General features: G+C 67.4%; 104 protein-coding genes, 1 tRNA gene, 2 pseudogenes and 2 riboswitches (2 of these 109 running past the window's edge). Of the genes and pseudogenes, 43 read left to right on the forward strand and 64 right to left on the reverse strand.

All coding sequences use genetic code 11. The features are described 5' to 3' along the window. Together ACZ9GM_RS07580 and ACZ9GM_RS07585 are read left to right on the forward strand one after the other, a co-directional pair. Positions 1-552, forward strand: the 3' portion of a protein-coding gene (locus ACZ9GM_RS07580; protein WP_476037522.1) for an aldo/keto reductase. The gene continues 402 nt to the left of window position 1, outside the view; the window shows 552 of its 954 coding nt (coding positions 403-954); its start codon lies beyond the left edge, outside the window; the stop codon is at positions 550-552. Positions 553-596: 44 nt separating this feature from the next. Next, a complete protein-coding gene (locus ACZ9GM_RS07585; RefSeq protein WP_476037523.1) occupies positions 597-2270 on the forward strand; it encodes a peptide chain release factor 3 in 1674 nt (557 codons plus the stop codon). On the opposite strand, the gene ACZ9GM_RS07590 is transcribed toward ACZ9GM_RS07585, so the two are convergent. Genes ACZ9GM_RS07590 through ACZ9GM_RS07610 form a run of 5 tightly spaced genes read right to left on the reverse strand, consistent with a single transcriptional unit; the run spans position 2267 to position 6717 of the window. Further along, complete coding sequence (locus ACZ9GM_RS07590; protein WP_476037524.1) at positions 2267-3364, reverse strand: alpha/beta hydrolase-fold protein; 1098 nt, start codon at positions 3362-3364, stop codon at positions 2267-2269. The genes ACZ9GM_RS07585 and ACZ9GM_RS07590 overlap by 4 nt on opposite strands. 24 nt (positions 3365-3388) lie before the next feature. Continuing rightward, positions 3389-4027 carry an isochorismatase family protein gene (locus ACZ9GM_RS07595; RefSeq protein ID WP_291473052.1) on the reverse strand — a complete coding sequence of 213 codons (639 nt, stop codon included), beginning with the start codon at positions 4025-4027 and terminating at the stop codon, positions 3389-3391. Further along, entirely contained in the window at positions 4017-5144 is a 1128-nt protein-coding gene (locus ACZ9GM_RS07600) for an isochorismate synthase (RefSeq protein ID WP_476037525.1), read from the reverse strand. The genes ACZ9GM_RS07595 and ACZ9GM_RS07600 overlap by 11 nt, the downstream gene beginning before the upstream one ends. Continuing rightward, entirely contained in the window at positions 5137-5940 is an 804-nt protein-coding gene (locus tag ACZ9GM_RS07605) for an SDR family oxidoreductase (protein WP_476037526.1), read from the reverse strand. The genes ACZ9GM_RS07600 and ACZ9GM_RS07605 overlap by 8 nt, the downstream gene beginning before the upstream one ends. A gap of 54 nt (positions 5941-5994) precedes the next feature. After that, on the reverse strand, positions 5995-6717 hold the full coding sequence (locus ACZ9GM_RS07610; protein ID WP_476037527.1) for a hypothetical protein: 723 nt from the start codon (positions 6715-6717) through the stop codon (positions 5995-5997). Between the two features lie 119 nt (positions 6718-6836). Here ACZ9GM_RS07610 and ACZ9GM_RS07615 point away from each other — a divergent pair, with 119 nt between their 5' ends. From ACZ9GM_RS07615 to ACZ9GM_RS07630, 4 genes are all read left to right on the forward strand, one after another. Then, positions 6837-9242 (forward strand): MMPL family transporter, encoded by a 2406-nt coding sequence (locus ACZ9GM_RS07615; protein WP_476037528.1) that lies wholly within the window; start codon positions 6837-6839, stop codon positions 9240-9242. Between the two features lie 16 nt (positions 9243-9258). Next, positions 9259-9915, forward strand: coding sequence for a TetR/AcrR family transcriptional regulator (locus ACZ9GM_RS07620; protein ID WP_476038327.1), 657 nt, complete (start codon positions 9259-9261; stop codon positions 9913-9915). A 131-nt stretch (positions 9916-10046) separates the two neighbouring features. Continuing rightward, a riboswitch (FMN riboswitch) is annotated at positions 10047-10179 on the forward strand. Between the two features lie 9 nt (positions 10180-10188). Continuing rightward, a complete protein-coding gene (locus ACZ9GM_RS07625; protein WP_476037529.1) occupies positions 10189-10986 on the forward strand; it encodes a nicotinamide mononucleotide transporter family protein in 798 nt (265 codons plus the stop codon). Positions 10987-11135: 149 nt separating this feature from the next. Next, a complete protein-coding gene (locus ACZ9GM_RS07630) occupies positions 11136-12023 on the forward strand; it encodes a phosphatase PAP2 family protein (protein ID WP_291473060.1) in 888 nt (295 codons plus the stop codon). A 12-nt stretch (positions 12024-12035) separates the two neighbouring features. On the opposite strand, the gene ACZ9GM_RS07635 is transcribed toward ACZ9GM_RS07630, so the two are convergent. After that, positions 12036-13106, reverse strand: coding sequence for an enoyl-CoA hydratase/isomerase family protein (locus ACZ9GM_RS07635; protein ID WP_476037530.1), 1071 nt, complete (start codon positions 13104-13106; stop codon positions 12036-12038). 159 nt (positions 13107-13265) lie between these two features. On the opposite strand from ACZ9GM_RS07635, the gene ACZ9GM_RS07640 reads away from it, so the two are divergent. Then, entirely contained in the window at positions 13266-15131 is a 1866-nt protein-coding gene (locus ACZ9GM_RS07640) for an AMP-dependent synthetase/ligase (protein WP_476037531.1), read from the forward strand. A gap of 6 nt (positions 15132-15137) precedes the next feature. Here the strand turns inward: ACZ9GM_RS07640 and ppk2 are convergent, their stop codons facing one another. Then, positions 15138-16043: a polyphosphate kinase 2 gene (ppk2, locus tag ACZ9GM_RS07645; RefSeq protein ID WP_476037532.1), complete on the reverse strand. Its 906-nt coding sequence runs from the start codon at positions 16041-16043 to the stop codon at positions 15138-15140. Between the two features lie 154 nt (positions 16044-16197). Here ppk2 and ACZ9GM_RS07650 point away from each other — a divergent pair, with 154 nt between their 5' ends. Beyond that, entirely contained in the window at positions 16198-16674 is a 477-nt protein-coding gene (locus tag ACZ9GM_RS07650; protein WP_476037533.1) for a hypothetical protein, read from the forward strand. Between the two features lie 148 nt (positions 16675-16822). Next, positions 16823-18076: an N-methyl-L-tryptophan oxidase gene (solA, locus tag ACZ9GM_RS07655; protein ID WP_291473332.1), complete on the forward strand. Its 1254-nt coding sequence runs from the start codon at positions 16823-16825 to the stop codon at positions 18074-18076. Here solA and ACZ9GM_RS07660 read toward each other — a convergent pair. After that, the gene (locus ACZ9GM_RS07660; protein ID WP_476037534.1) at positions 17995-18738 is read right to left on the reverse strand and encodes an IclR family transcriptional regulator; all 744 of its coding nucleotides are present in this window, start codon (positions 18736-18738) and stop codon (positions 17995-17997) included. The two genes, solA and ACZ9GM_RS07660, sit on opposite strands and share 82 nt — an antisense overlap. 75 nt (positions 18739-18813) lie before the next feature. On the opposite strand from ACZ9GM_RS07660, the gene ACZ9GM_RS07665 reads away from it, so the two are divergent. Then, a complete protein-coding gene (locus ACZ9GM_RS07665; RefSeq protein ID WP_476037535.1) occupies positions 18814-21438 on the forward strand; it encodes a GcvT family protein in 2625 nt (874 codons plus the stop codon). Here the strand turns inward: ACZ9GM_RS07665 and ACZ9GM_RS07670 are convergent. After that, positions 21428-22360, reverse strand: a complete 933-nt coding sequence (locus tag ACZ9GM_RS07670) for a LysR family transcriptional regulator (RefSeq protein ID WP_476037536.1) — start codon at positions 22358-22360, stop codon at positions 21428-21430. The two genes, ACZ9GM_RS07665 and ACZ9GM_RS07670, sit on opposite strands and share 11 nt — an antisense overlap. An 83-nt stretch (positions 22361-22443) precedes the next feature. On the opposite strand from ACZ9GM_RS07670, the gene ACZ9GM_RS07675 reads away from it, so the two are divergent. Genes ACZ9GM_RS07675 through ACZ9GM_RS07690 form a run of 4 tightly spaced genes read left to right on the forward strand, consistent with a single transcriptional unit; the run spans position 22444 to position 26932 of the window. Beyond that, on the forward strand, positions 22444-23745 hold the full coding sequence (locus tag ACZ9GM_RS07675; RefSeq protein WP_291473324.1) for an aromatic ring-hydroxylating oxygenase subunit alpha: 1302 nt from the start codon (positions 22444-22446) through the stop codon (positions 23743-23745). Next, complete coding sequence (locus tag ACZ9GM_RS07680; protein ID WP_291473323.1) at positions 23742-25037, forward strand: flavin reductase family protein; 1296 nt, start codon at positions 23742-23744, stop codon at positions 25035-25037. Before ACZ9GM_RS07675 ends, ACZ9GM_RS07680 begins: the two co-directional genes overlap by 4 nt. 29 nt (positions 25038-25066) lie before the next feature. Then, positions 25067-25390: a putative quinol monooxygenase gene (locus tag ACZ9GM_RS07685; protein WP_291473322.1), complete on the forward strand. Its 324-nt coding sequence runs from the start codon at positions 25067-25069 to the stop codon at positions 25388-25390. Positions 25391-25432: 42 nt separating this feature from the next. Then, entirely contained in the window at positions 25433-26932 is a 1500-nt protein-coding gene (locus ACZ9GM_RS07690) for an L-serine ammonia-lyase (RefSeq protein ID WP_476037537.1), read from the forward strand. A gap of 17 nt (positions 26933-26949) precedes the next feature. Here the strand turns inward: ACZ9GM_RS07690 and ACZ9GM_RS07695 are convergent, their stop codons facing one another. From ACZ9GM_RS07695 to ACZ9GM_RS07725, 7 genes are all read right to left on the reverse strand, one after another. Beyond that, the gene (locus ACZ9GM_RS07695; protein ID WP_291473320.1) at positions 26950-28818 is read right to left on the reverse strand and encodes an alpha/beta-hydrolase family protein; all 1869 of its coding nucleotides are present in this window, start codon (positions 28816-28818) and stop codon (positions 26950-26952) included. After that, positions 28811-30682, reverse strand: coding sequence for an ABC-F family ATP-binding cassette domain-containing protein (locus ACZ9GM_RS07700; RefSeq protein WP_476037538.1), 1872 nt, complete (start codon positions 30680-30682; stop codon positions 28811-28813). The genes ACZ9GM_RS07695 and ACZ9GM_RS07700 overlap by 8 nt, the downstream gene beginning before the upstream one ends. 46 nt (positions 30683-30728) lie before the next feature. Then, positions 30729-31778: a 4-diphosphocytidyl-2C-methyl-D-erythritol kinase gene (locus ACZ9GM_RS07705; RefSeq protein ID WP_291473318.1), complete on the reverse strand. Its 1050-nt coding sequence runs from the start codon at positions 31776-31778 to the stop codon at positions 30729-30731. Continuing rightward, positions 31775-32731: a 16S rRNA (adenine(1518)-N(6)/adenine(1519)-N(6))-dimethyltransferase RsmA gene (gene rsmA / locus ACZ9GM_RS07710; protein ID WP_476037539.1), complete on the reverse strand. Its 957-nt coding sequence runs from the start codon at positions 32729-32731 to the stop codon at positions 31775-31777. The genes ACZ9GM_RS07705 and rsmA overlap by 4 nt, the downstream gene beginning before the upstream one ends. 47 nt (positions 32732-32778) lie before the next feature. Continuing rightward, positions 32779-33909, reverse strand: a complete 1131-nt coding sequence (locus tag ACZ9GM_RS07715) for a transglycosylase family protein (RefSeq protein WP_476037540.1) — start codon at positions 33907-33909, stop codon at positions 32779-32781. Positions 33910-33969: 60 nt separating this feature from the next. Beyond that, the gene (locus ACZ9GM_RS07720; RefSeq protein ID WP_476037541.1) at positions 33970-34812 is read right to left on the reverse strand and encodes a TatD family hydrolase; all 843 of its coding nucleotides are present in this window, start codon (positions 34810-34812) and stop codon (positions 33970-33972) included. Between the two features lie 10 nt (positions 34813-34822). Next, entirely contained in the window at positions 34823-35515 is a 693-nt protein-coding gene (locus ACZ9GM_RS07725) for a TenA family protein (protein WP_476037542.1), read from the reverse strand. After that, a riboswitch (TPP riboswitch) is annotated at positions 35503-35603 on the reverse strand. Its footprint overlaps the gene before it by 13 nt. Before the next feature lie 176 nt (positions 35604-35779). Here ACZ9GM_RS07725 and ACZ9GM_RS07730 point away from each other — a divergent pair. From ACZ9GM_RS07730 to ACZ9GM_RS07745, 4 genes are all read left to right on the forward strand, one after another. Continuing rightward, a complete protein-coding gene (locus ACZ9GM_RS07730; RefSeq protein ID WP_476037543.1) occupies positions 35780-36430 on the forward strand; it encodes a tRNA-dependent cyclodipeptide synthase in 651 nt (216 codons plus the stop codon). Positions 36431-36511: 81 nt separating this feature from the next. Beyond that, entirely contained in the window at positions 36512-37522 is a 1011-nt protein-coding gene (locus tag ACZ9GM_RS07735; protein WP_476037544.1) for a cytochrome P450, read from the forward strand. A 1-nt stretch (position 37523) separates the two neighbouring features. Then, positions 37524-38894 carry an MFS transporter gene (locus ACZ9GM_RS07740; protein ID WP_476037545.1) on the forward strand — a complete coding sequence of 457 codons (1371 nt, stop codon included), beginning with the start codon at positions 37524-37526 and terminating at the stop codon, positions 38892-38894. Positions 38895-38910: 16 nt separating this feature from the next. Further along, positions 38911-39783 carry a helix-turn-helix domain-containing protein gene (locus ACZ9GM_RS07745; protein ID WP_476037546.1) on the forward strand — a complete coding sequence of 291 codons (873 nt, stop codon included), beginning with the start codon at positions 38911-38913 and terminating at the stop codon, positions 39781-39783. Between the two features lie 16 nt (positions 39784-39799). Here the strand turns inward: ACZ9GM_RS07745 and metG are convergent, their stop codons facing one another. The 3 genes from metG to rsmI form a co-directional block, all read right to left on the reverse strand. Then, positions 39800-41635 (reverse strand): methionine--tRNA ligase, encoded by a 1836-nt coding sequence (gene metG / locus ACZ9GM_RS07750; protein ID WP_291473310.1) that lies wholly within the window; start codon positions 41633-41635, stop codon positions 39800-39802. A gap of 18 nt (positions 41636-41653) precedes the next feature. Next, entirely contained in the window at positions 41654-43351 is a 1698-nt protein-coding gene (locus ACZ9GM_RS07755; RefSeq protein ID WP_291473330.1) for a BCCT family transporter, read from the reverse strand. 168 nt (positions 43352-43519) lie between these two features. Next, positions 43520-44491, reverse strand: a complete 972-nt coding sequence (rsmI, locus tag ACZ9GM_RS07760) for a 16S rRNA (cytidine(1402)-2'-O)-methyltransferase (protein WP_476037547.1) — start codon at positions 44489-44491, stop codon at positions 43520-43522. A gap of 65 nt (positions 44492-44556) precedes the next feature. Here rsmI and ACZ9GM_RS07765 point away from each other — a divergent pair, with 65 nt between their 5' ends. Continuing rightward, positions 44557-46101, forward strand: coding sequence for a dolichyl-phosphate-mannose--protein mannosyltransferase (locus ACZ9GM_RS07765; protein WP_476037548.1), 1545 nt, complete (start codon positions 44557-44559; stop codon positions 46099-46101). Positions 46102-46120: 19 nt separating this feature from the next. On the opposite strand, the gene ACZ9GM_RS07770 is transcribed toward ACZ9GM_RS07765, so the two are convergent. The 6 genes from ACZ9GM_RS07770 to ACZ9GM_RS07795 all read right to left on the reverse strand — a co-directional run bounded on the left by ACZ9GM_RS07770 (position 46121) and on the right by ACZ9GM_RS07795 (position 51759). Continuing rightward, a complete protein-coding gene (locus tag ACZ9GM_RS07770; RefSeq protein ID WP_291473307.1) occupies positions 46121-46909 on the reverse strand; it encodes a zf-HC2 domain-containing protein in 789 nt (262 codons plus the stop codon). Between the two features lie 10 nt (positions 46910-46919). Further along, positions 46920-47330, reverse strand: coding sequence for a DoxX family protein (locus tag ACZ9GM_RS07775; protein WP_291473306.1), 411 nt, complete (start codon positions 47328-47330; stop codon positions 46920-46922). Between the two features lie 33 nt (positions 47331-47363). Beyond that, a complete protein-coding gene (sepX, locus tag ACZ9GM_RS07780) occupies positions 47364-48653 on the reverse strand; it encodes a divisome protein SepX/GlpR (protein WP_476037549.1) in 1290 nt (429 codons plus the stop codon). Positions 48654-48809: 156 nt separating this feature from the next. Continuing rightward, positions 48810-49448, reverse strand: a complete 639-nt coding sequence (locus tag ACZ9GM_RS07785) for a GNAT family N-acetyltransferase (protein ID WP_476037550.1) — start codon at positions 49446-49448, stop codon at positions 48810-48812. 7 nt (positions 49449-49455) lie between these two features. Continuing rightward, complete coding sequence (gene glp, locus ACZ9GM_RS07790; protein WP_476037551.1) at positions 49456-50736, reverse strand: molybdotransferase-like divisome protein Glp; 1281 nt, start codon at positions 50734-50736, stop codon at positions 49456-49458. A gap of 78 nt (positions 50737-50814) precedes the next feature. After that, complete coding sequence (locus ACZ9GM_RS07795; RefSeq protein WP_476037552.1) at positions 50815-51759, reverse strand: UTP--glucose-1-phosphate uridylyltransferase; 945 nt, start codon at positions 51757-51759, stop codon at positions 50815-50817. 163 nt (positions 51760-51922) lie between these two features. On the opposite strand from ACZ9GM_RS07795, the gene ACZ9GM_RS07800 reads away from it, so the two are divergent. Together ACZ9GM_RS07800 and mscL are read left to right on the forward strand one after the other, a co-directional pair. Beyond that, positions 51923-52600 carry a 5-formyltetrahydrofolate cyclo-ligase gene (locus tag ACZ9GM_RS07800; RefSeq protein ID WP_476037553.1) on the forward strand — a complete coding sequence of 226 codons (678 nt, stop codon included), beginning with the start codon at positions 51923-51925 and terminating at the stop codon, positions 52598-52600. Between the two features lie 32 nt (positions 52601-52632). Beyond that, on the forward strand, positions 52633-53103 hold the full coding sequence (gene mscL, locus ACZ9GM_RS07805) for a large-conductance mechanosensitive channel protein MscL (RefSeq protein WP_291473301.1): 471 nt from the start codon (positions 52633-52635) through the stop codon (positions 53101-53103). 224 nt (positions 53104-53327) lie between these two features. On the opposite strand, the gene ACZ9GM_RS07810 is transcribed toward mscL, so the two are convergent. The 5 genes from ACZ9GM_RS07810 to ACZ9GM_RS07830 form a co-directional block, all read right to left on the reverse strand. Further along, a complete protein-coding gene (locus ACZ9GM_RS07810) occupies positions 53328-53981 on the reverse strand; it encodes a MogA/MoaB family molybdenum cofactor biosynthesis protein (RefSeq protein ID WP_291473300.1) in 654 nt (217 codons plus the stop codon). Between the two features lie 67 nt (positions 53982-54048). Next, the gene (locus tag ACZ9GM_RS07815; protein ID WP_476037554.1) at positions 54049-55452 is read right to left on the reverse strand and encodes a S1C family serine protease; all 1404 of its coding nucleotides are present in this window, start codon (positions 55450-55452) and stop codon (positions 54049-54051) included. A 206-nt stretch (positions 55453-55658) separates the two neighbouring features. Next, positions 55659-56354, reverse strand: coding sequence for a response regulator transcription factor (locus ACZ9GM_RS07820; RefSeq protein ID WP_291473191.1), 696 nt, complete (start codon positions 56352-56354; stop codon positions 55659-55661). Positions 56355-56556: 202 nt separating this feature from the next. Continuing rightward, complete coding sequence (gene rpmF, locus ACZ9GM_RS07825) at positions 56557-56724, reverse strand: 50S ribosomal protein L32 (protein WP_014010581.1); 168 nt, start codon at positions 56722-56724, stop codon at positions 56557-56559. 16 nt (positions 56725-56740) lie between these two features. Next, positions 56741-57010, reverse strand: coding sequence for a type B 50S ribosomal protein L31 (locus tag ACZ9GM_RS07830; RefSeq protein WP_014010582.1), 270 nt, complete (start codon positions 57008-57010; stop codon positions 56741-56743). Positions 57011-57431: 421 nt separating this feature from the next. Here ACZ9GM_RS07830 and rpmB point away from each other — a divergent pair, with 421 nt between their 5' ends. From rpmB to ACZ9GM_RS07875, 9 genes are all read left to right on the forward strand, one after another. Beyond that, entirely contained in the window at positions 57432-57668 is a 237-nt protein-coding gene (gene rpmB / locus ACZ9GM_RS07835) for a 50S ribosomal protein L28 (RefSeq protein ID WP_020441666.1), read from the forward strand. After that, positions 57668-57832 (forward strand): 50S ribosomal protein L33, encoded by a 165-nt coding sequence (gene rpmG / locus ACZ9GM_RS07840; RefSeq protein WP_005279910.1) that lies wholly within the window; start codon positions 57668-57670, stop codon positions 57830-57832. The genes rpmB and rpmG overlap by 1 nt, the downstream gene beginning before the upstream one ends. A 3-nt stretch (positions 57833-57835) precedes the next feature. Then, on the forward strand, positions 57836-58141 hold the full coding sequence (gene rpsN, locus ACZ9GM_RS07845) for a 30S ribosomal protein S14 (RefSeq protein ID WP_291473190.1): 306 nt from the start codon (positions 57836-57838) through the stop codon (positions 58139-58141). 15 nt (positions 58142-58156) lie between these two features. Beyond that, complete coding sequence (rpsR, locus tag ACZ9GM_RS07850; RefSeq protein WP_291473189.1) at positions 58157-58405, forward strand: 30S ribosomal protein S18; 249 nt, start codon at positions 58157-58159, stop codon at positions 58403-58405. A 171-nt stretch (positions 58406-58576) separates the two neighbouring features. Continuing rightward, complete coding sequence (locus ACZ9GM_RS07855) at positions 58577-59257, forward strand: RDD family protein (RefSeq protein WP_476037555.1); 681 nt, start codon at positions 58577-58579, stop codon at positions 59255-59257. A gap of 16 nt (positions 59258-59273) precedes the next feature. Further along, on the forward strand, positions 59274-59891 hold the full coding sequence (locus tag ACZ9GM_RS07860; RefSeq protein ID WP_476037556.1) for an RDD family protein: 618 nt from the start codon (positions 59274-59276) through the stop codon (positions 59889-59891). A gap of 45 nt (positions 59892-59936) precedes the next feature. Then, positions 59937-60914, forward strand: a complete 978-nt coding sequence (locus ACZ9GM_RS07865) for an AEC family transporter (protein ID WP_476037557.1) — start codon at positions 59937-59939, stop codon at positions 60912-60914. Between the two features lie 75 nt (positions 60915-60989). Then, a complete protein-coding gene (locus ACZ9GM_RS07870) occupies positions 60990-61424 on the forward strand; it encodes a TM2 domain-containing protein (protein WP_476037558.1) in 435 nt (144 codons plus the stop codon). A gap of 106 nt (positions 61425-61530) precedes the next feature. Then, positions 61531-62613 (forward strand): baeRF3 domain-containing protein, encoded by a 1083-nt coding sequence (locus ACZ9GM_RS07875; RefSeq protein WP_476037559.1) that lies wholly within the window; start codon positions 61531-61533, stop codon positions 62611-62613. A 43-nt stretch (positions 62614-62656) separates the two neighbouring features. Here ACZ9GM_RS07875 and ACZ9GM_RS07880 read toward each other — a convergent pair whose 3' ends face one another. From ACZ9GM_RS07880 to ACZ9GM_RS07925, 10 genes and pseudogenes are all read right to left on the reverse strand, one after another. Then, positions 62657-63865 (reverse strand): acetyl-CoA C-acetyltransferase, encoded by a 1209-nt coding sequence (locus ACZ9GM_RS07880; RefSeq protein ID WP_476037560.1) that lies wholly within the window; start codon positions 63863-63865, stop codon positions 62657-62659. Between the two features lie 98 nt (positions 63866-63963). Further along, the gene (locus tag ACZ9GM_RS07885) at positions 63964-64599 is read right to left on the reverse strand and encodes a 3-oxoacid CoA-transferase subunit B (RefSeq protein WP_476037561.1); all 636 of its coding nucleotides are present in this window, start codon (positions 64597-64599) and stop codon (positions 63964-63966) included. Continuing rightward, a complete protein-coding gene (locus ACZ9GM_RS07890) occupies positions 64596-65360 on the reverse strand; it encodes a CoA transferase subunit A (RefSeq protein WP_476037562.1) in 765 nt (254 codons plus the stop codon). The genes ACZ9GM_RS07885 and ACZ9GM_RS07890 overlap by 4 nt, the downstream gene beginning before the upstream one ends. Positions 65361-65366: 6 nt before the next feature. Beyond that, entirely contained in the window at positions 65367-67079 is a 1713-nt protein-coding gene (locus ACZ9GM_RS07895; protein ID WP_476037563.1) for an AMP-binding protein, read from the reverse strand. A gap of 6 nt (positions 67080-67085) precedes the next feature. Next, entirely contained in the window at positions 67086-67973 is an 888-nt protein-coding gene (locus tag ACZ9GM_RS07900; protein ID WP_476037564.1) for an HpcH/HpaI aldolase/citrate lyase family protein, read from the reverse strand. Continuing rightward, on the reverse strand, positions 67970-68479 hold the full coding sequence (locus ACZ9GM_RS07905; protein ID WP_476037565.1) for a MaoC family dehydratase: 510 nt from the start codon (positions 68477-68479) through the stop codon (positions 67970-67972). Before ACZ9GM_RS07905 ends, ACZ9GM_RS07900 begins: the two co-directional genes overlap by 4 nt. Before the next feature lie 4 nt (positions 68480-68483). Then, positions 68484-69716 carry an acyl-CoA dehydrogenase family protein gene (locus tag ACZ9GM_RS07910; RefSeq protein WP_476037566.1) on the reverse strand — a complete coding sequence of 411 codons (1233 nt, stop codon included), beginning with the start codon at positions 69714-69716 and terminating at the stop codon, positions 68484-68486. A gap of 27 nt (positions 69717-69743) precedes the next feature. Next, the gene (locus ACZ9GM_RS07915) at positions 69744-71834 is read right to left on the reverse strand and encodes an acetyl/propionyl/methylcrotonyl-CoA carboxylase subunit alpha (protein ID WP_476037567.1); all 2091 of its coding nucleotides are present in this window, start codon (positions 71832-71834) and stop codon (positions 69744-69746) included. A 14-nt stretch (positions 71835-71848) separates the two neighbouring features. Then, positions 71849-73471 (reverse strand): carboxyl transferase domain-containing protein, encoded by a 1623-nt coding sequence (locus ACZ9GM_RS07920; RefSeq protein WP_476038328.1) that lies wholly within the window; start codon positions 73469-73471, stop codon positions 71849-71851. 237 nt (positions 73472-73708) lie between these two features. Then, positions 73709-74310 (reverse strand): annotated as a pseudogene (locus tag ACZ9GM_RS07925) (SDR family NAD(P)-dependent oxidoreductase). Positions 74311-74629: 319 nt separating this feature from the next. Here ACZ9GM_RS07925 and ACZ9GM_RS07930 point away from each other — a divergent pair. Together ACZ9GM_RS07930 and ACZ9GM_RS07935 are read left to right on the forward strand one after the other, a co-directional pair. Beyond that, a complete protein-coding gene (locus ACZ9GM_RS07930) occupies positions 74630-75238 on the forward strand; it encodes a TetR family transcriptional regulator (RefSeq protein WP_476037568.1) in 609 nt (202 codons plus the stop codon). Between the two features lie 19 nt (positions 75239-75257). Further along, positions 75258-76727 (forward strand): phytoene desaturase family protein, encoded by a 1470-nt coding sequence (locus ACZ9GM_RS07935; protein WP_476037569.1) that lies wholly within the window; start codon positions 75258-75260, stop codon positions 76725-76727. Here the strand turns inward: ACZ9GM_RS07935 and ACZ9GM_RS07940 are convergent. After that, positions 76669-77850: an acyl-CoA dehydrogenase family protein gene (locus tag ACZ9GM_RS07940; protein WP_476037570.1), complete on the reverse strand. Its 1182-nt coding sequence runs from the start codon at positions 77848-77850 to the stop codon at positions 76669-76671. The genes ACZ9GM_RS07935 and ACZ9GM_RS07940 overlap by 59 nt on opposite strands. Positions 77851-78096: 246 nt before the next feature. On the opposite strand from ACZ9GM_RS07940, the gene ACZ9GM_RS07945 reads away from it, so the two are divergent. After that, positions 78097-79785 carry an ABC-F family ATP-binding cassette domain-containing protein gene (locus tag ACZ9GM_RS07945; RefSeq protein ID WP_476037571.1) on the forward strand — a complete coding sequence of 563 codons (1689 nt, stop codon included), beginning with the start codon at positions 78097-78099 and terminating at the stop codon, positions 79783-79785. Positions 79786-80034: 249 nt separating this feature from the next. On the opposite strand, the gene ACZ9GM_RS07950 is transcribed toward ACZ9GM_RS07945, so the two are convergent. From ACZ9GM_RS07950 to ACZ9GM_RS07980, 7 genes are all read right to left on the reverse strand, one after another. After that, on the reverse strand, positions 80035-80208 hold the full coding sequence (locus ACZ9GM_RS07950) for a hypothetical protein (RefSeq protein WP_291473074.1): 174 nt from the start codon (positions 80206-80208) through the stop codon (positions 80035-80037). Next, positions 80184-80711: a sigma factor-like helix-turn-helix DNA-binding protein gene (locus tag ACZ9GM_RS07955; RefSeq protein ID WP_476037572.1), complete on the reverse strand. Its 528-nt coding sequence runs from the start codon at positions 80709-80711 to the stop codon at positions 80184-80186. Before ACZ9GM_RS07955 ends, ACZ9GM_RS07950 begins: the two co-directional genes overlap by 25 nt. Continuing rightward, on the reverse strand, positions 80708-80983 hold the full coding sequence (locus tag ACZ9GM_RS07960; RefSeq protein WP_476037573.1) for a sigma factor: 276 nt from the start codon (positions 80981-80983) through the stop codon (positions 80708-80710). The genes ACZ9GM_RS07955 and ACZ9GM_RS07960 overlap by 4 nt, the downstream gene beginning before the upstream one ends. Before the next feature lie 108 nt (positions 80984-81091). Then, the gene (locus ACZ9GM_RS07965) at positions 81092-81631 is read right to left on the reverse strand and encodes a DUF4334 domain-containing protein (RefSeq protein ID WP_476037574.1); all 540 of its coding nucleotides are present in this window, start codon (positions 81629-81631) and stop codon (positions 81092-81094) included. A gap of 20 nt (positions 81632-81651) precedes the next feature. Next, positions 81652-83247: a bifunctional phosphoribosylaminoimidazolecarboxamide formyltransferase/IMP cyclohydrolase gene (purH, locus tag ACZ9GM_RS07970; protein WP_291473077.1), complete on the reverse strand. Its 1596-nt coding sequence runs from the start codon at positions 83245-83247 to the stop codon at positions 81652-81654. Further along, a complete protein-coding gene (gene purN, locus ACZ9GM_RS07975; RefSeq protein WP_291473078.1) occupies positions 83240-83902 on the reverse strand; it encodes a phosphoribosylglycinamide formyltransferase in 663 nt (220 codons plus the stop codon). The genes purH and purN overlap by 8 nt, the downstream gene beginning before the upstream one ends. A gap of 71 nt (positions 83903-83973) precedes the next feature. Then, complete coding sequence (locus ACZ9GM_RS07980; RefSeq protein WP_476037575.1) at positions 83974-85401, reverse strand: cell division protein PerM; 1428 nt, start codon at positions 85399-85401, stop codon at positions 83974-83976. A gap of 696 nt (positions 85402-86097) precedes the next feature. Between ACZ9GM_RS07980 and ACZ9GM_RS07985 the strand changes: the two genes are divergently transcribed. Continuing rightward, positions 86098-86823, forward strand: coding sequence for a M23 family metallopeptidase (locus ACZ9GM_RS07985; protein WP_291473080.1), 726 nt, complete (start codon positions 86098-86100; stop codon positions 86821-86823). 475 nt (positions 86824-87298) lie between these two features. On the opposite strand, the gene ACZ9GM_RS07990 is transcribed toward ACZ9GM_RS07985, so the two are convergent. The 4 genes and pseudogenes from ACZ9GM_RS07990 to ACZ9GM_RS08005 form a co-directional block, all read right to left on the reverse strand. After that, on the reverse strand, positions 87299-88690 hold the full coding sequence (locus ACZ9GM_RS07990; RefSeq protein ID WP_476038329.1) for an ABC transporter family substrate-binding protein: 1392 nt from the start codon (positions 88688-88690) through the stop codon (positions 87299-87301). After that, complete coding sequence (locus ACZ9GM_RS07995) at positions 88687-88881, reverse strand: hypothetical protein (RefSeq protein WP_476037576.1); 195 nt, start codon at positions 88879-88881, stop codon at positions 88687-88689. The genes ACZ9GM_RS07990 and ACZ9GM_RS07995 overlap by 4 nt, the downstream gene beginning before the upstream one ends. 1 nt (position 88882) lies before the next feature. After that, positions 88883-89928, reverse strand: a pseudogene (locus tag ACZ9GM_RS08000) (ABC transporter permease). Between the two features lie 210 nt (positions 89929-90138). Beyond that, positions 90139-92928, reverse strand: a complete 2790-nt coding sequence (locus ACZ9GM_RS08005; RefSeq protein ID WP_476038330.1) for a UvrD-helicase domain-containing protein — start codon at positions 92926-92928, stop codon at positions 90139-90141. A 101-nt stretch (positions 92929-93029) separates the two neighbouring features. Between ACZ9GM_RS08005 and ACZ9GM_RS08010 the strand changes: the two genes are divergently transcribed. Continuing rightward, positions 93030-93365 carry a chorismate mutase gene (locus ACZ9GM_RS08010; RefSeq protein WP_476037577.1) on the forward strand — a complete coding sequence of 112 codons (336 nt, stop codon included), beginning with the start codon at positions 93030-93032 and terminating at the stop codon, positions 93363-93365. A 38-nt stretch (positions 93366-93403) separates the two neighbouring features. Here ACZ9GM_RS08010 and ACZ9GM_RS08015 read toward each other — a convergent pair whose 3' ends face one another. Continuing rightward, complete coding sequence (locus tag ACZ9GM_RS08015; protein ID WP_476037578.1) at positions 93404-94273, reverse strand: chymotrypsin family serine protease; 870 nt, start codon at positions 94271-94273, stop codon at positions 93404-93406. Positions 94274-94507: 234 nt separating this feature from the next. Between ACZ9GM_RS08015 and ACZ9GM_RS08020 the strand changes: the two genes are divergently transcribed. The 4 genes from ACZ9GM_RS08020 to ACZ9GM_RS08035 all read left to right on the forward strand — a co-directional run bounded on the left by ACZ9GM_RS08020 (position 94508) and on the right by ACZ9GM_RS08035 (position 99183). Further along, positions 94508-95308 carry a DeoR/GlpR family DNA-binding transcription regulator gene (locus ACZ9GM_RS08020; RefSeq protein ID WP_476037579.1) on the forward strand — a complete coding sequence of 267 codons (801 nt, stop codon included), beginning with the start codon at positions 94508-94510 and terminating at the stop codon, positions 95306-95308. Further along, positions 95305-96282 (forward strand): 1-phosphofructokinase family hexose kinase, encoded by a 978-nt coding sequence (locus ACZ9GM_RS08025; RefSeq protein ID WP_476037580.1) that lies wholly within the window; start codon positions 95305-95307, stop codon positions 96280-96282. Before ACZ9GM_RS08020 ends, ACZ9GM_RS08025 begins: the two co-directional genes overlap by 4 nt. Continuing rightward, the gene (locus ACZ9GM_RS08030) at positions 96279-98429 is read left to right on the forward strand and encodes a PTS fructose transporter subunit IIABC (protein ID WP_476037581.1); all 2151 of its coding nucleotides are present in this window, start codon (positions 96279-96281) and stop codon (positions 98427-98429) included. Before ACZ9GM_RS08025 ends, ACZ9GM_RS08030 begins: the two co-directional genes overlap by 4 nt. A gap of 82 nt (positions 98430-98511) precedes the next feature. Further along, positions 98512-99183 carry an LppP/LprE family lipoprotein gene (locus ACZ9GM_RS08035; RefSeq protein ID WP_476037582.1) on the forward strand — a complete coding sequence of 224 codons (672 nt, stop codon included), beginning with the start codon at positions 98512-98514 and terminating at the stop codon, positions 99181-99183. A 24-nt stretch (positions 99184-99207) separates the two neighbouring features. Here ACZ9GM_RS08035 and ACZ9GM_RS08040 read toward each other — a convergent pair whose 3' ends face one another. The 7 genes from ACZ9GM_RS08040 to ACZ9GM_RS08070 all read right to left on the reverse strand — a co-directional run bounded on the left by ACZ9GM_RS08040 (position 99208) and on the right by ACZ9GM_RS08070 (position 106895). Continuing rightward, positions 99208-100077, reverse strand: coding sequence for a class I SAM-dependent methyltransferase (locus tag ACZ9GM_RS08040; RefSeq protein WP_476037583.1), 870 nt, complete (start codon positions 100075-100077; stop codon positions 99208-99210). A gap of 54 nt (positions 100078-100131) precedes the next feature. Further along, positions 100132-100965, reverse strand: a complete 834-nt coding sequence (locus tag ACZ9GM_RS08045; protein WP_476037584.1) for an MmyB family transcriptional regulator — start codon at positions 100963-100965, stop codon at positions 100132-100134. Then, a complete protein-coding gene (locus tag ACZ9GM_RS08050) occupies positions 100965-101510 on the reverse strand; it encodes a type 1 glutamine amidotransferase domain-containing protein (protein WP_476037585.1) in 546 nt (181 codons plus the stop codon). The genes ACZ9GM_RS08045 and ACZ9GM_RS08050 overlap by 1 nt, the downstream gene beginning before the upstream one ends. Positions 101511-101519: 9 nt before the next feature. After that, complete coding sequence (locus ACZ9GM_RS08055; RefSeq protein WP_476037586.1) at positions 101520-102401, reverse strand: SDR family oxidoreductase; 882 nt, start codon at positions 102399-102401, stop codon at positions 101520-101522. A 70-nt stretch (positions 102402-102471) separates the two neighbouring features. Continuing rightward, positions 102472-103404 carry a VOC family protein gene (locus tag ACZ9GM_RS08060; protein WP_291473093.1) on the reverse strand — a complete coding sequence of 311 codons (933 nt, stop codon included), beginning with the start codon at positions 103402-103404 and terminating at the stop codon, positions 102472-102474. 191 nt (positions 103405-103595) lie between these two features. Further along, positions 103596-103669, reverse strand: a tRNA-Met gene (locus ACZ9GM_RS08065). 157 nt (positions 103670-103826) lie between these two features. Continuing rightward, the gene (locus ACZ9GM_RS08070) at positions 103827-106895 is read right to left on the reverse strand and encodes a UPF0182 family protein (RefSeq protein WP_476037587.1); all 3069 of its coding nucleotides are present in this window, start codon (positions 106893-106895) and stop codon (positions 103827-103829) included. Between the two features lie 121 nt (positions 106896-107016). On the opposite strand from ACZ9GM_RS08070, the gene ACZ9GM_RS08075 reads away from it, so the two are divergent. Continuing rightward, entirely contained in the window at positions 107017-107586 is a 570-nt protein-coding gene (locus ACZ9GM_RS08075) for a PPA1309 family protein (protein WP_476037588.1), read from the forward strand. A gap of 15 nt (positions 107587-107601) precedes the next feature. Here the strand turns inward: ACZ9GM_RS08075 and ACZ9GM_RS08080 are convergent, their stop codons facing one another. Continuing rightward, positions 107602-108756 carry a YlbL family protein gene (locus ACZ9GM_RS08080; protein WP_476037589.1) on the reverse strand — a complete coding sequence of 385 codons (1155 nt, stop codon included), beginning with the start codon at positions 108754-108756 and terminating at the stop codon, positions 107602-107604. Positions 108757-108851: 95 nt separating this feature from the next. Between ACZ9GM_RS08080 and ACZ9GM_RS08085 the strand changes: the two genes are divergently transcribed. Together ACZ9GM_RS08085 and ACZ9GM_RS08090 are read left to right on the forward strand one after the other, a co-directional pair. Continuing rightward, a complete protein-coding gene (locus tag ACZ9GM_RS08085; protein ID WP_476037590.1) occupies positions 108852-110318 on the forward strand; it encodes a zinc-dependent metalloprotease in 1467 nt (488 codons plus the stop codon). Between the two features lie 50 nt (positions 110319-110368). Beyond that, positions 110369-110971, forward strand: a complete 603-nt coding sequence (locus ACZ9GM_RS08090; protein WP_476037591.1) for a hypothetical protein — start codon at positions 110369-110371, stop codon at positions 110969-110971. 18 nt (positions 110972-110989) lie between these two features. Here the strand turns inward: ACZ9GM_RS08090 and ACZ9GM_RS08095 are convergent, their stop codons facing one another. Together ACZ9GM_RS08095 and ACZ9GM_RS08100 are read right to left on the reverse strand one after the other, a co-directional pair. After that, positions 110990-112063 (reverse strand): glutathionylspermidine synthase family protein, encoded by a 1074-nt coding sequence (locus tag ACZ9GM_RS08095; RefSeq protein WP_476037592.1) that lies wholly within the window; start codon positions 112061-112063, stop codon positions 110990-110992. Between the two features lie 96 nt (positions 112064-112159). Beyond that, positions 112160-112720, reverse strand: a complete 561-nt coding sequence (locus tag ACZ9GM_RS08100) for a M48 metallopeptidase family protein (protein WP_291473100.1) — start codon at positions 112718-112720, stop codon at positions 112160-112162. 62 nt (positions 112721-112782) lie between these two features. Here ACZ9GM_RS08100 and ACZ9GM_RS08105 point away from each other — a divergent pair, with 62 nt between their 5' ends. Next, positions 112783-113676: a hypothetical protein gene (locus ACZ9GM_RS08105; RefSeq protein WP_291473101.1), complete on the forward strand. Its 894-nt coding sequence runs from the start codon at positions 112783-112785 to the stop codon at positions 113674-113676. Here ACZ9GM_RS08105 and ACZ9GM_RS08110 read toward each other — a convergent pair. Next, positions 113669-115343, reverse strand: partial view of an ATP-dependent DNA helicase UvrD2 gene (locus tag ACZ9GM_RS08110; RefSeq protein ID WP_291473124.1) — the 3' portion only. 458 nt of this gene lie beyond the right edge of the window; 1675 of the gene's 2133 nt are visible here — the last part of the coding sequence; its start codon lies off the right edge, out of view — the gene reads right to left on this strand; it ends in the stop codon at positions 113669-113671. The two genes, ACZ9GM_RS08105 and ACZ9GM_RS08110, sit on opposite strands and share 8 nt — an antisense overlap.

A 115343-nucleotide genomic window follows, 5' to 3' on the forward strand; every position in this document is an offset into this window, starting at 1 on the left:
AAGGAAGGGAGGATCCGGCAGGTCGGAGTCTCCAACCACAGCCTCGCCCAGATCGGGCGGGTCGAGGAGATCCTCGCCGAGAGTGGCGTCCCGCTGTCTGCGGTGCAGAACCACTACAGCCTGCTCTTCCGGGACTCCGAGACCACCGGCGTCCTGCCGTACTGCCGCGACAACGGCATCGCCTTCTGGCCGTACATGGTGCTGGAGCAGGGCGCTCTGACCGGCGCCTACGGCATCGGCAATCCGCTGCCCGAGGGCAGTGGACGGGCGGAGAAATACAACCCGGTGCTGCCGCAGCTCACCGAACTCACTGCGGCCATGGCCCGGATCGGCGAGACCCACGGCGGACTGTCCGTCGCCGAGGTCGCCACCGCCTGGGCCCGCAACCAGGGCACGCTGCCGATCATCGGGGTGACGAAGACCCGGCACATCGACTCCCAGGTCCGGGCCGCTGGTCTCACCCTCACCGACGCCGAGATCGACGAGATCGAGCAGCTCGCCGCCGCCACCGGGGTCAAGGTCCGTGGCGGCTGGGAGAAGCCGCTGCAGTAACCGGGCACCGGTGACCGGGCACTGACCGGGTAGGATGATCAGCCGTGTCAGATACCGCCAGTTCCGCCAGCCCGTCCACCGCCGCCGCCGAGGCGCACCGCCGCCGCACCTTCGCCGTCATCGCCCACCCCGACGCCGGTAAGTCGACGCTGACCGAGGCCCTGGCCCTGCACGCGCACGTCATCAACGAGGCCGGCGCAGTCCACGGCAAGGCGGGACGCAAGTCCACGGTCTCCGACTGGATGGAGATGGAGAAGGACCGCGGTATCTCGGTCGCCTCCTCCGCACTGCAGTTCGAGTACTCGCCCGAGGGCCACACCGGCGAGCCGTACATGATCAACCTCGTCGACACCCCCGGCCACGCCGACTTCTCCGAGGACACCTACCGCGTGCTCACCGCCGTGGACGCCGCGGTCATGCTTGTCGACGGTGCCAAGGGCCTCGAGCCGCAGACCCTGAAACTGTTCCGGGTGTGCAAGGCCCGTGGTCTGCCGATCATCACGGTGATCAACAAGTGGGACCGGCCCGGCAAGGAGCCGCTGGAGCTCGTCGACGAGATCGTCACCGAGATCGGTCTGCAGCCGACCCCGCTGTACTGGCCGGTCGGCGAGGCCGGAGACTTCCGCGGCCTGGCGAAGCTCACCGCCGACGGCGAGCCGGAGGAGTACATCCGCTTCCTGCGCACCGCCGGTGGATCCTCCATCGCCCCGGAGGAGCACTACTCCCCCGCCGAGGCCTCGGAGAAGGAGGAGAACACGTGGGACACCGCCGCCGAGGAGGCCGAATTGCTCGCCGCCGACGGTGCGGTGCACGACCAGGAACTCTTCCTCGACTGCACCACCTCTCCGCTGATCTTCGCCTCCGCGATGCTGAATTTCGGCGTCCACCAGATCCTGGACACACTGTGCGCCCTTGCCCCCGAGCCCGGTGCCCGCGAGTCCGACCCGAAAGCCGTCGAGGCCGCGGCGTCCTCCGGCGGTGCCGCGGTGGAGAAGATCCGTGCCGTGGACGAGGCGTTCTCCGGCGTGGTCTTCAAGGTCCAGGCCGGCATGGACACCCACCACCGCGACAAGCTCGCCTTCATGCGCGTCGTCTCCGGACGCTTCGAGCGCGGTATGCAGGTCACTCACGCACAGTCGGGCCGCACCTTCTCCACGAAGTACGCGCTGACTGTCTTCGGCCGCGACCGCACCACCGTCGAGGACGCCTGGCCCGGCGACATCGTCGGCCTGGTCAACGCCGGCGCACTGGCCCCCGGTGACACGATCTACGCGGGACGCCGCGTCCAGTTCCGGCCGATGCCGCAGTTCGCCCCGGAGAGCTTCCGGACGCTGCGGGCGAAGACGCTCGGCAAGTACAAGCAGTTCCGTAAGGCCCTCGACCAGCTCGATTCCGAGGGCGTGGTGCAGATCCTGCGCAATGACGCCCGCGGTGACGCGAACCCGGTGATGGCCGCGGTCGGACCGATGCAGTTCGAGGTCATGCAGGCCCGGATGCTCGGCGAGTACAACGTCGAGACCGTCACCGAGCCGATCCCGTACCAGGTTGCCCGGCGTACCGACGCCGCCAGCGCCCCGGAGCTGGGACGCCAGCGCGGTGTGGAGATCTTCACCCGCACCGACGGCGAGCTCATCGCCCTGTTCGGCGACAAGTGGAAGCTCGCCTTCGTGGAGAAGGAGCACCCGGAACTCACCATGGAGCCCCTGGTCGCTGACTAGGAGTTCCCCAGCAGCTCCACCAGCCCGCGGGTCAGCGCCCCGGTCCACCCCGCCATCTCGTGACCGTGGGTGGAGATCTCGCAGGTCGCGGGCACACCGGCGTCCAGCAGAGCCTGCTGCACCGCACGGGTGTGGTCGGCCATGGTGGTGCCGCCCGCGCCCGGGCGTCCCTCACCCGTCCCGGCACTGAGGTGGACGCGGATACCCTCCGGCAGGGTGCCGGCAGCGGTACGCTCCCGGATCTCCGCGGCGACCTCTCCCCCTGCCTGACCCGAGTCCCAGGCGGGGTACCAGAAGGAGCCAGAGGTGCTCACCGCATTTGCCACGGCATCCGGCCGGGTGAGGACGAGGTCCACCGCCGACAGTCCGCCGAGGCTCTCTCCGGAGATGACCGTGCGCTGCGCCCGGACGGTCGGATCATGGGCTGCACCGACCTGCTCCCACGCCCACGGGATCACCCGGTCGGCGATGAGCTCCCGGTACTCCGTGGAGCGGGTGAGCAGCTCATAGCGTTCCTCGAAGGTATCGACGGCGACTACTCCGGTCCGCGGCAGGCGACCTGCAGCGTGAAGACGGCGCAACGCGGCAGGCAGGGCGGTCGCCGCCCAGTTCCGGCCGTCACTGAGGACCAGGACATACTCCGCGTCAGTCAGGTCGGCGGACCACAGGGGGCGGCCGTCGAGGGAGGCGGCCTGCCACTCCGGACGGTCAGCTGGGTCCCAGCCGCACTGCTCCGGTGCCTCCGGCATGACGAGCCTGCCGGACGCCTTCCCGAAGCCCTCAGACCAGTCGGCGGGATGCCACGCCAGATGGTCGAGCACATGCGTCACGGTCTGGCGGACCACCGTCATCCAGCGGACGCGGGAATCTGGTTCGGCGTCGAGTTGTGCGGCCAGCTCGCAGGTCACCGGCATGATCCGGTAGGACCCCACGAGATCCTCAGGCACCTCCACCGAGGCCTCCCACCGGTCTCCGACACGCACCATCCGGTGGAAGTCCGGATCATGGTGATCGTGGACACCGGTGACGTGGAGGTGGACGCGGTCCACCCCGGGCATGTCGGTGGGAGCGGCCCAGGTGAAGGTGATCAGCACCCGGTCCAGCCTAGTCAGCGCCGCCTAGTCAGCCCAGTGCCGCAGCACGGAGGCCGTGTCAAGCACCACGCCGGCGCGGCGACCGGTCCACTGCAGGGCGAGTCGATGCTCGGTACCGGAGAAGTCGCCGAGGGCGTCGGCGACGAGGAAGGGCTGCACCCCGCCCATGAAGGACTCGACCGCGGTCACCGAGCAGCCGATGGAGGCGTAGACGCCGGTGATGACCAGCTGGTCACGGCCCAGGTCGGCGAGTTGCTCATCGAAGTCACTGTAGGCGTAGGCGGAATAGCGCCACTTGGTGAGGATGCGGTCGCCCTCGACCGGGGCGACCTCGTCGATGATCTGCGCTCCTTCGGGGTTGCCGGTGAGTCCTGGACCCCACCAGTCGTTGAGCAGGGCGCGCTTCTCCACCGGCTGGTCGGAGGGCTGGGCCGTGTAGAAGACCGGGATCCCCGCGGCCCGAGCCCGGGCAATGAGCCGCCCGGTGTTCGGGATGAGACTGGACAGCGGCTCGGACGCCGGGTCGAAGGGGCGCAGGAAGTGCCGCTGCATGTCGTGGACCAGCAGCGCGCAGCGCGAGGGGTCGGGGGTCCAGTCGACGACCGGCTCCGGCCAGGCGTCCGGCAGGTCGTAGGAGATGAGGTCAGGCAGTTCAGTGGCCATGGATGAGCTCCTTCGCCGGGACGATGCCCAGCCCTTCGAGGATGGTGCGCAGTTTCGCGCCGGTCTCGGTGTACTCGGAGTCCGGGTCGGAGCCGTCGACGATGCCGGCACCGGCCCAGGCGGTCACGCGGTCGCCGTCAAACTCGGCGGCACGGATGGAGACGACCCAGTCGCCGTCGCCGTCGGCGTCGCACCAGCCGGCGGTCCCGGCGAAGTAGCGGCGGTCGGCGGACTCGAGATCGTGGATCCGGTCCATGGCGTCACGGGTGGGGACGCCGGCGACCGCAGGAGTGGGGTGCAGCAGACGCGCCAGGGAGAGGGCGTCCGCCCCCTCGGCCGAAGGATCCTTGATTCGACCGGTGATCCGGGTGCCGAGGTGCCACATCTTGTCGGTGGGCAGCAGTTCCGGCTGGTCCGGGACCTGGAGCTCCGCACACCACGGTGCGAGGGTCTCGGCGATCATGTCGACGACGAAGGCGTGCTCGTAGTGGTCCTTCGGCGAGCCGGTGAGCCCCCTGGCACGACGACGGTCTTCCACCAGGTCACTGCTGCGCGGCACGGAACCGGCCAGCGGGTGGCTGATGATCCGGTCACCGCGACGGGAGATCAGCAGTTCGGGGCTGGCACCGAGGAAGGCCTGCGCCCCGCCGAGCGGGACGGAGAAGACCCAGGCGTTGCGGTTACGGGCGGTCAGCCGGCGCAGCAGGGACTCCCACTCGGGGCGTTCATCCAGGGTGGCACGTACGGCGCGGCCCAGGACGACCTTGTCGAGGTCGTTCGCCTGCACCAGGGTGTCGAGGGCGGACCGGACGGCGCCGGTGTAGGCGTCCTCCACTCCCGGGTCGACGGCGACCGGGTGGACGCCGCCACCGGTGAACTCCGGGCCTACCCCGACGGCGAGGGTGCCGGGCGTCAGCGGCACGTCGGTGGCGTAGAGCCGGTCACCGGTGCCGGTGCGGTGGTCGAAGGGCAGGGCGCCGACGACGGTACGTCCGGGTTCCCACTCCGCGATCGGGCTGAGGTGTCCCGAGGGGACGTGGATTCCGGTGGTGCCCCGGCGGAACGAGAAGTCGCCGCGGCGTGAAGGTGCGAGGGGCTTCAACAACGGATCAGGCATGGAGAGTGGCTCCTCCGTCGACGTATATCTCCTGGAGCACGACGTGCCGCGCCTCCGGAGAGGAGAGGAAGACGACGACTTCGGCGACGTCGTCGGCGGTGGCGATACGGCCGAGCGGGATGCCCAGCCGGGCGGTGGCGAGGTCGCCACCGAGGACGCGGGCTTTACCGGCGACCGGGTCGTCGCCCCAGTAGTCGCGCTGCATGGCGGTATCGGTGGACCCCGGGTTCACGACATTGCAGCGGATCCCCTCGGCCGCGACCTCGAGTCCGAGACTGCGGGTCACGGCGGAGGCGGCGGCCTTGGAGGCGGCGTAGACACCCATGCCGTGGCGGGGGATGCCGGCGGCGTTGGAGGCGATGACGGTGATCGCCCGGTCGGTCAGTGCGTTCTCCCGCTGCCGTCCCTGCACCGTCATGACGCGCGCGGCGGCCCGGGTGACGAGGAAGGTACCGCGGGCATTGACGGCGAAGACGTGGTCGAAATCGTCGGTCCCTGTCTCGGCGACGGAGACACCGGGACCGAGGACGCCGGCACCGTGGACGACACGGGTGACCCGACCTGCCTCAGCGGCGGCGGCAAACAGGGCGGTGACCGCGTCTTCGTCGGAGACATCACAGGTCACGGTACGGATATCGGCGAAATCCGGGAGGTTGCCGACGGCGGAGGCGAGGGCCCCCGGGTCACGGTCGGTGAGAATCAGGGTGGACGGTCGGTCAGTACGGTCGAGGAGCAGTCTCGCGACTGCGGTCCCCATACCTCCGGCAGCGCCGGTGACTACAGCAACATCACTCACGACAGGTGAGGCTAACTTATCGGTCTACCCCCGACCAAGCCCCGGTGAAACATGTCACAGAAAATGTGCTGCACCGAGTGCCATGAGCATCACGGCGGCCAGCACACCGGCGGTCCGGGCCACCGCGACACTGTTCTGCCTCATCCGCTCGAACTGGCGTCCCACCCAGGACGCCGGGCGCACCCGGACATAGCCGACCGCCAGCGCCGTAATGAACGGCAGGCTCAGTGCGACACCGGCATAGCCGATCATGCCGATGTACCGGGTCGCGGCACTGAAGTCCCCGGCGCTCATCACCAGGATGCCGGCGAAGAAGGGGCCGGAGGTCGCGGACTGGACCAGGCCGAGGACGACACCGGTACCGAGCGTCGCCAGGGTCGGCGTACGGAGCGGTCCCAGAATCCGCTCGACGAGAGCGGAACTGTCCCCCTTCCCCAGCAGAGCCATCATGCCGATGAACCAGCCGGTGGCGACGAGCAGGATACCGAAGACCGGGGAGTCGACGAAGGTGGACACCGCGTCCCCGATCCCGTCGAAGACCAGCAGGGAGAGCAGGGCGAGCACGAGGACCCCGAGCCAGTCACCGAAGACCAGTAAGGTGGCGATACGCGCGTAGTCGCCGCGACGGCCACCGTGCCTGTCGTGCCTGTCGTGCCTGTCGTGCCTGTCGTGCCTGCCGCCGGAAGCGACCGGCAGCATGACGCCGACGGCGACGATCACACCGATCAACAGGACGTTGAGGGTGTCGACCAGGGCGTAGGACATCACGTGCAGCACGCAGGACAGCCTACAGGCCGACTGCCGTTGCCAGGGTTCTCCGAAGGTCCATACAGCACTACTCTCATATCCATGCACTCGATGTGCAAGATTGCACCCGATGTGCAAGAATCTCCGGCATGGCTAAATTCCTCTACCGGATCGGACGATCCGCATACCTTCACCGATGGCGGTTCATCGCCGTCTGGATCCTGATTCTCGTCGGTGCCGGCTCCGCCGCCGCCGGCCTGATGAAGAACACCTCCGAGTCGATGACCATCCCAGGCCTCGAGTCACTGGAGACCAATGACAAGGTCATGGAGATCTTCGGCGGGGACGACTCCCTCGAGGCGCCCACCGGAACCGTCGTCGTCCGTGCCCCCGAGGGGCAGTCCCTCGAGGACACGGACGTCAAGGCCGACCTGGACGCGCTCATCGCCGACCTGCAGGGCAGCGACAAGCTCAAGGACACCGACGGGATCGTCGACCCGGTGACCGCTGCCGCCGCCATGGAACAGCAGCTCACCGAGGCGAAGACCCCGCAACTCAAGGCCCAGGGCCTGAGTGACGAGGAGATCACCGCCGCGATCGACGCCGACCTCGCCGACCTCTCCCCGGTCAGCGAGGACGGTCGGACAGGTACGTTCACGGTCACGCTCAACGCGGACAACATGCAGGACATCAGCACCGAAGATGTCGACGCTGTCACGGAACTCATCGACTCCGACAAGACCGACAACCTGGACATCGCCTACAACGGCAACGCCTTCCAGACCATGGAGGTCGGCGGCTCGTCCGAGCTCATCGGTATGGCCGTCGCTGCCGTAGTCCTCATCGTGACCTTCGGCTCGTTCGTCGCCGCGGGCCTGCCACTGCTCTCCGCCATCGTCGGCGTAGGCACCGGAATGCTGCTCATCTATGCCGGTACCGGCCTGACCGACACGATCAACTCGACCACCCCGACCCTGGCCACGATGATCGGCCTGGCCGTCGGTATCGACTACGCCCTGTTCATCGTCTCGAGATTCCGCAACGAACTCATCGCCAAGGTCAAGGGCGAGGACCTCGAACCGAAGGACCTCGCCGCCAAGTTCAAGGAACTCTCGACCCACGAGCGGGCACACCTCGCCGGACTCGCGGTCGGCAAGGCCGGCTCCGCCGTGGTCTTCGCCGGCCTGACGGTGCTCATCGCCCTCGCCGCGCTCTCCATCATCAACATCCCGTTCCTCACCGCGATGGCCCTGGCCGCAGCACTCACCGTCGCCATCGCCGTCCTCGTGGCACTCACCTTCCTGCCGGCCGTCCTCGGCGCCGTGGGAACCAAGGTCTTCGCCGCCCGTGCCCCGTGGGTCAAGGCCCCGGACCCCGAGAGCGAGAAGCCGACCATGGGCCTCAAGTGGGTCCGCCAGGTCCGTAAGCGCCCGATCGTCTTCCTCGGCGCGTCCGTCATCGCCCTGCTCCTGCTCACCATCCCCGTGCTGAACATGCGCCTGGCCATGCCCACCGACGGCACCGCCAACGTCGGCAGCCCGCAGCGCACCGCCTACGAGTGGATCGACGAGGACTTCGGAGCGGGACGCAACGCCCCGCTCATCGCCCTCGTGGACGGCAACGGCCAGGACGCCGAGACCGCTCAGGCGTCCTTCTCCGAGGCCGTCACCGAGATCAACAAGCTCGACGGCGTCAAGCACGCCCAGCTCACCCAGATGACCGACGACGCCAGCTACGCGCAGATCCTCATCACCCCGACCACCGGGGCGACCGACGAGGTGACCAGCGAAACCCTGGAGGACCTCCGCACCCTGGAGGAGACCTACTCCGACAACACCGGCGCCTCCTTCGCCGTCACCGGTGTCACCGCCATCTACGACGACATCTCCGACCGCCTGTCGGAGGTGCTCATCCCCTACATCGCCATCGTGGTGGTGCTGGCGTTCATCCTGCTGATGATCGTCTTCCGCTCGCTGTGGGTGCCGCTGATCGCGGCCCTCGGCTTCGCCCTGTCGGTGGCAGCCACCTTCGGTGTCACCGTCGGCATCTGGCAGGAGGGCTGGTTCGGCATCACCGACGACCCGCAGCCGCTGCTGTCCTTCCTGCCGATCATGCTGATCGGTATCGTCTTCGGACTCGCGATGGACTACCAGGTGTTCCTGGTGACCCGTATGCGCGAGGGCTACGTCCACGGTAAGACCGCGGGCAACGCCGTCTCCAACGGCTTCAAGCACGGTGCCCGCGTGGTCACTGCCGCCGCGCTGATCATGATGTCCGTGTTCTCCGCGTTCATCCTCATGGATGAGGCACTGATCAAGGTGATGGGCTCCGCCCTGGCCCTGGCCGTCTTCTTCGACGCCTTCATCGTCCGCATGACCATCGTCCCGGCCACCCTGTTCCTGCTCGGTGACCGCGCCTGGACGCTGCCGAAGTGGCTGGACAAGATCCTGCCGAAGGTGGACGTCGAGGGCGAGGGCCTCACCGGTGAGGACGCTGACGCGATCCTCGGAGGCAAGGACGAGGACAAGAAGGAAAAGGCCGAGACCGGTGTCTGAAAAGACTCATGAACCCGTGCTGTCACTCCGGGAGCAGAAGAAGGAGGAGACCCGACGTGCGCTGTCCCGGGCCGCCGCCGAACTGCTTCTCGCCGAGGGCACCGAGAACATGACTGTCGCCGCGATCGCGGAGAAGGCGGGAGTGTCCACCCGGACCTTCCACAACTACTTCCCGCGTCGCGAAGACGCCCTGCTCCTCTTCATCGAGGACACCTTCAACGAATGGTGTCACCAGGTGGAGCTGGCTCCCGAGGGTGAACACCCGCTGGACACCATGCACCGTCTCATCGGTGACCGTATCGGCGGCGGCAGCCACCCGGAGGACGACCCGGAGAACCCCGGTTCCCTGCTCAACCTCATGACCATCGGTGAGCAGCTCCACATGACCACCGGTTCACGGGACAAGGCACTGGTCCAGCACGTCGCCGACGGACTGCTGGAGACCCTCTACGGTCGTCCCGGACACGGGTTGACCCGGCAGGGTATGGCGATGCTGCTCCTCTCCTCGCTGGCTGCCGGAGCCCTGGCAGTGGAGCCCACCCGACGCGAAACCGTCGCCGGCAGCTGCTCGCAGATGCCGCCCTGGGCATGGCTCGGCGAGGACGATGCACAGGACGCGTCCTCCCGGCTCGACCGTAATTTCCGGCTGCTGCGCACCGGCTTCGGCGGGTAGCAGGCACCACGGACGATCCTGACCGGGGGAGCGGAGAGAGCCGCTCCCCCGGTTTCTTCTGTCCGGGCCTTTCTTTCTGCCCGGTTCTTTCACTGACGCGCCCCACCGGACGGTGTAACGTAACCACCCGTACAGATTCTCAGGGCGGGGTGGAATTCCCCACCGGCGGTGAAAGCCCGCGAGCGCCACCTCCACCAGGTGGGTCCAGCAGATCCGGTGTGATTCCGGAGCCGACGGTCACAGTCCGGACGGGAGAGAAAGGCTGGACACCTCATGTCCGGATCATTGTTCACCTCATTACTCGACGCACAGTGGACCATCGGCGACACCGCCATCCTCTGGCGTGAGATCATCGGCAACGGCTTCGGCATCGCCTCAGCGGTCGGCGGCATGCGCCGCGTCGTCTGGGCCTGGCCGGTCGGCATCATCGGCAATGTCCTGCTGTTCACCGTTTTCCTCGGCGGTGTCTTCCACACCCCCCAGGACCTGGACCTCTACGGACAGGCCGGACGCCAGGTCATGTTCCTCATCGTCAGCACCTACGGCTGGTACCAGTGGCAGAAGGCGAAGACGGCCGGGATGCGGGAACCGGAGCAGACCGACCCCTCCCGCTCCATCGTCACCGAGCCGGCCACCACCTACGAGGCCGTCCAACCGCACTGGGCTTCGGCGAAGGAACGGCTGTTCATGCTCGTCGTCGCCGTGGTCGGCACCTGCGGTTTCGCCTGGATCTTCTCGACCCTCGGTTCCTGGGGCCCCTGGTCGGATGCCTGGATCTTCACCGGCTCCCTGCTCGCCACCCTCGGCATGGCCCGCGGCTGGACCGAGTTCTGGCTCATCTGGATCGCCGTCGACCTGGTCGGCGTCCCTCTGTTGTTCTCGGCGGGCTACTACCCCAGCGCAGTGCTCTACCTCGTGTACGCCGCGTTCGTCATCTGGGGCTTCGCGGTGTGGCTGAAGGTGCAGCGTGAGACTCAGGCGCGCGAAAGGGTCGAGGGGCCGTCGACGGTCCCCGCCACCGCGTCCCGCGCGTCCGGAACCACTGGGGTGAATGCAAGTCACCAAGACTGACGAACCCCGTTGACTAGGGAACATGAATATCCGGCGTACTGGATATGTCGGCCCGACTGCCGTAAAGTGCACGGGGTATATTGATCGGTTCCGCACGCCTCCTCGTCGCGGGCCGTCCACGTGGAGGAGGAAGCCCCGTAGTGACAACCATGAGAAATGTCGGCGAAGACAGCGCCGTCGACGTGACCGACCGGGCAGCGACTGACGGGACTGCGTCGGTCACCTCCTCGGTCCGTCTCAGCGGCCTGCCCGTCCGGATTCTCAACTACCTCGTCAAGCCGCGCTGGTGGTTCGAGATCGCGATGATCTACGGCATCTACGCCGTGTACTCGCTGATCCGCAACGGCGTCCACGATGTCGAGGAGAAGGCCTTCTCCAACGGCCAGTGGATCCTCGACGTCGAGGACAAGCTCGGTCTGGCCTGGGAGCGTGGACTCAACACCTTCCTGGACAACACGCCCTCGGTGGCGGCGGTATGCGCAGTGGTCTATGCGTCGCTCCACTTCGTCGTGACACCGGGAACGCTGGTCTGGCTCTATGTGAAGCACCACCGTCACTACCGCTTCACCAGCACCGTCCTGATCCTCACCACCTGCCTGGCCCTCGTCGGCTTCTACACCCTGCCGACCGCGCCGCCGCGGATGTTCGGCAACGAAGGTTTCGTCGACATCATGGCGAAGACCGGCTCGTGGGGCTGGTGGCCGGAGTCCGGCACCCCGGCCTCGGACAACATCTCGAATCAGTTCGCTGCCATGCCGTCACTGCACTGTGCCTGGGCGACCTTCTGCGGCATCGTCATCGTGATGTACACGAAGAACCACATCGTGCGCGTCCTCGGCGCCCTGTACCCGGTCCTCACCTACTTCGTGGTGATGGGTACCGCGAACCATTACCTGCTCGACATCGTCGGCGGCCTGGTCACCCTCCTCGCCGGCTTCATCCTGACCTGGCTGCTGCGGATGGCCTGGCGGGCCTACCTGGCCCGGCACCTCGATCCCCGGATCGTCACCCAGCTCTCCGAGAAGGGCGCCGCCTAGCACCTCGGAAGCTCAGCGCTCCGGCAGCTCATCGAGCACAGCCCGGATCTCCGCACGGACGCCGTCTCCGATCTCCGCCAGTGTCGCGGGGACGAAGGCGGCGTCCTTCGTCTTGTCGACGAGCACTGCCCGCACACCTTCCGCGAAATCTGGCAGTTGCCGGGCACGGCAGCCCAGGGCGAACTCCGCGTCCAGCGCTTCGCGCAGGGTGTGCCGCGACGAGTACTCCAGCAGCGCGGCCATCGCCTCCAGGGAGCTCGGGCTCGCCGGTGCCAGGAGTTCCCGGGTCAGCGACGCGGTGGCATCGGTGTCGTCCTGAAGGCGGGTGGCGATCTCCTGCCACTGGAGACCGCCCATGATCTCGACGATGCGTCCTGCCATGTCCGACAGTGCAGACTCCGGGTACTCCGACCCGTGGACCGCGCTGGCGAAGGCCGCGTCCGCACCCTCGGCGAAAAGCAGGTCGGCGAAGGTGTCGGCGTCAGCCACCAGGTGGGTGGCCAGCCCGGTCCACAGCAGATCACCTGCGGTCAGTCGGTAGGCGGTCGCGGCGAGCCACAGTCCGAGTTCCAGGGAAGGGCTCCCCTCCTCCGACTGCGTCGGCAGGTGGGTGAAGACGTGGGAGATACCGACGTCGGTGATGAACCCGATGGCCGCCTCCGGCATCGACGCCCAGGTCTTCGGGGTGATGACGCGGTGCGTCGCATGCATGGACACCCCCATGCCGCCGCCCATGGTGATCCCGTCGAGCAGGACGATGACGGGCTTGGGGAAGGTGGCGATCGCATGGTTGACGTCGTACTCCTCGAGGAAGAACGCGTCCCCCTGCTCCCGATCCCCCGCCAGGTCACTCTCCCGCACCGAGCGCACGTCCCCGCCCGAGCAGAAGGCCCTCGGGGACGCCGACCGGATGAGAACCTGCCGGATGCCGTCATCCGTGGCGAAGCGTTCGAGGGCGGCGGCGATGCCACGGATCATGGCGAGGTTCAGGGCATTGAGGGCGCGGGGCCGGTCCAGGGTGATGACGCCGGTGGTGCCGGCGCCGGTGCCGAGGACGGCGACAGTGATGTCAGATTCAGTCATGGCCCCATGGTGACACAGGTCACCGGAGCAGTGGAATGAACGGCAGTTCGGCATCTTGAGGTGAATGTCGGAAACCTGTGCGCTGCATCATGTTTTGTTTGCTACAGTGAGGCACATCACCAGCGCCGGACGCCCGGCCCGAGCCCCATGAAGGGACCCATGATGACCACCGCCAGTTCCAGCACCTCGACCGTCGAACTCGACCCCGCCGTGCAGTCCGTCGGCCATATGCTCCGTCGTCGCGTCGCCGCCACGCCGGACCGTCGCGCCTACAGTTTCCCGACCGGGGACGGCACCTGGGACGTCGTCAGCTGGGAACAGCTCGGCATCCAGGCGGCAGAGGTCGGCGCAGGTCTCATCACGCTCGATGTACAGCCCGAGGACCGCGTCGCCATCGCCAGCACCACCCGCTTCGAGTGGGTCCTGGCCAACTACGGGATCATGGACGCCTCGGCGGCCACCGTCACCGTCTATCCCACCAGCATCGCCGACGACGTGCAGTTCATCCTCGACGATTCCGATGCGAAGGTCGTCTTCGTGGAGGACGCCGAGCAACTCGCCAAGGTCTCCGACCTGCGCGACCAGCTGCCCAAGGTCGAGCACGTCGTCCTGATGACCGGCCGCATCCCCGAGGGCACCGACACCTCCTGGGTGCTCACCATGATCGACCTGCGCCACCGTGGCGTCCTCGCGCTGCGCGATAACCCCGCCCTCGTCGACGAGCGGGTGGACGCCACGACGATGGAGCATCTGGCCACCCTGATCTACACCTCGGGAACCACCGGGCGTCCCAAGGGCGTCCGACTGCCTCACCGGGTGTGGGTCTTCGAGGCGTACACCGCCGAGGCCACCTCGAGGGCCGCCGGCGACGAACTCCTGACCATCGACGACAAACAGTTCCTGTGGCTGCCACTGGCGCACGTCATGGGCAAGCTGTTCATGGTGCTGCCACTGCATTTCGGATTCGAGACCGCCGTCGACGGCCGGATCGAGAGGATCGTCGACAACCTTGCGGAAGTGAAGCCGACATTCATGGCGTCCGCCCCACGCGTCTTCGAGAAGGCCTACAACGGCGTCGAGGCGGCCATGGTCGACAAGGGCGGCGTCACCGAGAAGCTGTACCGGTGGGCGGTGGAGAAGGGCGGCACCGTCTTCGACGCGGACCACGGGGTCGGACACGCGAGCGCCTTCACCCGCTGGCAGGCGAAGCTCGGCGACAGGATCGTCCTGTCCAAGGTCCGGGAGCGCTTCGGCGGTCGCGCCCGCTTCTTCATCTCCGGCTCCGCCGCACTGAACCCCGAGATCGGTCGCTGGTTCGGCGCGGTCGGTATGCCGGTGCTCGAGGGCTACGGTCTCACCGAGTCCAGTGCCGGCACCTGCCTGACCCAGCCCACGCAGTACCGCACCGGCTACGTGGGGCGCCCCCTCAACGGTATCGAGGCGAAGGTGGACAGTGACGGCGAGCTGCTGCTGCGCGGCCCCTCGATCATGGACGGCTACCACAACAATCCGGAGGCCACCGCCGAGGTCTTCACCGAGGACGGCTTCTTCCGCACCGGTGACATCGCCGAGATCGACGACCAGGGTCGGGTGCGCATCACCGACCGCAAGAAGGAACTGTTCAAGACCTCGAACGGTAAGTACGTCGCCCCCGCCCTCATCGAGTCAACGTTCCGCGGCCTGTGCCCGGTGGCCAGCCAGATGGTCGTCATCGGCAACAACCGGAAGTACGTCAGTGCGCTGATCACCCTTGACGAGGCCGCGATCACCGGGTGGGCGGAGAAGGCCGGGATCAGCGGCAGTTACAAGGAGATCGTCGCTTCGCCGCAGGTCCACGGGTTGGTCGGCGGCTACGTCGACGAGCTCAACGCCACGCTGAACCGGTGGGAGCAGATCAAGACCTACAGGATCCTCCCGCGCGACCTCGCGGTGGAGCGCCAGGAGATCACCCCGTCGCTGAAGCTGCGGCGCAAGGTCATCGCCGAGCACTTCGGCTACGAGATCGAGTCCCTGTACCCGGAGTAGGGACGGCTACTTCTTCTTGTTCTTCTTGTTCTTCTTGTTCTTCTTCGCCTCGACCCTGGACTTCTCCAGGTCTCCGGCGACGTCGGGGACGTAGCGGAACTCGGTGCGCGGAGGGCGCTCGTAGGTCGAGTCCCCTTCGGGGCGGGCGGGGATCTTCGGGGGATTGTTCTCGACCTTCTCCCAGGGGACCGACTCGAGGATGTGGTTGATGACGTTGATACGCGAGCGCTTCTTGTCCTCACTCTCCACCGTGTACCAGGGGGCGGTCACGGTGTCCGTGTGGGCGAACATCTCATCCTTCGCGCGTGAGTAGTCCTCCCACCGGGTGATGGACTGCAGGTCCATCGGGGAGAGCTTCCACTGACGCAGCGGATCCTCACGCCGTGAAGTGAACCGGCGGATCTGCTCGTCGTCGGAGACCGAGAACCAGTACTTGCGCAGCATGATGCCATCCTCGACGAGCATCCGCTCGAACACGGGAGCCTGGTGCAGGAACCTCCGGTACTGCGCGGTGGTGCAGAATCCCATCACGCGCTCGACGCCGGCCCGGTTGTACCAGGAGCGGTCGAAGATCACGATCTCGCCGGCGGTGGGGAGTTTCTCCACGTAGCGCTGGAAGTACCACTGCCCCTGTTCGCGGGAGGTGGGCGTCGGCAGCGCCTCAACCCGGCAGTACCGCGGGTTGAGGTACTGGGTGATGCGCTTGATCGCGGAGCCCTTTCCCGCGGCGTCGCGTCCCTCCATGATGATCACTACGCGGGCGCCGGTCTCGCGGACCCACTGCTGCATCTCCACGAGTTGCGCCTGGAGATCCTCCAGCCGCTTCTCGTAGGCCTTCTTGTCGAGCTTCAGCGGCGAGTCGACGGCTTCGTCGGCACCGGTGGTCGGGGCGTTCTTGCTGTTCGCGGACATGCCCGGAGTGTACCGCGCACGGTCCGCGGGGGCTCTGCGACAACTCCCCCATGATCACCCCTTGGCGATCACATGTTCGAAGCATAGAGTTATCCTCACTGAAAGAACATGTCTCTGGTCTCCGTAGTGCATCACATGATCGGGAGGAGCGACCATGGACGACGACAACGGTTGGGACATCCCCGAGCCCCGCCCCCCCCCGGTCGGCAGCGTGGTCGACCTCCAGACCGCACTGGATGCACTCGTTGCTGCGGTGGAAGCGGTTGTCGGGCACGGCGCGGACACGCGGGCCCGGATGAACCAGTACAACCGCACCCATGCAGCGAAGCGGATGGAGGCGTCCCGCGAGAAGCTGCCACCGGCAGATACCTCCTTCGTCACCGCCCATGAGGACGCCATGTCGGACATTCCGGCACGGCGGGCCCGCATCATCAGTCGGATCTTCAACATCACCAGACGGGAGGCGAAGGTGAGGCTGGCTACGGCGACCCGGATCAGCGGGCTCCGCGTCGACTGGATCCCGCCGCAGAGCACGGACCCGGACCGGGCGCCGGTCCACAACGACCATCCGACCGTCTGCGCCATCCAGGGAGGACACGGCGACGCACCGTGGGTGGTCCAGCGGAGGTAACACCTGTGTGAAATGTGGACGCAGTGCCTCCGCAGCTCTTGCACGCTCTCCGGACGACACTTAGCGTGTTGCGTATAACAGACGCAGTTGCATAATACGCAACATGTCACCGTCAGATTCCACGGCACGATCCGGAGGAGACCACGCCATGCAGCACTTCGACGTCATCATTCTCGGCACCGGCTCCATGGGTGGCGCGGCCGCCAACGCCCTGGCCGAACGCGGTGTCAACGTCCTCGGCATCGAGGCTTTCGAACCCGGCCACGACCAGGGCGCGGCTCACGGCGGGACCAGGATCATCCGCCAGTCCTACTTCGAGAGTCCGGACTACGTCCCCCTGCTCCGTCGGTCCTACGAACTCTTCCGGAAACTCGAGGAAGAGTCCGGGCGGGACATCATGCAGCTCTGCGGCGGGATCTACATCGGGGACCCGGACAGTGTGACCTTCGCCGGTTCGAGGCTCGCCTCCGAACTGCACGGCCTCGACCACGAGATCCTCACCGCCGGGGAGATCCGGGAGCGCTTCCCCACCATGGACCCCGCCGACAACGCCCTCGGCCTCTATGAGGCGAACGCCGGCTACGTCCGCCCCGAGGAGACCACCATCGCCAATGCCGAGGTCGCCGCGAAGAAGGGCGCCACCCTCCACTTCCACGAGAAGGTGCTCTCCTGGCGCACCACCGGTGACGGCAGTGTGACTGCCGGGGTGGAGGTCACCACCGACAAAGCCACCTACACCACCGACAAGCTCATCGTCTCCCCCGGCGCCTGGGCCCCGGTGATGCTGCCCGAGCTGGACCTTCCGCTGCAGATCGACCGGATGCTCTTCTACTGGTTCTCCCCCGACTGCACCGCCGAGGTCCCCTTCGAGAGCTGGAGCGAGGAGAACCACCCCGTCTACATCGAGGAGACCAACGGAAACGACCAGATCTACGGCTTCCCCGCCACCGACGGCCCCGACGGCGGGTTCAAACTCGGCTTCTTCCGGAAGGGAACCCCCACCACCGCGGACACCATCGACCGGGAGGTCCACTCCCATGAGATCGACGAGATGCGGGCTCGCGCCGTCGAACTGTTCCCCGGCCTCACCGGCCCGGTAGTCCAGGCGAAGACCTGCCTGTACTCGGTGACCCCGGACGAACATTTCGTCGTCGGTCCTCACCCTGACCACCCGCAGGTCATCGTGGCCTGCGGCTTCAGCGGCCACGGCTTCAAGTTCGTCCCGGTCATCGGCGAGATCCTCGCCGACCTGGCCGTGGACGGCCGGACCGACCACGGGATCTCACTGTTCGACCCCGCCAGATTCCGGCCGTCGCCGGTTCAGCGCCAGCGACCGACCGAGGACGCCAGTCCCGCGAGCTGTCCCGCCACCTCGGCGAAACTCTCCGGGACCAGCCGATGATTCGGGCCGGTGACCGTCAGCACGGCCTCAAGGGAACTGTCGGGCAGTCGCAGCGGCACCGCGACCGCCGTGATGTGGTCCTCCCACTCTTCATCCGAACTCGCCCAGCCCTGCGCCCGTACCCGGTCAAGTTCCGCGGCGAGAGCGTCTGCGGTCACGATGGTCCGGTCGGTGTACGCCTCCAGTTCACGGGTGGCGTCCTTCGCAGCGCCCCCGTCGGACAGCGCGAGGAGCAGTTTTCCGGAACTGGTGGCATGACCTGGCGTCCTGCGCCCCAGGTAGTGGTGCGGGGAGAGCAGTCCGGCACCGACGGCCTGGGTGACGTTGACGGCGAAGATACCGTCGAGGACGGCGACGTTGGCGGTCTCGCCGGTTGCCTCCGCGACCCGGTCGCAGAGCAGCTGCGCGGCACCGGAGAACCCGGCGCGGTCCGCCACCGCACCGGCCAGACGCAGCAGTCCGAATCCCAGCCGCCACTGTCCGCCCGCACCGTCCTGGTCGACGAGGTCATGGTCGGCAAGGGTCGTGAGCAGGCGGGTGGCACTGGACTTGTGCACCCCCAGATGTTCCGCGATCTCCCCCGTCCCCGCCTGCCCGCGGGACGCCAGAAGGTCAAGTGCCGCAACGGCCCGGTCGACTGACTGCACTGACTGACTTGCCATGCCCGCACGGTACGCATCCTGTTGCGTATCACGCAACCCGACACCATCTGCCGCACCACCACGAGGAGCCCTCCGATGTCCGTCCTCCCCAGCACCGTCTCCCCCTCCGACCGCATCGTCATCGTCGGTGCCGGCGTTGTCGGCGCCGCTCTCGCCGATGAACTCGTTCTCCGGGGCGCCACCGGTGTCACCCTCATCGACCAGGGGCCGCTCTACGCCACCGGCGGGTCCTCCTCCCACGCGCCCGGCTTCGTCTTCCAGACCAACGCCTCCCGGGTGATGAGCCTGCTGGCCCAGCGCACCCTGGACAAGCTCGACGGACTGGAACTCGACGGCGCACCATTGCTGAACCGCGTCGGCGGACTGGAGATCGCCACCACGGACACCCAGCTCACCGAGTTGAAGCGACGCCTCGGTTTCGCCCGTTCCTGGGGAGTGCCCGCCGAACTCGTCGGCCCGGAGCGGGTCGCCGAACTGTGGCCGGGGCTGAACACCGACCTCATCCTCGGGGCGCTCCACTCTCCCACCGATGCCGCGGTCCACTCTGCCCTGGCCGTCGAGTTCCAGGCCCGGCGCGCCGAGGCCGGCGGAGCGACCGTCCTCGGCCTCACCCGCGTCACGGAGGTGCTCACGGAGGACAACAGGGTCACCGGCGTCGTCGTGGAGGACGCAGGAGATTCCGGTGACGCCCACGAGGCGCCCCGCACGATCCCCGCCGATGTCGTCGTCACCTGTGGTGGCATCTGGGGTTACCCGCTGGCGAAGGCCGGTGGCCTGCGCGTGCCGATGCACCCGATGGAGCACGGCTTCGCGTGGACCGGTCCGGTCCCTGACCTGCCCGGGACCCGCAAGGACGGCACACCGCTGCGGGCGGAGGAGCCGTCCCTGCCCATCGTCCGACACCAGGGTGCCGGCATCTACTTCCGCGAGTTCGGTGACCGGATCGGCATCGGCGCCTACGAGCACCGTCCGCTGCCGCTGGACCCGGCCGACCTCACCGACACCGCCCACATGCTCGCCACCGGGGAGCACCCGGCGAAGCGTCAGTTCACTCCGGAGGACTTCGCGTTCACCCGCGAGGAGATGGGACGCATCCTCCCGGCGGTGAAGGACCTGGAACTCGAGGACGAGTTCAACGGGGTCTTCTCCTTCACTCCGGACGGCGGCCCGATGCTCGGCCCGTCACCGCACGTCGACGGGTTCTGGTGTGCCCAGGCAGTGTGGGTGACCCAGTCCGCCGGCGTCGCCCAGGTCATGGCGGACTGGATGCTGACCGGGGATCCCGGCATCGACACCCACGAGCTGGACCACACCCGCTTCGACCCGGCGCTGCTCTCCGACGGGTGGATCCGGGGTCGCGCGGCGGAGAACTACGACGAGGTCTACGACGTCCACTTCCCGCACCAGTCCACCGCGGTGACCCGCGGACTGAAGACCAGCCCCTTCCACCTGCGCATGGAACAGGCCGGGGCAGTGTTCGCCGAGCACAACGGGTGGGAGCGTCCGCTGTGGCATGAGTCGAATCTCGCGCTGCTGGAGGACCCGGACTTCCTCACCCGGGACGCCCGCGCCGTCCCCGGGCCGGTGAAAACACCCACCCCGGAATCCGTCAACGACCCGGTTCCCGTCGCCGTCCCCCGGAAGGACGCCTGGGGCCGCGTCAACTGGTCGCCCGTCGTCGCCGCCGAGGCCTGGGCAACCCGTAACCGGGCGGCACTCTACGACATGACCTCGCTGACCCGGATCCTGGTGCGCGGAACCGGGGCGACGGCGTTCCTCGAGGAACAGTGCTCCAACCTCATCGACAAGCCGGTCGGCAGGACGCTCCCGGTGGTCTACTCCCTGCTGCTCGACGACGCCGGTGGCGTCCTCTCGGACGTGACCGTCACCCGCCTGGGCGACGAGGAGTACATGCTGGGTGTCAACGGCGCGATGGACGTCACCCGGCTCAGGAAGCAGGCCGCCGGCCGAGGCGCGGTGACCGTGGACGACATCACCACCTCGACCTGCTGTCTCGGGCTCTGGGGGCCGCGCGCCCGGGACATCCTGACGCCCCTGGCCGAGGGCGACATCAGCAATGACGGCCTGAAGTACTTCCGCGGTCGGAAGATGTTCATCGCCGGCGTCCCGGTACTCATCCAACGGGTCAGTTACGTCGGCGACCTGGGCTGGGAGATCTACACCCCCGCCGCCCACGGACTGCGGCTGTGGGACGCCGTCTCCGCCGCCGGGGCAGCCCACGGCCTGGTCCCCGCCGGACGCCTCGCCTTCAACAGTCTGCGGACCGAGAAAGGCTACGTGTCCTGGGGCGCGGACGTCACCCGGGAGAACACCCCGGCGGACGCCGGTCTGGGGTTCGCAGTGAAGGAGGACCCTGCCGCGAAGCCGACCCGCTTCACCGGGCGGGACGCGCTGGCGGAACGGCCGTCCCGCGGAATGTCCCTGGTCACCTTCGTCTCCCGGCTCGATGCCGGTACCCCTGAGGCGGGCTCGCCGGTTCTGGTGGGGGACGCGACGGGCTGGGTCACCGGCGCCGACGCTGGCTATGTCACCGCCCAGACCGTGGGCACCGCCTGGGTGCCCGCGGAGCATGCGGCGCCGGGGACCACCCTGCGGATCAGCAGGTTCGACCGAGACATCGACGCGGTCATCGTCGACGGCCCGGTCGACGATCCGGCGGGCCTGCGGATCAGGCGGTGACGTTCCCTGTGACGTTCCCTGCGTCCTCCGCGGTGCGCTGCAGCAGATCGACCGCCTCCGCCACCAGGGCGTGGGCGCGGGAGCTGCGGCGCAGCATCACGAGGACGCGGCGGCGCGGCGCCGAGGGACCGTCCAGCGGCACCCGGACGACCGGCAGATCGGAGCTGAGCTGCACCAGCCGGGGAACCAGGCCGATGCCGAGGCCGCGCGAGACGATCTCGACACTGGACACCCAGTCCGCGACCTCGTGGACGACCCGGGGTGTGGCACCGGCGGCGGTGAAGGCCGTGGTGAACAGGGCACGGTAGGTGGTCCCGGGGTGGTCGGCCACCCACGGGTCAGAGGCGAGTTCCTCCAGCCGCACCGTGGCGCGTCCTGCCAGGGGATGGTCGGCGGGGAGGAGCACGTCGAGGGGGTCGTCGAGCAGCGGGATCTGCTCGATCTGCGAGGTCTCGGTGTCCGGGGCGGCCTGCATGGAGACCGTGACCGCGACGTCGAGCCGTTCAGCGGTGAGCAGGTCGATGCAGCGGTCCGGCTCCGCCTCGGTGATGGTGACGTCGAGGGCGGGGTGGTCACGGTGGAGCTGCGCAGCGACGGTGGACAGCAGGGCGCCGGTCGCCGAGGAGAAGCCGCCGAGCCGGAGGGTGGTGGGTTCCTGCCCCGGGGTGGCGCCCAGGACCTCGCCGCGGATGTCCTCCCAGAGGGCGACGAGGGCGTCCGAACGGTCCACGAGGGTGCGTCCGGCGGAGGTCAGCCGCAGTCCCCGGCCCTCCCTGGCGACGAGCGGGACGCCGACGGCGCGCTGGTACTCGCGGAGCTGCGCCGAGACCGCCGACGGGGAGTAGCCGAGGATGTCCGCAGCGGCGGTGACGGTACCGCAGGAGGCGAAGGTCCGCAGCACGGTGAGGCGGTGATCGATCATGTCCAGATAATACGGATATTCCGCACAATATTGTCGATAAATCTGCCATTTATTTCCATGAATGAGGGCTATACCTTTGCTGCATGACTCTCGCGCAGCACACGACAGCCACCACAGCACCGGCCGCGCCCGGCCACCGGGACCGTATGCTCGATCTGCTGCGACGAAGACCGCTCCGTACCTCCCTGGACGCACCGCTCTACACCGACCCCGGCCTGTTCTCCCTCGACGTACAGGGCATCTTCGGCACCCAGTGGCTCTTCGCCACCACCGAGGCGGAGATCCCGGACCCCGGCGACTACGTCACCGTTGAATTCGGCCCCCTCTCGCTGATCATCATCCGCGACGACGACGGTGAGGTGAACGCCCTCCACAACGTCTGCCGGCACCGCGGCGCCCGCGTCATGACCGACCGTCGCGGCGCCACCGCCCACCTCACCTGCGCCTACCACTCCTGGACCTACGCCACCGACGGCACGCTGCTCCACGCGTCCTCCCCCGGCGAGACCTTCGACCGGACCTGCTTCTCGCTGCGCACCGCGCACGTCCGCTCGGTCTGCGGCCTCGTCTTCGTCTGCACCGCCGCCGAGCCTCCCACCGACATCGACGACCTCGCCGCGACCGTCACCCCGTACCTCGCCGGGTTCGACATCGCCTCGGCGAAGGTCGCCACCCAGATCGACCTCATGGAGGAGGGGAACTGGAAGCTCACCATGGAGAACAACCGGGAGTGCTATCACTGCGGCGGGCACCCCGAACTCGCCTGCTCCCTCTTCGCCACCTGGGGCCTGACCGCTGACACCGTCCCGCCGGAGCTCGCCGCCGACTGGGACCGCTCCCTGCTCGCCGACGCCGCCCTCCGCGACCGCTGCACCACCCACGGCCTGCCCTGGAACATCGTCGAGCATCTCACCGACCGCGACGCCGGGTTCCGGATCTCCCGCGAGGCCCTCGACAAGGCCGGAGAATCCTTCTCCGTCACCGGTGCGCGACTGTCCCAGAAGCTCATGGGTGACCTGCCGGACTTCCGGCTCGGCCGCACCTCGCTGCACGTCCAGCCGAACGCCTGGTTCCACGGCCTGTCCGACCACGTCATCACCTTCGCCGCCTACCCGGTCAGCGCTGACCGCACCCTGGTCCGCACCACCTGGCTCGTCGCCGAGGACGCCGTCGCCGGCGAGGACTACGACGTCGACGAGCTCACCTACGTGTGGCGGCACACCAATGCGCAGGACGCCGACTTCGTCCAGCTCGCCCAGCAGGGCGTCTCCTCCCCCGGCTACGTGCCGGGCCCCTACATGCGCAGCGAGGACCAGGTCGAGGCGTTCATCAGCTGGTACACCGACCACATGATCCGATACCTGGATCCCGGGGAGCAGGCATGAACGGCATCATCGTCGAACAGTTCACCCCGGCCGCGGTCCCGCCGGTCAACAGCGTTCCCCTGCGTCCCCGTCAACGGCTCGACGCGACCGGATCCGTCATGCCCTGGGCCGCCGACGCCGCGACCGGTGCACGCGCGGAGATCCTGGCCCGCGACTTCGCCGGCATCGCCCCGCCCTCGGTGCCCGAGGAGTTCGACGTCGAGGTCACGGCGATCAGGGACGAGACGCCGTCGATGTCCACCCTGGTGCTGCGTCGGACCGACGGTCGCCCGTTCACCCACCGGGCAGGGCAGTTCGTCCACCTCGGCGTCCCCGTCGACGGTCCGGACGCCGATCCGGTCGACCGGTGCTACTCGGTCTCCTCCTCCCCTGTCCTGTCCGTCTACGGTGACCGGTCCACCTTCACCGTCTGCGTCAGGAAGGTGCCCGGCGGCAGGGTCTCCGGCTGGATCCACGAGCAGCTCAGCTGCGGGACCACCCTGGAGGCCCGGGGACCGCTCGGTTCCTTCCACCTGCCCGACGTCGACCGGCGCGCCCGCTATCTGTTGTTCGCCGCGGGTGCCGGCATCACGCCGGTGCTGTCGATGGTCCGGACGCTGGCCGCCCTGCCGGGGCCGGTGAACACCGTGGTCGTCTACCATGCGCGCACACCGCTGGAATTCGCCTTCGCCACCGAGCTACGCGACCTCGCCGACCGGACGCCCGGCCTGACCCTCTGCATGTCACTGGGCACCCTCACCCCGGACTCCGCCCCCGGCTGGCCCGGCAGCTTCGGCAGACTCTGCCCGGACACCGTCGAGCAACTCACCGACGACTCCTGCGGACGCCGGGTCTTCGCCTGTGGTCCACCCGGCTACCTCACCACCGCCCGGCGGGTCGCCACCGATCTCGGGGTGCCCTGGAACGCCTTCCACGAGGAGACCTTCAATGAGACCACCACCTCCGTCGACCCGGGACCGGAACAGACGCCCGCCCCGGTTACTGACGTCCCGGTTGTCGCCCACCCCGCCCCCGGCTGCTGCACCGTCACCTTCCACCGCTCCGGCGGCAGCATCGACGTCGCGCCCGGTGAGACACTCCTGGATGCAGGACGCCGCGCCGGAGTGCCACTGCGCTCCAACTGCGGCAACGGTGTCTGCGGGTCGTGTGCGGTGCAGAAGCTCGCCGGGTCGGTCGACATGGACGACCACGGCGGACTGAGGCAACGGGAGATCGACGCCGGGAAGATCCTGCTGTGCTGCTCCCGGCCCGCAGCGGCGACAGCGGGCGAATCCATCGTCCTGGACTGCTGAGCCCGGACCCGCTGAGTACCCTGGACCCCATGATTCTCATCAACGTCCGTTTCCGTCCGCTGCCCGAATACGTCGAGAACTTCCGGGAGCACGTCGCCGACTACACCGCCGCCTGCCGCGCCGAGGAAGGCTGCCTCTTCTTCGAGTGGTACCGCAACACGGACGACTCTGACGAATACCTGCTCGTCGAGGCCTACAAGGACGGCGCCGATGTCGCCCACGTGCAGTCCGACCACTTCAAGGCCTCCTGCGAACTGTTCCCCACCCTTCTCTCCGAGACCCCGCAGATCATCAACGACCACATCGACGGCAAGACCGAGTGGGACCGGATGGCTGAGTTCTCGGTCGACTGAGAGAGCCAGAACGCACGGTATGTGCAGACAATGAGGTGACCCGTGACGGTCAGTGTCTTCGAGCTTTTCCGCATCGGTGTGGGCCCGTCCAGTTCCCACACCGTCGGCCCCATGCGGGCGGGGCTGCGCTTCGCCCGGCTACTGCACGGACGGCGTGAGCAGGCCGGGACGGGCACCGTCCTCACCGACACCGCCACTGCACCGGTCGGCACCGTGGCCGGCGGCGCGGTGTCCCGCCCGGCGGGGATCACCGTGATCCTCTACGGTTCCCTGGCCGCCACCGGCGCCGGCCACGGTACTCCGGGTGCCTGTCTGCTCGGACTCGACGGCTGCGATCCGTCGTCCGTCAATCCGGACCACATGGAGTCCCGGCTGCGCGAGATCCGCGACACCCGCACCATCCACCTCGCCGGCGACCCCGCCATGCCGGTCACCTGCGGCTTCGAGGACATCATCCTGCGTCCCGCCGTGGTACGTACGGTGCACACCAATGCAGTGACTTTCAGCGCCCTTGAGACCTGCGGCGGCGACAAGGTCGACAGCGGTGACAGCGGTGACAGCGGTGACAGCACAGCCATCCCGTTCTCCGAGACCTACTACTCCATCGGCGGTGGCTTCATCCGCACCGCCGACGAGTCCGCGTCCGGCATCGTCCTGGCCGGGGCCCCCACCTTCTCCTCCGCCGAGGAGCTGCTGCAGCGGGCGGAGGACGCCGGGAGCGTCGCCGCCGCCCAACGGAACTGTGAGCGGCTCGCCAGGTCCGACCGGGAGATCGACGGTCAGCTCGACGCGATCGTCCAGGCGATGGACGCCTGCGCCGAGCGAGGCATGGGCGCCGACGGCGTCCTCCCCGGCGGGCTGCTTGTCCGCCGGAGGGCACACCGGTGGTACACGCAACTCACTGACGAGGACCCGTCCTGTACCGCGGAGTTCTCGGAGGACTGGGTGAACCTCGTGGCCCTGGCGGTCAACGAGGAGAACGCGGGCGGTGGTCGGGTGGTCACGGCACCGACCAACGGAGCCGCCGGAATCATCCCCGCCGTGCTCTTCTACGCCCGGACCTGGACCCGGGCCGGTCGGGCCGACCAGCGGGAGACCTGGCGCCGGTTCCTGCTCGCCGCCGGGGCTGTGGGCTCGCTCTACAAGGAGCGCGCGTCGATCTCGGGCGCGGAGGTCGGCTGCCAGGGTGAGGTCGGCTCCGCGGCATCCATGGCCGCTGCAGGGCTCGCCGAGGTCCTCGGTGGGACACCTGCCCAGGTCTGCAATGCGGCGGAGATCGCCATGGAGCACTCGCTCGGCCTGACCTGTGACCCCGTCGCGGGCCTGGTGCAGATCCCCTGCATCGAACGCAACGCCATCTCCGCCGGCAAGGCGATCAATGCCGCGAAGATGGCGCTGCGTGGCGACGGTAGTCACCGGGTGAGCCTCGACGAGGTCATCGAGACCATGCGTCGGACCGGTGCGGACATGTCCGACCGCTACAAGGAGACCGCCGGCGGTGGCCTGGCGACCACCGTGGCGGTCAACGTCCCGGAGTGTTAGGCAGGGTCAGACAGGGATCAACCGTTCCCGCCGATCTCCTTCTCGGGTCCCTGGGTACTCATCGCCTCCTCCAGCTCACCACGGAGCCGGGAGATGTCGTCATCGGTCCAGCCGTCACCGACGACCGCGGTGAGCCCGTCGATGACGGAGGTGCCGTAGTTGTGACCGTGGCCGTCAGGGACCTTTGCCGCACGGGGAAGATCCAGGGTGACCTGCCAGAAGGTGACGAAGGGCATCCAGGTCATCGCCGGGGTCCGGTCGAATCCGGCGTCCTCCTTCAGCCAGTCCGGGCGCTTGAGGATGAGGTCCGGTGACCACCACACCACGGGGTCCGAGGGGTGCTGGACGTAGAGTACGCGCGGCGAACGCCACTCATCGCTGCCGTCCGCCCGGTTGAGTTCATGACGCCAGGCGGTGATGTCCCCGGCGTTCTCCGCGAACCGCACGGTCATACCACCCGAGTACTCCGGCAGCACCTCGCTGGTGCCCGGGTCGCGACGGGAGACGAAGTCCCCGTGCAGCCGGTTGCTGTTCGGCGGCCCCATCAGCAGCATGCCGTCGACGGCGCCGGCGATGTCGCGGATGCCGGAGAAGGCGCTCTCCGCGGCGGTGGTGCCGAGGGACTCGCCGTAGATGTACAGCTTCGGACGGTCGTCCTCGGGCAGGGTGTTCCACCAGTCGACGACGGTGGTGATCAGGTCCCGGCCGTAGTCCTCCACCCGGTCACGGTCGGTGACGAACTGGACGGCACTGGGCACGTCCGAGTACTGGGCGGAGGCGATGGCCGTGTCGCCGTCGAACATCAGCTCAAAGGCCTGGGCGGTGGTCGGGTTCACCCAGCCGGTACCGGTCGCCGGGGCGACCAGCAGGGCATTGCGGTCCTCAGCCCCGGTGCGCTGGAGCTCGCTGACGACATGCAGTGCACGCTCGCGGTCGTCGTCGCCGTCATCCATGCCCGCGTAGGCGCGGATCGGTTCCTTCGACGGGCGGCCGGTGAGATCCTCCAGCTCATCCTTGTACAGGCCCAGCGCGGTGAAGCGGGTGCCGTAGGCCCCGAGATCCTCCCACTCGGTCGGCGATCCCGGGCCACCGGAACGCTCACTGGCATGTGGCTTGACCAGGTCAGATCGGATCGGTTCGGAGCTGACGGAGAAGAACTGCTCCGTCGCCCGCCGGATGGTGCCCGGCAGCACGAAGTCGACGATGAGCACGGTGGCGACCGCCACCGCACCCCAGGACGCCAGCAGACGCAGACCGTAACGGGAATTGTTGCCCGGCACGGCATTCGCCAGCACACCGGCGAAGGCGGAGACGCCACGACCGAGGGCGACGAACAGAGCCCACACCAGCAGGCCGACCGGCAGAACGAGGAGGAACTGGGCCGGGGTGTAGGACCGGGCTCCCATGAGTTCGGCGAGATCCTGCTGCCAGCGCACGGCACGGAGCATCCAGACGAACAGTGCGACGGGGATGAAGACGAGCAGCGCGATCCGGAAACGGCTCCACCACACGGCGGGGATGCGTCGGCCGCCGGTCAACCGGTTCCACAGCGGTTCGATGATGTCCCTGCACCAGAGGTTCCAGTTGAGCAGCAGGAAGAGACCGATGAGGTGACCGGTTGCCGCGGACAGACCCGAGGCGATGCCCTGGTACAGCCAGGTACGCGGCACCAGCGACGGGGTCAGGGACAGTGCGAAGGCGACTCCGCCGATGACCAGTCCCCAGGTGTTGGGCGGTAGCGGACGGCGCAGGCCGAAGAACCGCGCGATCCGCGACCGGGGTTCCCCGGTATCGTCCTGGGACTTGTCCCTGGTTCCGCCGGGGGTCCTGCCCAGGGTCTCGTCCGGGGTCTCGTCCGGGGTCTCCTCAAGGATCTCCTCAGGCATGTCCCTCCTCGCGCATTTCGGCCACCTCGAGCCACCGCATCTCACAGTCGTCGTGTTCTGACCGTACTCCCTGGAGTTCCCGGTCAAGGTCGGCGAGCAGTCCTGTGTCGATCTGGCCGTCCGCCGGTGCCGCGGCGTCAGCGAGCTTCGCGGTGAGGGTGTCCACCTTCGCGCTGAGCTTATGCATCTTCCGTTCCAGGGCGTTGAGCTCCTTCTTCAGCTCGCGGTCCTCCTGGGCGGACAGGCCCGGGGAGGACGCGGCGTCGGCTGCAGCCGCTCCCTCGGCGGACGAGGAGCGGGCAGACACAGCCGCCGGGGCGGCGATCAGCTCGCGCCGTCGGTCGAGGTACTGCTGGATCCCGCCGGGCAGGTTGGTCAGTTTCCCGTCTCCGAACAGTGCCCAGGTGGAGTCGCAGATGCGCTCGATAAGGTACCGGTCGTGCGAGATGACGACGAGCGTGCCGGCCCATCCGTCGAGCAGGCTCTCGAGCTCCTGGAGGGTGTCGATGTCGAGGTCGTTGGTCGGCTCGTCGAGCAGCAGGACATTCGGCTCCGCCATGAGCACACGGGTGAGCTGCAGGCGACGTCGCTCTCCACCGGAGAGGTCCCGGACCGGGGTGCGCTGGCGCTTTGCGGAGAATCCGAGGCGTTCCGCGAGCTGGGAGGCGGTGAGTTCCTTCCCACCGATCTCCACGCGGGTGGCGACGTCTTCGACGGCGTCGAGCAGGCGTCGTTCCCCGTCCAGGTCCTCGAGTTCCTGACGCAGCCAGCCGATCTGGACCGTGCGTCCCTCGATCCGTCGGCCGCCGGCCAGCGGGTACTCCCCTGCCAGCGTGCGCAGCAGGGTGGTCTTGCCGGAGCCGTTGACGCCGACCAGTCCGATGCGCTCACCGGGGGTGAGACGCCAGGTGAGGTCTTCGACGAGGACGCGGGCCTCCGGGGGCGGGGTGGTGACCGTGGCGTCCTCCAGCTCGATGACCTTCTTGCCGAGCCGCTTCGTGGCGAAACTCATGAGTTCGACGGTGTCGCGTGGGGCCGGGACATTCTTGATCAGTGCCTCGGCGGCCTCGATCCGGTAGCGCGGCTTCGAGGTTCGTGCCGGGGCACCACGGCGCAGCCAGGCGAGTTCCCTGCGGGCCAGGTTGGCGCGACGCTGCTCCTCGGCGTCCGCCTGCCGGGCACGCTCGGCACGGGCGAAGGTCCAGTCGTTGTAGCCGCCCTCGAAGACGTCGACGGTGCCGTCGTGGACCTCCCAGGTGGTGGTGGCGACGGTGTCGAGGAACCAGCGGTCGTGGGTGACGACGATGAGGGCGCAGCGACGGAGCAGCAGATGCTGGGCGAGCCATTCCACACCCTCGACGTCGAGGTGGTTGGTCGGCTCATCGAGGATCACGAGGTCGAGGTCGCGGACCAGGGCCGCAGCGATGCCGACGCGGCGTCGTTCGCCACCGGACAGCCCTTCCAGTGGGGTGTCCATCCCGGCGCCGTCACCGAGGTCGTTGACGCCGATGCCCTCCAGGACATCGCGGATCCGCGGGTCCGACGCCCACTCGTGGGTCTCCAGGGTGCCGGATGCGCCGGTCAGTCCGGACAGGACCGCCTCGCCGACAGTGGTGCCGGGCAGGTCGCTGTCCTGGGAGACGACCGCCATGCGGAGGTCGTTGTTGCGGGAGACGCGTCCGGAGTCGACGGTATCGAGTCCCGCGAGGATGCGGATGAGCGTGGACTTGCCGCCACCGTTGAGTCCGACGACACCGATCCGGTCGCCGCTGTTGACCCCGAGGCTCACACCGTCGAGGAGCATCTTGAGCCCGTAGGACTTGTCGACGTTCTCGAGGTTGATGAGGTTGACTGTGCTGGCCATGGAGTTCTCTCAGTGATTCTTTCGTGTGGCGGGTGTTCAGACAGGATCAGGCAGGACGTGCGCCGTGGGAGGAGGACGCGGCGACGAAGGTGGGGCCGGTATGGCCGGCGACGGAGACGGCGGTGGCGACCTCGACGGCGTGCTCACGGTCGGAGCAGAGCATCGTGACGGTCGGCCCGGGACCGGTGACCACGGTACCCAGGGCACCTGCCTCGCGGGCAGCGGTGAGGGTACGCCGCAGTTCCGGACGCAGACTCAGCGCCGCGGACTGCAGGTCGTTCGCCAGGAGTTCGGCGAGCTCGGTCGGGTTGTCGGTGAGCAGGGCGCGCTGCACGGCAGTGACGTCACCGGCCCGGACATCGGGGCGCTCACCGCGGGCCGCGGCGTCCCGCTGGGCGTCCAGGCGGTCGAGGACCTCCCGGTACGGCAGCGGACGGGGATCGAGGGCCAGGGCCCAGTGCCGGGTACCTCGGCTCATCACCGGGACGAGGTCGGCGGCTCCGGGAATGGCGCCGGTGTCCATCACCGTGCCGCCGAGCAGGTGGGCGGGTACGTCCCGGCCGAGGGACGCAGCCAGGTCCTGCAGTTCGGCATCGGTGGGTCGGGGTGCGAGGGAGTAACCGGCGTCGGCGGCACCGGCACCGTGGAGGAGTTCGCGGGTGGCGATGAGGGCGGCCGCGGCGTCGGCGGCCTCTGCGTCGGCGGCTCCGGTGTCCCCGATGTCGGGGATCTCGCGGACGATGTCGACATGGATCTGTGGCAGGACGGCCTGCGGTGCACGTCGGTGGTAGCGGTCCACCACGGCGGTGACCGCGGCTACGGCGGCACGGCCGGTGTCCCCGGCGGTGGCTGGCCGCGACTGCTTCCCGGTGAGGTCCACCCCGGTGATCTCCGGGGACTCCGACTGACCGGTGACCGTGACGGTGACGGTCTCGGTGAGGTCCAGGGCCTGGCGGACGGTGACGAGGTCGCGGCCGCCGTCGGGGCGGTGGTCGCCCACGCTCAGCCAGAGGATCAGCATGCCCTGGGCGGTTGCCGTGGCAGAATGTGGCAGCCCGGTGTGCTCGGCGGGATCGGGCATGTCCGGGGCGGTCATTGTCCGGTGTCCTGCGGCGAATCCTGTGCAGAAGCCAGGGAGGCGACCGCGAGGTCGACGAAGGACGCGGTGTCGAGCTTTTCGCCACGCTCCTTCGGGTCGATGCCGGCGGCGGTGAGCACGGCCTCTGCGTCCGCCCCGGAGCCGAAGTGTCCGGACAGTGCGGCGCGTAGCGTCTTCCGGCGCTGGAGGAAGGCGGCGTCCGTCACCGCGAAGACCTCCTTGCGGAGGATTTCGGGGTCGTGCGTGGTCAGGGCGTCCTGCCAGGGGCGGGAGCCGTCGGTCCACCGGTCGATGCGGACGAGGCCGGAGTCGATCTTCGGGGCAGGCCAGAAGACGTTCTTGCCGATCGTTCCGGCCTTGGAGACCGCACCGTAGAACCCGGCCTTCACGCTGGGCACGCCGTAGATCTTCGATCCGGGGGACGCCGCGAGCCGGTCGGCGACCTCCAGCTGGACCATCACGAGCACGCGGCGGATCGACGGGAGCTCCTGCAGCAGGTGCAGCAGCACCGGGACGGAGACATTGTAGGGCAGGTTCGCGACCAGGGCCGTCGGCGCGGGGACACCGGCCTCGGCGAGGTCCGCCGCGGTGAGGGTGAGTGCGTCATGGTCGATGACCGTGACGTCGTCGGCGCGTGCCGGCGCGAATTCCCCGATGGTGCGGGGCAGGCGTGCGGCGAGTCGCTTGTCGAGCTCCACGGCGGTCACCCCACCGGTTCCACCTACCTGCTCCAGCAGGGCGAGGGTCAGGGAACCCAGCCCTGGACCGACCTCGATGACCCGGTCGTCGTCCGACAGTTCGGCGGCCGAGACGATGCGTCGGACCGTGTTCGGGTCGATGACGAAGTTCTGCCCCATCTTCTTCGTCGGGGTGATGTCGAGTTCCGCCGCCAGGGCGCGGATCTCTCCGGGGCCCAGCAGGCGTACCGTGTTCTCTTCGCTGTCCGTCACATGTCGAGGATAGCCTGTCGGGGACAGACGATCTATCAGCGGATCTGTCAGCGCAGGCCCATGCTGGAGGTGCAGGCAGGCCAGGCGCCCCAGCCCTGTGCGGCCTGGACCTTCTCGGCCACGGCGATCTGCTCCTCGCGGGTGGCCATGTAGGCCTCCGGAGCGTACTCGGTACCGCCGAATGCCGCCCAGGTGGACGGGGTGAACTGCAGGCCGCCGGAGAAGCCGTTGCCGGTGTTGATGGACCAGTCTCCGGTGGCCTCGCACTGGGCGAGCTGGTCCCAGACGGAGCCATCGGAGACGGAGGGGGCAGAGGATCCGGTGCCGCGGCGCACGACGCGCTCGGTGGCGGGCGTGATCTCCTCGCGCTTGAGCTCGTCGCGGTGTGTCTCGACACCGTTGAGGGAGTGGATACGGACGGTGACGCGGGCGGTACCGGCGGTACCTTCCTCGATGACCTCTTCCTCACCCTTGGCCATGTCCGGGTCCTCGATGACCTTCTCCGGCGGGGCGATCTCCTGGTCCTCGGTGACCTCTTCACTGGTCTTCCGGGTGACGTCGATGTGCATGTCGTCGGTGACCGGGGTGTCCGCCGACGGGGTGACGACGTCCTCCTTGCCCAACGGAGCACCGCGCATCTCGAGCACGTCGGCCACGGTCGGGGCAGACATGGTGAGGCGGGCAGGCGTCTCGTCCGGCTGGCCGTCGTTGAGCGTGAAGCTCTTCGGCGAGGTGATGTTGAGCTCCATGCCGTCGAGCGGGATGGCCGAGGCGCTGGCGGTGGTGGATCCGGCGTCGATGTCGAGCTCATCGAGGAGTTCGGAGACGGTCATCTTGGTGGTGTCGACGGTGCGGGACTGACCGTCGACGACGAGGGCGACCTGCCGGGCAGAGCGGACGGTGACGCGGGAGCCGTCGGAGACGGACTCGCTGAGACCCGGGGTGATGAGGTCACCGTCGGAGACGTCGACACCCTCGGACGACAGGATCGACTCAACGTCGCCGCGTACGGTGCTGGCCTTGAGGATCTTGCCGTTGACGTCGAGGGTGACGTCCTTGTGGTTGGTGGCGACGACGGCTCCGCCGACAACGAGGGTGGCGAGCATGCCGCCGGTGGCGACACGGAGCGGGACGGAGCGGGTGTGGTTGATGCGGTGGAGCGTCGACTTGTTCTTCACCCAGATCACGATACGGTAACGATGCGCTGACGGCAAAGATATGTGACAAGAATCCCGTAATTATTCCGTGATCCGGTAGAGATCACGCGCATTGCGTGTCACCTGGGCACCTAGTGCCTCTGGAGTCACATCTCTCACTTCTGCGACACAGCGTGCGGTGTATCCGACGAAAGCCGGCTCATTGCGCGAACCCCGGAATGGCTCTGGCGTCATGAACGGTGCATCGGTCTCGATGAGGATCCGGTCGGCCGGACAGATCCGCGCCGCTTTCCGCAGCTCCTCGTTCCGCCTGAACGTCACATTGCCGCAGAAGCTCAGCCAGTAGCCGCGGTCGACGGCCTCCTGCGCCACGTCCAGCGGCGAAGAGAAGCAGTGCAGCATGATCCGCAGGTCGTCCGGGGCGTCCGCCAGGACGCGCATCAGGTCGGCGTCCGCCTCCCGGTTGTGGATCATCAGCGGCTTGGCCAGCTCGTGGGCCAGGGCCATATGCCAGCGCAGCGCCTCCTCCTGGACGTCCAGAGGTGCCGTGCGCTCCGGATCATGGGCGATCCAGTAGGTGTCCAGCCCGGATTCCCCGACCGCCACGCAGCGCGGATCAGCGGCGAGCTCCCGGAGTCTGTCCTGCACACCGTCCTCGAAGAGCTGGTCCGCGCGGGTCGGGTGGATGGCACAGGCGGCGACGACCCGCTCATCAGCATGGGCGGCCTCGAGAGCCTGGACCGACTCGGCGAGGTCGTCGCCGACGGTGCAGACCTGGTTCACCCCCACATCCGCGGCCCGGTCCATGATCGCGCGCACCTCCTCCGGTGTCGTCGCTTTACAGGACGCCAGGTGGGTGTGCGCGTCGAAGAGTTCCGGCAGCGGCTCGGGTGGGACAGGGGTCGGACGCTTCTTCTTCGACATGGCTGTCAGGTTAGCGGTGCTCGCTGAAGAACTGCAGTTCCAGGTCCACGGTGCGCCGGAAGTACTCCCGCGCCAGGGCGGCGTCCTCCGGGGAGCGCTCCCCTGCGCGGTCCACCTCGGTGCGCAGGAAATCGATGAGCTGGTGAAACCCGGGGTAGTCATGCAGGCGCACCCATTCAGCGTGGACGTGGCGGGGCGGGTAGCCGTTCTCCCCCGTACCGTGGGCGCGGTTCTCCGGGCGGGTCGCCCAGTCGAGGTACAGCCACTCGCAGACCACGAGGACGCCGAGGATCGCGGCGTAGTTGCGGGTATCGGCGGCATCGACGAAGAGCTGCTTGAAACCGGCGGTGGCCCCGGTGTCGGGGACGGATGTGTCCGCATCCAGTTCGGACGCGGCCTCACGGAAGTAGGTGTCCTCGTCGCCGGCGACCTCGCCGAGGAACTGCGCGAAGCGGTGACGCGAGGGGCAATTGTCCGCCGTGGCGACCGCCGCACCGAGCAGGGCCATGAAACCGTCCGCGAAGCGGTAGTCCTGGACCAGGTAGCCGGCCATGTTCTCGTCCGGCAGCGTGCCGGCGAAGAGCTCGGTGACGAAGCGGTGGGTGGCCGCGGCTTCCCAGGTGGTGCGGTTCTCCTCCCGCAACGTGTCGCTGAAGCGAGTGGTGGGTGTGCCGGTCGTGGTCTGCGCAGCATAGTCTTCCATGACGATTCCTCCGCGAGTGTGAACTCGATCAGGTTCGACGGGTCTCATCTCAGCCCGGGCCTTCTCCCGGGCACCCCGTGTCACTGCCCGAGGGTACCTACGGGGGCGCTGAGCGCACTGATTTGCTGAAAAAATCCTGTGCAAAGCGCGCTGAACAGCATCGGGCCGAGGCACTGAGACAACAGTGCTCAACCGTTGCCACCACCGTTCCCACACACCTTTCATGGAACTGTCCATCGACCATCGTTCAGAGAGACCCATCTCATGGATATTCCAGACACCGACCATCTCATCATCGGCATGAGCCCTTTCAATCCTCATTTCTCCCTCGACTGGCTCATCAGCGCTTTCCGGTCGGGAGCTGACCACTTCGCCACAGTCGATGTGCTTCACCCCGGCGCCATCGCCACCTCCCTGCTGACCGCAACCGGGACCCCGGAAGGTCGAGCCCTACGGAGAGCGAGACAGCAATGCAGCAAGAAACTGCGGACTGTGGCTGCAGCAGTGGAACAGTCCGGAGTCGTGCTCGGACGGACCTCCCCACTACTCAACTCCGACCACATTGTGGAGCCGAACTATGCCGGTCGCAGAGAACAGGTTGCTGACGAGTACCTCCGCAACACCGAATTCCGACGCCGCTGCCCGGCCATGAGTTCGGCTGCCACCCAGTCACGTCTTCGGGCAATCGGCTCCTCCACTCCACCGGATCCGGGTATTGCCGTCGACTACGTACTTGATGAGCTCCCTGCGTACACCCATCGCGCAGACCTGTTCCACTACCCTTCCGCAGCACTGAGTTACCCCGCGCCATGGCCGGCCGGTGAGGACATCAGGGCAGGGGAGACATCTCTCGACACCGATCCGAACAGCCACTTTTTCGTCCTCGACCCCGAGCCGGAGGCACATCATGTCTGATCTTGACAACCCGACGCTCCTCTGCGATGAAGCTCTCTACGATCCGTACCCCATCTACCGGGGATGAGGGAGCACGGTTGCGTGTATCACGACCTCATTGCGGATGCCTGGTGCGTCCTTGATCTCGACCTTGTCCGCACTGTGCTGCAGGACTCGACCGGTTTCAGCAGTCACCATCTGGCAGACCGTGCCGAGCCCGTGCTCGGAGCACGTGTGCTCGCGCAGATGACCGGTGCCGAGCACACCGAGAAGAAGGCCGTCACCATGCACGGTCTCGCAACGGTTGCCATGGACGGCTACCACCTTCCCGCAGTTGAGACGGCTGTCACCAACCTGTGGGAGCGGGTAAAGGATGCCGAGTGCCTAGACCTCGTGGAAGAACCGGCAGGACCGTCCGCCACTAATGTGACGTGCGAGCTCCTCGGTATCGATGCACAGTGGAAGCACAAGGTTCTCCCGTGGAACCGCAGTGTCGTCCAGTTCATCACGCTCCTGCAGCAGACCCCTGACGAACGGTCACAACGGTTGGCGGACGCCGGATATTTCCGCGCGTCCATGCTCCGTCTCATAGAGACCCGGCGTCGATCCCCCCGACACGATCTCGTGAGCTATCTCGTGTACGAGACACTCCGGTCCCCAACGTTGGAGGAGTCTGTCACCACCGGTACCGGAAAAATCACCGATCTCCCTACTGAGACGCTACGGCTGCACCCGCCAGTCCAGATCATTCCACGGATCGCCGTCGGGAAACAGGTCCTCGGCGGGCACTCTATCCCCGATGGGAGCACAGTGTACTGCCTTACCGGTGCTGCTCACCGCGATCCCTCCTTCTTTCCGGATCCGGACAAGTTCATCCTGTCCAGGAAGGAAAACTCTGTACGAAGCGCCTTTCCCCCATCCGCTGAGCATCTTGCCTTCGGCTCCGGACGTCACTTCTGCATCGGTGCCATGCTCGCCCGTCGGCAACTTGAGACAGCGTTCCGTGCATCGTTGTCCCATTTTCCTGAGTGGAGGCTCGCCGCCGACCCGTTGACGGAGCATGGGCTGTACACCCGCGGGCCATCCCATCTCCTCCCCGAAAAGAGCATCTGACGTGAGTACCTCTGGGACCACTCCTGCCACGCCGTCTCTCACGCCCCGGACCACCTTCGTCCTGCTGCTCGCCTCGATACTCCCGTTGATCGACTCCAGCCTGGTCAACGTCCTGCTTCCGGTGATCAGTCGAGATCTCAACGTCTCCCGGAGCGATGTGCAGCTCGGAGTCTCCGCCTACATGCTCGCTGCCACCGCCGGCATCGTGCTCTCCACCACTTCCCTGCGGCGCTTCGGACCCCGACACGTCTGGACCGGATCAGTCCTGGTCTTTGCCCTCGCTTCCGCCCTGGTCGGTCTCAGCGGGACGCTACTACTGTTCGTGATCGCCCGCGTCCTGCAGGGTGCGGCATGTGGCTTCATCATGCCGGCGGTCCAGCAGATCGCCGCCGACATCGTCGGACGCGAGGGGATGCGCGCCGCTCTGGCGACCATCGGACTACCCGCGGTCATCGCCCCGGCGTTCGGCCCGCTACTGGGCGGTGTCCTGGTGGACGCCGTCGGGTGGCGCGTCCTCTTCCTGGTCAACGTCCCGGTCGCCGCCCTCGCCCTGATTCTCGCTCACAGCGTGCTGCCGACAGCCCCGGGGAACAGGACACCACTGGGCCTCGATCAGGCGCTGCCCGGCGTCCTCGGCATGGTCGGCATGGTCGGCCTGCTCTGGGCCGTCAGCGCCGTCGGCACACTGCCTACCGGCGTCACCGCGCTCATCGCGGTCGCTGCGATCGTGGTCACCGCCGTGTTCTGTGTGGTGGACCTGCGCTCAACCACTCCCCTGCTCGACATGTCCCTCTACCGCGGTCCGGCCTTCACTACGGTGATGCTGCTGTGCCTCATCGTCGGCGCGGTGTTCTACGGGACGCTGCTGTCGACATCCCTGCACGTCCAGTCCGACCTGGGGCAGCCGGCCTGGGTGGCCGGTGTTCTGCTGGGTATCCAGGGGCTGGGCGCCTGGGCATCCCGCAGCCTCATCAAAGGACCGTGGAAGAACATGAACGCCTTCCCTGTCATCGCTGCCGGACTTGTCGTCGCCGCAGGCGGGACGATGGGCATCCAGGCCGTCGGATCCTGGGATGCAGCGACCATCACCGTAACCGTGGGCTCGTCTCTGATCCGTGGTCTGGGGCTGGGTGCGTGCACGCTGCTCGCCCTGTCCGCTGCCTACGAGGTCGTCTCTGACGGCCAAACTCCGGCAGTCGGCGCGCACACCCGGCTGATGCTGCAGCTCGGGGGAGCCCTGGGGACGGCAGTCGTCGGTGTCTGGACAGACTCTGCGATGATGCTCGGAGGGCTTGTCGCCGCGTTATCTCTGGCCGGTGCGGTCGCTGCGGCCGTTCTCCGCGGATCAGGGAACCGTCAAACTGCTGTGTGACGTATCCTCGGTGGCCATGGAGGATCCTGCCGCATTCGGACGCCGACTGCACCACGCCAGAGTCGACCGTGGGCTGTCCCAGACCGGCCTCGCCGCCGGGATCTGCTCCCCCAGCTCCGTCTCCCGGTGGGAGGACGGACAGAGTGTTCCGGACCACGGCACCGTGGAACGGCTCGCCGACCGTCTGGGAATGAACCCCACCGTCCTCACCGGGCTCGGTTTCGATTCCCGACTGGCGGGCTCTGCCGACGGGTTCGCTGACTTGTTGCACACGGTGTTCGCCGCGGAAGGCACGTCTGACTACCCGGCATGCTCGCCCGCCGGATCATGGATCGCCCGCGTCCGGTCCGTCCTCGAGCATTCCGCCCCGTACTCCACCGGTCCTCATCCCCGACCTGTTGTCGACGATCTCGCGGTCGACCCGTTGACCTCCTCCACCCCGGTGTCGTTGGAGACCGTCGAGCTTCTCGACGCGATGGTCCGTGTCCGGGAGAACCCGGACCGGGCGACCGTGGACGCCCTGACCGAAACCCTCACCTGGACCACCGACGCCCCGGAAGACGTCCGGCAGACCGCTCTGGACACCCTGGTCGCGGTGCTGGTCGACGCGGGAATGCCGGTTGCCGCTCACGGCGCGGTCACGAGGGTCGATCCTCCCCGGATCAGTGCGACCGTAGCCGCACTGTTGTCCTGGGACCGGTCCTCCCCCTGCACCTCCGCTGGTGACCTGCCTCCGATCGCTGCGCCCCGACATGCCCGGGACGTGGCCTTCAGAATCTTCGCCCGGATGCGTGACGCCCCGGAAGAAGTGCGGAGATCCGTCACAGACGCTGTGGTAGCGTCCTGCCCCGACGACGGTCTCGTCAGGCAGTGGGGGCAGAAGAGCTGACCCCCGGCGGCGGAGCCTAGTCCTTCTCGACGCGGGCCCACTCCGGGCCGGTCTCCGCCAGCTCCGGGTCCAGCTTGGTGAACAGCGGCGCCGGCTTGGACAGCGGGGTGCCCGGGGTCAGGTCGGTGCGGCCCCAGTGCGCCTGCTGGTTGACGTAGTCACCCATGATGACCGGGTAGGCACGGCCCTTGGCGGGCAGGCCGGCACCCACCGGCTCCAGCGGGGAATCATCGGTGACCTCGACGACCTCCGGCTGCGCGGCCCAGACGCCGGAACCGCCGAGCGTCTCGAAGATCTTCTGCGCGGAGAACGGCAGGTACGGCGTGAACAGTGTGTTCGCGTCCGCGACGACCTGCAGTGCGGTGAACAGGACCGTGGCAAGACGTTCCCGCTGCGTCTCGTCCTTGGCCAGCTTCCACGGCTCCTGGGCGGCGATGTACTGGTTCGCCCGGGCGACGATGCGCATCGACTCGGAGATACCGGCCTTGAACCGGGAGTGTTCCAGGTACTCGCCGACGATGCCGAAGGCTGCGGCGGACTCGTCGAGCAGCGCCCGGTCCTCGGCAGTGAACTCGCCGGGGGCCGGGATCTCACCGAAGTTCTTGTGCGCCATCGACACGGTGCGGTTGACGAGGTTGCCCCACTCGTTGGCCAGCTCGGTGTTGATGCGGCGGACGAACTCGTCCCAGGTGAAGTCGGTGTCCATGTTCTCCGGACCGGCTACGGCGATGAAGTAACGCAGCGCATCCGGGCCGAACTCCTTCAGGAAGTCACGGACATAGATGACCACACCCTTCGACGAGGAGAACTTCGAGCCGGACATGGTGAGGAACTCGGAGGAGACGACCTCGGTCGGCAGGTTCAGCTCGCCGAACTCGCCGAGCTCACCACCCTTGTCACCCTTTCCGGCGTAGCCGAGCAGCTCAGCCGGCCAGATCTGGGAGTGGAAGGTGATGTTGTCCTTGCCCATGAAGTAGTAGGACAGGGCCTCGGGGTCGGACCACCACTTCTTCCAGGCATCCCTGTCACCGGTGCGCCAGGCCCACTCGATGGAGGCGGAGAGGTAGCCGACGACGGCGTCGAACCAGACGTAGAGCTTCTTGGCATCGTTGTCCTGCCAGCCCTCGATCGGGACCGGGACGCCCCAGTCGATGTCGCGGCTCATGGCACGCGGACGCATGTCCTTGAGAACGTTGAGCGAGAAGTTCAGGACGTTGGGACGCCAGCCCTTGCGGGTGGACAGCCACTTCTCCAGTGCCTCGGCGAAAGCCGGCAGGTCGAGCATGAAGTGCTCGGTCTCGACGAAGTCCGGGGTCGCTCCGTCGATCTTGGACCGCGGGTCGATGAGGTCAGCCGGGTCGAGCTGGTTGCCGCAGTTGTCGCACTGGTCGCCGCGGGCATCGGTCGCACCGCAGATCGGGCAGGTGCCCTCGATGAACCGGTCGGGCAGGGTGCGGCCGGTCTTCGGGTCGATCGCGCCGACGGTGCTCTGGCGGATCATGTAACCGTTGTCGTTGAGCCCTCGGAAGAGCTCCTGCACCACGGCGTAGTGGTTTCGGGTGGTGGTGCGGGTGAAAAGGTCGTAGGACAGGCCGAGCCCGGCAAGGTCCTCGACGATGATCCGGTTGTAGCGGTCGGCCAGCTCCTGGACCTCCACGCCCTCCTTCTGCGCCTGGACGAGCAGCGGAGTGCCGTGCTCGTCGGTGCCCGAGACCATCAGGACCTCGTTGCCGGACATTCGCTGGTACCGGGCGAAGACGTCCGAGGGGACGCCGAATCCGGCAACGTGTCCGATGTGGCGGGGGCCGTTGGCGTACGGCCAGGCAACGGAGGTGAGGACATGTTTCGACATGTCCCCCACCCTATTGCATCAGGACTTGGCCTGGTCCTCCGACCCTTGATTCTTCGCGGACTTCCTGGCGCTCTTCTCCGCCTTGCGGCCCAGCCGCTCGTCCTCACGGGCCTCCCACGGGCTGCGGGCGGACTCCGGCGGAACCTGGTGACGGCGCTCGCGGGCGAGCCGCAGGGCGAAGGACCGCTTCTCGTTCTCGTCGAGGAACATCGGGTCCTGTGACAGTCCCTTGTACAGCGACACGCACATGAAGAGGATGAGGATCACGAACGGGCACGCGGCGACAATCGTCACCGACTGGAGGTTGTTCAGGGAGTCCTCACCGCCGGACAGCAGGAGCACCACCGCGATAAGCGCGGTCAGCAGACCCCACAGGACAGTCAGCTTCCGGTCCGCGACAAGCTTGCCGTTCTGGCTCATGGTGCCCATCACGGTCGAGGCGGAGTCCGCCGAGGTGATGAAGAAGGTCGCCAGCAGGATCATCGCGATCACCGAGCTGATGCCGGCGAACGGAAGATCGTCGAGCAGGTTGAACAGCATTGTCTGGGCGTTGCCGTCACCGTAGATCTCACTGCCGGACTCCTCCGCGTGGATTGCGGATCCGCCGAAGATGGAGAACCAGACGATGGACACCGCGGTGGGGACCATGAGGACGACCATGACGAACTCGCGGATCGTACGGCCCCGGGAGATCCGGGCGATGAAGGTACCGACGAAGGGCGACCACGAGATCCACCATGCCCAGTAGAACAGGGTGGTCCCGGCGAGCCAGTCACCCATGCCCTCGGCGGAGTCCGCGGTGCGGGCGGACATGCCGAAGAAGTTCTGCAGGTAGTTGCCCAGGGAGGTCGGCATGGTGTTGAGGATGACGACCGTGGGGCCGACGATGAGCACGAACAGTGCCAGAAGGCCGGCGAGCACCATGTTGAAGTTGGAGACGTACTGGATGCCCTTACCGACGCCGGAGTAGGCGGAGGCCAGGTAGCACAGTCCCAGCACGCCGATGATGACCATCATCCAGCCGGTCCCGGGGTTGTGCACGATACCGACCGCATCCATACCGGAACCGATCTGCAGGGCTCCGAGGCCCAGGGAAGCTGCCGTACCGAAGACGGTCGCGAAAATCGACAGGACGTCAATGAGCTTGCCGAGCCAGCCTTCGGCCAGTCGGATACCGATCAGCGGGATGAACGCCGAGCTGAACAGCTGCTTGCGTCCCAGGCGGAAGGTGCCGTAGGCGATGGCGAGACCGACGATGGCGTAGATCGCCCAGGGATGCAGGCCCCAGTGGAAGATGGTGGAGGCCATCGAGTCCGGGACGCTCTTCGACCCTTCCCCGGGAATGCCGTTCTCGAAGTAGTTCAGCGGGTCGGCGACGCCGTAGAACATCAGACCGATGCCCATGCCGGCGGCGAACATCATCGCGATCCAGCTCGCGGTGTTGAACTCGGGTTCCTCGTTGTCCTGGCCGAGCTTGATACGACCGAACCGGCTCAGCCCGATGAACAGGATGAACAGCACGAACACCGTGCCGGCGACGATGTAGACCCACCCGAAATCGGTGACGATGAGATCCAGCGCGCTGGAAGCGAAGTCGGAGAAGTTGTCCGGGGCGATGAGCCCCCACAGGACCACGGCGAGCACGAGGGCGGCCGCGAACCCCACGACCACCTTGTCCACGGTGGCGTGTTCGTTCTCCGAAGGCGGCGGCAGCATGCTGCCCACCACGACCGGCGACAGCTTCTCGGTGCTGAGTTCACTGTCGTCGGTGACGATCTGAGGATCCGGCGGCTTCTTCTCTGTTTCTCTTGTCTCTGTTTCTCTTGTCGGGTCAGTCATAACCGTCCACTCTGCCAGATATCACCGTCCGCCGATGACCCGGGTTCACCGGCGACTTGCCAGCACCGCCTCGTAGAGTTCCCGCCGGGACGCGCCGTGGGCCTCGGCAACGGTCCTGCAGGCCTCCTTCATCCGGACACCGGACGCCACCTGTTCCTCGACGAGGCCGACCAGGTCCGCCGGGTCCGCGGGTCCGGTCTCAGGTGCGGCGGAGATGACCACCGTGATCTCACCGCGGATCCCGGGCCCCTCACCCTTCTCCGCGGCAGCGGTCGCCTCGGCCACCCACTGCGCCAACTCCCCCAGCGGGGCCCGCCGCACCTGTTCATAGGTCTTGGTGAGTTCCCGGCACACCGCGGCCTCGCGGTCGGGGCCGAGCACGTCCACTGCCGCGTCCAGGGTGCGGCCGAGCCGGTGCGGGGACTCGAAGAAGGAGACGGCCCGCTTCTCGTCGACGAGTGTCGTCAGCCAGCGGCGTCGGTCGCCGTCCTTACGTGGGGCGAAGCCGTCGAAGGTGAAGTGTCCCACCCCCACCCCGGACAGGGCCAGAGCGGTCGGCACGGCAGAGGGGCCGGGCAGGCAGGTCAGAGGGACGCCAGCCTCCTGGGCCGCCTGGACCAGCGGGAATCCCGGGTCCGAGACCGCCGGCATCCCGGCGTCCGTCACCACGAGGACGCGGGCCCCGCCGGCCGCGCTCTCCACCAGCCCGGCGGCACGGTCGGACTCGTTGTGGTCGTAGTTGGAGACGACCTTCCCGGTGATCTCCACGCCGAGGGCGTCCGCCAGGGCACGGGTCCGGCGGGTGTCCTCCGCGGCGATAATGTCGGCGCTGCCCAGCGCGTCGATCAGTCGGACCGAGGCGTCCAGTGCCGTCCCCAGCGGTGTGGCCGCGAGAATGATCCCGCCGTGGGGGCAGGGTCGGTCGTCGGCGGCGCGGGACAGCAGGCGAGGCAGCGGGCCGGACAGCGGGCCGGACAGCGGGCCGGTCAGCGGGTCAGTGAACTCGGGGGTCTCCATGTTCTCCGACTCTAACGCCCCGTGCTCCGCCGTTCTGCGTCCGCTTCCTACTAGGATGGCGCCCTGTGAAACCTTCCGTCGCCGCTCCCCGGGTCCGGCCGACCCGGTGGTCGGTGGTCCTCGCCGTGCTCGCCGTGCTCGGTGCGGTCACGCGGCTGACGGAACTCGGGTACCCCACCGACGAGGGGACGCCGGTCTTCGACGAGAAACACTACGTCCCCCAGTCCTGGCAGATCCTCCGCGGTGGATTGACCGGTGGAATCGAGGACAATCCCGCCTACGGCCTGGTCGTACACCCCCCACTCGCCAAACAGCTCGAGGCGCTGGGGATGTGGGTCTTCGGCGACACGCCCTTCGGTTGGCGGATCTCGGTCGCCCTGCTGGGCATCGGTGTCATCCTGCTCACCGCGGCGACCGCGCGGCGTCTGGCGTCCTCCACCGGATACGGCGACTGGGTGGGACTGTCTGCCGGGCTGCTCGCCCTCTGCGACGGCATCCTCTTCGTCACCGGACGCTCGGCGATGCTGGACCAGTTCCAGACTTTCTTCGTCATCCTCGCCGCCTACCTGCTGGTCCGTGACCACGGGCAGATGGAGGCCACATTCCGGCGGGTCTTCGCCGAGGGGCGGATCGCCGACAACCCGTTGGGTCCGCGGGCCGGGTACCGGTGGTGGCGTTTCGCTGCCGGGCTCGCCCTCGGTGGCGCGCTGGCCGTGAAATGGTCGGGACTGTACTACATCGCCTTCTTCGGACTCACCGTCGTCGGTGTCGACTGGTGGCGGCGCCGTCGCTTCGGCGTCCAGCGTCCGCTGGCAGGCACCTTCGCCCGGGACTGCGTCCCCGCGTTCGCGTCCATGGTCATCCTGCCGGCGGTGATGTACCTGTTCAGCTGGCGTGCCTGGTTCGCCTCAGAGACCGGGGTCTTCCGCCACGAGGTCGAGGCCGGTAACGACCGGATCAGCTCCTGGGGCCTGGACTGGTTGCCGGACTCCTGGCTCAACTTCATCTACTACCACGTCTCCGTCCTCGACTTCCACGAGGAACTGACCAACTCCAACGGCCACCACCACCCGTGGGAGTCCAAACCCTGGGAATGGCTCGCCAGCACCCGTGGACTGCTGTACTACAGCGAGACCGACGGCTCGGGGATCAAACACGTCGTCCTGCTGACCGGCACCCCGGTGATCTGGTTCCTCACCGTGCCGGTACTGCTGTGGGGCCTGTGGTGCCTGGTCCGGCGTCGTGAGATGGCCTGGCTGGTGCCGGTGGTCGGGTATCTCGCCGGATTCCTGCCGTGGCTGCTCAACGTCGACCGGCAGATGTACCTCTTCTACGCGACGAACCTCGCCCCGTTCCTCATCATCGGCCTCGCCCTGGCACTGGGACAGCTCGCCGGCTGGTCGATCGTCGGCGACCGCCCGGTGGACACCTCCCCCGGTCTCCGGCCGGCGGTGCGGCGGTTGTGGCTCACCCGTACCGGCATGCTCTTCGGTGTGATCTACCTGGTGCTGGCGGTGTGGATGTTCCTGTTCTTCCTGCCGGTCTACTCGGGCCTGCCACTGACCCAGCAACAGTGGCACTGGCGGATGTGGCTGCCCGGCTGGACCTGACTGCGCCGTCGCCGCAGGCTCAGTCCCCGTCGCCGGGCCGCCAGGTGGAGTTCCGCTCGGCGTCCCCCGGGCTGTACGCCACCGGGCGTGCACCGAGTCCGCGCAGTGAATCCCGCAGCGGATTGACCGCGTGGTGTCGTGCCAGCCATACCCCCACCACCGTCATGCAGGACGCCAGGTGCAGCAGCAGACCGGCGACCGTCGGAACATCGAGGTAGCCCAGCACCAGATCACGGGTGGAGAACCCGGCGCCGAAACCCCACAGGGCGAGGAAAACCGGCAGCAGTCCCGGTGCGGCACGTGGTCGCCACGCGCCCCAGATCAACCCGGCCGCCAGGGCCAGGCGCACCGTCGCTGCGTCCACCGACAGGCGCGCCAGATCCGGGTCACCGGCGTTGGCGACCTCACCACCTGCCCCGGACGCCGTCGGGGAGTCCGGCACACCGGTGGAGTTGACCAGCAGGACCACCGCCCAGGCGATGTAGAGCACCGCGAGCACCACCATCGCCACCCGGCACAGGGTCAGCGGCAACGACCGGCTGCGCAGCCGGTGGGACAGTTCCGGGGTGGTCTCCGCCAGCGCCGCCATCTGGCGGGCCAGCTCCCCGGCGTCACGTGGTTGCGGTTGTTCCGTCGGGGCTGAGCTCACCCGCAGTCGGCGGTTGAGGTCCGCCGCCGCGGCGAACCACCCGGGGCAGTCCGGGCAGGCCGCCAGGTGGGCGTCCACCGCATCCGGATCGGTGCCCGCCGGTTCAGGTTCGCCGTCGAGCCGTGCGGACAGCGCGGCGCGGGCCTCCTCGCACTCCACCCCCGCGCCCCTAGGCGAACCGGGACAGGGCCCGGTCCAGGCTGGCCCGCCCCGAGCCGAAGACGATGAGGGTCACACAGGCGGCAGAGAGGACCAGGACGAGCTCCCAGCCACCGTCGCTGACGAACAGTCCGTTGTCAAGGTGGACGAAGTAGAAGGCCGCGACCATGTCGAGAGCGAGGACGCCGGCGGCGGCCGGGGTCAGCAGCCCGAGCACCAGCATCGCGCCACCGAGCATCTCCACGACAGAGACCACCCAGGCCGACAGGGTGGGCTGCGGGATGTTCAGGCCCGCCCACTGGTCGGCGGTGGCGTCGATACCGGTACCGAAGGCCTTGTCCCAGCCGTGGGCGATGAAGATGACGCCCAGGACCAGCCGCAGCAGGAACAGGGCCGCGTCTCTGAGCGCAGGGTTGTTCATGATGATGACAGCCTACCCCGAGAGGGGCCTGTGTCAGACCACGCGGACCGTCGGATGCCCGTCGCCGGGGTGCCCGTAGCCGTCGTCGTAGGCGTCGTAGTAGCCGTCGTCGGTGTCCGGCACATCGTCGTAGCCGGCGAAGGTGACGTCGGCGTACTCCAGGGCGGCGAACTCGGGGTCGGCGTCGTCACTCTCGACGACGACGGCACCGGGTCGACGCAACCGGTCGGGGACGCCCAGTTCACGGTCGTCGGTGTTGCGCACACCGAGCCGGGCCCGGCGCATCCGTGCGAGACGCCGGTGCTGCAGTTCCCGCTCCGCGAGTGTCTGCTTGCGCAGCGAATAGAGGTACATGCCGGTCAGCGCCGCACCCAGCAGGGTGACGATCCACAGCGAACCGGACAGCGCGACTGCCCCGATGAGGGACAGGACGGTCACGACGACCAGCACCATGAGGACGCGACGACGCCGGGACTGACGCTGCTCGGCAAGCTGTCGGGACGCCACGGGGTTGTAGATACCGCGGCCCTGGCGGCTCGCCAGGTAATCGATGTCGTCCTCGGTGATCTCGTCGTCAAAGTAGGCGGCGTCCTCGTCGGACTCCTCCGTGGTGTCCTTGACGACCAGCAGTTCATCGTCGGTGCCCACCGAGACATCGATGTCGCCGCCACGGATGTAGGCCTCGTCCACCACGGCGAAGCGGCGGACCGGCTCGTCCGGCACGATGTCAGCGACAGGCTCACGGTCGTCCCCGGTCTCCACGTCGTCCATCTCTTCAGCCTCAGCCTCGACCTCAGCCTCAACCTCGACGACAGGCAGCTCAGCGACGGCGTCATCGTCCCCGGTGGTGTCCCCGTTCACCGGGAAGTCGGCGTCCACGGCGCTGTCAACATCGGTGTCCTCGGCGTCCTCTGCGTCCTCTGCGTCCTCTGCACTGACGGGTGCGAACTCACCGGTGTCGACGTCGTCCTGCGTCCGGTACTCGACCACGTCACCCTCGATCACGGAAGGCACAGGCAGCGGCGGGGCGACATCCGGGATGTCGTCGTAGGAATCGTCACGGGTGTCGTCGATGACCACCTGCTCCGGCTCCGCCTCCACCAGCTCGAGATCGGCGTCGGGATCGGCACGGTAGAGACTCTCCGCGGGCAGCGGACGGCGTCGGGACCGCTCGATCCCGGTCCCGCCCTCGTGCACCACCCGGGTCTCGGACAGGGCCTTCGACGTCCGGCGCACCGGAGAATGACGGCGGACGAACAGTGTGGTGATGATGAGAAGCCACACCACACCGATGAGGACGACGGAACTGAGGGAGCTGGACACGGGGGACGTATTCCTCTCACCGGGATCACGGACAGTGTGCCTGTACCGGATACGTGCCCGGCATCAGACTAGGTGACCACGAGGGTACGTGTGCTCCGCTTCTCACGGCATCAGGCGCGCCGGAGAAAATACGTAACCGGTGTTGTCTCCCGTGACTCAGGGGGCGGGAAGCACGCCGGACGCCTGCAATCCGGCGAGGACACCGCCGGAGGTCTCCTCCACGGTCTGCGCGACAAGGAGGTGGTCCCGCCACTGACCGTTGATGTGCAGGTTGCGCTGCAGTCTGCCCTCTTCGCGGTAACCGGTGCGGGCCAACACCCTCCGCGACGCCGCATTGTCCTCCAGCACCGTGGCCTCCACCCGGTGCATACCGACCTGCCGCATCGCGTGGTCGGTACCGAGCGCGACCGCCGCCGTCGCCACTCCTCGACCGCCGAAGCCGGAGTACACCCAGTACCCGATCCAGCAGCTGCACACCACACCGTGCTGGACGTTGCCCAGCGTGAGCTGGCCGGCGAACTCACCGTCGACCTCGATGGCGAAGGGCAGGACCACGCCGTGTCGGGCCATGTCGAGCAACCCACCCACCGTGGAACGCCACATCTGCGGGGCGTGCGCCTCGTGCCAGTCGCCCGGCACCGTCGGCTCGACCGGACGCAGCAGGTGCTCGTCGGCGACCCGGTACCGCGACCAGCGCTTTCCGTCACGACGGTGCAGCGGACGCAGCTGCACCTGGCCGGCGGTGCAGCGCGCCTTGGGGGTGCGGGCGGGCCAGCCCGGATGCCTGTCGATCACGGTCGTCTCACGACTGGTTCGTCAGGAACATGACGTCGACGATCTCGCCCGGCTCCACCCTGGTCCGGTCCCCCGGCAGGACGACCAGACAGTTCGCCTGGCCGTGACTGCCGAGCAGGTGACCCGGTTCCCCGCCGCCGACCGCACCGAGCGGATCGACGAGGAACTCACGGGTTCCGCGGTCGCGCATCAGCTGACCGCGCAGGTAGCCGGTGCGTCCCGGCGCAGACTCGATCGCGGCGATGGTGCGTGCCTGTACGGTGCGCCGCGTCGTCTCCCGACGACCGCGGAGAATCTGGATCAGCGGGCGGACCAGGACCTCGAAGGAGACCAGCGCCGCCGAGGGGTTGCCCGGCAGCAGGAAGGTCGGGGTGCGGTCTGCACCGAGCGTGCCGAAGCCCTGGACCGAGCCCGGGTGCATCGCCAGCCGCGAAATGTCCATGTCACCGAGGTCCTCGAGAACCTCCCGCAGCCGGTCACTGGCGGCACCACCCACGCCACCGGAGATCACGAGGATCTCCGACCGGATGAGCTGACTCTCGATGATCTCGCGCAGCCGACGCGGTTCCCCGTTGAGGACGCCGACCCGGTTGACGTCCGCTCCCGCCTCCCGACCAGCCGCGGCCAGCGCATAGGAATTGACGTCGAAGACCTGGCCGAGGGCCGGATCACGGTCGATGTCGACGAGCTCCGGGCCGAAGGACAGCACCGAGACCCGCGGCCGCGGGTACACGAGCACCTTCGAGCGGCCGACCGCGGCAAGCAGCCCGACCTGGGCAGCACCGATGACGGCACCGTCCTCGACGACCACGTCACCGGGCTGGACATCGGAACCGGCACGGTGGACGAACTGTCCGGGGCTGACCCCGTAGAGCGGTTCGATGCGGCGTCCGTCCTGGGACGCCCAGTCCAGCGGCAGCACGGCGTCCGCCAACGTCGGTAGCGGAGCACCGGTCTGCACCCGGACAGCCTGCCGGGGCTGCAGGCGCACCGGGCGATGGGACCCGGCGGTGACTTCGCCGACCACCGGAAGCATCGGAGAGGACGCGTCATCGGAGCCACCCGATCCGGATCCTGCGCCAGAACCGCCGTTGAGGATCTGGCGGATGTCCACCGCGCGCACGGCGAAACCGTCGACGGCAGCCTGGTTGAAGCCGGGGAGGCTTGTCTCCGACTCGACCTGTTCGGCGCACCGTAGGCCCAGCGCCTCGGAAATGGCGGTACGCACCGGCTCCGGGGTGACTGCCGCAGCGGTCACCGCCGCCAACTGCTCCTCAACGCTCTTCACGGTCCTCGAACTTTCCTGTGGCCGACACTGTTCCGGCGGACGGTCCGTCCACCTTCTGCACCATCCTAGAGAGGGCCGCTACTCGGCGGGCACCTCGGCATGGGACACGGCGTCCGCGGAAAGGCGGTTGCCGAGCCACTGACGCAGGGACGGGCCGTAGGTGTCGTCGTTGAGGGCGAAGTCGACACAGGCCCGGATGTAGCCACCGGGGTTACCGAGATCATGACGTCCGCCCTGGTGGATGTAGACATGGACCGGGTGGCCTTCGGTGATGAGCAGTTCAATGGCATCGGTGAGCTGCAACTCACCGCCCTTGCCCGGCTCGATTCTACGCAGCGCGTCGAAGATAGTGCGGTCGAGCAGGTAGCGGCCGGCGGCGACGACGGTTGAGGGGGCGTCCTCCGTATCCGGCTTCTCGACCATTCCCCTGACCTTACGGACCTGGGAACCGGCACCTTCCTCGGTCTCCTCGAGATCGAAGACACCGTAGTTCGACACCTCGTCCTCGGGGACCTCGAAGCCACAGAGCACGGTCCCGCCGAACTGGCGGCGCACCTCCAGCATCTCGTTGAGGACGCCGAACGGCAGCACGAGGTCGTCCGGCAGCAGAACGGCGAAGCAGTCCTCGTCATCATCCAGGGCGGTCTCGGCACAGCCCACGGCATGACCGAGGCCCAGTGGCCGGTCCTGGTTGACAGCGACGGCGTCCACCAGGGTGTTCACTGCCTGGACCTTCTCCAGCTGCGTGGTCTTGCCACGGGACTCCAGCGTCGACTCGAGCAGTTCGTCCTGGTCGAAATAGGCCATGATCCCCTGCTTGCGGGGGGCCGTCACCACCGCGAGACGGGAGGCACCCGCCTGGGCCGCCTCCCTGGCGATGAGTTCGATACCGGGCGTGTCGACGACCGGAAGCAGTTCTTTGGGGACCGTCTTGGTCGCCGGCAGGAAACGTGTTCCCAGGCCTGCGGCCGGCACCACAACAGTGCGCAGGCCCCCGTCATGGAGAGAGTTATCAGCAGTCATGGGGAGAAGAGTACCGGCCGTTACCGGTCCGGGTGTGGTGAGCGCGCCGACATACCCCCGATTCAACCACGTGTCCGCAGAAATTCTGTGTCCCGTCCCCCGCACACCACCCCTGCCCTTCCTTTCCGGGGGGGGTGGGATGGGCGGACTAGTCTCCGGGGGTATGGATACTTCGGCCGATACTGCGGACGACGCGGTAGACGACGCGGCGGGCGCCAAGAACGCACTGCGGGCCCGGATACGACTGGACCGGACGCACCGGCTCCCCGACCGCGACGCGCGGGACGGAGCCGTCCTCGACCATCTGACCGCCGAACTGGACCGCCGCGACAGGCCGGGGCCGCCCCGGGCCGTCGCCGCCTATGACCCACTGCCCGGCGAACCCGGCGGCAGCGACCTCCCCGAGTCACTCGCCTCCACAGGTCGCGAAGTCTGGCTGCCGGTGGTGGCCGGTCCCGGTGCCTCACTCCGGTGGGTGAAATGGCGTGGCGTAAAGCACACCCGCTCCGGAGCCTTCGGGATCCGGGAACCGGTACCGGCCGAGGGAGACACGCCGGTGAACACCGGTGACCTTCTCGCCCGGGTACACACCGTCATCATTCCCGCGCTGGCCGTGGGGAATGACGGAGCACGATTGGGCCAGGGCGGTGGCTTCTACGACCGCACCTTTGCAGCATCCATGTCAACAGGTGAAAACCATGACAGACTGATAGCTGTCGTGGACCATGAGGAATTCGGCGTCGCCGTCCCCGCGACGGCGTTCGACATCACGGTGGACGTGGTGGTGACCGACTCCGGAACCTTCCGGACCGACATCGCAGACGGTAGTGTCCGTCCCTGACCCCTAACAACACCTCCCGAGGAGAACCCACAATGCTCAAGGGCTTCAAAGACTTCATCATGCGGGGCAACGTCATCGAACTCGCCACCGGTGTCATCATCGGTGCCGCGTTCACGGCGATCGTCACCGCGCTGACCGACAACCTGATCCAGCCGATCATCAACGTCTTCGGCGGTGGCGGCGACGTCGAGGGCCTCGCCTGGCGGATCAAGTCCGGCGACGCGTCGACCACCATCGACCTCGGCGCGATTCTCTCGGCCGTGATCAACTTCCTCATCATCGCCGCGGTGGTCTACTTCATCATCGTCATGCCGATCAACAAGATGGCCGAAGCAGCGGCGAAGAAGAAGGGCCAGGACTCCGAGGAGGCGGCCACCGCCACCGAGACCGACCTGCTCATCGAGATCCGCGACCTGATGGCCGCACAGAGCGGTGTCTCCACCCCGTCCAACGACATCCCCGAGGGCACCGAACCGGAGACCGGACGCCACTCCGCGGGATAGCATTCCTGCAGTGAGCGGCCCCGGAGGGGCTCACCAGTGCGGTGGACGCTGCTCCCGCCAGAAGTTCTCGCTGAATCCCTCCCCCTGTCCCCCGGTCACCGCATCCCGCGGCGGCCGGGGTTTCCTCTGTACCGGGGACGGTGACGCGCCGTCAGCGTCGTGGGTCTTGCCCAGGACGCCGACGCCCCGGCGCCGCCGTCGGCCGCGCACGCCCGGCTCCCCCGTCACGCCTGGTTCAACTCACCGACGATGTAGCGCGCCAGCGGGCACAGCGTGGCCATACCGTCGCGGATCGCCGCACGGGAGGACGCCAGGTTCACCACGACCGTCGAGCCGGACACACCCGCGACACCGCGGGACAGTCCGCCGTCCATCGCATTGCAGGCCATCGCCGAAGACCGCAGGGCCTCGGACAGGCCCGGGATCCGACGGTCGAGGACATCGCGGGTGGCCTCCGGGGTGAGGTCACGAGGACCGACGCCGGTACCGCCGACGGTGATGACGAGATCCGCGCCGCCGACGACGGCGGTCTCCAGGGCCTGGCGGACACTGTCCCGAGAACAGTCCACGGTCAGTACGGCATCCACCATGAAATCCTCCTCGGAGAGGAGTTCGGCGACCAGTTCGCCGGACTGGTCGCCCGGGGTGACCCGGTCGGCGACGAGGACGACGAGCGCATGGAGCAGGGAGTGCCTCGCCGCCTTACTGTCGCGACGGTCCTCCTGCTCGTCGAGACTGAGGAAGACGGAGTCATCGGGTTCGGTGACCTCGGCATCCAACCGGTCGTAGGAGGCCTGTTCGTCAGCGTCGAGATCCTCCACTCCCCGGACGCGCAGCAGTCCGTCGACTCTGGCTCCGGTGGTGGTTCCTTCAGTCATTTCGGTGGTCCTCCCGACCCTCGGAATTGTGGTGTTCGCGTGGCGAGCTCTGTTCTACATGACCATACTATTCGGATGCGGAAAGCGTGACCTTGATCTCATGTTCGTTCCCGCCGTTGCCGTCGGTGACGGTGAGAGTGACCTCGTCGCCCACGTTGTGCGAGCGGATCGCGGCGATGAGACTGACCCCGTTGTCGACCAGACGGTCATCGACCTTGGTCACGACATCGCCGGACTTCAGACCTGCCTCCTCCGCCGGACCGCCCCCGGTGACCTCGGCGATGACCGCACCGCCGCCGGTGGTTTCGCGGGTGTCGACCTGTGCACCGATCACCGGGTGGGTGGCACTGCCGGTGTCGATGAGCTGCTTGGCGGTGTCCATGGCCTGGTCGGCGGGGATCGCGAAGCCCAGACCGATGGAGCCGGACTCTTCCCCGGTGCCGCCGAGCGTGGCGATGACCGACGGGATGCCGACGAGCTCACCGTTGAGGTTGACCAGCGCACCACCGGAGTTACCGGGGTTGATCGCGGCGTCCGTCTGGATGGCGTCGATGAGCGAGGCCTCACCGCCGGACTCACCGCCGGCCTGGACCGGACGGTCCTTGGCGGAGACGATGCCGGTGGTGACGGTCGAGGACAGTCCCAACGGCGAACCGACGGCGACGACCGACTGACCGACCTGGAGGGAATCCGGGTCACCGATGGTGATCGGGGTGAGGTCGGAGGCGTCCTTCGCCTGGATAACGGCGATGTCGGTCTGCGGGTCTGTCGCGACGACCTCCGCCTCGTACTGCTTTCCGTCGTTGGTGGTCACGGTCATCTGCGCGCCGCGCCCCTCAGCATCTGCGACAACGTGGTTGTTGGTGAGGATCATGCCGTCGGAACTGATGATCGAACCGGAGCCCTCGGCACCGCTCTGGCCGCTGGTGACCTGGATGGAGACGACACTGGGCAGCACCTTCTCGGCGACACCTTCGATGGTGCCGTCCTCGGGGGTGGAGGAGGTCTGCTCACGGTCGCCGACGACCTGGGTCGAGAATGTGGTGCCGTCCGACGATCCGCCGGAGCCGGTGTTGTTCATGATGACGCCGGTCAGTGCACTGGCGGCGACAGCCACGGCGACCACCATGCCGGCGACGACAGGCGTAGAGAAACGGCGGGGGGACTTCGGTGGAGTGGTCTCGTTCCCGGGGACCTCCGGTTGAACGGAGGTGGCGTCCTGCCCGGCTGCATCGGCCGACCCCTGGCCCGCAGGATAGCCCGGGTAGCCGGGGTGGCCCGTGGACCCGGCGGCGTACTCGGCGTGGCCGAACTGACCCGGGTACGACTGACCGGGATAGGTCTGACCGGGGTACGGGGGGCGCTGCTGTTCCTGACCACCCTGACCCCACTGGGCCGGGTAACGGTTGTCGTCTGATCCTCCGGTTCTCCCGGTGCTGTTACCGTTGCCTGCGCTGCCGTTGTCCGCCATCGGACATCTCCATTCATCGTGATTACTGCCTGTGACGCTTCTGTGTAGACCATACTGGCCCCGGAGACTGCGACAGTTCTCCAGGCAACCTTGGAATTGGCCGTGAAGCCACCCCCAGTTCCCCAACTAGAATGACTGCCCCCACTGTCCCCTGCCCCACCGCCCCTGAGCAAGCCACCGGAGCATTCCAGCAGCGTCTCAGTGGATCAGGGAGTGTTCTCCCGCAGTGCATAGCCCACACCGCGCACGGTATGGATGAGACGGTCCTCCCCCTCGGCCTCCGTCTTGCGCCGGAGATAGCCGATGTAGACCTCGAGGGCGTTGCCGGAGGTCGGGAAGTCGTAACCCCAGACCTCCTCGAGGATGGTGTTGCGGGACAGGACCTTGCGGGCGTTGCGCAGCAGCAGCTCCAGCAGCGCGAACTCGGTGCGGGTCAGGCTGATCCGTCGCTCACCACGGGTGACTTCCCGGGTCTCGGGGTTCAGGGTGAGATCGAGGAAGCTCAGCGGCTTCGAGTCCTTGGCCACCGCAGCGGCCGTACGTCGGGAACGCCGGTAGAGGGACCGTACCCGGGCGAGCAGCTCCTCGAGGGCGAAAGGCTTGGCGAGGTAGTCGTCGGCCCCGGCGTCCAGGCCGGCGACCCGGTCGGCGACATCGGACTTCTGGGAGAGCATGAGGACGAGGACCTCACTGCCGCTGCCACGCAGGGACCGGAGGATCTCAAGGCCGTCGACCTTGGGGAGAATGCCGTCCATGATGACGAGGTCCGGGTTCTCCTTACGGATGAGGGTCTGTGCCTCTTCACCGTCGGTGGCCTGGACGACATCGTATCCGTTGAACGTGAGCGACTGGCGGAGCGTGTCACGCACGGACCGATCATCATCGACTACAAGAATTTTCATAGGCTCCATTGTGCACCATGCGCTACCCCATAGCCTCCCCCTGTGACATCTTTTCAGCGAACCGACAGGAAGCTGTCCGCTGGCCGGTCAGAAAGGGACCGGCAGTTGTTTGACTATCATTCCCCCTGAAAGGAATCAGGACCATTCGGATACGGAAAAGCCGCCTCCCGGAGAAACGGGAAGCGACGTGACCGGGATACTGCTAGTCGAGTTCGACCAGGCCCAGCTGGGCTGCCTTGACCAGGCGGCGCGGGATCTGGACCTCACGCCCCTGGACCTTGACGGTCTGCAGGGCGGTGTTGTCGGACTTCCACTGCGAACGACGCGAGTGGGTGTTCGCACGGGACATGCGGCGCTTCGGAACTGCCATTGTTCTCTACCCTCCTCTACGCGTTCTTCTTGGACGGACGGACGCGGGAACCGAACCGGCGCTGGAACTTCTCGACGCGGCCGGCGGTGTCCATGACACGCTGCGCGCCGGTCCAGAACGGGTGGGACTCGCTGGTGACGTCAACGACGATCAGCGGGTACTCGTTTCCGTCCTCCCACTCGACCGTACGGTCGGAGGAGACGGTGGAACGCGTCAGGAACTGGTGGCCAGTGCTGGCGTCCTTGAAGACCACCGGGTGGTAGTCGGGGTGGATATCGCTCTTCATTCTCAATCCCTCAGGGTCGGGCACCAGGTCGGTCCCGCAGGCGGACGGTGATCCGTCCGTACCGTAGGTCGTGCCTGGGTCGGGTTTGGAGTGTGGGCACACCGCGACCGAACGCGGCAGTGACACAACGATCCACCATAACCCGCACGACCCCGATCCGTGAAATCCCGGCTCTCCCGCCGCCGGCGTACGTGTATCACGGAGCCTGAGCGGGGCCCGCAAAGGTCGACCGCAGCAGGGATTAGGTCTGCAGCGCGCGATGAGGTAGAGTTTCGCCTCGCTGTTGTCTAAGTAAACGTCATCGCCCGATCGACCATGTCCACACAGCGCCCCGGCACGCCTGCTTCCCGTCTAGTTGCGGGCACGTCTTATGTCGGTGCGGCGCCCGGACCGGACGAGCGGGCGGAAGGAGAAAATACCCATGTCGGCATTTTGCCAGGTCACGGGTCGGAAGCCGGGGTTCGGCAAGTCCGTCTCGCACTCGCACCGCCGCACGAACCGTCGCTGGAACCCGAACATCCAGCGTCGTTCGTTCTACCTGCCCTCTGAGGGACGGACGATCACCCTGAACGTCTCCACCAAGGGCCTCAAGACCATCGACCGGGACGGCATCGAGTCTGTCGTCGCCAAGATCCGCGCTCGTGGGGAGAAGATCTAATGGCACGTAACGATATCCGCCCCATCATCAAGCTGAAGTCCACCGCGGGCACCGGTTACACCTACGTGACCCGCAAGAACAAGCGGAACAACCCGGACCGGATCACCCTCAAGAAGTTCGATCCGATCGCTCGCAAGCACGTCGAGTTCCGCGAGGAGCGTTAACCTATGGCGAAGAAGTCCAAGATCGCGAAGAACGAGCAGCGCAAGGAGATCGTCGCCCGTTTCGCCGAGCGTCGTACCGAGCTCAAGGCGATCATCAAGAACCCGAACTCCTCCGAGCAGGAGCGTGCGGATGCGCAGTTCGAGCTGAACCGCCAGCCGCGCGACGCCTCTCCGGTCCGCGTCCGTAACCGCGACGCCGCCGACGGCCGTCCCCGCGGTTACCTCCGCAAGTTCGGCCTGTCCCGCGTCCGCGTCCGCGAGATGGCTCACCGCGGTGAGCTTCCGGGCGTCCGTAAGTCCAGCTGGTAAAGGGGAGCTCACACAATGAAGCGCACCAATCACAAGAAGGCGCGGATCGAGCAGTCCCGCCGCCCGAAGAAGAACCCGCTCAAGGCAGAGGGTATCGAGACCGTCGACTACAAGGACTACGCCCTGCTGCGTAAGTTCATCTCCGACCGTGGCAAGATCCGCGGCCGCCGCGTCACCGGCCTCACCCCGCAGCAGCAGCGTCAGGTCGCCACCGCGGTCAAGAACGCCCGTGAGATGGCTCTCCTGCCGTTCCACAGCCGCTGATCCCTGCTGACTTCAGCACCGTAGTCCGGTGACACGGACTACTGCTCTCCCGAAGAGCGTTTACACAGACACCTGAACCCCGCCCCGGTTGTCCCCCGGAGCGGGGTTCAGTCGTATGTCGGGTACCGTGGTGGGGTAGTTTCATCCTGCCCCCGATGAAAGGGACGCCTCATGTCAACCCCCTCCGGTACCCCCGAGAATCCGTTCAGTGATGACCGCAGCCGGGAGGACGCCGACCGCGCCGGTGACGCCACCGGCGGCGAGGGTTCCCTCCCCTCCTACAACGCCTACACCGGCGGGGACGCGCCGAACAGCGGCGCTCCGCTCACCGGCACCACGGGCCAGGACGCCTACCCCGGAGCAGGGAAGCGACTTGGCGCCCTGGTCATCGACAACATCCTCATCGGCATCATCGGCATGGTGCTCATCATGACCATCGCCGGCAGCGACATCTCGGACTACTCCGACGAGTTCCAGGCCTGGCAGGACGCCGGAGAACCCGACTCCGCCCCGGTCATGGACGCGGGCAACCTCCTCATCGCCAGCGTCATCACGCTCGTGATCTGGTTCGCCTACCGGGTCATCCTGGAGGTGCGCAAGGGGCAGACCCTCGGCAAGATGGCGCTGAAGATCAAGGTGGTGGACGCTGACGGCAAGCTGCTGACCGCCGGGTCGTCCTTCAAGCGAAACTCCTGGTACATCGCCGTTTTCCTGCTCGGAATGTTCGTCGGATCCATCGGACAGATCGTCGCTGTAATCCTTGTGGCGGTGCTCGGGTTCACCATCGCCCGTAACCCCTTCCGTCAGCACACCTTCGACCAGTGGTCGAAGGCCTACGTGGTCAACGCCTGACAGAGAGAGCGCACCCATGAGCAACTCCTACGGTCCCGACGACAACCGGAATCCCTACACCCGGGACGGTGTCCCGCAGAGTGGCAAGCCCCAGGGCGGATTCCCGCCGGCCGGGTATCCCCTGGTCTCCCCCTACCCGGGGGCCGGTGCCCGCCTGGGCGCCTACGTCATCGACCTGCTGATGGTCGGTGTCGCCATGGCTGTCGTCATGCTCTTCGTGGTCTGGGACGACGTCAGCGCCTGGATCGACGACCTCGACCAGTGGGACGGCAACGGTGACGCCCCCGACCTCAACATGGGCGGTTTCTACCTCATCAGCATCCTCAGCATCATCATCTGGATGGCCTACCGGATCTGCATGGAGACCTGGAGGGGCCAGACAGTCGGCAAGATGGCGTTGAAAATGAAGGTCGTCGATGTCGACGGTCAGCTCCCGACCCCCCAGGCGTCCTTCCTGCGCAACAGCTGGTACCTCATCAGCGCGGTGCTGAGTTTCATCCCCGTCGTCGGCTGGGTGGCGAATGTCGGCATCCCTGCCGCCCTCGGTGTGACCATCTCCAGGGACCCGTACCGGCAGTCCTTCACGGACCACTGGGGCAGGACCTACGTGGTGAGCACCCGCCCCACGTTCTGATCCCCGACCTGAGGCGGGTCCCACCGCGCGTGGTCTAATGGAGCGATGCTCGACGTGCTCAGTGGATTCCTCGTGGTGGTCATCGTCATCGCCCTGGGATTCCTGGTCGGATGCCGGGATCTGCTCGGGCCACGGGCCGTCTACACCCTGAACATGTTCGTGTTCTGGATCGCGACGCCGGCACTGCTCATCAACTTCCTCTCCCAGGCTGACCTGGGGGACGTCTTCGGTGAGAACCTCGCCGTGGTGGTCCTGAGTTCCGTCCTGGCCGGCCTCGTCGGATTCCTCGGGTTCCGGCATCTCGCCGGGCGCAACGTCCCGGACAGTCTCGTGACGCTGCTGGCCTGTTCCTACTGCAACGGGTCCAATCTCGGCGTTCCCCTGGTCACCCACGTCCTCGGTGACCCCACGGCATCTCTGCCGGTCATCATCTTCCAGACCGCGGTCTACGGTCCCGCGGTCGTGCTGCTGCTCGACGTCTCCACCCGGCGTCAGGCCCGGCTCGAGGACGGCAGTGCCGCCTCACACCCAGGCATCGGCCCACTGGTCCGCGAGCTGGTGGTCGGAATTGTGCGTAACCCGCTGATCATCGCCGCCGTCGCAGGCATCATCCTCGCCACGTTGCGCACCACCGCAGACTGGACACTGCCCGAGCTCATCGCCGAGCCGGTCGCCACTCTCGCGGGGGCCGCCGTGCCGGTCGCCCTCATCGCCTTCGGTATGTCGATGGCTCAGGTGCGCGTCCTCGGCTCGACCAGCCCGAAGCGCAGTGTGTGGGCGGCTGCTGTGGTGAAGACAGTCGTCCACCCGCTCATCGCCTATGCCCTGGCGCGGCTGCTCTTCAACGCCTCCGGGGCCGCGCTGCTGGCCTTCGTGGTCGTCGCCGCCCTGCCCACCGCACAGAACGTCTTCACCTACTCACAACGGTTCGGGACGAACACGGTACTTGCCCGGGACACCGGCGTGGTGAGCACCCTGCTGTCGATTCCGTCGATTGCTGTCATCGCCCTACTTCTGGGCTGAGAACAACTGATAGGTCAGGGTGCGTGAACCGGGCTTCCCGGTATCTGAACCCCAGTTGTCCTCGAGGAGCTCCCCGTGTCCAACCCCTTCGCCAACGGCGACCAGCAGCCGTACCAGCCCCAGGACCCCTACCAGGAGCAGCAGCCCTACGCTGAGCCCTCCGCACAGGGCTACCCGGGGTACCAGCAGCCGGGTTACCAGCCGAACGCGATGATGGCCTACGGCCAGCCGGGCTACCCGGTGAACTACGCCCCCAAGTCGAGAATCGCCGCCGCACTGCTGGCCTTCTTCCTCGGTTCCCTGGGCGTCCACAACTTCTACCTCGGATACAAGTCGAAGGCGTGGACGCAGCTCGGGCTGACGATCTTCGGTTATGTCACCGCGATTCTGCTCATCGGGTTCGTGTTCATCTTCGTCGTCGGCATCTGGGCCTTCGTCGAGTTCATCATGATCCTCGCCGAAGGCGGTCAGTACCGCACGGACGCCAACGGTGTCCCGCTGACCAGCTGACCGGAACCCACCCCGTCCGGAGGCAGTACTGACGGTGAACAGGAATCACTCTACGGTGGGAGGTACGACAGGATCCCACCACATCCCGCCACAAGGAGTGAGCACCATGAGTACCGCCAGGAATCCGCAGGGTACCGTCGATTCCCTCGATCTCTCCGAGATCCTCGCCGCCGACACCACCGACGGGCCGAAAGTCACCCTCTACCTACCCTCCGATCCCACCGGCGCAGATTCAGACCTCGTCCGGCGCATCTTCAACGCCCTGGTCAAGCAGGCGGCTGACAGCCTGGGCACTGATGCATCCATCCTTGATCCGGTGCGTGCCGAGGTTGAGGATCCGCTCTTCTGGCGGGAGCAGAGTCGCGGACTCGCCGTCTTCGCGTCCCGCGGCTTCCACCGCATCATCCGGATCCCGGTGGAGGTCGCCGAATCCGCCACAGTCGGGTTGTCCTTCCACCTGCTCCCTCTCGCCCCGATGATCGAAGGCTCCGGGAACTGTTACATCCTCGCTCTGGCCAAAAACAGTGTCCGGCTGTTCGATGCGACCCGCAACAGCATCCAGGAGCTGCCACTGGGTTCCATCCCGGCGAGCTACGACGACGTGATCGAGGACATACCGGAGCGGCAGATCCAGGGCCGGAGTACCGGTCGGGACTCGGTCGCCTTCCACGGCCACGGTGGTGCGGCCGACAACTCCGGGATGCTCACCGAGGAGTTTCTCCGGGAGGTCGGACAGGGCATCGAAAGGGAACTCGGTACTGCCCGGTCCCAGCCGTTGGTTCTCGCCTCGGTCGAGGAGCACCTCCCCGTGTTCCGGAAGGTGTGCGGCTACCCGGCGGTCGTCGACGAGGTCATCCCCGGCAACCCGGAGCACAGCACGTCCGGTGACCTGCGGTCCGCAGCCTGGCGCATCATCACCGCCCGACGCGATGCCGCTGAGCCCGCCCTCCGGGACAAGGCGCTGACCGAAGTCAGCGCCGGACGCGGATCGACCACCCTGGCTGAGATCGTCTGCGCGGCTGACGAAGGGCGGGTGGACACGCTCTACCTGCCCCGCGATCCCGGATCGGTCAGCGACGCCGCGTTCGCCGACCGTGCGTTGGCCGGCACGCTGGCGAAGGGCGGCAGTGTGCGCACCCTCAGCTCCGGAGAGGGCGGCGACGGAGTCATCGCCACCTACCGGCACTGATCCCCCTGACCCCTGCGCCCCTCCTCCCGGTGCCACATCAGGATCAGCGCCAGAGGATCAACGCATCACCCTGACCACCGCCCCCGCACAGCGACACAGCAGCCCTACCACCACCACGACGGTTCAGCTCAAGGGCAGCCGTCACCACCAGACGCGCACCCGAGCAACCGATCGGATGACCCAACGCAATACCACCACCGTGAATATTCGTCCGCTCCAACGGATAATCCAGATCCCGCAGCGACTGCACCACCACCGCACCGAAAGCCTCATTGATCTCCAGGAAATCCAGATCAGACACCCCCCACCCCGCCTTGCCCAACGCCGCGGCCACCGCCTGCGCCGGCTGGGAATGCAGGAACGTGTCCGGACCCGCAGTCTGACCGTAAGCACCCAACGCAGCAAGCACCTCAAGACCGTTGACCTCGGCATAGGCCCGGGTGGTCAGCACCACCGCCGCAGCACCGTCGGAGATCTGCGACGCCGACGCCGCAGTGATCGTCCCCTCAGCCGCAAACGCCGGACGCAGACCCGCCAACGACTCCTCCGTCGTCCCCGGACGCACCCCCTCATCAGTGTCGACGATGACCGTGCCCTTACGGGTCCTCACCTCCACCGGGGCGATCTCCTCGGCGAAAGTCCCCTCAGCAATCGCAGCCTCGGCCCGCTGATGCGACAGCGCGGCAACCCGGTCCTGCTCGGCCCGGGTGATCCCCCGGGTACTGTTACCCTCCTCAGTCTCCACCCCCATCGCCGTACCGTGCACCGCATCAGTCAACCCGTCACGCTCCAGAGAATCCTGCAGCACCAGGGAACCGAACTTCGCCCCGGCCCGCACACCGGCAGCCAGATGCGGCGCATTGGTCATCGACTCCTGACCACCGGCGACCACCACCTCCGCATCACCCAGACGCAGCAGACGCGACGCAGAAATCACCGCATCCAGACCCGACAGACAGACCTTGTTCACCGTCTCAGCCGGGGTGGACACCGGCACACCGGCAGCCACCGCCGCCTGCTTGGCCGGATTCTGACCGGCGCCGGCCTGCACAACCTGGCCCATGACCACATGACCGACAGTCTCAGCGGCGACACCGGCGCGCTCAAGCGCGGTACTGATGGCGATCGCACCGAGGTCCACCGCCGTCTTCGAGGCCAGGACCCCGAGCATCCTGCCCTGGGCGGTGCGCGCGGCACCGACGATGACGATGTCCTCGGGGGTGGGGGTGGGCTGGGCGGATGCAGCACTCATGATGGTTCGTCATCCCTTTCTTCGGAAAAAGTACAGGTCAGCGGGGGTTGCGAGGGGCGCTTGCTCCCCTCCCATTATGTCTGGATCTAGAATTTTCGTCAGGTGTTCGGGAGAACTGGTGCATCCGTCGCAGCCTTCACCTCCTCCTCGGTCACCCCCGGCGCCAGCTCGGCGATGACGAAACCCTCCGGAGTCCGGTCCAGGACGCAGAGATCCGTGATGACCCGGTCCACCACCCCCGCCCCGGTGAGCGGCAACGTAATGTCGGAGACAATCTTCGACCGCCCGTCCCGACTACGGTGCTCCATGACCACCACAACCCGCTGCGCACCGACCACGAGGTCCATCGCGCCACCCATCCCCTTGACCATCTTCCCCGGCACAATCCAGTTGGCGATATCCCCCCGGTCATTGACCTCCATGCCACCGAGGATGGCCAGGTCGATCTTGCCACCCCGGATCATCCCGAAACTCAACGCGGAATCGAAGTAGGACGTCCCGGGCATCGCGGTCACCGTCTCCTTACCCGCATTGATCAGATCAGGGTCCACCTCCCCCGCCACCGGATACGGCCCGATACCGAGCATGCCGTTCTCCGACTGGAGGGTCACGTCCGCCCCGTCCTGCACATAGTTGGGCACCAACGTCGGCAACCCGATACCTAGATTCACATACTGGCCGTCCTGCAGCTCCTGCGCTGCCCTGGCCACCATCTCCTGCCTGGTCCAGCTCATCGCACAGTCTCCTTCTCGATCATCTTGTCCGCCGCCTGATCCCGGGTGAGCTCCACGACATGGTGAACGTAGATCCCCGGAAGGTGGATATCATCTGGAGCGAGCTCGCCCTTGGCCACCACCCTCTCCGCCTCGACAATGCAGACCCTTCCCGCCATCGCCGCCAACGGGTTGAAGTTCCTCGCGGTCTCATGGAACCGCAGATTGCCGGCGGTATCGGCGACCTCGGCGCGGACCAGCGCGACGTCCGCGACAATCGCATGCTCCAGGACCTGCGTCCGACCGGCGATGTCACGGGTCTCCTTGGCCGGTGAGATCACCGCACCGTCGACCGGATCCTCCGACCCGTCACGCCCGTACTTCCACACCATCCCACCGTCGGACACCGGGGTACCGACACCGGTGGCCGTGTAGAAGGCACCGATACCGGAACCACCGGCACGCAGCCGCTCGGCCAGAGTGCCCTGAGGGGTGAGCTCCACCTCCAGTTCACCCTCGAGATACTGCCGGGCGAACTCCTTGTTCTCGCCGACATAGCTCGCGACGATGCGGCTGAGCTGCCGGGTCTCCAGCAGAAGCCCGAGACCCCGACCGTCCAGGCCGGCGTTGTTGGAGACCGCCTCGAAGTCACCGACCCGCCGCTGCGCCAGTTCGGCGAGCAGGACCTGCGGGATCCCGCAGACGCCGAAACCACCGACAGCGAGGGTCGCGCCGTCGGGGATCAGATCGACGGCATCATGTTCACGGATGAGTTTTGACATGGTGATTCAGCTTTCTCTTCCGTAGGTGTAGAGACCGAGGATTCCGATGGCTTTCTCCCGCATCTCGACCTTGCGGACCTTGCCGGAGATCGTCATCGGGAAGCTCTCGGTGATGTGGACATATCTGGGGATCTTGAACTTGGCGAGCTTTCCGTCGCTGAAGGCGCGGATGTCCTCTGCGGTGAGCGTGCGACGGTCGGTGACGGCGTCCTCCTCGAGGATGATCCAGGCCATGAGTTCCTCCCCGTACTTCTCATCGGGGACGCCGATGACCTGGACGTCGGCGATATCCGGGTGCTCGTAGAGGAACTCCTCGATTTCACGGGGGTAGATGTTCTCCCCACCGCGGATGACCATGTCCTTGATCCGGCCGGTGATCTGCACATAGCCGTCGGCGTCCATGGTGGCGAGGTCTCCGGAGTGCATCCAGTTGTCGGCGTCGATCGCCTCACCCGTCTTCTCCGGCATGTCCCAGTAGCCCTGCATCACCGGGTAGCCGCGGACGAGCAACTCGCCCTGGACGCCACGGTCGACCGGGGCACCCTCCTCGTCGACGATCTTGACCTCGATGTGGGGTCCGACGCGGCCGACGGTCTCGACCCGCTTCTCCACCGGATCATCGGGCATGGTCTGATGGTTGACCGGCGACGTCTCGGTCATGCCGTAGCAGATCCCGATCTCCTCGATGCCCAGGATGTCGATGATCTCGCGCATCGTCTTCGTCGGACAGGAGGTGCCCGCCATGACGCCGGTACGAAGCCGTGATAGATCCAGGTTCTTGCCCTTCTCCGCCAGGTGGTCGAGCAGCTGGAGTTCGGCCATGAACATCGTCGGCACGCCGAGCAGGCTGGTCGCCTGACCATGGTGGGCGGCCTCCAGTGTGCTCTCGGCATTGAACACCGGCCCGGGGATGATCGACGCCGCCCCGTGGGTGACCGCGGCGAGGATGCCGATGACCATGCCGAAGCAGTGGAAGAAGGGAACCGGGATGACCACCCGGTCGGCGTCGGTGTAGTTCAGCCGCTCGCCGATCATGAACCCGTTGTTGAGCACATTGTGGTGGGTCAGGGTCGCGCCCTTCGCCATGCCGGTGGTGCCGGAGGTGTACTGGATGTTGATCGGGTCGTGCGGGTCGAGAGACTCGCGCACCGGGTTGAGGTCACCGATGGCACTGTTGGCAAGCTCCTCCCACCGCTCGGAGCCGAAGAACACGGTCTCCCTGAAGGGGCGGTCGAAGACGTGAGACACCGTGCCGATCATGGCCCGGTAGTTCGAGTCCTTGAATCTACCGGCGGAGAACAGCGCCTTGATACCGGACTGGTTGACGGCGTAGGTCAGTTCGCGGGTCCGGTAGGTGGGATTGATACAGACCAGGATCGCCCCGATCTCGGCGGTGGCGAACTGCAGCACCATCCATTCCCAGCGGTTGGGTGACCAGATGCCGATCCGGTCACCCTTCCGGTACCCGGCATTGTGCAGGCCGGACGCCAGGCGCAGGACCTTGCGGTGGAACTCCTGGTAGGTCAGGTGGATATCACCGTAGAGGTCGATGAGCGCGTCATGGTCGGGGAATGCGGCCACGGTACGGGCGAGATTCTGACCGATGGTCTCGGTGAGCAGCGGGGTATCTGTCGGTCCGACCTGGTGGGAGACCGCCGGGTCGATGTCGGCGGGGTCGGTGAGGATGATGTCATGATGCGGACGCAGTGAGGAAGTCATCGCGGGTCAGCTCCTTGAAATGGTGGATCGGGAGAGAATCAGTTCGGCCTGGCGGCGCAGCGGGGCGTCGATCATCTCGCCGTCGACGGCGAAGGCGCCGGAGTTCTCGGCGGCACCGGCGACGACCCGGCGGGCCCAGTCGACGCTGTCGGCATCAGGGTTGTAGGCCTCCCGGATGACCGGGACGAGTCCCGGATGGATCGCCACGGTGCCGGCGAAACCGCTGGCGGCGGCGTCCACCGCCTCGGCGCGTGCCCCGGCGGTGTCGGCAGTGTCCGCATGGATGGAGTCGAGGGCGGTCTTCCCGGCGGCAGCCGCGTGCAGCAGCGCGAGGGACCGGGTGAGCCGGGGAACCTCGCGGTAGCCGCCCGGCTGACCGGAGGCGCCGCCGCCAGGTGTGGGGGTCTCGTCCGCGGCGTAGCGGGAGGAGGTACCGCCGAGCGCGGCGGTGAGATCCTCCGCACCCCAGAACAAGGCGTCCACCTGGGGGTGTGCGGCCAACGAGGCCAGATCGAGGACGCCACGGGGCGTCTCGACCAGGGCGATGATCCGCCAGGTCGAGGCGTCCGGATGAGCGTCCGACAGGGCGTCGACGGACCGGCCGCCCTCCGCCTTCGGCAGCATCACCGTGGTGAAGGGACTGTCAGCGACGGCCTGCAGGTCGGCGTCGAAGTCCGGGGTACCCGGCGGATTGATCCGGACCACGGTACGGGCCGGGTCCAGGTCGGCGGCGACGATGTTCTCCCGGGCCGAGGCCCGGTTCTCCGCACGGCAGCCGTCCTCGAGATCGAGGATGACGGCGTCCGAGCGTTCGGCGGCCTTCGTGAACCGTTCCGGCCGGTCGGCCGGGGCGAAGAGCAGGGCGGGGCCCGGTGGTGTCCAGCGGTCGGTCATGCCGTCTCCCCTTCCCCGTCACCGGTGGGCCGACACCGCACGAGTGTGTTCCGTACGGCGGTGCACACGATGTCGCCGTGCTGGTTGCGGCCGATGTGCCGCAGCTCGATGACCCCCTGGTCGGGACGGGACTTCGAGACGCGCGTGGACAGGCATTCGGTCTCTGCGTAGAGCGTGTCGCCGTGGAACATGGGTGCGGGGAAGCTGATCTCGGAGAAGCCGAGGTTCGCGACGATGGTCCCGAGGGTGAGCTGGTTGACGGACAGGCCGACCACGGTGGACAGGGTGAACATGGAGTTCACCAGCCGCTCGCCGCGGAAGCCGGGCCGGGTCGCCGCCCAGGCGGCGTCCAGGTGCAGTGGCTGGGTGTTCATGGTCTGGATGGTGAACAGGGTGTTGTCCGCCTCGGTGACGGTGCGGCCGGGGCGGTGGAGGTAGGTGGTCCCCTCCTCGAACTCCTCGAGCCACAGGCCCCGCTGTTCGACGGTCTTCGGTGTGCCGGTCATGGCGTCATCCCTCCAGTCCGAGCGAGCGGGCGATCAGCATGAGCTGGACTTCGGTGGTGCCCTCCCCGATCTCCAGGATCTTGGAGTCCCGGTAGTGGCGGGCGACGCGGGTCTCGTTCATGAATCCCGCACCACCGAAGACCTGGGTGGCGTCCCGGGCGTTGTCCATCGCGGCATCGCCGGCAACCATCTTGGCGATCGAGGCCTCCCGGCTGAAGTCTTCGCCGCTGAGCATCTTCTGTGCGGCCGCGCGCCATGCCTGGCGTGCGGTCCAGGCACGGGCCTCCATCCGGGCGATCTTGAAGGAGACACCCTGGTACTCGGCGATGGGACGCCCGAAGGAGGTGCGCTGCTTCGCGTACTCGACGGCCTCATCGACACAGCCCTGGGCGGCACCGGTGGCCAGTGCGGCGATGGCGACGCGTCCTTCGGCGAGGATGGAGAGGAACTGGGCGAAGCCACGCCCCTTCTTCCCCAGCAGGTTCTCCTCGGGGACGACGACGTCGTCGTAGCTCAGCGGGTGGGTGTCAGAGCAGTTCCAGCCGACCTTGTCGTAGGCCGGCTCGGCGGTGAAGCCGGGGGTGTCGGTCGGGACGATGATCGCGGAGATCTCCTTGCGTCCGTCCTCCCTGGTCCCGGTCACGGCGGTGGTGGTGACCAGCGAGGTGATGTCGGTGCCGGAATTGGTGATGAACTGCTTGGAGCCGTTGATCCGCCAGGTGCCGTCCTCCAGCTTCGCGGTGGTCTTCGTACCGCCGGCGTCCGAACCTGCACCGGGCTCGGTGAGACCGAAGCCGGCCAGCGCCCGACCGGCCGTGAGGTCCGGCAGGTACTTCTGCTTCTGTTCCTCGGTGCCGAAGCGGTAGATCGGCATGGCGCCGAGCGAGCAGCCGGCCTCCAGGGTGATGGCGACGGACTGGTCGACGCGGGCGAGCTCCTCCAGGGCGACGCCGAGGGCGAAGTAGTCCCCGCCCATGCCGCCGTATTCCTCGGAGAACGGCAGGCCGAACAGTCCCATCTCGCCCATCTGGGACTGGATGCCGTAGTCGAAGGTGTGGTTGCGGTAGTTCTCCGCCATCTTCGGATCGACGACCTCGTGGGCGAACTCCTCGACGGTACGGCGCAGTTCGACGAGCTCCGGGGTCAGTCCGTCATCGGCGGGGTTGCGGCGGCGGGCGGGGGAGTTGGTGGATGTGGAGGATGTGGAGGATGTGGAGGATGTGGAGGATGCAGTCATGGTGGGTTCCTTTCGTGGGGGTGAGGGTCAGGCGGGGACGGCAGCGGGGACGGTGGCGAGTACGGTTCCGGCGCCGACCTTGTCGCCGGTGACGCAACTGAGCTTCACGATCCCGTCGTGGGAGGCGGTCAGGGAATGCTCCATCTTCATGGCCTCGAGGACGACGAGCGGTTGGCCGGCGGTGACCGTGTCGCCGTCGGTGACCCGGACGGCGACGACGGTGCCCGGCATGGGGCTGAGGACGTCGTCCTCACCGCCGGCGGCGTCCGCGGCGTCCCGGCCCAGGCCGAGCGGACGGACCACCCAGGTTCCGTCGGGACCGGACACGGCGACCGCCTGACCTGCCCCGTCAGGGATGGTCCGGGAGGCCCACCGCCGGGAGGCGGCCGGGTGTCCGTCGCCGGACGCCACGGTGAGGACGCGGACCGTGTCCCCGCCTTCAGCGGCGGTGGCCAGCACCTGTGCCGTGACTTCCGGTGGTGCCGTGGTCTCCGGGTCCACCGGTCGAACCGAGAGGGTCAGGTCGGTGGTACCGGACAGTTCGAGGTCGACCGGGCCGGTGCCGGGCACGGCGACCCGGGACCGGAAGGGGGCGTGGTCCGCACCGGCACGCCATCCGTCGACCGCAGCCCAGGCGCCGTGCCGACCTGACCGGTGTGCGGAGTCACGGGCGGCGTCCTGCAGTGTCAGGGCGGCGACGACGAGGGCCTCGGCGGGCATGGCCGGGACCGAGTAGTCCCCGACGATCCGGTCGAGAAGGCCGGTGTCCAGTGCCCCGGCGCGGACGGCGTCGTCGGCGAGGAGGTACCGGCAGAAGTCGATGTTGGTGCCTTCACCGGCGTCGGAGCCGAGTCCGCTGAGCAGTGTTCCGGCCAGCGCGGCGTCCAACCTGCCGATGGCCTCGGCACGGTCGTGACCGGAGGCGATGACCTTGGCGAGCATCGGGTCGTAGTCCGAACCGATCACCTGACCGGCGCGGATGCCGGTGTCGACCCGGATGCCGGGGGCCGTGGGCCAGCGCAGCGAGGTGACGGTACCGCCGGTGGGCAGGAATCCGGCCGAGGGGTCCTCGGCGTAGACGCGGGCCTCGATCGCGTGGCCGGTCAAGGTGATGTCCTCCTGGGACACGGGCAGCGACTCCCCCTGGGCGACGCGGATCTGGAGTTCGACCAGGTCGAGACCCGTGACCAGTTCGGTGACCGGGTGCTCGACCTGCAGGCGGGTGTTCATCTCCATGAAGAAGAAGAGATCGGGACGCTTCGCCGAGACGATGAACTCCACGGTGCCGGCACCGCGGTAGCCGCAGGAGCGCGCGGCGTCGCAGGCCGCCTCGCCGATGCGGGCCCGGGTCTCCTCGTCGAGCAGTGCGGAGGGCGCTTCCTCGATGACCTTCTGGTGACGGCGCTGCAGCGAGCACTCCCGCTCGCCGAGGTGCACGACATTGCCGTGGGTGTCCGCCATGACCTGGACCTCGATGTGCCTCGGAGTGTCCACGAAGTGCTCGATGAACAGGGTGTCGTCACCGAAGGAGGACGCCGCCTCCCGGCGCGCGCCGACCAGGGTCTCGGCCAGGTCATCCGGTGACCCGACGACGTGCATACCCTTGCCGCCGCCACCTGCCGAGGGCTTGATGAGGACCGGGAACTCCACACCCGCTCCCCCGTCGGTGCCGGTGACTCCGGCGATGAGTTCGGCGTCGGTGAGCCCCGGGCGGGAGATGCCGGGCACGGTGGGAACGTCACGGGCCTCGACGGTGGCGCGGGCGGTGATCTTGTCACCCATGCCCTCGATGGCGTCCGCCGGCGGGCCGATGAAGACGATCCCGGCGTCCTCACAGGCGCGGGCGAAGGTGGCGTTCTCGGACAGGAAGCCGTAGCCGGGGTGGATCGCGCCGGCCCCGGACGCGAGTGCCGCGGCGATGACGCGGTCGATGTTGAGGTAGGACTCGGCGGCCGCGGCCAGGCCGAGCCGGACGGCGGTGTCCGCCAGGGCGACATGCGGGGCGTCCGCGTCGGCGTCGGAGTAGACGGCGACGGAACGCAGTCCCATGTCCCGGATGGTGCGGATGACTCGGCAGGCGATCTCCCCGCGGTTGGCGATGAGCACGGTATCGAACATGGTCTTCTGTCCTCTCACATCCGGAACACGCCGAAACCGGCGGCGGTGGTGTCGGTGGTGGTGTCCCGCGGGACCCGGGCGCAGACGCCCAGGGCCATGGCGAGGACGCGGCGGGTGTCGGCGGGGTCGATGACCCCGTCGTCCCACAGTCGGGCGGTGCCGTACCAGCAGCTGGACTTCTCCTCGAAGAGGTCCCGGACCGGACGCTCGAAGTCCTCCCGGTCGGTGTCCGTCCACTCCCCGCCCTCGCGGATCACCTTCGCTCCGCGGACGGTGGACAGCGTCATCGCCGCCTGCGGTCCGCCCATGACGGCGACCTTCGAGTTCGGCCAGGTCCACAGGAAGCGCGGCGAGTAGGCACGGCCACACATGGCGTAGTTGCCGGCGCCGAAGCCACCGCCGGTGATGACGGTGAGCTTGGGGACGGTTGCCGTAGCCACCGCGGTCACCATCTTGGCGCCGTGCTTGGCGATGCCGCCCTCCTCGTAGGACTTTCCGACCATGAAACCGGTGGTGTTCTGCAGGAAGAGCAGTGGAGTGCCGCGGCGCTCGCAGAGCTGGATGAAGTGGGCGGCCTTCACCGCTCCCTCGGCGAAGATGACGCCGTTGTTGGCGATGACGCCGACCCGGTGGCCTTCGATCCTGGCGAACGCGGTGACCACGGAGTTGTCGTACTCCGCCTTGAACTCGTGGACGGAGCCGGTGTCCGTGATGACCTCGATGACCTCGCGGGAGTCGTAGGGGGTCTTCAGGTCGGTGGGAACAATGTCGTAGAGGTCGGTCTGGTCCCGGGAGGTGTACGGCTCGACCGGGGCGGCCGGGTCATCCTCCGGCAGGGTGGCGACGATGTCGCGGATGCGCTGGATGGCGTCCGCGTCATCGGCGGCGAGGTGGTCGGTGACACCGGAGACCCGGGAGTGCATGGCTCCACCACCGAGTTCCTCGGCGGTGACGTCCTCGCCGGTGGCTGCCTTCACCAACGGCGGACCGGCGAGGAAGATGGTGCCCTGGCCGTCGACGATGACGGTCTCGTCGGAGATCGCCGGGACGTAGGCGCCGCCGGCGGTGCAGGAACCCATGACGGCGGAGAGCTGCGGGATACCGCGGGCGGACATCCGCGCCTGGTTGTAGAAGATCCGGCCGAAGTGGTCGCGGTCCGGGAAGACCTCGTCCTGCTGCAGCAGCATCGCGCCACCGGAGTCCACCAGGTAGATGCAGGGCAGCCGGTTGGCCTCGGCGATCTCCTGGGCTCGCAGGTGCTTCTTCACCGTCTCCGGGTAGTAGGTACCGCCGGAGACAGTCGCGTCATTGGCGGCGATGAGGCAGAGGCGCCCCTCGACGAGTCCGATACCGGCGACGATGCCGGCTCCGGGGACCCGGCCGTCGTACATGTCCTCGGCGGCCAGCGGCGCCACCTCGAGGAAGGGGCTGCCGGGGTCGAGCAGGGAGTTCACCCGGTCCCGCGGCAGCATCTTGCCGCGGGAGAGATGACGCTCCCGGGCCTTGTCCCCTCCCCCGCGACGGGCGCGTTCAATGCGGTCGCGGAGTTCGGCGGTGAGATCGGCGAACCCGGTGGTCGGTGCCGTATCGGTGGATGCCGTCACAGTCGTCACGGTGGCGTCCTTCCTGGTCATCATTTCCATGTTGGAAAGCGAATGTTTTTGTCGCTGCAGCGAGTGTATATGGCACAGGTCACATCGGATAGCAATCACACATGATTGTTTTTGACTTGCACGTCGTTCAGGTGTGCCACCTGGCAATGATCAGATAAGAACACCCTTATACGGGGGTGACGCAGGGGTCACCACGGCAATATCCGGTCATCACTGACTGGTGGTGTTGAAACTCCGGAGCATGCTTCCCCCTCTGGACCGTTACAGGAACAGGTCGATCTCCAGCGGCTCTTCGCCGCCGTAACCGGACACGTCCGCGACGCCTGCAGACCGGAGCACGTCGGAGTCGACGAGCGTATACCCGCTGACCATGCCTCGCACCGACATACCGAACTTGCCGACGGCATAGGCCGGGTAGCTGCCGATCCACTCCTCCAGATTGACCGGCGGCGACAGGGTGAGAATGTGCGCGTGGTCGGACTCCCACGGATACGGCAGGGCCGCCCGGGTCAGTGCGAGAGAACCGCGGATGTTGATGTCCGGCACGAGGTCCAGCCGATTCAACGGCAGGCCCTTCGTGGGGTGGAGGTTGATCGCACTGGCGTTGTTCAGGTCGATGTCCACACCACCGGACTGCTCGACAGTCTCATCGACGACACGGGCAGTATCCTCACCTTTCCGCACGTCACCGACGACGGGGGCGCGTGACCACCCGCCTCCTCGATCAATTTCGCAGCGGAGAAGATCGTCCCCGGAATGCGGAGGTCAGGCTCTGCTGTCTGGGCGAGCATCGCAACACTGGCGCCGGGCCGGGCGGCGGCCAGGGCAATCTCACGGCCGATACCGCGGGACCCGCCCGACATCACGATTGTCCGGCCCGCCAGCGCCCGGGGCGCCGGCACGGACAACGGAGGGCCAGCCGTACCTCCACGCCACGGGTCGATGGTCGCAGTGGTGGTGGCCGGGGACGGAGGGGAGAAATGAGTTCATATCAGGCGCGGTGACTCCGTGAAATTCGATTCTTCTGTTGTTGTGTTGTGAAACGCAGCACAGTATCGGCTAGCCTCTAACCAGTCAATGGTGACTATTTTCGTCGTTGTCCCTCTCAGACAGAGGCCGACCTACTGCTACCCTGTTCCACGACATGCAGCCCCGTCCGCACAGAGGCGACAGGAGGATTCCGTGCCACGCACCCCCCAGCAGGACCGCAGCCGTGAGACCCGGAGGAAGCTGCTCGACGCCGCTGTCACCGTGCTCTCCGGGCAGGGCGCAGCGGCGACGACCGTCAGCGCCGTGGCCAGTGAGGCCGGCGTCTCCCGCGGAGCGGCACAGCACCATTTCGCGACCCGGGACGTCCTCATCGAGGAAACAGTCACCGAGTTCTTCAACGCTCTCACCCATCAGCTGCGGACTGCCGTTGCTGACCTGCCCACGGGGCCGGACGGAGCCTCCACCGAGGATGTCGTCAGGCTGGTGACAGAATCATTTGCCAGCGATTCCTTTCGGGCTGCGCTGCACGTCTGGTCCGCCGCGGCCGGTCCTGAGGGCGAGCTCCGGGACCTGATCATCGCGGCAGACAGCCGCTACGCCAGGGAAGTCCACCAACTAATGGGACTGGCCCTGGATGCCGACCTTTCCGACCAGGCCACCCGGGAACTGCTGCGGATGACAGTCGACCTGGCCCGCGGTCTCGGCCTCGGTGCCGTGCTCGTCGACAACTCCGAGCACCGCCGGCGGGTCATCGACCGCTGGGCGGGCATCCTCTCTGAGGGCATCGTCCGGAACGACTGAACCCCACTACAGTCGGGGCATGCCGTCCCGACCACCCCACGCCGCCACCGTCGTCGGCTCCGGACCCAACGGTCTGGCCGCCGCGCTCGTGCTGGCCCGGGCCGGGGTGAAGGTCACCGTGGTCGAGGCCGCGGACACGGCCGGAGGGGGTCTGCGCAGCAGCACCGATACCCACGGCGTGCGCCACGACCACTGCGCCACCACCTTCCCCCTCGCCCAGGCTTCCCCGTTTTTCCGGGAGTTCGGACAGGCTTTGGCCGGTCACGGGCTGGAGCTCGCCACCGCACCGGTGGACGCCGTCCACGTCCTCGACACCACCCGCTCCGCGACACTGCACACCTCGGTGGCGGACACCGCTGCCGGACTCCCCGGAACAGACGGCCGCATCTGGCAGGCGTTCTTCGGACCGCTGGGAGACCGGGCTGACCGGGCGGCCAAAGTCACCGACGAGTTCCTGCGCCCGATACTCCATGTTCCCCGACACCCGCTGCTCTTCGCCGGGTTCGGGGTACAGGCCGGGCTACCGGCGTCCTGGTCCTGGCGACGCTTCCGTTCCCCCGAGGCACGCGCGTTACTTGCCGGGATCATGGCGCACGCGTTCACCCCGCTGAACCTGCCCGGGTCTTCGGCCGCGGGCACCATGCTCACCGTCGCCGGCCACGCCCACGGCTGGCCCGTCGCCGTCGGCGGATCACAGTCCATGGCGGACGCCATGCTGGCTGAACTGGCCACCCTCGGAGGTTCGGTGGTGACCGGGATGCAGGTCACCGACGTGTCCCAGGTCTCAGGGGCGGGTGTTCTTCTCCTCGACACCTCCGTGGAGGACGCCGCACGGATCCTCGGCGACCGGGTACCGGACCGTGTCGCCAGGTCCTGGCGCAGGTTCCACCGTGGCCCCGCGGTGGCGAAGGTCGACTACACCATCGAGGATGGGATCCCCTGGTCCTCGCCGGATGCCCGGCGCGCCGCCGCCGTCCACCTCAGCGGCACCGCCGACCAGGTCGCCGCGGCGGAGAAGGACTGCTGGCAGGGGCGACTCCCCCGACGTCCTTTCACCCTCGTCGGTCAACCCTGGCTCGCGGATCCCGGCCGCACCGTCGTCCACGACAACCGGCAGCTGAACCCGGTGTGGGCCTACGCCCACGTTCCGGCCGACTGGACCGGAACCGCACAGGACACCTTCGACCTGGTCACCGCACAGATCGAGGACGCCGCCCCCGGCTTCCGTGACCACGTCGTGGACTGGTCAGCGTCCACCCCGCAGGCGGTGGAGGTCACAGGACGGAACAATATCGGCGGGGACATCTCCGGCGGGGCCAACGACCTCGTCCAACTGCTGGCCCGACCCCGGCTGCTGCGTCCCTATGACACCGGTGTCCCCGGCGTGTTCCTGTGTTCCTCCTCCACTGCACCGGGCGGCGGAGTCCACTTCATGTGCGGGATGAACGCAGCGGACCGCTGTTGTCCCGGTGCAGGTGCCGGGCGATGACCATCCGCTGGATCTGGTTGGTCCCCTCGAAAATCTGCATGACTTTCGCCTCACGCATGTAGCGCTCCACCGGGAAGTCGCGGGTGTACCCCGCACCACCGAGAACCTGCACCGCATCAGTCGTGACCTTCATGGCACTGTCGGTGGTGACGAGTTTGGCCACGGACGCCTCCTCGGCGAAGGGCTCCCCGAGGTCCTTCAGCCTGGCGGCGGCGAGCATCGTCGCCCGCGACGAGGTGACGGCCGCCTCCATGTCCGCAAGCAGAAACGCCAGCCCCTGGTGCTCGATGATCGGCTGGCCGAAGGTCTCCCGCTCCTGCGCGTAGTCCACCGCCGCGTCCAGCGCACCCTGGGCCAGCCCGGTCGCACACGCAGAGATGCCCAACCGACCCGAGTCGAGTGCGGCCAGGGCGATCTTCAGTCCCTGTCCCTCCTCGCCGATCCGCTGGTCGGCGGGGATACGGACATCGTCGAAGGTCAGCGCCGCGGTCGGTGACCCGGTCAGACCCATCTTCCGCTCCGGTGGCCCCGCCGAGAACCCCGGTGTCTCCGCCGGGACCAGGAAGCAGCTGATGCCCTTCCCGTCACCGGGCTCGCCACTGGTCCTCGCCATGACCGTGTAGAAGTCGGCGAAGCCACCGTTGGTCACCCACGCCTTGGAGCCGTTGAGCACGTACGAGTCTCCCTCCCGTCTGGCCCGCATCGCCAACGCAGCGGGGTCAGATCCGGCATGCGCCTCCGACAGACTGTAGGCGCCGACCTGCGTACCGCCGAGCATCTCCGGCAACCACCGTTGCTGCTGCTCGCGGGTACCGAAAGTGGCGAGCGGGAAACAGCTCAGTGTGTGGACGGACACTGCCACGGCCACTGAGGCCCACACCGCCCCGATCTCCTCCAGTGTCTGCAGATACAGCTCGGTCGGCATCCCCGCACCACCGAGCTCCTCGGGGTAGACCATGCCGGGCACGCCGATCTCACCGAGCATCCGGAACGCGTCCTGCGGAAACTGCCCCGCCTCCTCGATCTCCGCGACCTGCGGGGCCAGCCGGTTGGTGACCACGTCCCGCACCGTCTCGATCACCGCGAGGTGTTCCTCGTTGTCCAGAATCCGTCGTGCCGGCATCGTCACTCTCCCTGTCCGGTTGGTGCGCTGTGAGGTTCAGGATACGGCTCCCGTGCTACGGTCAGACCCATGGGAACTCTGATTCACTAGATCTGGACGCCGCGTCGAGGACATCCTCCGTGGTGGGTCCTGAGCACGCCGTCGCCGTCTGAACGGGGATGCGTGTCGGTCCCCGATCCGATTCCGGTTCTCTCCTGGGGAAGAGAACCACCTGCAGCGTGCCTCCGCACGCCGAGGAGTTCCATCATGTCCCGACCATCATCCACTGCGTCCCTGCGCGAACTCACCGTGACTTTCGCCGACCGGACCGTGCTCGACCGGGTCGACCTCGTTGTCGGCCCACAGGACCGTATCGCCGTCATCGGCGACAACGGATCCGGGAAGTCCACCCTGCTCAGCGTTCTCGCCGGCACCGTCACCCCCACCTCCGGCAACCGGGAGGTGGACCTGCCCGGCGGCTTCGCCGTGGCCGAACAGGGCCCCGTCTTCGCCGCCGACGCCACTGTCAGCCAGGCGATCGACCACCTCCTCCACGACATACGGACGCTCGAGAGGGCGATCACCGAGGTCACCGGAGCGCTCGAAGTGGCGCCCGCCGCTGAGCTTCCCTCGCTCCTGGACCAGTTGTCCGAGCTCAACGACGTTTTCGAGTCCCGCGGTGGCCCCACCCTCGACCGCCGGCTGGACGCCGCCCTCGACCAGCTCGGTCTCGGCGCGCTGGACCGCGCGCGTCCGGTCGCTGAACTCTCCGGTGGTGAGCGCGCCCGACTGTCACTCGCCGCCGCCCTGTGCTCCGGCGCTGACCTGCTGCTGCTCGACGAACCGACCAACGATCTCGACGAGGACGCCGTGCGTTGGCTGGAGCGTCAACTCGACACCCACCGGGACGCCCTCATCGTGGTCACCCATGACCGGGCCTTCCTGGACCGGTTCGCCCGCGACATCATCGAGATCCGGGACGCCCACCTCCACAGGTACGGTGACGGATACCGCGGCTATCTCCGGGCCCGGGACGCCGAGCGGCTCCGGATCCGACGGGAGTACGAGCTCTGGTGCACTGAGCTGGCGCGTGCTGACAAGCTGGTCGTGACGAATGCACTGCTCAGCTCCGAGATCCCCCGAAGCCGGGAGAAACCCGGCTTCGGCCACGGCGCCTTCCGCACCCGCAGCGCCGACCACGGCGCCACCGGCCGGATCCGGCAGGCCAAGGCCCGGGCAGCGCAACTGAGGTCGGCACCCGCCGAGGTCCCCACTGACCCGTTGTCCTTCGCTCCGGACATGGCCGGCGCTGGGCTGGGCGATGCAGACACCTCGATGCCGCTGGTGACACTCCTCCCCGGACATCTGGAACTGCCCGACGACATGCCGCCGCTGTACCTGGACTCCACTCTGGAGATCCGGCCCGGTGACCGCTGGCTGGTGACCGGACCCAACGGAGCGGGCAAGACCACACTGCTCCGCGTCCTTGCCGGTGAACTCGGCGATCCACGGCACCGGCAGACCTCCGCTGGGCTGCGCGTCTCGAGGCTCCGGCAGTCACTCGCGACCCCGGACGGCGACGGACGTACCGCCCTCGTCGACACTTTCGCACGCGCCAGCGGGATGTACCGGGAGGACGCCACGGCCGCACTCGGCACACTCGGTCTCTTTCCTCCGGATGCCCTGACCGGAGCGGTCGCTGATCTGTCCGTCGGGCAGCGCCGACGTCTCGAACTGGCGGTCACCCTCACCGCACCCGGTGACCTGCTCCTGCTCGACGAGCCGACCAACCACCTCACCCCGGAGCTCGTCGAACAGCTGGAGGAGGCTCTGGTGGACTTCCCCGGTGCGGTGGTCACCGTCACCCACGACCGGCGCTGGCTCACCAACGCCCGACACCGGGACAAGCCACGGGAACTGCGCATCGCTGCCGGATCCGTCGCCGTCACCAGGTGAGGTCGGTACTCCGACCATTCCTTCCACGGGGTGGCCTCGATGACGACGTCGTTGACCGGGGCGAGATAGGTCTGCGTGCCGAGTCCGTCCTCCTCGCCGAAGGAGTCGAACTGCCACAGGTGGGGATCCTCGACGACTCCGATGAGGGTGTGGAAGAGACGGGCGATGGTCGTGCGGGGCATGATGCCTTCCTTTCTGATGGACGGCGGGAATGCCGTCACCGGATACGACGACACAGCTCTCCCGAACTCATCGGTCCAGCCGGAGATCCTCGAGAATCCAGGTGTCCATGACATGGGTGATCGAGGTGATGTGCCCGTCCCGGGTACCCAGGACATGCACGGCGAACGGGTCACCGTCATGGAAGACGGCGACGGCAGGTTGATGGTTGACCCTGGTCAGGAGACCGCCGAGGCCCGGCACACCTGCCCCGGGCCGCGCCACCACTGTTCGATGTCTTCCCTCCCCTCCGGCCAGAGGGTGTAGGGCGGCATCGAGAAGCGGGCGTCCTCGGAAAGTAGCGCGATCAGACGGTCGACGTCGTAGGCACTGAACGCCGCCACATAGTCACCGAGGACGCGGCGGTCGGCAGTGGAGTCCTCCGACGGTCCCCGCTCCTGCCGACGGCGCAGTGTCGTCCGGGCCCGTGCCAGCGCAGAGGTCACCGAGGCCACCGAGGAGTCCAGCAGCTCGGCACTTTCTGCGGCGGACCAGGCCAGGACGTCCCGCAGGATCAGCACCACACGCTGCCGCGGCGGCAGTGCCTGCAGTGCTGCGAGAAACGCCGACCGTACCGACTCGACCTGTACGTCGGCGTGCGCGGGGTCGTCGCTCAACCGGTGATCGGCGACCGGACTGCCCCAGACCGTCTCATCGCCCTTGTCCAGTGCGTCGCCTGTGGCAGGGACACGCTCCGAGGAGTTCACGTCCGTCGGCAGGCTTTCGCCATGTCAAGACAGACATGCGACGCGATGGCGTAGAGCCACCGCCGTAAGGAGGACCGTCCCTCGAATCCGCTGCCCCTGCTCCATGCCCGCAGGAAGGCCCCCTGGACCGCGTCCTCGGCTTCCGCGTAGGAGGCGAAGAAGCGGTAGCAGTAGGCGGGCTCGCCCCGGTAGGACTCGGCCTCAGTCTCACCAGCGGGGCCCCGGACACAGGTTCGGGAGTCATGGTTCCGGGGTAGTGTCCGTGCGGGCACGCGGTGACGGCCGCGACGGACAATGCCGCGCGGGCCGCTGTCGGCGGACTTCGGATGGTGTCCATGTCTTCCGAGGCCAACCCCGGTTCGGCGTCGGAACAGGGGTGGTCAGTCTTCCCGGTGCAGCGTGAACATGAACGGTGCATCCAGTGCACGGAAGTCCATGGCGCCGAAGAGTGTGTCCTCGTCCACCCGCCGGATATGGTCATTGACCGGCTGTGCGTCGTAGACCATCGTCCCGGAGACCACACCCCGGTACTCCACCATCCGCAACCGGGCGCCTGGCTTACGCGTCTTCGCCAACGGCAGCAGTCCACGCACCACTCTCCCGAGCTTCAGCCGACGCAGCACCGGAGCCGTCCTCATCGCCAGGCCCATCGGAACCAGCGCCGGATTGACCGCGAACAGCCCGCGGCGTCCCGCCATGACCAGCGGGTGGGCGTCCTCGGCAGAGTAGTACCGCTTGCCGTGCCAGCCCGAGAGTTCGAGGACGCCGTCCAACGGATTGCCGGTCGACACCTCCGCTCCGTGCCAGTTGCCCAGCATGTCCTCGACCTGCACCGGAGGCAGGGAATCGAAGAGCGCCAGGGCATCAGCGGTGCTGGTGCCCTGGCGCTCCATGGTGCGCAGTGCGGTGACGGGATCCATGCCCGCCACCGTAGGCGAAACTAGTGGGCGAAGTGACGCTCACCGGTGAGGTACATGGTGACACCGGCCTTCACGGCGGCGTCGATGACCTCCTGGTCGCGGACGGAACCGCCCGGCTGCACGACCGCGGTGACGCCGGCCTCGGCCAGCGCCTCGAAGCCGTCGGCGAAGGGGAAGAAGGCGTCGGACGCGGCGACCGCACCGACGGAACGCTTCTCGTCACCGGCCAGGGTGTTTGCGCGTTCGACGGCGATCTTGGCGGAGTCGACACGGTTGACCTGACCCATGCCGACGCCGACGGTGGCACCACCCTTGGCCAGCAGGATCGCGTTGGACTTCACCGCACGCACGGTCCGCCAGGCGAACTTCAGGTCGGCGAGGGTGGCCTCGTCGGCGGCGTCACCGGCGGCGAGGGTCCAGTTGGCGGGGTCGTCACCGGCGGCGTCGACCAGGTCGGTCGCCTGGACAAGCAGACCGCCGGAGACGTCCTTGTGGTCCAGGGAACCCTCGCGGACCGGGGCCTCGGTCGCCAGGATACGGATGTTCTTCTTCTGGCTCAGCACCTCGATCGCGCCGTCGGCGTAACCGGGGGCGACGATGACCTCGGTGAAGATGCCGGCGACCTGCTCTGCCATCTCGACGCTGACCTCGCGGTTGACAGCAATGACTCCGCCGTAGGCCGACACCGGGTCGCAGGCGTGGGCCTCGCGATGGGCGGTGGCGACATCGGCGGCGACGGCGATACCGCAGGGGTTCGCGTGCTTGATGATCGCCACACAGGGATCCTCGTGGTCCCAGGCCGCACGCCACGCGGCGTCCGCGTCGGTGTAGTTGTTGTAGCTCATGGCCTTGCCGTGGAACTGCTCGGCGTTGGCCAGACCGCCGGTGGCGCCCGGGGTCGTGTACACCGCGGCGGCCTGGTGCGGGTTCTCGCCGTAACGCAGGGTGTGGGCCCGCTCATGGACCTCACCGATCCACTCGGGGAACTGCGCGAACTCGCCCTCGGCGGTTTGCTCGGTCAGCCAGGTGGCCACGGCGACGTCGTAGGACGCGGTGTGGCGGAATGCCTGGGTGGCCAGCAGGGTGCGCTCACGACGGGTGTAACCGCCGGCATTCGCCGCATTGATGACGTTGGTGTACTCGGCCGGGTCGGTGACCACCGCGACCGACGGGTGGTTCTTCGCGGCGGCACGCACCATCGACGGGCCTCCGATGTCGATCTGCTCGACACAGGCGTCGAAGTCTGCACCGGAGGCGACCGTGTCGGTGAAGGGGTACAGGTTCACCACGACGAGGTCGAAGGGCTCCACACCGAGGTCCTTCAGCTGCGCCAGGTGGTCGTCCTTACGGGTGTCGGCGAGGATGCCGGCGTGGACGCGCGGGTGCAGCGTCTTCACACGGCCCTCGAGACACTCCGGGAAGCCGGTGAGCTCCTCGACCGGGGTGACCGGCACGCCAGCGTCCGCGATGCGGGAGGCGGTGGAGCCGGTGGAGACGATCTGGACGCCGGCCGCGTGCAGGCCCTGCGCCAGCTCTTCCAGACCGGTCTTGTCGTAGACGCTGATCAGGGCGCGCTTGATCGGGCGCTGCCCGTTGTCGGTGGTGGTTTCAGTCATTGATCCAGACCTTTCGTCCGTCGATGGTGTAGCCGTACCGGGCCGTGCGGTGCAGGACGTCAACGATCAGCCGCCGTTCCACCGTCTTGATCCGTTCGTGGAGTGACGCCCGAGTGTCCCCGCGCAGAACCGGGACCTCCCGCTGCGCGATGATCGGGCCGGTGTCCACGCCGTCGTCGACGAGGTGGACGGTGGACCCGGTGAGTGCCACGCCGTAGGCCAGCGCGTCCTCCACCGCGTGCGCCCCCGGGAAGGCGGGCAGCAGCGCGGGGTGGGTGTTGATGATCCTGCCACGGAACCGGCCGACGAACTCTGCCCCGAGAATGCGCATGAACCCCGCACTGACGATGATGTCCGGACGGCGGGACGCCACGGCGTCGGCGATGCGACGGTTCCAGGCGTCCCTGTCGTAGCCGGACTCACGGTCGGGGTTGTACGCGACGAGGAAGGTGTCCAGTCCGGCAGCGGCGGCACGCGCCAGGGCGTGGCACGGGCGGTCGGCCCCCACCGCGACGATCTCGACCGAGTTGTCGAGGGTGTCGATCATCGACTGCAGCAGTGTGCCTTCACCAGAGGTCAGGACGACCACCCGCAGGGGTGCTGTCGGGCTCAGTTTCCCCTTCTCGGGGGCCTCCGGGGGCGTGGACTCACTCACGCCCGTCTACTTTACGGGGTGCGGTTCGCGCGGGGAATGCCGGGGCAGGAGGCAGGACGCCGCGACGGGCGTCACTTGTCGTCGTCTGCCGCATCCGTGCCGTCGCCGGTGTTGTCTCCGGCGCCATCGCCCACGGCGCCGTCCTCGCCGTCCTCGCCGTCCTCGCCGTCCTCGTTGGCCTCGGGCTCTTCCTCATCCTCAGACCCGTCGTCCGTGTCCTCCTCCGCGGCACCCTCGTCGTCGGTGGGCCCTTCATCAGAGCCTTCGGAGCCGTCAGAGCCGTCAGAGCCGTCAGAGGCCTCAGAGGCCTCAGAGGCCTCAGAGGCCTCAGAGGCCTCAGAGGCCTCTTCCTCGGCCTCATCCTCAGCGACGTCCTCTTCGGGAGCACCCTCCGAATCAGCGGCGTCTTCAGTCTTCTCGTAGTCATCGAACTCCAAGTCTCCGGCGGACTCCGTGACGCGGCGTCCCGACCAGGCGACCCAGCCGAACACGACGAGGGAGGGCAGCACCATCCAGCCCAGGAACAGCAGCGGTGTCAGCCACAACAGCGGCCCGGTCGAGCCGTAGTAGCCCAGCTCTCCGCCGGCGAACCAGGCGATCAACAGTCCGGCGACGCCGGCACACAGGCCCGCGCCCATCGCGGTGAACAACGGGGACTCGATATAGCGGCGCCCCGCGAACCAGCGGTAGACGGTCACGACGGCGGCGACCGCCGGGATGAGCAGCCACACCGGGCCCAGCGGGATCGATTCATTCGGCATGACGGCCAGCACCGGCAGCGGCGGCATATTCGCGTTCGTCACCGCGAACAGTGAGGCACTGCCGTCGCCGATGTGCATCTCCCCGCCCATGATCACCGACGTCGCACCGACCGCAAGGTTCGGGAAATAGACCAGACTGAGCAGCGTCAGGCCCAGCACACCACCGGCCCCGCCGGCGATGTCGTACGCACGGCCCACCGCGGCATGGTTGACCAGCAGCCCGATGCCCGCCACGGCCGCCCCCACGAGCAGCAGTACCTTGAAGAAACGGTCGGCCAGCAGCACTGACTCGACCGGCCACGTCGGCATACCCCGTCGCAGCAGCAGCGCGCGCCAGATCTTCGGACCGAGTCCGGCGACGACCACGGCACCGTTGAACAGCACGGTCGTCAGCAACGCCAGGAGGATATTGGGTGGCGCAACATCGAAGACCTTCGAGGCGTCCCACACCATCAGCCAGGCGATGAGCGTGAAGACCGCCGGGACGAGGACGCCGAGCACCGCGACAGTACGGATACCGCGCACCGTCACCGTCGTCCCGCAGGCCGCCCTGATCCGACGGGAGTGCGCCACGAATATCAGGAGGGCGGGAAGTAAGGGGGCGACACCGAGGGACGCCCCGCTGATGGTCACCGGTGCGAGATTCGACAGCAGCCACATAGAACCGATGTAGGCCGGCACCGCACGGAAAGTCGTGCCGATGGCCAGGACCACGGCGATGACGAGCGCCACGGCCACGGTCACACCGTGGTTGAGGAGGATCCCCGGACCGAAGCGACGGTATGTGCGGGCCCCAGACCGACCAGAAGGCGCCGAAGCGCCCCTGGGAGGCGGGACGCCCCGAAGCCGGCGCAGCGGCCCGCTGACGCGGTTCCCTGGGGTCTGCACCATGGGCACCGTCGACGAACCCCTCTTCACCACGGGTCACACCACGCGTGGACGCGCGGGTGGTGGCGCGGGTGGTGGCGGACGACCGGGAGGCATTCCGGGAGAAACTCCGGGCACTCCCCCGTTCCGGGCCGGAGGAGCCAGCCCGCCGGCGCCGCTCCTCCGGCCCGCGACCGGCGTTACGTGACCGGGGACTGGGACGGTGGCTCTCGTTGTTCACCCGTCCCATTGTGCCTGCCGCAGGTCCGAACGTCGGGGAAGGGCACACCGGTGATTACGGACACCCTGTCAGACACCCCCGTCACACCAGTCACATATGGACGATGACCTGCTCACTCACAGGAGAACTAGACCCACCCCACCCCCGAACACCCATACCTCAATGTTGCTGAACCGTGATTTTTTACCGGAACAGGTTGCCCGCGGACCGTCTCCGCATTAGAGTTCACCCTCGTTAGATCACGATCCGGTCACGAAAGAGCGACCGGAAAGTAACAGCCCCAGGGTGGACGGCCCTGAAACGATCACACGGAGACACTGCAGACAATGACTGAAGCGCAGCAGCACACCAGCCACCGGAAGATGGACACCTCGGCCAAGCGCCGGATGGCTTTCGCCGCCGTCGCCGTGACCGGAGTCGCCACCGCCGGTGCCGCCGGTGCAGGTGCCGCCACCGTCCAGTCCGCAGACCGGGACGACGCCGCCGTCGCCCTCGCGTCCGACTCCAAGGTTCTCGCCCAGGGTGCCACTACCCCGGCCGCCGAGTCCGCCGCCCAGATCCTCGCCGCCCCCCAGGATCTCAACTTCGACAACCTCGGTGCACAGCTGTCCAGCGCCCTGGACTTCAACGCCGCGCGTATCGCCGAGGACCTGCTCAACCGCACCCCGCAGACCGTGAAGCCGACCGACGGCACCTACACCTCGGGCTACGAGGTCCGCTGGGGCACCATGCACAAGGGCATCGACCTGGCCGCTCCGCTGGGCACCCCGATCGTGGCCGCCCAGTCCGGCACCATCATCGACGCCGGTCCGGCCTCCGGGTTCGGTAACTGGGTCCGCATCAAGCACGACGACGGCACCATCACCGTCTACGGCCACATGCAGACCATCGACGTCACCGTCGGCCAGCAGGTCACCGCCGGCCAGAAGATCGCCGGCGTCGGCAACCTCGGCTTCTCCACCGGCCCGCACTGCCACTTCGAGGTCTACCCCGACGGCGTCAACTCCGTCGATCCCCAGGGCTGGCTCGCCGAGCGCGGCGTCCAGATCTAGTCTCCGCTCCCCGGGCAGCCTGACTGTCCCAGGCTCCCACCACAGAAAAGCCCCCGCGTCCTGATGAGGATACGGGGGTTCTCTGCTGTCTGCGGGTCCAGCTTCCTCTGTCCACCATTAATGTCCGTTTGTAGTGGCGGGAGGCTGCTCTGAGGCAATCTGAGCGACCTGTGAGCACTACAACTGAACCAGGTGGAGCACCGATACTGGCTGACTGCTGTGAGGCACTGTCGGTAACGCACAGTCGCCGGGCTAAGTCACAGATCCTGGGCGAACAGCTGACCGGCCCCCGGGAGGCACCCCGAGAAGACTGGGCTTCCCTACCCCTGACAGCGGAAAGCCCTGCCGCGGCTCGGAAAGGGGGCGGCAGGGCATTACCGGAACAGGTACCGGACACAGGACCGGAACGGGACCGGATGGACAGTTCCGGTCAATGGACGGTTCCGGGGCAACCGGTCAGGGAAGAGTCAACACACTATTTGTCCCAGCCGATCTTCTGGACCGGAACCTTGGCGAAGCCGAGTGCGCCGTAGTTCGCGACGCCCGGGGTGACGGCCCAGATGTCCGGACCGTTGAAGGTCGGCATGATCCCGTACTCGGCGAACGCCTCCTTCTCGAGCTCATTGGCCTTGTCGATCGGCTCGCCCGGGTCACCGATCTGCTGCAGGTCGCGGATCTTGGCGTCCAGTTCCGCAGAACCGGTACCGGACTTGTTCAGCTCAGACTCCGAGTTGTAGATCTGGTCGAAGTAGGCGACACCGAAGGGATCAGTGGAACTGAAGCCCATCTGGAAGATGTCGAAGTCGCGCTCCGTGGTCACCTTCGAGAAGTCGGAGGACGGACGTACCTGGATGGTCATGTCCACCCCGATGTCCTTGAGCATCTTCTGGATCGCGGTGGCCTGGGCCTTCTGCGCCGGGTCATCGCCGAGCAACACGTACTCCGGGGAGAGCTTCTCCCCGTCCTTCTCGCGGATGCCACCGGATCCTTCGGTCCAGCCGGCCTCGTCGAGCAGTTCCCTGGCCTTCTCCGGGTCGAAGGTGGCCTCTGCACCGAAGTTGTCCTCGTAGCCGTCCTGGGTCTGGAAGAGGACGAAGGAGCCGGGCAGATTCTCGGAGTAGTTCAGACCGTTGAAGCGGATCTTCGCCAGCTGTTCACGGTCGATGCCGGTCATGATGGCCTCACGGACCGCCACATCCTCCAGCTGCGGGGACTTGCCGTTGAGGGTGACCAGGTAGTTGGAGGGATGCAGTGCGATGCGGATATCCGCCTTGTCGCCCATGTTCGAGGCCGTGGCGAAACGGTCCTTCGTAGCCACCCGGGTCGCGTCCAGCTCACCGGCCTGGAAAGCGTTGAGGCTGGCCTGGTCCTCCAGGTAGCGGTAGGTGATCTTGTCCAGCTTGCCCTCGTCGCCCCACCACTTCTCGTTCTTGACGAAGGAGACCTCACCGGTGTTAACGTCGGCTCGGTCGACCTTGTACAGGCCGGCACCCCACTCCGGGTTCAACTTCTTGAGGTAGGCGGTGTTGAAGGTGTCCGCGTCCTTCACCTGGGGCGGCAGGACGTAGTTGAACAGTCCCTCCCACCACGGGTACTCCTGCTTGAAGGTGACGACGGCCTGCTTGTCGCTGTCGCCCTTCGTGACCGAGTCGATGAGCACGTAGCCGTCCGAGCTGGAGATGTTGCAGCCCTCGGCGTCACCCTTGTTTGCCTTCCAGGTGTTCTCGAAGGCGGTCCAGTCCAGCGGCGTGCCGTCGTTGTACCGGGCCTTGTCGTTGCCGGCGTCGGTGGTACCGAACCAGTGCTCACCGGAGGGCTCGGCCGACAGGTTGAGGAAGTCGGGGTCACTGCAGGACCACTTCGTCAGGCGTGCGGGCCGACAACTGCGGCGAGCACGGGGAGGATGAAGATCACCACACCGACGACCGCCATCCTGTTCCGCAGGTAACGGCGGACGCAGAGCATGGTCTTGCTGGTGCCGCGACGTTTCGCCTCGGTGACCGGGGGCTCCTGTGGTTCCGGGGCGGAGGCCGCGGCCCGGAGGTTCTGGATGGTCATGTCAGTTCACCCGCACTCTCGGGTCGAGGAAGACGACGAGGATGTCGGAGAGCACCGCGCCGAGCGCGGTGGCGACCGCGCCGAAGGCGGCGACGGCGACAGCTCCGTTGACGTCGTTCCTGGTGATGGTGTCGATCGTCTACTGGCCCATGCCGTTCCAGCCGAAGATCTTCTCCGTCATGATGGCGCCGACGAAGATGCCGGGGATGGAGAAGCCGGGGATGGAGAAGGCGACGTTGGTGGCGACCGGGATCAGTGAGGTCCGCAATGCGTGGCGGCGGATGGCCTTGCCACGACCCGGTCCCTTGGCCCGGGCGCGGTACGGACGTAGTCGGCGCCGAGGTTGTCGAGCAGCAGACTGCGCTGCAGCATGTGGTAGGTGGCGTAGGTGATGATCACCAGGGAGATGGTCGGAAGGATCAGGTGCTGTGCCACGTCGACGAGCACGGGGAAGAACCCGTGGACGTCGGTGTTCTTGGATCCGGTGACGTAGAAGATGCGGTTGCCGGAGGTGTCGTTGATCCACCGACCGACGGTGACCACAGCGACGGTGACCACAGCGACGGAGACCACAGCGACGGAGACCACAGCGACGGAGACCACGACGACGTGGAGGTTCAGGGTGACGATCGAGATGCCCTGCCAGACACGGTCACCGACCTTGTACTGGCGGGAGGCGGTGTAGGTGCCGATGGCGACACCGATGACCACTGAGAGGATCGTCGCGAGCAGCAGCAGTTGGGCGGACGTCCACATCCGGTATCCGACCTGCTCGTTGGCGGAGTCTCCGATCGGAGAGGTCCCCCAGTCCCAGTGGAGGACCACTCCGGTGATCCAGGACCACCACCGCTCCAACAGAGGCTGGCTCGGACTGAGATTCAGCGGGGTGAGAATGTCGTCGATCTGTTCCGGTGTCATCGGAGGGCGTCGACCAACGTAATTCGACCGTGGATCAAGGAAGGTAGCGGCCAGGAACCAGGCGAGATTCGTCGCGATGACGATCACGCCCAGCCAGGTGGCCACGCTCTTCAGAATATATCTGAGCAGGTTGTGGGCAGTCTTCCAGGAGAGGCTGGAATGTGGTGGGCCGCGGTCAACGGCCGGTCGACGGTGGTCACCCGTCATTCACACTCCAGCAGATTCAGTGTGTTCCCTGGAATCTAGCAGCAGATCCACATACTTACACCACCAAACATGTAAATACCCGGCTACCTATTTTTCAGCACTGCTACCCCAGTTCCAGTCACTGATTCCGTTCTAGAGTTTCTCCATCGGTACTCCGCCGATCAGCATGAGACGGACAGTTCCACTGGCACCGAAGTCGATGGTGGCCGTGGCACGAACCCCGGATCCGTCGACGGTCTTCACCGTGCCGAGGCCGTATTTGTCGTGGTTGACCCGGTCTCCCACGGCCAGTTCCAGGGGCTTCCCGCCCGACAGCGGGGAGGTCGGCGCCTTGCGCTTGGGCGCCGGGGAGGACGACTGACGGGAACCGTAGCCCGAGCCGCCGAAGCCGCCGCCGAAACTCGTGCCGTCGGCGTAGCCGCCGGAGGTCGACGACCCCCAGCCACCACCCCAGGACGGAGTCGGCTCCTCACGGATCCAGTCGATGAGCTCACCGGGGATCTCGTCCAGGAAGCGTGACGGCGGGTTGTTGGACGGCGTGCCCCAGGACGACCGCGTCATCGCACGCGAGAGGTACAGCCGCCGGCGGGCACGGGTGATGCCGACATAGGCCAGGCGCCGCTCCTCGGACAGTTCGGTGGGATCCCCCAGCGCACGCTGGTGCGGGAACTGGCCGTCCTCCCACCCAGTGAGGAAGACCACCGGGAACTCCAGTCCCTTGGCGGTGTGCAGGGTCATCAAGGTAATGAGTTCCTGCTCCTCGCCGGGGATCTGATCGGCGTCCGCCACCAGGCTGACGCGCTCCAGGAACGCCTGGAGGCTGCCCGGTGCCGGCTCCCCCTCAGCGAGCACAGCGTCTGCCGCAGCGTCTGCGGCAGTGGCCGCCTCAGAGTCCGCGCCAGACGCAGCGCCACTCTCCTGCTGCGCTGCGGTACCGCCGGCGGAATCAGGCATGGCCTCATAGGCCGCGAGATTCGCGGCCTCCTGGGAGAACTCGTGACCGACGGAAACCAGCTCATGGAGGTTGTCGAGCCGGGAACCGTCCTGCGGATCATTCGATTTCTCCAGCTCCGTGGTGTAGCCCGTACGGTCCAGGACGTCACGGATCACCGCGCCCAGATCAGGGATCTCCAGGGAGGATCCGTCGGAGGCCTCCATGACATGGCCCGGCAGATCCTCACGTAGCCCGTCCATGAGCTCCAGGAACCCGGCGATCGCGTTGCGTCCCCGCGAGCTCAGCCCCGGCACCTCGCCGGCGGCCGCGGCACGCAGACCACCGGCGAAGCTGAGGTCCATGTTCTCGGCATGCACACTGACCTGGGAGATCGCCCGGTCACCGATACCTCGGCGCGGGGTGTTGATGATCCGGCGCAGTCCCATCGTGTCCTCGGCGTTGTCGAGGACCTTGAGGTAGGCCACCACATCGCGGATCTCCCTGCGCTCGTAGAACCGGGTCCCGCCGACGACCTTGTACGGCAGTCCGGAACGCACGAGCACATCCTCGACCACGCGCGAGGAGTTGTTCGTCCGGTACATCACCGCGATGTCGCCGTAGGTGGCGTCCCCGTCATCGACAAGCTGGTCGATGGTCTGGGAGATGAACCGTGCCTCGTCATGCTCATTGTCGGCGACATAACCGCCGATCAGCGGACCGTCGCCGGAGTCGGTCCACAACTTCTTCTCACGCCTGCCCTGGTTGCGGGCGATGACGGCATTCGCCGCCGACAGGATGTTCTGGGTGGAGCGGTAGTTCTGCTCCAGCAGGATCGTCTCGGCGTGCGGGTAGTCACGCTCGAACTCCTCGATATTGCGGATCGTCGCGCCACGGAAGGCGTAGATCGACTGGTCCGCGTCACCGACCACGCACAGTTCACCGGCACCGGGTCCCTCCCCCACCAGCGTGGAGACCAGCACATACTGGGCGTGGTTGGTGTCCTGGTACTCGTCGACGAGCACATGGCGGAACCGGCGGCGGTAGTGGTCCGCCACCGCCGGGTTGGCCTGCAGCATCCAGACGACCTCGCCGATGAGATCGTCGAAATCCACGGCATTCGATTCCCGCAGCCGCGCCTGGTAGTCGCGGTAGACCAGGGCGATCTGCTCGCGGTGCCGGTTACCGTCCTCCTGCGTCTCCTTCAGCGCCTCGGCAGGCCCCTGCAGCTCGTTCTTCCAGTTCGAGATGACGCTGAGCACCGCGCGCGGGGCGAACTCCTTGAGGTCGCAGTCATGGTCCTTGAGCACCATGGTGATCAGACGCTTCTGGTCGTCCGAGTCGTAGATCGTGAAGTTGGTGTTCAGCCCCTCGATGAGCTGCGCGTTCGCCCGCAGGATCCGGACACACAGGGAGTGGAAAGTGGACAGCCACATCCGTTCAGCCACTGGGCCGACCAGATCGGTGACGCGCTCGCGCATCTCGGCGGCCGCCTTGTTGGTGAAGGTGATCGCCAGGATCTGCCAGGGTGCGACACCGTGGGCGAGCAGCCACGCCACCCGCCGGGTGAGCACACTGGTCTTGCCGGAACCGGCGCCGGCGACGATGAGCAGCGGAGAACCGTGGTGGACCACAGCAGCACGCTGGGCGGGGTTCAGCCCGGCGAGCAGCTCCTCCTCACGGGCGGCCAACCCGTTGCCACCCCCGTTGCGCAGGGACGCCGGAGCGGTCGCACGCTGCGGTACCGGCGCTGCACCCGCATCCCCCGTCGGCATCTCCGGGTACTCCGGCTCCGGCGGGAGTTCGGGCAGTGGCGCGAGGTGGGCGACCGAGTCGGCGAAGTCCTCGGCGAAGTCGTTGAGCAGGTCACCGGCGTCCTTCGGGGGGAGGTCCTCCTCCGGCGGAGCGTCCCACCCTGCGTTCAGCGCCGCCTCATCCGGAAACGTGTCCTCAGGGAACGGGATCTGCCCGTCGAAGGGGTTGTCGGACATGCCCTGGTTCACTGTGCGGCGCTCCTCGTCAGCTGTATTTCACGGCCCTGTGTTCGGGTCTTGTCCACCCTACAACCCACGCGGACGTAGAATTACCGACCATGAGCGAACCTTCGAAGGGGCCGGAGAATGAGGCCGTGAACTCCGCCGCGGAATCGACACTGAGCAGCGGTACCGATGATCCCCTGTCGGACGCCGAGATCCAGGCCTACCGCCTGGAGATCAATGAACTGGACCGCGCGATCATCGAGGCGGCGGCACGCCGCTCCGAGGTCTCCCGCATCATCGGGAAGACGCGCAAGGCGTCCGGCGGGACGAAGCTGGTCTACGCGCGCGAGACCGCGATCCTCAACGAGTACCGGGACGCCCTGGGGCAGGAGGGCGTGGCCATCGCCAACGCCCTGCTGCAGCTCGGCCGGGGCCGGCTGGGACAGTAACCCCCCTCCCGCCCCACCGGTCCGGGGATCAGGACTGGTCAGGCCAGGCGGAATCCGGCGCCGACACCACCGGCGGCGTCCATCTCCGCGGCGATCGAGTCCCAGGTGGCGACGAACACGGGGGAATGCGCCGGACCCTGCAGCGGGGTGACACAGGCCGGCAGGGAGGACAGGCCACCACTGAGGACGCCGATCAGGCGGTTGCCGGCGTAGACCGGGGCGCCGGAGTCCCCGTGGGCAGCGCAGAGGTGGGTGGCGAGGTCTTCGCCGACCTGCATCACGGCGGGGCCGCAGCTGGTGCCGGTGGTGATGCCGGTCTTGCACACGGTGGCGGGGGCCTCGCCACCGAGCGAGGAGATCGAAGCGTTGTTGTAGGTGTCCGTCACCTGTGCATTCCCGTTGAGCAGGATGATGCCGTTGTCCTGCACACCACCGCGTACATAGGTGCCGATGAGGGTGCCGTCGGGGTCGTCCCCGGAACGAACCTCGTCACCGGCGACACCGCAGTGGCCGGCGGTGATCGCCACGGCATTGCCGGCGGCGTCGTAGCCGGCGACAGCAGCGGTACACAGGGACTCCCCGACAACCAGCGGGGTCGAGGGGCCGACGAGGACTGACGGACGGATGGACTCCGCCTCATCGGGGACGCCGGGTGAGGTGAAGTAGGCGCCGGGCACCCGGTGGGGGCCGGGCTCACCGGTGACGGTGAGGAAGGCGTCCACCGGGTCGACGGTCTGGGCGCCGGCGGTGGCCGGGGAGGCACCGACCATGCCCGCAGCCAGAAGTGCGGCGGCACCGACGGCGGCGGCGCGACGTCCTGACGGACGGGCGGAAAACAGGGAGGACCGCAGAGCGGTGAGGGCAGTGAGGGCAGTGAGGGCACGGGAGGGGCGGAAGTGACGCAGCATGCCCCCAAACTACAGGCGTTGTCATTACTTACCCCCTGCCCTCTGTCTATCGGGGTCCGCACACCACCCCCGAATGGGCAGACCATGACCGTTCGTGACTGTTCATGACCATTTACCCCTGATTACAGGCAAATGATCCTTGACTAACCACACAATCCCACAGATAATCACCCCTGAGAGCTTTCTCCTACGGAAGCACTCGTCAACCCCCGAGCAGAATGGAGGTCACGCCCGGTGTACGCGACACTTCGACAGGACATCATCGCCGAGGAGATCAACTCCCACGGCGCCATGACCGTCGCCGAACTCGCCGAGAAGCACGGGGTCTCCGCCGAAACCGTCCGCCGCGACCTCGACGTCCTGGAGAAGTCCCGGCGCGTCGCCCGGGTCCACGGCGGCGCCGTGCCCTGGCTGCAGGGACAGCGCCATACCGGTGGCCCGGGGAGCGGGGGCAGCAGTGGGACCGAGACCGCCGTCACCGAGCGGCAGAGTTCGGCACGGGAGGCCAAGGAGCGGATCGCCACCGCGGCGGCGGAGCTCCTGCCGGAGACCGGCTCCGTGATCGTGGACGCCGGCACCACCACCGTGCTGCTGGCTGACCCGATCCTCGCCCACCCGGACCTCGCTGTGGTGACGAACTCCCTGATGCTCGCCCACCGGCTCTCCGCGGCGGATCACCGTCTGCTGCGGATGGTCGGTGGCCGGGTCAGGGGTGTCACCCAGGCAGTTGTCGGGGCGGACGCCGTCGCGGACTTCGAACGGCTGCGCGCCGATGTCGCCTTCCTCGGAGCCAACGGCGTGACCGCCGGATTCGGCCTGTCCACCCCCGATCCGTCGGAGGGGCAGACGAAGACCGCGATGGCCCGCTCGGCGCGTCGTCGCATCGCCCTGGTGGACGCCACCAAGCTCGGCGAGGAGCTGCTCTATTCCTTCGCCCGTCCCTCGGACATCGACATCCTCATCACCGACGCCCCGGAGGACCACCCGGTCGTCCGGGAACTCACTACCCACGGATTGGACGTGATCCACGCGTGATCATCACCGTCACCCCGAACCCCAGTATCGACCGCACCCAGGTCCTCGCCGACCCCCTGGGTGTGGGAGCGGTGAACCGGGTCATCTCCGGCACCGACCAGGCCGGCGGAAAAGGCGTCAACGTCGCCACTGTGCTGCACGCCGCCGGTGAGGAGGTCACATCGGTGGTCCCGACCCCGGACGTCGGCCCGTTCGCCGAGCTTGTCGGCGAGAGCCAGGTTCCCACGACATTCATGGAGTACGGCGTCCCGGCGCGGACGAACCTCACCCTCGTCGACGCCGACGGAGTGACCACGAAGATCAACGAGCCGGGACCGTACAGCAACGGCAACGCCCTGGCTACCACGGTCGGTCGACTCCTCGACGGGGCCTCCTGGCTGGTGCTCGCCGGATCGCTGCCGCCGGGTTACCCCGACAACTGGTACGCCACGGTCACCGCCGAGGCGCACCGGAACGGGGTGCAGGTCGCCGTGGACACCTCCGGGGCCCCGCTGACCGAACTGGTCCTCGCGCGCGCCTCGATCGCCGGTTCCACCCCGGACCTCATCAAACCGAACACCTTCGAACTCGCCGAGATCCTCGGTCTCGATCCCACCGACGCAGAAACCATGGAGGACGCCGCGGGCCGCGGCGAGCTCGATGAGGTGGCGGACGCAGCATCGCAGCTGGTGGACCGTGGTTTCGCCGCGGTCCTGGTGAGTCTGGGTGCCGCCGGCGCCCTGCTCGCCACCGCTGAGGGGAACTGGTTCTGCCCCAGCCCGAAGGTGGAGGTCGTCTCCACCGTCGGCGCCGGTGACTCGACCCTGGCCGGTTACGTCCTCGGCAACGCCCGCGGGCTTGCCCCGGCTGACTGCCTCGCTCTCGCCGTCGCCCACGGATCCGCCGCGGTGACCCTGCCCGGCACCACTCTCCCGATCCCCGAAGACCTACCCCACGACCTGCCGACACCCCGGCAGACTAGGAGAGCATCATGACCACCCCGGAACACAGCGCCGACCGTCCGGTGCTCATCCCCGAGCTCGTCAGCCTGGACGCGGGCCTGCCAGCCGACAAGGACGTCGTCCTCACGACCCTGGCCGACCTGCAGGTCTCCGCAGGACGCGCCACCGACGCCACCGTGCTGCTCGGTGACATCCACGCCCGTGAGGCACAGGCCGCCACCGGTCTGCCCGGCGGCATCGCCATCCCCCACTGCCGCACCACTGCGGTGGACGCCCCGTCCCTCGGCGTGGCACGACTCTCCGAGCCCACCGACTTCGGCGCCGAGGACGGACCCGCGGACCTGGTGTTCATGATCCTGGCGCCCGCCGGTGCCGGCAAAGAGCACCTGAAGATCCTCTCGACCCTGGCACGGTCCCTGGTCAAGAAGGACTACGTGGAGGCCCTGCGCTCCGCATCCTCGGAAGAGGAGGTCGTCGCGCTGGTGACGGAGAAGCTCAACGCGAAGAAAAAGAAGAAGGCCACGGCGGACCCGGAGGCGACTCCGGAAGCTCCGGCCGCTACCACGGCTGCCACCGCAGAGTCCGCACCGGACGAGGCCCCGCAAGCGGCCCCGGCCAAGAAGGTCACCAAGCTCGTCGGCGTGACCTCCTGCCCCACCGGCATCGCCCACACCTACATGGCCGCCGACGCCCTCACGGGTGCGGCCGACAACCGTGACGACGTCGAGATCGTCATCGAGACGCAGGGTTCCTCGGGTACCGGGAAGCTGACGAAGGAGCAGATCGAGGAGGCGGACGCCGTCATCTTCGCCCACGGTGTCGCCGTCCGCGAAATCGAGCGCTTCGCAGGCAAACCTGTCGTGGACGTCCCGGTGAAGAAGGGCATTTCCGAGCCGGAGGAACTGATCAACCGTGCCATCGAAGCGTCCACCGCAGAGAACCCCCGGCGCGTCGCGGCATCCGGCGGTGGAGAATCCGGCGGTGACGACGAGGACGAGGGCAACCTCGGCTGGGGCTCACGCATCCAACAGGCCGTGATGACCGGTGTCTCCTACATGGTGCCATTCGTCGCCGCCGGTGGTCTGCTCATGGCCCTCGGCTTTCTCATCGGCGGGTACAACGTCTCCAATGTCTGGGAGACGGCCGTCAAGGACTTCTCGCTGTGGAACCTGCCTGACCACCTCGACTACATGATGGACGGCAGCGAGGAGACGTTCAGCTCCGACCGCTCCGGCCTGCTGCTCTACCTCGGAGCCGTCTTCTTCGGTGGCGGTACGACCGCGATGAGCTTCCTGGTGCCCGCACTGTCCGGATACACCGCCTACGCGCTGGCGGGACGCCCCGGCATCGTCCCGGGCTTCGTCGGTGGCGCGATCTCGCTGACCGTCGGCGCCGGCTTCATCGGTGGACTGATCACCGGTATCATCGCCGGCCTCGCCGCCATGTGGATCCAGTCCTACAAGGTGCCGCGCTGGCTGGCATCCATGATGCCGGTGGTCATCATCCCGCTGGTCGCCACGCTCATCACCGCAGCGTCGATGTTCCTCGTGCTCGGCCGCCCGCTTGCCGCGATCATGGACGGCCTGCAGAACTGGCTCACCGACATGTCCGACAGCTCCGCCTGGCTGCTGGGCATCATCCTCGGCCTGATGATGTGCTTCGACCTCGGTGGCCCGGTGAACAAGGCCGCCTACCTCTTCGCCACCGCCGGGCTGTCCACCGGTGACGACGCCGCGCTGAAGGTCATGGCCGCGGTCATCGCCGCTGGTATGGTCCCGCCACTGGCCCTGGCGCTGGCGACGACGGTGCGTCCGAAGCTGTGGACCAAGGACGAGAAGGAGAACGGCAAGGCGTCCTGGCTGCTCGGTGCGTCCTTCATCTCCGAGGGTGCGATCCCGTTCGCCGCGGCGGACCCGCTGCGCATCATCCCATCGATGATGGTCGGTGGCGCCGTGACCGGTGCGATCTCCATGCAGCTCGGCGCGATGAGCCGCGCCCCGCACGGTGGTTTCTGGGTCGCCCCGCTGATGGACAACGCCTGGGGCTTCGTCCTGGCCGTGGTGGTCGGCACGCTCGTTTCCGCGGTAACGGTGATCATCGTCAAGCAGGTGACCGGGAAGAAGGACGCCGCTGCTGCGTCCGACTCGACGCAAGAGGCTGCCGCCCCCGCTACCGCGTAACACCCGACCCACCCCGATGACACCCCTGGACATCTCCAGGAGTGTCATTATCGTTGAGGGGTGAACAGGAGGTGCATCCGCCATGTCCACCACACGCACCCGACACACCCTGTCTTCGCTGTCTTCGCTGTCTTCGCTGTCTGCAGTCCTCGCGGCCGGCGTCCTCGTCCTCGGCGCCTGCAGTTCCGACGACTCCGACGACACCGCGGCATCCGACTCTCCGTCCGGGACCGTGACAGTCACCGCCGGCCCTCCGGACGGCACGGTCGCTCCTGACCCCGGCGGTGACGGGGACGGTGGCGCCGGTGACGGGAACGGAACCGGTGAGGGGGACGGTGGAGAGAGCGACGACTGTTCCGGGCTCACCGGCGCCGACGCTGTCGCCCGCTGGGCAGGGGACGTCCCCCCGAACTCCGGTGGCTACCCGTGGGCCCCGGAATCGGCCGAGACCGACGGCTACGACCCCTGCGCCGACCTCTCATGGATCATCCTGCCCATCGAGGGCGGCACCGCCTCCTCCCCGTACCAGATCATGCTCTTCCACAACGGCTCCTATCTCGGCACCGCCACCTCCGACGCCTACGGCTTCTACCCCGACATCTCCCGCGTCGACGACGCGACAGTCTCCGTCACCTGGCACTGGCCGAAGGACGGCGAATCCAATGCCGGACGCTCCGGCGAGTCGACCGCCCAGTTCACCTGGGACGAGTCCACGCGGTCGGTCCAGATGAACGGTGAAGTGCCGCCGGTGTGACCCGCCCCGCCGACAGAGCAGTGATCAGGAATTCTGCGCGGTGACGAGCAGTACCCGGGCAGGCACCGTGAGCAGTCCGGCGGAGTCCAGCATCGGCGTCAGCTCCGCACGCGCGTCAGCGAGTGTGTCCTCCCACTGCCCCACCGGCTCCAGGACCCGCCGGACCTGCAGCCCCACGTTCCCGACACAGGCGACGGCGAGACGCTCCGTGACACCGTCTGCTCCGGCGTGACCGTACGTGACCGGCTCCACCAGTTCCACGACCTCGATGCCGGACCAGCCGGCCGCAGTGAGAATCCCGGTGATCCGGTCAGGATCGGCGAACCCCCGGGCACCAGGTCGGTTCGGCACCGGCCCCTCTGGTCGCCTTCCGCCGACCTGCTCCGCGCGTTCCGCGGCCCGGCGCATCCCCAGGTGGAACATGTCCTCCTCCTCCCCCGGCCAGCAGACGAAGGACAGCGTCCCTCCTGAGGTGGTGTGATGCCGTAGCGTCGTGAATGCCATGACCGGGTCAGCGAAGAACATCACCCCGAACCGCGAGATCACCCGGTCGGCAGGTGATCCGGGCAGCGGTCCGACCTGCGCATCGACCTCGACGACGGTCGCCCCGGGCACCCGGTCGCGGGCGGCGGCGACCATCACCGGGTCGAGATCCACGCCGGCCAGATTCCTCACCGGGACGCCTGCGGCATGTGCCTGCTCCAGCATGGTCCCTGCACCGCACCCGATGTCGAGCACCCGGTGCTCCTGGTGGAGGTCGGATGCAGCGAGCAATGCCCTGGTGAACGGGGCGAAGACACGGTCGTAGATCTGCTCGTTGCGGACCCAGTCCGTGGATTTCGACGCCCAGTCGGTCCGGGCGTCTGGTGGTGTCGGTGTGCCAGGGACGGACATTTCGGTGCTCCGGTGCGGTGTCGGTGGAGTACCCGAGGATACCCCCACCCGAGGTCACCCGTAGACGACAAGCGACAGGTCAGGGTCGTCCGGCACCGTCACGGTGAAGAACCTGCAGGCACGGACAGTGGGTGCCGCGGGGTCGTCAGTGCTACCGAGACCCACCCGCCAGGTACCGATCCGGTTCTCATAGGGCACGTAGCGGCTCCACAGTGACCGGAACGACGGCTCCTCCAGCAGCATCTGGACCGTCGCCCGCAGTGCCCCGGATGCCGCCCCGGTCGCCAGTTTCATGTGCACCAGCCCGATGACCTCCGCCGCCTTCTCCCGCCAGTCTACGTACACGCGGCGGCTGACCGCACGATTCTCCGGGGAGAAGAGGTACTCCACCAGAGACACCTGCGACGGCGGATCATCCACACCTGGGAAGAGAATACTCCGGCTCTCCTCGTCCGGGAGAATGAGATTAAGGTCCCGGTCGAGAATGTGCCGCATGGTCGCCTCCGGGAAATGGCCGGCGATGGCTTCGAGGACGCTCCGCGCACGCCGGTTGTCCTCGGAAGACACGGCCGCCGCCGGCAGCGTACTCTCCCCGAACAACAACCGGAGATACCGCCTGTCCAGGTCACCGAGCTGCAGGGCACCCATGATTCCGGTGAGCACCGAGGGCGACGGATTGAGCATCCGGCCCTGTTCCAGCTTCACGTAGTAGTCGAGGCTGATCCCGGCGGCCCAGGCGACCTCCTCCCGACGCATACCGGACACCCGGCGGTCCCCGACCGGATCGAACACCGGGGAGGCCGGATCAGGGGCTACCCCGCCCCGGCGGTCCCGGAGAAATCCGGAGACCGCGTCCTTCCGGTAGTTCCGGAGGTCAGGGACGCTCATCAGTCGGCGACTCCGAGGGCAGCGAGCAGCTCACGGTTGAATGCGGGCAGATCGTCCGGGGTGCGTGAGGTGATCAGCGGGAAGCCGTTGGTGGCGTCCACGACGACCGCACTGTCCTCCCAGTCACCACCGGCGTTGACGATGTCGGTGGCGACACTGGGGAACGAGGTCAGGGTCTTGCCCACCAACAGGTCGGCGTCCACCAGCAGCCACGGCCCGTGGCAGATCGCGGCGACCGGACCGCCGACGGCGGCGATGTCCCTCACCAGACCACGCGCATCGGAGTCGGTACGTAGGCTGTCGGCGTTGAGGGTGCCGCCCGGGACGACCAGGGCGTCGTACTCCGACGCCACGACGTCCGCCAGGGTGATGTCGCTGTCGACATCAGGTCCGGGCTCCTTGTCGCCGCCGAGCGTCCTGATGCGTCCGCCGTCGGTCGATGCCACGGTGACTTCCACACCGGCGTCGCGCAGTGCCTCGACGGGACGGAGGATCTCGTCGGTCTCCGTGCCGTAGTTCGTCGAGATGACCAGTGCTTTCTTCATGGGGTGCCCCTATTCTGCTGCCGGGGTGTCTGCCACCGGCGTGTACGGGTCGATGTCGTATGCGGTCTGTACCAGCTCGGGGCGGGTGCCGTCGGTGAGCGTCCGGGACCATTCCGCGTCCAACTGTGCCCTGATGTCCTCGACGGAGTTCACCGGAAGGACGTGACGGTACATGGTGTCATTCCCCGTGAGGACGTCGATGCTGGTCGTGATGACCTCTTCGGGGGCGAACTGCTCACGCGGGAAGGCGAGCTCGTTGTAGTTGTAGAGGCGGGTGGTGGGATCGTCGTTCCACGACTTCCATTCCTCGAACATCGTGTCGTTGAAGCCGGTGAGGAAGGGTCCTGGGTTGATCGTCGCCACGGTCACGCCGTACTCCGCGAGTTCCTGGTCCAGGGCGTCGGCGAAGGCCTCGACAGCATGTTTCGACGCTGCGTAGGCACCGGTGAACGGGTCGACAGTCAGGCCTGCGACCGACGACATGAACACTATTCGTCCGGACTTCTTCGCCACCATCTGCTTCGCGATGTCCTGGGTCAGGAGGACCGGCCCGAAGACATTGACCTCGAACTGACGGCGGATGACCTCGGCCGGCAGGTCGACGGTCGCGCCACCCTCGGAAATGCCGGCATTGTTCAGCAGTACGTCGACACCCCAATCCAGTGCCTTGGCGCGGTCCCCCTCATCGGTGACGTCGAGTTTCTCGACCCGCAGTTCCACACCGCGGTCCCGGGCCTCAGCCCGGAGGGTGTTGACCTGAGCGATGATCTCGACACCGGCGACGACGTCGTGTCCCTGTTCGGCGAGGCGTAGCGAAATCTCCCTGCCGAAGCCACTGCCTGCCCCGGTGATCAGGTAGGTGCTCCGCGTCTGTGAGTCTGATGTCTGCATGGGCACCACTCTGCGTCGGCCACGTCCCGGACGGCCTGGCCCTGTCGGTACCACCCGGTCGGAACCGACCTCAGAAGTCTTCGATGACCAGTTTCTTCATCGCCATCATGTGCTCGTAGGCGTCTGGCCGTTCCATGAGTTCGGCCAAGTTCTCCGGCACCACCTGCCAGCTCACGCCGTAGCGGTCCTTGAGCCAACCGCACTGCTCCGCTTCCGGGACCGCCGAGAGTGCCGACCAGATCCGGTCGATCTCATCCTGGTCGGCGCACCGGACCTCCAGCGAGACTCCCTCAGTGAAGCCGAATCCGTGGTCGTAGCCCATGTCATTGCCGACGAACCACTGGTCACCGACCCGGAACTCGCCGAAGGCCAGTGCGTCCGCCGAGGCGGGACCGGTGGGCTCACCGTAGGGGAAGCGGTGCCCCGACCCACTGCCACCGGGGACGTCGGCGAACAGGGAGGTGTAGAAGTCCGCCGCCTCCACGGCCTTGTCCTGGGCGTCCCCGCCGAACATCAGGGAGGGCACGAGGAACGGACGGGGGTTGCCCGAGGGGTCGGTGAGCATGAGCTGCCAGTTGACCCCGTAGCGGTCGGCGACCCACCCGTAGTGTGGTGAGAACGGGTACTTCCCCAGTTCCATGAGAACGCTGCCTCCCTCGCACAGGGCTTCCCATGTCCGGTCGAGAGCGGTGCGTGCAGCAGTCGTGGCGGTCTCGTCGGAACCGCCGAACAGCAGCGGATCGAAGTTCAGAATGAAGGACAGTGCCGGGGTGGGCCGGAACTCGTCGCCGCCGTTGACCAGGGTGAGTCGCGTCCCTGCCACGGTGACGGCGACAGTCAGCGGTGCGCCGGCGAACTCCGCCTGGAAATCGGCCAACCCGGTCTCCGGGTATCGTGCCTCGACCTCGGCGTCGGTGAACGGCAGGGCCTCCGCGTAGAAACGGCCGGCCACCTCTGCCTCACGGTTGATCCAGATATTCGGGATGATGCGCTGCAGGGACATGACAGCTCCGTTCGTCGGGAGAACTTTCCTGTCAATTCTACCGATGCGGCAGATCCGCAGCGGGGGCTTCGTGTCTGCGGCACGAGGAGCCCGAGAATCCCCGGGCCCCGGGAACCCTCATAACCCGAGACTCCTGCCGTCCCCCGGACACGACGAAGGCCCCCGGATTTCTCCGGGGGCCTCGTCCTTTGTAGCGGGGGCAGGATTCGAACCTACGACCTCTGGGTTATGAGCCCAGCGAGCTACCGAGCTGCTCCACCCCGCGACGGGTAACTGATGAATAGCCGGTCTGTGCGACCCGCTCTCTCAGCGACTCCCATAGTGTAGCGCGCACACCGGACAATGTGAAATCCCCTGGTCACTCTGGAAATCAGGGCGATCAGGGGATGACAGGACGGTCAGCGACGCAGCACCGTCAGCGACTACTTGTCCGCGGCGGCGATAGCGGCGTCCAGTTCATCGAGGGCCTTACCGAACTCCTCGAAGGTGCCGTTCTCACGGGCGTCCTGCACTGCCTCCATGGCGTCGTTGATCCGCGTCATCTGCTCGGCGGTCGGGGCGGCACCGGTACCGGTCCCGCTGGTCGCACCGGAGCCGGAGCTCTGGTCATCCGAGGAATCGTCCTTGTCGGCGTCCGAATCCGAATCGCTGTCCGTGTCGGTGGAACCGGTGTTGCCCGAGCTCCCGTCATCGCCGGCGACGTCCGTCACCGCACCCGGGTCGATGCCGACCTGCTCGAGTGCCCCGGAGATAGTCGGTGCGTATCCGACCTGACCGTTGTAGCTGACGAGCACACGCAGCAGCTTCGGGAAGGCGGACTCCTGGTCGGCACGCTGCGAGTACACCGGCTCGACGTAGAGGATCTGACCGTCACCGACCGGCAGGGTCAGCAGGTTGCCGTTGGTCAGGGTGTTGGAACCCTGCAGCAGGGTGCGCTCACGGGCGATTTCGTCGGAGGACATCATCGTGTCCTGCGCCTGCTTCGGACCCTGGGTCTGGGTGTTCGTCGGCAGCTGGCGGACGTAGATCCGGCCGTACGTCTCCGGATCGGAGCTGACCGTCATGTGCGCCGACAGGAACTCACGCCGCAGACCACGGAACGGGGTGATCAGCTGGAAGCTCGGCTTGTTCGTCACCGGGTCGGTCGCGACCACGTGGTACGGCGGCTGAGCCAGATCCTGGGTACCTTCCGGACCGGTGGGGTCGGAGGGCACGGACCAGAAGGCGTCGTTGGTGAAGAACACGCCCGGGTCATCGACGTGGTACTTGGCGATGAGTTCGCGCTGGACCTTGAACAGGTCCTCCGGGTACCGCAGGTGGTCCATCAGCTCATCGCTGATCTCGCTCTTGTCCTTGACGATGCCCGGGAAGACGCCCTCCCAGGCCTTGAGCACCGGGTCCTCCTCGTCGAACTCGTAGAGGTCGACGGAGCCGTCGTAGGAATCCACCACGGCCTTGACGGAGTTGCGGATGTAACTCACCGAGTTGGTCACCGCATTCTGCTGGGCGGCGGGGTCGTTGACCACGGCGTCCTCGATCGCGGAATCCAGCTGGGTGCGCTCGGCGTAGGGCAGGTTCTCCAGGGTGGTGTAACCGTCGACGACCCACTTGATGCGGCCGTCAATGACCACCGGGTAGGTCTTGGAGTCGGTGGTCAGCCACGGGGCGACCTTGTGGACACGCTCACGCGGGTCACGGTCGTAGAGGATCTTCGAGTCGTCACCGATGACGTCGGACAGAAGGATGTTCATCTCCTGGTACTTCGCGGCGTACATCGCACGGTTGAAGAAGTTGGAGACGTTCACGCCACCGGTGCCGGTATAGGTGTAGCTGGTGTTGTCGGTGTCGTACTCACGGTCACTGCCGGAGCCGTCGTCACCGACGATGGCGTAGTCCTCGCCCTGGTTGACCGAGCCGGAGATCGTCGGACCGAAGTAGATACGCGGCTGATCGAGATCCAGCTCAAGCTCGCCACCCTGGTCGCCCTCGGCGTGCTGCAGGTCGGCGACGGTGTAGACCGGGTAACCACCACGGGCGGACGCGGCGTCCTGCGCAACCTCGTCGACCTTGTTGGCCGGCGCGGCGATGAAGCCGTTGCCGTGGGTGTAGACGGTGTGCTTGTTGATCCAGTCGGTCTGGTTGCCGGACAGCGAGTTCGGGTCGATCTCGCGGGCTGCGACAACGAAGTCACGCATGTCGCCGTCAACCTCGTAACGGTCCACGGACAGTTCATCGGAGAAGCCGTAGAAGTTACGCAGCTGCTGCTGCTGGGTGAAGGTCGGCGACAGCACCTCGGGATCGAGAAGACGGATGTTCGACAGGGTCGCGTCATCGTCGGCGATGGAGCGGCGCTCACTGGCGTCACCGGAGGTCTCGCCGCCCCAGTCGCGGTCGTAGATGACCTGGCCGTCGGGGTTCTCGTAGTCCTCCCGGGAGGAGTCGGTCATCGTCTCGATGCCGTATGCCTGACGGGTGGACTCGATGTTGCGGGCGATGTACTCCCGCTCCTTCTCCGCGCGGTTCGGGTTGACGGAGAACTGCTCCATGACCGCCGGCCAGCCGACGCCGATCGCCAACGAGGAGACGACCATGAGTACCACGGCGAGGGCCGGAAGACGCAGGTCGCGCAGCACCAGGGTACCGAAGAACATGATCGCCACGAAGATGGCGACGATGAGCAGCAGGATCTTCGCCGGCAGCACGGCGTTGATGTCCGTGTAGGAACCACCGGTGAAGGTGGAGTGCGACTTATTGAGCAGGCCGTAGCGGTCGAACCAGTAGTCCGCGGCCTTGATCAGCATGAAGATTCCGGCGATGACCGCGAGTTGACGCAGTGCCGGGGACTTGATGCCGGCCTTCTCACCGGTGCGGGGGTTACCCGTGGTGATGTTGCCGAGCAGGTAGTGGGCCACCAGGTTGATGAGGAAGGCCACGATGACCAGGACGGACAGCGTGGAGAGGATGAACTGCAGCAACGGCAGGGTGAAGGCGTAGAACCCGAGATCCTTGTGGAACTGCGGGTCAGTGACCCCGAAATCACCGCCGGACATGAACAGACGCACGGTGCGCCAGTTGCCCTGGGCCACCATGCCGGCGATGATGCCGGCGATGACCGGGATGATGATCAGGAAAGGACGCAGCGAGCGACGGATCGCCGGCTGGTGCTCGGCCAGCGGGGAGGACGCCTCGAGCCCGGCCAGGGATTCCGGGGACTTGTCGGCGGAGCGGTAGGCGGCGTAGGCCGCACCCCACACGATGGCCGCGGCGACGAGGGCGAAGATGACGAACAGGATGATGCGGGTGATGATCACCCCCCAGTACACCTTCGGCATGTCCACCGACTGGAACCACTTGAGTTCCGTGTAGTTGGACACGAGGACCGGGAGCAGGAAGACCAGGACGACGAGAACGACGGCGATGGTGCCGAAGATCTTCGCCTTCCGCCCTGGTTTGGGCAGGTCGGGCAGGGACGGGACGGACGGTAATGACAAGGGGCGCTCTTCTCCTGGCGGTCGGGCTGTGGCCCGGGACGGTCGGGTGACGACAGTGCCCGGGGCGTAGTGCCTAGAATACCTACCGACTGTACTGCGGCCGACGAGAGAGGGACATAAGATGAACGACGCTCACCACGAGCTCGACTACCGGAGCGACCTGCGGCCACTCACTGCGGCCCTCCGCGAGGCCGTGGACTTCGTCCAGGCCGAGGGCTGGGACCGCCCGCCGACACTGTTCGCGCTGGTCCCCGCCCATCTCGTGCAGGACACCCTCGCCGCCGGTGGTCAGGAGACCGACCTCGACGCGGCGCGTCATCCCCTGACCCTCGTGGTGCAGGACGAGCTGCCGGAACATATCCTCCCCGGTTCCGAGGAGCTCGGCGACTACATCGGCTCGGCCCGGTGGCCCCCGCTGGTTGTCGGAGCGGTGCTCGCCCAGGAGATCATGTTCTCCAACGCCGCCCCCGGTGCCGACCCCACTCCCCGCCCGGCGCGCTTCTTCTCGGGCATCGTCGACGGTGGCCCGGACCGTACCCTGGTCCAGCTGCGTCCGACCGAGGAGGAACTGGACGCAGACCCCTTCGGCCAGGACCGTGTCGAACTGCTCGGCGGCGACAATCTCGCGCCCGGCGTCATCGCCGCACTGCGGGCGTCCTTCGAGAAGGACGACTTCGACGGGGACCGGTAGATTTCCCGCAGGACGTCAGCCGCAGGTCTCGACGTCCTCGCCCTTGTTGTGGGCGGTGAGCGCATCAACCGCGCCGTCGAGGGTGTCCACCTCGATCAGCGTCATGTCACCGCTGTCCGCCGAGGACGCCTCGGAGCAGTTCCCCGCCGGGACGAGGAAGACCGAGGCGCCCGCGTTCTTCGCCGCGGAGATCTTGTGGGTGATCCCGCCGATCGGGCCGACCGTGCCGTCGGAGGCGATGGTGCCGGTACCGGCGACGAACTCTCCTCCGGAGAGCTCCCCGGGGGACAGCTTGTCGACCACGGCGAGGGAGAACATCAGGCCGGCTGACGGGCCACCGATGTCCTTGAGGTTGTACTCGACCCGGATCCCGTCGGCGGGCTGGGCGACCATCGTGACGCCGAGGAAGGCCTTGCCGTTACCACCGGTCGCTGCCTCGGCTTCCTCGTCACCGGCCAGTTCGTCCGGCATCTCGCCGAGGGTGACCGTCTCGGTCTCCGTCTTCCCGCCACGGTCGATGCCGAGGGTGACCTCGTCGCCGGGTGACTTGTCACCGATGGCGTCGGAGACATCGCCGGGCACGGTGACGTCGGTGCCGTCGACGGAGGTGATGACGTCATTGATCTTCACCGTACCGTCGGCGGGTGCGCCCTCGCTGACGTCGTAGACCATGGTCTCCAGAGGGCGTCCGAGGTGGTTCATCGCGGCGACCGTCGCATTGGACTCGGAGGACGCGAAGGCCGCGGCGTTCTGCCGCGCGACCTCCTCGGCGTTCGAGTTGGCGGGGATGACGGTCTCGAGCGGCACGACCGTGTCGTCGCTGGCGAGCCAGCGTCCCATCATCTGCGGCAGCGTCATCTTCGTGCGCACCGCGACGGTGGTCATGTTGAGGTTGCCGGAGGTCTCGTCGAGTTCGTCGTCGTCCACCCCGGTGATGTCGACGACCGGGGTGCCGTCGACATCGCCGAGGGTGTTGAAGGTCGGCCCCTCCCCCTCCGCAGCGAAAGGGACGGTGAGGTTGATGTCGGTACCGGGGATGCTCGTCATGCCGAGCAGCGCGACGATCACGACGACCGGCAGGGCACCGACGGCGATGGTGCGGACGCGGCGGCGACCACCGGTGTCCGGGGTGCCGGACTGGGCGCCGGAGGAGGAACTACGGAATTTCACCCGTCCCACCCTACCGTGGAGATGTTCGCTGACAGCGCACGCATCCGGACCCGCGTAGGCCACGGGGACGTCGGGGGCGCAGGTAGGCTCAGGACATGAGCAACTTCGGATTCGGCTTCCACGGCTCCAGCGACGACGACAACGACGATTCCGACCGCAACAACGGAGACAACGGAAACAGCAACAACAACGACCCCTTCGGCTTCGGGGCGAACCCCTTCGGGTTCCTCTTCGGCGGACAGGGGGGTCAGGGCGGTTTCGGCCAGGGCGGCCAGCAGGGCCCGGGGATCGGGGACATCCTGGGCCAGTTCGGCGCGATGCTCAGCGGCTTCGGCAGGGACATGAACTCCCCGGACGCCCAGGGGCCGGTGAACTACGCCCTGGCAGGTCGGATCGCGCGTCAGCAGATCTCCGGCGCCGCGGCCCGCACCCCCTCCAGTCATGACTCGCAGGCCGTCGCCGAGTCCGTGCGACTGGCTGAGCTGTGGCTCGACGAGTCCACCGTGCTGCCTGCCGGTGCGACCGGGTCGGTCGCCTTCTCGGCCGAGAAGTGGCTTGAGGAGACGATGCCGCGGTGGCGCCGCATCATCGACCCCCTGGCGTCCAAGCTGGGCGACGCCACCCTCGAGGGTCTACCGGCGGAGGCCCGCGAACAGCTCGGCCCGATGACCGGCATGCTCAGCCAGATCAACGGCATGAACTTCGGGATGCAGCTCGGCCACGCCCTCGGCGAGCTGGCCAAGGAGGTCGCGATCTCGACACAGTGGGGTATCCCGCTGGCGGACTCCACCGTCGCAGCGGTCGCGACCGCCCGACTGGACGACCTGTCGAAGAAGCTCGGTGCGGAGCGTCGGGAGACACTGATCTACCTCGCCGCCCGTGAGGCCGCCCACCTGCGCCTGTTCCAGCATGTGCCGTGGCTGGTGGAGCGCCTGATCCTCGACGTGGAGGAGTTCGCCACCGGCCTGTCGCTGGACAACTCCGCCCTGGAGGAGGCGACCCGCGAGTTCGATCCGGAGAGCATGGGTGACCCGCAGAAGATGCAGGAGATGATGGAGAGCCTGCAGAACCAGGATCTCGCCCCGAAGATCGTCTCCTCCACCGACCACGCCCGGATCCGGCTCGAGACCAGCCTGTCGCTGGTCGAGGGCTGGGTGGACTACGTCGTCGGCGAGGCGCTGGGCAACCGGCTGCCGACCACGGCGAGCATCCAGGCAGCGTGGTCCGTCTTCCGCGACTCCGACCAGCCGGGCATGTCCGCGCTGGCCAGGACCGTCGGCATCGACCTGTCCGCCCCGAAGGCCAATCAGGCGGCCGAGCTGTGGGCACGGTTGACCTTCGCCGTCGGCAAGGAGCGCCGGGACGCCGTGTGGAACCACCCCGACTTCCTCCCGGTCGACTCCGACCTCGACGCCCCGGCCGAGTTCATCGACTCCATCCTCGGCGAGACCGAGGGTAAGGACTTCGACCCGATCAGCGAGATCGAGAAGCTGGAGCGCGAGCTCAACAAGGGTGACGACGATTCCGACAAGGGATCCGACGGGGACGACGCCGGCAAGTAGCCCCGCGTGGGAGTGACGGAACTCCCCGCAGATGTCGCATACTGCAAGGTATGACCGGCAAGGGAGAGACCCGCAGGCGGGACGGCGTCCGCCATGTCCCGGTGACCGCGGCCGCCCGGGAGCTTGCCGGGGACGAGCACCTGGGGGAACACCAGATGTCGGTGCGGATCAACCGCAGCGGTGACCGACAGACCTGGCGCGTCACTCTGCCGGTCGCGGTCGCCATCGGCGCGCTGCTCCTCGTCGACATCCGACAGAACCTCTTGCCCGACCTGCTGGGCTGGATCCTCGCCGGAATCACGGTCGCCATGCTGATCAACATGGTGGGGCCACTGTGGCGGGGCGGGGCCGCCATGCATCTCTTCAGCGACGGTGCGGTCGTCGAACGTTACCGCGGGTCCACGGCGTCCTTCCGCTACGCGGCGGTGACGCCCCGCTACGTCCTGTGGGAGAGGGTCGGCGACCGAGGCGAGATGCAGCGCAGGAACCGGCAGTTGTGGCTGAAGATGCCGGAGAGCGGCTACGCCGTCCACCTGGACGGTACGAAAGGGAGGGACGCCGCCACCCTCGACATGCTGCTCGACAGGTTCGGCGTGACCGGGGAACCGGAGGAGCTCGGGGTACTCAAGGCACCGGGGCCGCTGCCGTTCTGAAGGATGGCACCGACCCGCTCAGCCGTGGATGAGGTCGGGCACGAAACGGAACCGGTAGTCGGTGACCGGCCCGTCGGATTCGCGGATGCCCACGCCCACGGATTCGCCGTTGACGACCCAGCCGCCCGGTACCGGGTGGTTCGGCGCACCGTCGTCGGGTCCGGGGAAGTTCGGGATCTGCGTGTACTGCTGCCACATCCCCGCACCCGGCACCTTGGTGGACAGGAACATCTTCCACGCCGCTTCGATCCAGCCGGTCGGACGCTGTGTCGCCGGCAGCGAGCCGAACTCCTCCCCCATCATCTCCTCCCAGGGGCAGAGCTTGAAGATGATCTGGTTCGGCTGGTCGTCCATGTCGAGGAGCTCCTCGAGCCTGGCGTCCCACTCGAAGAGGAAGTTCCACTGTTCCCAGGCGCCGCCGTCCCGTTCCCGACCGTAGAGGTCTTCGTACCGGTACCACCGGCTGCCCGGCTTCCACTGCTCGTCGGTGAGGAAACGGGCGGCCTCCAGGGCCATCTTGTGCAGGTTCTCGGTCTGCACCTCCAGGGCCTCGACCCCGGTCCCGACATCGGGCCCGGAATCGGACCCGGAATCGGACCCGGAATCGCGGACGCTGTGTGGGCAGGTCACTCCCTGGGACCGGATGATCTCCTCCCAGCCCTCCCGCGGGGTACAGGTGATGCGCTCCGCCGGTGTCCCCTGACCTCCCATGCTGTGGCCGTGACCGGAACTGCCGGAATCACCCGGGTTTCCGGCCCCGCCGCCGGTCGAACCGACCCCGCCTCGGGTGATGTTCCCGCCGGTTCGCGGTGCAGTCTGTGTCTTCGTCCCGGCCGGCACCGAGGTCGTCCCGGAGTCCGCCTCGACCGGTGTACCGACCGCAGGCACATTCGTGCGCCCGCCACCCGGAAGCCGCGGCAGGAAGAACCAGCCGGCGTGCATGTGGGAGTTGCCGACGGGTTCCTCGCACTCCTCGTCAGGCAGCCGTTCCTCGGTGGTCTCGTCGCGGCAGATCTTCGCGTACTCGGCGTCCTCCACTTCGTTGCTCTCCGAGGAGCAGCCGGTGAGGGTGGTGGCGAGTGCGGCGGTCACGCCGTGCGCGACGACGCCGGAGACCCGACGCCTGCCGTGACTCCGGGGGCGTCCTGATCTGCCGTGTCCGATACCGGCCAGTCTACGGAGCCGGTCTCAGGATGCGGTGGGTGCCCACCTGCTGTACGCCTCCAGGTACCCGGTCGCCCGGTCGGCGTACGGGGCCTTCGCCGCCCACTCCTTGAACTCGGGACCGTGGTCCGGGATCCAGGTGTGCACCATCTCATGGATGAGCACCGAGTCCAGCACGTACTCAGGCACGTCCTTGAGCCGCGAGGAGATCCGGATCCGTCCCGAATCCACCGAACAGCTCCCCCACCGTCGACTCATGTTCGTCACCCACTTCACGCTGGTGAACTCCGCCCGGTTCTCCAGGTACTTCTGGTTCAGCGTCCGCGCTCGGCGCATCAGCGCGTCCGATTCCCCGGTCTGGGACGCCCCGGTGTGGCGACGCTTCACTTTCTCCACCAGCTCTGTGGCACTGGAACGCAGCTCCTTCGCCGACATCGACAGCGGGGCCAGCACCACGACCTTGCCTGCCTCCATGCGCGCGGCGATGGTGCGGCGTCGCTTCGCGGACAGCCGGATCTCCACGTCCGGGGCGAATTCCGCGACGACCTCCTGCTGTGCTGCCGTAGGGTGCTGCCGGGTACTCATCACGTCCTCTACACTGGGTGCATCGACTGGGGATCAAGGGACTTCATTGAGGGGGACTCTACATGACAGATGTATCTGAGCAGCGTATCCAGCGTATTCCTCGCCTGCTGCAGCTGCGCGACGGTACCGATCTCATCATCCGGTCCGACGGACACCTGCAGTTCAGGGCGGTACCGGAGCACGCCCTGGTACTCGGCCTTCCGCCGCAGGTCGAGGTCGACCAGATCCACCAGGTGATGCGAGAACTACGCCGACCACTGCCGGATCACGCGGTGGTCCGGCTCCTCCACCACTGCGGTGTACCGGTGGTCCATGCCCGCGGCATTCTCGGCGAACTGCTTGCCGCCGGGGTGCTGTCCGCCCGCCCGGCCGGCTACGGGATGCGCGTCCATGTCCTGGGCGTGTCGCTCTACACCCGCTCGCTGCTGCGGCATCTGCGCCGGACCGGGGTCCCCTGTTCCGGGATCACACCCGGCACACCCGCCTTCGGACGCCTGTCGGGTGATGACCTGGTGGTCATCGCCGGGATGCTGTTCCCACCCGCCGACATCACTTACCGGCTCATGGAGCTGGGCGTACCCCACCTGACCTGTGGTGTGGTCGATGCGAGGGTGACGGTGGGCCCGATGGTCCTGCCCGGTGGGACGGGGTGCCTGTCCTGCCTGGACGCCACCTCACTGACCGCAGACGCCCAGTGGCGGACCGTCCGTGGCCAGGCCGCCGAGGGAATGTCTCCGTCGGTGGACCACATGATCGAGTACTCGATGTCTATGGCGGCAGACATGGTCCGTGATCTGGTGTCACTCAAGACCATCGGACCGGACGCACCGTCATGGGTGGTCCCGGACGTGCTGGCAGGGCGTCGGTACCTCGATCCGTTGACCTTCGACATCTCAGTGACCGAGGTGCCTCAGCATCCCGGATGTGCATCCTGCGCGGTGGTGCCGCTCAGCTGAAGTTCTTCACGATGTCGAGGATGTCCTCGCCGAACTGCTCCACCTTCGCCGGACCGATCCCCGGCACTTTCAGCAGATCCCGCGCCGAGATCGGCGCCTTCAGTGCCACGGCCTTCAACGTCGCATCACTCATCACCACATAGGCCGGCACGTCCCGCTCCCTGGCCAGGGTGGTGCGCCAGGACCGCAGTTCGGTGACGAGCACCTGGTCACCGTCTTCGGCGTGGGCGTCGCAGCGTCCGAGGATCCGCTGCTCGGGCGTGGTCAGCCGTGTCCCGCACACCGCACAGGCGTTCTTCGGTGCGCCCTTGACCGTGGATTCACGTGCTCCGGACACGGCGTCCGCCTTCTCCCACGGCACCAGACCGTCGAGGAACCGCGTCCTGCGCCGCGACGCCTTGCCGCCGGGCTGGCGGGCCTGTGCCCAGGACAGCTCCAACACCTCGCGGGCACGGGTCACTCCGACGTAGAGCAGTCGACGCTCCTCCTCGATGGCGTCCTCGGAGTGGGTCCCCTTCAGCGCGTGCCGGATTGGCACGGTGCCGTCGACCAGGCCGATGAGGAAGACCGCGTCCCACTCCAGGCCCTTGGCCGCGTGGATACTGGCGAGCGTCACACCCTCGACCTTCGGTGGGTTCTTTGCCTGGGCGCGCTCGCGCAGGATGCCCAACAGGTTCGTCATGTCCAGGCCCGGGGTGGCGGTGGAGAGCTCCTCCGCCAGGTCCACCAGTGCACCGAGGGACTGCCAGCGGGCCCGGTCCTGGGCACCGGTCGGCTCGGTCGGAGTCAGCCCCACCGGGACCAGCGCGGCACGGACCTGGTTGACCAGCTGTTCCGGTGTGGGGCGCGGCTGATGCTCTGCTCCGGGGTCACGACGCGAGAGTTTCCGGGCCGCGTCGGCCAACGCGTTGACGCCCTGCCGGATCTCCGGACGCTGGAAGAATCCGTCCCCGCCCTTGACCTGGTAGCTGATGCCGGCTGCGTCCAGTGCGTACTCCAGCGCCGCGGACTGGGCGTTGATCCGGTAGAGCACCGCGATCTCCGACGGGGAGACACCCGAGGCGATCAGTGCGGCGATCCGCTCAGCGACACCGGTGGCCTCGGCTGCTTCGTCGGAGTACTCGGTGAACTCCGGGGCGGGGCCTGCCGGACGCTGACCCTCCAGCTCCAGGCGGGTTCCCGCGGCACGCCCGGTCGCCCGGCTGATGACCTTGTTCGCCAGGTCCACGACCTGCGGCGTCGACCGGTAGTCACGGAACAAGCGGACCGTCGTGGCCTCCGGGTAGCGCGACGAGAAACGGAGCAGGTGCTCCGGGGTCGCGCCGTTGAAGGAGTAGATCGTCTGGTTCGCGTCACCGACAACGGTGAGATCGTCACGGTCCCCGAGCCAGGCGTCCAGCAGCCGCTGCTGCAGCGGGGTGACATCCTGGTACTCGTCGACGACGAAGGTGCGGTAGCGCGACCGGAACTCGTCGGCGACACCCGGGTCCGCCTCGATCGCACCGGCCATGGACTGCAGCAGGTCATCGAAATCGAGGTAGACGCCCTCGCCGGTCACCTTCGAATTCTCGTAACCCTCGAAGATGCGGACGAATTGTTCCGGTGCCACCGGGCAGTCCCGGCGGTCGGGGCCGATATGCGCCGGGTAGTCCTCCGGGGCGATGAGC

Source organism: Corynebacterium sp. UD i78 (assembly GCF_056280545.1).

Bases quoted from the DNA above. Each gene is read 5' to 3' on its own strand.
- ACZ9GM_RS07815 (WP_476037554.1), bottom strand. From the start codon at position 55,452: ATGGCGGACAACGGCAGCGCAGGCAACGGTAACAGCACCGGGAGAACC.
- ACZ9GM_RS08075 (WP_476037588.1), top strand. From the start codon at position 107,017: ATGAACGACGCTCACCACGAGCTCGACTACCGGAGCGACCTGCGGCCA.
- ACZ9GM_RS07775 (WP_291473306.1), bottom strand. From the start codon at position 47,330: ATGAACAACCCTGCGCTCAGAGACGCGGCCCTGTTCCTGCTGCGGCTG.
- ACZ9GM_RS07625 (WP_476037529.1), top strand. From the start codon at position 10,189: ATGTCCGGATCATTGTTCACCTCATTACTCGACGCACAGTGGACCATC.
- ppk2 (WP_476037532.1), bottom strand. From the start codon at position 16,043: ATGTCCGCGAACAGCAAGAACGCCCCGACCACCGGTGCCGACGAAGCC.
- rpsN (WP_291473190.1), top strand. From the start codon at position 57,836: ATGGCGAAGAAGTCCAAGATCGCGAAGAACGAGCAGCGCAAGGAGATC.
- ACZ9GM_RS07595 (WP_291473052.1), bottom strand. From the start codon at position 4,027: ATGGCCACTGAACTGCCTGACCTCATCTCCTACGACCTGCCGGACGCC.
- ACZ9GM_RS07865 (WP_476037557.1), top strand. From the start codon at position 59,937: ATGCTCGACGTGCTCAGTGGATTCCTCGTGGTGGTCATCGTCATCGCC.
- ACZ9GM_RS07615 (WP_476037528.1), top strand. From the start codon at position 6,837: ATGGCTAAATTCCTCTACCGGATCGGACGATCCGCATACCTTCACCGA.
- ACZ9GM_RS07935 (WP_476037569.1), top strand. From the start codon at position 75,258: ATGCCGTCCCGACCACCCCACGCCGCCACCGTCGTCGGCTCCGGACCC.
- ACZ9GM_RS07675 (WP_291473324.1), top strand. From the start codon at position 22,444: ATGACTCTCGCGCAGCACACGACAGCCACCACAGCACCGGCCGCGCCC.
- ACZ9GM_RS08005 (WP_476038330.1), bottom strand. From the start codon at position 92,928: ATGTCCGACAACCCCTTCGACGGGCAGATCCCGTTCCCTGAGGACACG.
- ACZ9GM_RS07665 (WP_476037535.1), top strand. From the start codon at position 18,814: ATGTCCGTCCTCCCCAGCACCGTCTCCCCCTCCGACCGCATCGTCATC.
- ACZ9GM_RS07670 (WP_476037536.1), bottom strand. From the start codon at position 22,360: ATGATCGATCACCGCCTCACCGTGCTGCGGACCTTCGCCTCCTGCGGT.
- ACZ9GM_RS07695 (WP_291473320.1), bottom strand. From the start codon at position 28,818: ATGCCTGAGGAGATCCTTGAGGAGACCCCGGACGAGACCCCGGACGAG.
- ACZ9GM_RS08045 (WP_476037584.1), bottom strand. From the start codon at position 100,965: ATGAGCGTCCCTGACCTCCGGAACTACCGGAAGGACGCGGTCTCCGGA.
- ACZ9GM_RS08090 (WP_476037591.1), top strand. From the start codon at position 110,369: ATGACCGGCAAGGGAGAGACCCGCAGGCGGGACGGCGTCCGCCATGTC.
- ACZ9GM_RS07940 (WP_476037570.1), bottom strand. From the start codon at position 77,850: ATGCCGGCACGACGGATTCTGGACAACGAGGAACACCTCGCGGTGATC.
- ACZ9GM_RS07995 (WP_476037576.1), bottom strand. From the start codon at position 88,881: ATGACCATCCAGAACCTCCGGGCCGCGGCCTCCGCCCCGGAACCACAG.
- ACZ9GM_RS07705 (WP_291473318.1), bottom strand. From the start codon at position 31,778: ATGACCGCCCCGGACATGCCCGATCCCGCCGAGCACACCGGGCTGCCA.
- ACZ9GM_RS08100 (WP_291473100.1), bottom strand. From the start codon at position 112,720: ATGAGTACCCGGCAGCACCCTACGGCAGCACAGCAGGAGGTCGTCGCG.
- ACZ9GM_RS07745 (WP_476037546.1), top strand. From the start codon at position 38,911: ATGGAGGATCCTGCCGCATTCGGACGCCGACTGCACCACGCCAGAGTC.
- ACZ9GM_RS07800 (WP_476037553.1), top strand. From the start codon at position 51,923: ATGGATACTTCGGCCGATACTGCGGACGACGCGGTAGACGACGCGGCG.
- ACZ9GM_RS07810 (WP_291473300.1), bottom strand. From the start codon at position 53,981: ATGACTGAAGGAACCACCACCGGAGCCAGAGTCGACGGACTGCTGCGC.
- solA (WP_291473332.1), top strand. From the start codon at position 16,823: ATGCAGCACTTCGACGTCATCATTCTCGGCACCGGCTCCATGGGTGGC.
- ACZ9GM_RS07680 (WP_291473323.1), top strand. From the start codon at position 23,742: ATGAACGGCATCATCGTCGAACAGTTCACCCCGGCCGCGGTCCCGCCG.
- rpmF (WP_014010581.1), bottom strand. From the start codon at position 56,724: ATGGCAGTTCCGAAGCGCCGCATGTCCCGTGCGAACACCCACTCGCGT.
- ACZ9GM_RS07730 (WP_476037543.1), top strand. From the start codon at position 35,780: ATGGATATTCCAGACACCGACCATCTCATCATCGGCATGAGCCCTTTC.
- rpmG (WP_005279910.1), top strand. From the start codon at position 57,668: ATGGCACGTAACGATATCCGCCCCATCATCAAGCTGAAGTCCACCGCG.
- ACZ9GM_RS07885 (WP_476037561.1), bottom strand. From the start codon at position 64,599: ATGAGCTGGACCAGGCAGGAGATGGTGGCCAGGGCAGCGCAGGAGCTG.
- rsmI (WP_476037547.1), bottom strand. From the start codon at position 44,491: ATGGAGACCCCCGAGTTCACTGACCCGCTGACCGGCCCGCTGTCCGGC.
- ACZ9GM_RS08040 (WP_476037583.1), bottom strand. From the start codon at position 100,077: ATGTCCGTCCCTGGCACACCGACACCACCAGACGCCCGGACCGACTGG.
- ACZ9GM_RS08030 (WP_476037581.1), top strand. From the start codon at position 96,279: ATGACCACCCCGGAACACAGCGCCGACCGTCCGGTGCTCATCCCCGAG.
- mscL (WP_291473301.1), top strand. From the start codon at position 52,633: ATGCTCAAGGGCTTCAAAGACTTCATCATGCGGGGCAACGTCATCGAA.
- ACZ9GM_RS08055 (WP_476037586.1), bottom strand. From the start codon at position 102,401: ATGCAGACATCAGACTCACAGACGCGGAGCACCTACCTGATCACCGGG.
- rpmB (WP_020441666.1), top strand. From the start codon at position 57,432: ATGTCGGCATTTTGCCAGGTCACGGGTCGGAAGCCGGGGTTCGGCAAG.
- ACZ9GM_RS07700 (WP_476037538.1), bottom strand. From the start codon at position 30,682: ATGGCCAGCACAGTCAACCTCATCAACCTCGAGAACGTCGACAAGTCC.
- ACZ9GM_RS07830 (WP_014010582.1), bottom strand. From the start codon at position 57,010: ATGAAGAGCGATATCCACCCCGACTACCACCCGGTGGTCTTCAAGGAC.
- ACZ9GM_RS07985 (WP_291473080.1), top strand. From the start codon at position 86,098: ATGACTGAAGCGCAGCAGCACACCAGCCACCGGAAGATGGACACCTCG.
- ACZ9GM_RS07855 (WP_476037555.1), top strand. From the start codon at position 58,577: ATGTCAACCCCCTCCGGTACCCCCGAGAATCCGTTCAGTGATGACCGC.
- ACZ9GM_RS07875 (WP_476037559.1), top strand. From the start codon at position 61,531: ATGAGTACCGCCAGGAATCCGCAGGGTACCGTCGATTCCCTCGATCTC.
- ACZ9GM_RS07910 (WP_476037566.1), bottom strand. From the start codon at position 69,716: ATGACTGCATCCTCCACATCCTCCACATCCTCCACATCCTCCACATCC.
- ACZ9GM_RS07945 (WP_476037571.1), top strand. From the start codon at position 78,097: ATGTCCCGACCATCATCCACTGCGTCCCTGCGCGAACTCACCGTGACT.
- ACZ9GM_RS07630 (WP_291473060.1), top strand. From the start codon at position 11,136: ATGAGAAATGTCGGCGAAGACAGCGCCGTCGACGTGACCGACCGGGCA.
- ACZ9GM_RS08050 (WP_476037585.1), bottom strand. From the start codon at position 101,510: ATGAAGAAAGCACTGGTCATCTCGACGAACTACGGCACGGAGACCGAC.
- ACZ9GM_RS07650 (WP_476037533.1), top strand. From the start codon at position 16,198: ATGGACGACGACAACGGTTGGGACATCCCCGAGCCCCGCCCCCCCCCG.
- ACZ9GM_RS07640 (WP_476037531.1), top strand. From the start codon at position 13,266: ATGATGACCACCGCCAGTTCCAGCACCTCGACCGTCGAACTCGACCCC.
- ACZ9GM_RS08085 (WP_476037590.1), top strand. From the start codon at position 108,852: ATGAGCAACTTCGGATTCGGCTTCCACGGCTCCAGCGACGACGACAAC.
- ACZ9GM_RS07880 (WP_476037560.1), bottom strand. From the start codon at position 63,865: ATGAGTGCTGCATCCGCCCAGCCCACCCCCACCCCCGAGGACATCGTC.
- ACZ9GM_RS07755 (WP_291473330.1), bottom strand. From the start codon at position 43,351: ATGCTGCCGCCGCCTTCGGAGAACGAACACGCCACCGTGGACAAGGTG.
- rpsR (WP_291473189.1), top strand. From the start codon at position 58,157: ATGAAGCGCACCAATCACAAGAAGGCGCGGATCGAGCAGTCCCGCCGC.
- ACZ9GM_RS07905 (WP_476037565.1), bottom strand. From the start codon at position 68,479: ATGACCGGCACACCGAAGACCGTCGAACAGCGGGGCCTGTGGCTCGAG.
- ACZ9GM_RS07920 (WP_476038328.1), bottom strand. From the start codon at position 73,471: ATGATGACCAGGAAGGACGCCACCGTGACGACTGTGACGGCATCCACC.
- ACZ9GM_RS07660 (WP_476037534.1), bottom strand. From the start codon at position 18,738: ATGGCAAGTCAGTCAGTGCAGTCAGTCGACCGGGCCGTTGCGGCACTT.
- ACZ9GM_RS07860 (WP_476037556.1), top strand. From the start codon at position 59,274: ATGAGCAACTCCTACGGTCCCGACGACAACCGGAATCCCTACACCCGG.
- ACZ9GM_RS07685 (WP_291473322.1), top strand. From the start codon at position 25,067: ATGATTCTCATCAACGTCCGTTTCCGTCCGCTGCCCGAATACGTCGAG.
- ACZ9GM_RS08015 (WP_476037578.1), bottom strand. From the start codon at position 94,273: ATGCTGCGTCACTTCCGCCCCTCCCGTGCCCTCACTGCCCTCACTGCC.
- ACZ9GM_RS07720 (WP_476037541.1), bottom strand. From the start codon at position 34,812: ATGTCGAAGAAGAAGCGTCCGACCCCTGTCCCACCCGAGCCGCTGCCG.
- ACZ9GM_RS07890 (WP_476037562.1), bottom strand. From the start codon at position 65,360: ATGTCAAAACTCATCCGTGAACATGATGCCGTCGATCTGATCCCCGAC.
- ACZ9GM_RS08010 (WP_476037577.1), top strand. From the start codon at position 93,030: ATGAGCGAACCTTCGAAGGGGCCGGAGAATGAGGCCGTGAACTCCGCC.
- ACZ9GM_RS07820 (WP_291473191.1), bottom strand. From the start codon at position 56,354: ATGAAAATTCTTGTAGTCGATGATGATCGGTCCGTGCGTGACACGCTC.
- purH (WP_291473077.1), bottom strand. From the start codon at position 83,247: ATGACTGAAACCACCACCGACAACGGGCAGCGCCCGATCAAGCGCGCC.
- ACZ9GM_RS07795 (WP_476037552.1), bottom strand. From the start codon at position 51,759: ATGACTGCTGATAACTCTCTCCATGACGGGGGCCTGCGCACTGTTGTG.
- ACZ9GM_RS08105 (WP_291473101.1), top strand. From the start codon at position 112,783: ATGACAGATGTATCTGAGCAGCGTATCCAGCGTATTCCTCGCCTGCTG.
- metG (WP_291473310.1), bottom strand. From the start codon at position 41,635: ATGTCGAAACATGTCCTCACCTCCGTTGCCTGGCCGTACGCCAACGGC.
- ACZ9GM_RS08035 (WP_476037582.1), top strand. From the start codon at position 98,512: ATGTCCACCACACGCACCCGACACACCCTGTCTTCGCTGTCTTCGCTG.
- ACZ9GM_RS07900 (WP_476037564.1), bottom strand. From the start codon at position 67,973: ATGACCGACCGCTGGACACCACCGGGCCCCGCCCTGCTCTTCGCCCCG.
- ACZ9GM_RS07600 (WP_476037525.1), bottom strand. From the start codon at position 5,144: ATGCCTGATCCGTTGTTGAAGCCCCTCGCACCTTCACGCCGCGGCGAC.
- ACZ9GM_RS07915 (WP_476037567.1), bottom strand. From the start codon at position 71,834: ATGTTCGATACCGTGCTCATCGCCAACCGCGGGGAGATCGCCTGCCGA.
- ACZ9GM_RS07635 (WP_476037530.1), bottom strand. From the start codon at position 13,106: ATGACTGAATCTGACATCACTGTCGCCGTCCTCGGCACCGGCGCCGGC.
- ACZ9GM_RS08060 (WP_291473093.1), bottom strand. From the start codon at position 103,404: ATGTCCCTGCAGCGCATCATCCCGAATATCTGGATCAACCGTGAGGCA.
- ACZ9GM_RS07895 (WP_476037563.1), bottom strand. From the start codon at position 67,079: ATGACTTCCTCACTGCGTCCGCATCATGACATCATCCTCACCGACCCC.
- ACZ9GM_RS07965 (WP_476037574.1), bottom strand. From the start codon at position 81,631: ATGGATCCCGTCACCGCACTGCGCACCATGGAGCGCCAGGGCACCAGC.
- ACZ9GM_RS07725 (WP_476037542.1), bottom strand. From the start codon at position 35,515: ATGGAAGACTATGCTGCGCAGACCACGACCGGCACACCCACCACTCGC.